Origin of the sequence: Rhodoferax sp. OV413 (assembly GCF_900104385.1) — a bacterium.
Taxonomy (GTDB): Bacteria; Pseudomonadota; Gammaproteobacteria; order Burkholderiales; family Burkholderiaceae_C; genus Rhodoferax_B.
In genome coordinates, this window is the sequence record NZ_FNJA01000004.1 from 57,672 (window position 1) to 170,881 (window position 113,210).

104 protein-coding genes (1 of these 104 only partly in view) are annotated in these 113,210 nt (G+C 64.9%); 51 read left to right on the top strand and 53 right to left on the bottom strand.

Going from position 1 to position 113,210, the window contains the following annotated elements; translation table 11 throughout:
* The first annotated feature begins 180 nt into the window (after nt 1–180).
* Nucleotides 181–1,299 carry an S-(hydroxymethyl)glutathione dehydrogenase/class III alcohol dehydrogenase gene (locus BLT66_RS14805; protein ID WP_092758504.1) on the top strand — a complete coding sequence of 373 codons (1,119 nt, stop codon included), beginning with the start codon at nt 181–183 and terminating at the stop codon, nt 1,297–1,299.
* A 37-nt stretch (nt 1,300–1,336) separates the two neighbouring features.
* Complete coding sequence (gene fghA, locus BLT66_RS14810; RefSeq protein WP_092758505.1) at nt 1,337–2,197, top strand: S-formylglutathione hydrolase; 861 nt, start codon at nt 1,337–1,339, stop codon at nt 2,195–2,197.
* Between the two features lie 4 nt (nt 2,198–2,201).
* Here fghA and BLT66_RS14815 read toward each other — a convergent pair whose 3' ends face one another.
* On the bottom strand, nt 2,202–3,284 hold the full coding sequence (locus tag BLT66_RS14815) for a PA0069 family radical SAM protein (protein WP_092758506.1): 1,083 nt from the start codon (nt 3,282–3,284) through the stop codon (nt 2,202–2,204).
* Between the two features lie 214 nt (nt 3,285–3,498).
* Between BLT66_RS14815 and BLT66_RS14820 the strand changes: the two genes are divergently transcribed.
* From BLT66_RS14820 to BLT66_RS14840, 5 genes are all read left to right on the top strand, one after another.
* On the top strand, nt 3,499–9,456 hold the full coding sequence (locus BLT66_RS14820) for an alpha-2-macroglobulin family protein (RefSeq protein WP_369821607.1): 5,958 nt from the start codon (nt 3,499–3,501) through the stop codon (nt 9,454–9,456).
* Nucleotides 9,417–11,612, top strand: coding sequence for a penicillin-binding protein 1C (gene pbpC, locus BLT66_RS14825; RefSeq protein WP_092758508.1), 2,196 nt, complete (start codon nt 9,417–9,419; stop codon nt 11,610–11,612). The genes BLT66_RS14820 and pbpC overlap by 40 nt, the downstream gene beginning before the upstream one ends.
* A gap of 3 nt (nt 11,613–11,615) precedes the next feature.
* The gene (locus tag BLT66_RS14830; protein WP_092758509.1) at nt 11,616–12,200 is read left to right on the top strand and encodes an MOSC domain-containing protein; all 585 of its coding nucleotides are present in this window, start codon (nt 11,616–11,618) and stop codon (nt 12,198–12,200) included.
* 21 nt (nt 12,201–12,221) lie between these two features.
* Nucleotides 12,222–12,926 (top strand): aspartate/glutamate racemase family protein, encoded by a 705-nt coding sequence (locus BLT66_RS14835; RefSeq protein WP_092758510.1) that lies wholly within the window; start codon nt 12,222–12,224, stop codon nt 12,924–12,926.
* 185 nt (nt 12,927–13,111) lie between these two features.
* Nucleotides 13,112–14,134, top strand: a complete 1,023-nt coding sequence (locus BLT66_RS14840; protein WP_092758511.1) for an iron ABC transporter substrate-binding protein — start codon at nt 13,112–13,114, stop codon at nt 14,132–14,134.
* A gap of 5 nt (nt 14,135–14,139) precedes the next feature.
* Here the strand turns inward: BLT66_RS14840 and dut are convergent, their stop codons facing one another.
* Genes dut through coaBC form a run of 4 tightly spaced genes read right to left on the bottom strand, consistent with a single transcriptional unit; the run spans nt 14,140 to nt 16,911 of the window.
* Entirely contained in the window at nt 14,140–14,586 is a 447-nt protein-coding gene (gene dut / locus BLT66_RS14845) for a dUTP diphosphatase (protein ID WP_092758512.1), read from the bottom strand.
* A 22-nt stretch (nt 14,587–14,608) separates the two neighbouring features.
* Nucleotides 14,609–15,460: an SPFH domain-containing protein gene (locus tag BLT66_RS14850; RefSeq protein WP_092758513.1), complete on the bottom strand. Its 852-nt coding sequence runs from the start codon at nt 15,458–15,460 to the stop codon at nt 14,609–14,611.
* A 12-nt stretch (nt 15,461–15,472) separates the two neighbouring features.
* Complete coding sequence (locus BLT66_RS14855; protein ID WP_092758514.1) at nt 15,473–15,664, bottom strand: hypothetical protein; 192 nt, start codon at nt 15,662–15,664, stop codon at nt 15,473–15,475.
* Nucleotides 15,664–16,911 (bottom strand): bifunctional phosphopantothenoylcysteine decarboxylase/phosphopantothenate--cysteine ligase CoaBC, encoded by a 1,248-nt coding sequence (gene coaBC / locus BLT66_RS14860; RefSeq protein WP_092759152.1) that lies wholly within the window; start codon nt 16,909–16,911, stop codon nt 15,664–15,666. The genes BLT66_RS14855 and coaBC overlap by 1 nt, the downstream gene beginning before the upstream one ends.
* Nucleotides 16,912–17,010: 99 nt before the next feature.
* Here coaBC and BLT66_RS14865 point away from each other — a divergent pair, with 99 nt between their 5' ends.
* The 5 genes from BLT66_RS14865 to BLT66_RS14885 all read left to right on the top strand — a co-directional run bounded on the left by BLT66_RS14865 (nt 17,011) and on the right by BLT66_RS14885 (nt 22,043).
* Nucleotides 17,011–18,660 (top strand): CTP synthase, encoded by a 1,650-nt coding sequence (locus BLT66_RS14865; protein ID WP_092758515.1) that lies wholly within the window; start codon nt 17,011–17,013, stop codon nt 18,658–18,660.
* Nucleotides 18,657–19,514, top strand: coding sequence for a 3-deoxy-8-phosphooctulonate synthase (kdsA, locus tag BLT66_RS14870; RefSeq protein ID WP_092758516.1), 858 nt, complete (start codon nt 18,657–18,659; stop codon nt 19,512–19,514). Before BLT66_RS14865 ends, kdsA begins: the two co-directional genes overlap by 4 nt.
* A gap of 146 nt (nt 19,515–19,660) precedes the next feature.
* The gene (eno, locus tag BLT66_RS14875) at nt 19,661–20,947 is read left to right on the top strand and encodes a phosphopyruvate hydratase (protein WP_092758517.1); all 1,287 of its coding nucleotides are present in this window, start codon (nt 19,661–19,663) and stop codon (nt 20,945–20,947) included.
* 24 nt (nt 20,948–20,971) lie between these two features.
* Nucleotides 20,972–21,250 (top strand): cell division protein FtsB, encoded by a 279-nt coding sequence (ftsB, locus tag BLT66_RS14880; protein WP_092758518.1) that lies wholly within the window; start codon nt 20,972–20,974, stop codon nt 21,248–21,250.
* 145 nt (nt 21,251–21,395) lie between these two features.
* Nucleotides 21,396–22,043, top strand: a complete 648-nt coding sequence (locus BLT66_RS14885; protein ID WP_369821604.1) for an AAA family ATPase — start codon at nt 21,396–21,398, stop codon at nt 22,041–22,043.
* Here the strand turns inward: BLT66_RS14885 and BLT66_RS14890 are convergent.
* On the bottom strand, nt 22,029–23,018 hold the full coding sequence (locus BLT66_RS14890; RefSeq protein WP_092758519.1) for an Hsp33 family molecular chaperone HslO: 990 nt from the start codon (nt 23,016–23,018) through the stop codon (nt 22,029–22,031). The two genes, BLT66_RS14885 and BLT66_RS14890, sit on opposite strands and share 15 nt — an antisense overlap.
* 62 nt (nt 23,019–23,080) lie before the next feature.
* Here BLT66_RS14890 and BLT66_RS14895 point away from each other — a divergent pair, with 62 nt between their 5' ends.
* Nucleotides 23,081–23,893 (top strand): ferritin-like domain-containing protein, encoded by an 813-nt coding sequence (locus BLT66_RS14895; RefSeq protein ID WP_092758520.1) that lies wholly within the window; start codon nt 23,081–23,083, stop codon nt 23,891–23,893.
* Nucleotide 23,894: 1 nt separating this feature from the next.
* Here BLT66_RS14895 and BLT66_RS14900 read toward each other — a convergent pair whose 3' ends face one another.
* Nucleotides 23,895–25,013, bottom strand: a complete 1,119-nt coding sequence (locus BLT66_RS14900) for a glycosyltransferase family 2 protein (protein WP_092758521.1) — start codon at nt 25,011–25,013, stop codon at nt 23,895–23,897.
* 26 nt (nt 25,014–25,039) lie between these two features.
* Complete coding sequence (locus BLT66_RS14905) at nt 25,040–26,683, bottom strand: glycosyltransferase family 39 protein (protein WP_092758522.1); 1,644 nt, start codon at nt 26,681–26,683, stop codon at nt 25,040–25,042.
* 186 nt (nt 26,684–26,869) lie between these two features.
* On the opposite strand from BLT66_RS14905, the gene BLT66_RS14910 reads away from it, so the two are divergent.
* The 9 genes from BLT66_RS14910 (at nt 26,870) to BLT66_RS14950 (ending at nt 37,250) form a co-directional block, all read left to right on the top strand.
* A complete protein-coding gene (locus tag BLT66_RS14910) occupies nt 26,870–28,117 on the top strand; it encodes an EAL and HDOD domain-containing protein (RefSeq protein WP_092758523.1) in 1,248 nt (415 codons plus the stop codon).
* 91 nt (nt 28,118–28,208) lie between these two features.
* Nucleotides 28,209–29,480 carry an EAL and HDOD domain-containing protein gene (locus BLT66_RS14915; RefSeq protein WP_092758524.1) on the top strand — a complete coding sequence of 424 codons (1,272 nt, stop codon included), beginning with the start codon at nt 28,209–28,211 and terminating at the stop codon, nt 29,478–29,480.
* A gap of 285 nt (nt 29,481–29,765) precedes the next feature.
* Nucleotides 29,766–30,851, top strand: coding sequence for an ABC transporter ATP-binding protein (locus BLT66_RS14920; RefSeq protein WP_092758525.1), 1,086 nt, complete (start codon nt 29,766–29,768; stop codon nt 30,849–30,851).
* Between the two features lie 8 nt (nt 30,852–30,859).
* Nucleotides 30,860–31,735 (top strand): carbohydrate ABC transporter permease, encoded by an 876-nt coding sequence (locus BLT66_RS14925; RefSeq protein WP_092758526.1) that lies wholly within the window; start codon nt 30,860–30,862, stop codon nt 31,733–31,735.
* 12 nt (nt 31,736–31,747) lie between these two features.
* Nucleotides 31,748–32,584, top strand: coding sequence for a carbohydrate ABC transporter permease (locus tag BLT66_RS14930; RefSeq protein ID WP_092758527.1), 837 nt, complete (start codon nt 31,748–31,750; stop codon nt 32,582–32,584).
* 87 nt (nt 32,585–32,671) lie between these two features.
* Nucleotides 32,672–34,003 carry an extracellular solute-binding protein gene (locus BLT66_RS14935; RefSeq protein ID WP_092758528.1) on the top strand — a complete coding sequence of 444 codons (1,332 nt, stop codon included), beginning with the start codon at nt 32,672–32,674 and terminating at the stop codon, nt 34,001–34,003.
* 64 nt (nt 34,004–34,067) lie between these two features.
* Entirely contained in the window at nt 34,068–35,588 is a 1,521-nt protein-coding gene (locus BLT66_RS14940) for an arabinosylfuranosidase ArfA (protein ID WP_092758529.1), read from the top strand.
* 42 nt (nt 35,589–35,630) lie between these two features.
* Nucleotides 35,631–36,350, top strand: coding sequence for a FadR/GntR family transcriptional regulator (locus tag BLT66_RS14945; RefSeq protein WP_092758530.1), 720 nt, complete (start codon nt 35,631–35,633; stop codon nt 36,348–36,350).
* A gap of 3 nt (nt 36,351–36,353) precedes the next feature.
* Nucleotides 36,354–37,250, top strand: coding sequence for a glycosyltransferase family 2 protein (locus BLT66_RS14950; protein WP_092758531.1), 897 nt, complete (start codon nt 36,354–36,356; stop codon nt 37,248–37,250).
* Here BLT66_RS14950 and BLT66_RS14955 read toward each other — a convergent pair.
* Nucleotides 37,247–37,825 (bottom strand): TetR/AcrR family transcriptional regulator, encoded by a 579-nt coding sequence (locus BLT66_RS14955; RefSeq protein WP_092758532.1) that lies wholly within the window; start codon nt 37,823–37,825, stop codon nt 37,247–37,249. The genes BLT66_RS14950 and BLT66_RS14955 overlap by 4 nt on opposite strands.
* Before the next feature lie 109 nt (nt 37,826–37,934).
* On the opposite strand from BLT66_RS14955, the gene BLT66_RS14960 reads away from it, so the two are divergent.
* The 5 genes from BLT66_RS14960 to BLT66_RS14980 all read left to right on the top strand — a co-directional run bounded on the left by BLT66_RS14960 (nt 37,935) and on the right by BLT66_RS14980 (nt 43,142).
* Nucleotides 37,935–38,750 carry an SDR family NAD(P)-dependent oxidoreductase gene (locus BLT66_RS14960; RefSeq protein WP_092758533.1) on the top strand — a complete coding sequence of 272 codons (816 nt, stop codon included), beginning with the start codon at nt 37,935–37,937 and terminating at the stop codon, nt 38,748–38,750.
* Nucleotides 38,751–38,817: 67 nt separating this feature from the next.
* Entirely contained in the window at nt 38,818–40,041 is a 1,224-nt protein-coding gene (locus BLT66_RS14965; RefSeq protein ID WP_092758534.1) for an MFS transporter, read from the top strand.
* Nucleotides 40,042–40,147: 106 nt separating this feature from the next.
* Nucleotides 40,148–42,139 (top strand): patatin-like phospholipase domain-containing protein, encoded by a 1,992-nt coding sequence (locus tag BLT66_RS14970; protein ID WP_092758535.1) that lies wholly within the window; start codon nt 40,148–40,150, stop codon nt 42,137–42,139.
* A 26-nt stretch (nt 42,140–42,165) separates the two neighbouring features.
* A complete protein-coding gene (locus BLT66_RS14975; protein ID WP_092758536.1) occupies nt 42,166–42,375 on the top strand; it encodes a DUF6434 domain-containing protein in 210 nt (69 codons plus the stop codon).
* 38 nt (nt 42,376–42,413) lie between these two features.
* Nucleotides 42,414–43,142: a class I SAM-dependent methyltransferase gene (locus tag BLT66_RS14980; protein WP_092758537.1), complete on the top strand. Its 729-nt coding sequence runs from the start codon at nt 42,414–42,416 to the stop codon at nt 43,140–43,142.
* 8 nt (nt 43,143–43,150) lie between these two features.
* Here BLT66_RS14980 and BLT66_RS14985 read toward each other — a convergent pair whose 3' ends face one another.
* The 3 genes from BLT66_RS14985 to BLT66_RS14995 are packed head-to-tail and all read right to left on the bottom strand — an operon-like array spanning nt 43,151 to nt 44,741.
* Entirely contained in the window at nt 43,151–43,903 is a 753-nt protein-coding gene (locus BLT66_RS14985; protein ID WP_092758538.1) for a dienelactone hydrolase family protein, read from the bottom strand.
* A 30-nt stretch (nt 43,904–43,933) separates the two neighbouring features.
* On the bottom strand, nt 43,934–44,410 hold the full coding sequence (locus BLT66_RS14990; RefSeq protein ID WP_092758539.1) for an SRPBCC family protein: 477 nt from the start codon (nt 44,408–44,410) through the stop codon (nt 43,934–43,936).
* On the bottom strand, nt 44,397–44,741 hold the full coding sequence (locus BLT66_RS14995; protein WP_092758540.1) for an ArsR/SmtB family transcription factor: 345 nt from the start codon (nt 44,739–44,741) through the stop codon (nt 44,397–44,399). Before BLT66_RS14995 ends, BLT66_RS14990 begins: the two co-directional genes overlap by 14 nt.
* Nucleotides 44,742–44,920: 179 nt before the next feature.
* Between BLT66_RS14995 and BLT66_RS15000 the strand changes: the two genes are divergently transcribed.
* Nucleotides 44,921–45,886: an AEC family transporter gene (locus tag BLT66_RS15000; protein ID WP_092758541.1), complete on the top strand. Its 966-nt coding sequence runs from the start codon at nt 44,921–44,923 to the stop codon at nt 45,884–45,886.
* Nucleotides 45,887–45,931: 45 nt separating this feature from the next.
* Here BLT66_RS15000 and BLT66_RS15005 read toward each other — a convergent pair whose 3' ends face one another.
* From BLT66_RS15005 to dapA, 5 genes are read right to left on the bottom strand one after another with little or no spacing between them, the layout of a single operon-like run.
* Nucleotides 45,932–46,615: a GntR family transcriptional regulator gene (locus tag BLT66_RS15005; protein WP_092758542.1), complete on the bottom strand. Its 684-nt coding sequence runs from the start codon at nt 46,613–46,615 to the stop codon at nt 45,932–45,934.
* Nucleotides 46,616–46,662: 47 nt separating this feature from the next.
* A complete protein-coding gene (gene hydA / locus BLT66_RS15010) occupies nt 46,663–48,117 on the bottom strand; it encodes a dihydropyrimidinase (protein WP_092759156.1) in 1,455 nt (484 codons plus the stop codon).
* A gap of 27 nt (nt 48,118–48,144) precedes the next feature.
* Nucleotides 48,145–48,870 (bottom strand): amino acid ABC transporter permease, encoded by a 726-nt coding sequence (locus BLT66_RS15015; protein ID WP_092758543.1) that lies wholly within the window; start codon nt 48,868–48,870, stop codon nt 48,145–48,147.
* Between the two features lie 37 nt (nt 48,871–48,907).
* Nucleotides 48,908–49,741 carry an ABC transporter substrate-binding protein gene (locus BLT66_RS15020; protein WP_255406925.1) on the bottom strand — a complete coding sequence of 278 codons (834 nt, stop codon included), beginning with the start codon at nt 49,739–49,741 and terminating at the stop codon, nt 48,908–48,910.
* A 58-nt stretch (nt 49,742–49,799) separates the two neighbouring features.
* A complete protein-coding gene (dapA, locus tag BLT66_RS15025; protein WP_092758544.1) occupies nt 49,800–50,696 on the bottom strand; it encodes a 4-hydroxy-tetrahydrodipicolinate synthase in 897 nt (298 codons plus the stop codon).
* Between the two features lie 117 nt (nt 50,697–50,813).
* Between dapA and BLT66_RS15030 the strand changes: the two genes are divergently transcribed.
* The 3 genes from BLT66_RS15030 to BLT66_RS15040 are packed head-to-tail and all read left to right on the top strand — an operon-like array spanning nt 50,814 to nt 55,796.
* Entirely contained in the window at nt 50,814–53,756 is a 2,943-nt protein-coding gene (locus BLT66_RS15030) for an FAD-dependent oxidoreductase (protein ID WP_092758545.1), read from the top strand.
* 4 nt (nt 53,757–53,760) lie between these two features.
* Nucleotides 53,761–55,020 (top strand): M20/M25/M40 family metallo-hydrolase, encoded by a 1,260-nt coding sequence (locus BLT66_RS15035; protein WP_369821605.1) that lies wholly within the window; start codon nt 53,761–53,763, stop codon nt 55,018–55,020.
* 41 nt (nt 55,021–55,061) lie between these two features.
* A complete protein-coding gene (locus BLT66_RS15040; protein ID WP_092758547.1) occupies nt 55,062–55,796 on the top strand; it encodes an amino acid ABC transporter ATP-binding protein in 735 nt (244 codons plus the stop codon).
* A 4-nt stretch (nt 55,797–55,800) separates the two neighbouring features.
* Here BLT66_RS15040 and BLT66_RS15045 read toward each other — a convergent pair whose 3' ends face one another.
* The gene (locus BLT66_RS15045; RefSeq protein ID WP_092758548.1) at nt 55,801–56,793 is read right to left on the bottom strand and encodes a Bug family tripartite tricarboxylate transporter substrate binding protein; all 993 of its coding nucleotides are present in this window, start codon (nt 56,791–56,793) and stop codon (nt 55,801–55,803) included.
* 149 nt (nt 56,794–56,942) lie between these two features.
* On the opposite strand from BLT66_RS15045, the gene BLT66_RS15050 reads away from it, so the two are divergent.
* From BLT66_RS15050 to BLT66_RS15070, 5 genes are all read left to right on the top strand, one after another.
* Nucleotides 56,943–57,752, top strand: coding sequence for a DeoR/GlpR family DNA-binding transcription regulator (locus BLT66_RS15050; protein ID WP_092758549.1), 810 nt, complete (start codon nt 56,943–56,945; stop codon nt 57,750–57,752).
* Nucleotides 57,749–58,780, top strand: a complete 1,032-nt coding sequence (locus BLT66_RS15055) for a four-carbon acid sugar kinase family protein (protein WP_092758550.1) — start codon at nt 57,749–57,751, stop codon at nt 58,778–58,780. The genes BLT66_RS15050 and BLT66_RS15055 overlap by 4 nt, the downstream gene beginning before the upstream one ends.
* Nucleotides 58,777–59,802: a 4-hydroxythreonine-4-phosphate dehydrogenase PdxA gene (pdxA, locus tag BLT66_RS15060; protein ID WP_092758551.1), complete on the top strand. Its 1,026-nt coding sequence runs from the start codon at nt 58,777–58,779 to the stop codon at nt 59,800–59,802. Before BLT66_RS15055 ends, pdxA begins: the two co-directional genes overlap by 4 nt.
* A complete protein-coding gene (locus tag BLT66_RS15065; protein ID WP_092758552.1) occupies nt 59,799–60,578 on the top strand; it encodes an SDR family NAD(P)-dependent oxidoreductase in 780 nt (259 codons plus the stop codon). Before pdxA ends, BLT66_RS15065 begins: the two co-directional genes overlap by 4 nt.
* Nucleotides 60,579–60,688: 110 nt before the next feature.
* Nucleotides 60,689–61,462 carry an HpcH/HpaI aldolase family protein gene (locus tag BLT66_RS15070; protein WP_092758553.1) on the top strand — a complete coding sequence of 258 codons (774 nt, stop codon included), beginning with the start codon at nt 60,689–60,691 and terminating at the stop codon, nt 61,460–61,462.
* 72 nt (nt 61,463–61,534) lie between these two features.
* Here BLT66_RS15070 and BLT66_RS15075 read toward each other — a convergent pair whose 3' ends face one another.
* From BLT66_RS15075 to BLT66_RS15095, 5 genes are all read right to left on the bottom strand, one after another.
* Nucleotides 61,535–61,993: a carboxymuconolactone decarboxylase family protein gene (locus BLT66_RS15075; RefSeq protein WP_092758554.1), complete on the bottom strand. Its 459-nt coding sequence runs from the start codon at nt 61,991–61,993 to the stop codon at nt 61,535–61,537.
* A 92-nt stretch (nt 61,994–62,085) separates the two neighbouring features.
* A complete protein-coding gene (locus BLT66_RS15080) occupies nt 62,086–62,961 on the bottom strand; it encodes an RNA polymerase sigma-70 factor (RefSeq protein WP_092758555.1) in 876 nt (291 codons plus the stop codon).
* A 61-nt stretch (nt 62,962–63,022) separates the two neighbouring features.
* Complete coding sequence (locus tag BLT66_RS15085; RefSeq protein WP_092758556.1) at nt 63,023–63,283, bottom strand: DUF3297 family protein; 261 nt, start codon at nt 63,281–63,283, stop codon at nt 63,023–63,025.
* Nucleotides 63,284–63,435: 152 nt separating this feature from the next.
* Nucleotides 63,436–64,338 carry an NAD(P)/FAD-dependent oxidoreductase gene (locus BLT66_RS15090; RefSeq protein WP_092758557.1) on the bottom strand — a complete coding sequence of 301 codons (903 nt, stop codon included), beginning with the start codon at nt 64,336–64,338 and terminating at the stop codon, nt 63,436–63,438.
* Nucleotides 64,328–64,789, bottom strand: a complete 462-nt coding sequence (locus BLT66_RS15095) for an Rrf2 family transcriptional regulator (protein ID WP_092758558.1) — start codon at nt 64,787–64,789, stop codon at nt 64,328–64,330. Before BLT66_RS15095 ends, BLT66_RS15090 begins: the two co-directional genes overlap by 11 nt.
* Nucleotides 64,790–64,946: 157 nt before the next feature.
* On the opposite strand from BLT66_RS15095, the gene BLT66_RS15100 reads away from it, so the two are divergent.
* Complete coding sequence (locus tag BLT66_RS15100) at nt 64,947–65,870, top strand: ketopantoate reductase family protein (protein WP_092758559.1); 924 nt, start codon at nt 64,947–64,949, stop codon at nt 65,868–65,870.
* Nucleotides 65,871–65,877: 7 nt separating this feature from the next.
* On the opposite strand, the gene BLT66_RS15105 is transcribed toward BLT66_RS15100, so the two are convergent.
* The 3 genes from BLT66_RS15105 to BLT66_RS15115 all read right to left on the bottom strand — a co-directional run bounded on the left by BLT66_RS15105 (nt 65,878) and on the right by BLT66_RS15115 (nt 70,590).
* Entirely contained in the window at nt 65,878–68,424 is a 2,547-nt protein-coding gene (locus tag BLT66_RS15105; protein ID WP_218922614.1) for an EAL domain-containing protein, read from the bottom strand.
* Nucleotides 68,425–68,570: 146 nt separating this feature from the next.
* Entirely contained in the window at nt 68,571–69,290 is a 720-nt protein-coding gene (locus tag BLT66_RS15110) for an aldolase (RefSeq protein WP_092759162.1), read from the bottom strand.
* A 148-nt stretch (nt 69,291–69,438) separates the two neighbouring features.
* The gene (locus BLT66_RS15115) at nt 69,439–70,590 is read right to left on the bottom strand and encodes a phytanoyl-CoA dioxygenase family protein (protein ID WP_092758560.1); all 1,152 of its coding nucleotides are present in this window, start codon (nt 70,588–70,590) and stop codon (nt 69,439–69,441) included.
* 107 nt (nt 70,591–70,697) lie between these two features.
* Between BLT66_RS15115 and BLT66_RS15120 the strand changes: the two genes are divergently transcribed.
* Nucleotides 70,698–71,735, top strand: coding sequence for a LacI family DNA-binding transcriptional regulator (locus BLT66_RS15120; RefSeq protein ID WP_092758561.1), 1,038 nt, complete (start codon nt 70,698–70,700; stop codon nt 71,733–71,735).
* A gap of 8 nt (nt 71,736–71,743) precedes the next feature.
* Here the strand turns inward: BLT66_RS15120 and BLT66_RS15125 are convergent, their stop codons facing one another.
* From BLT66_RS15125 to BLT66_RS15135, 3 genes are read right to left on the bottom strand one after another with little or no spacing between them, the layout of a single operon-like run.
* Nucleotides 71,744–72,271 (bottom strand): chromate transporter, encoded by a 528-nt coding sequence (locus tag BLT66_RS15125; RefSeq protein WP_092758562.1) that lies wholly within the window; start codon nt 72,269–72,271, stop codon nt 71,744–71,746.
* Nucleotides 72,268–72,837, bottom strand: coding sequence for a chromate transporter (locus tag BLT66_RS15130; protein WP_092758563.1), 570 nt, complete (start codon nt 72,835–72,837; stop codon nt 72,268–72,270). The genes BLT66_RS15125 and BLT66_RS15130 overlap by 4 nt, the downstream gene beginning before the upstream one ends.
* Nucleotides 72,838–72,892: 55 nt before the next feature.
* Entirely contained in the window at nt 72,893–73,753 is an 861-nt protein-coding gene (locus BLT66_RS15135; RefSeq protein ID WP_092758564.1) for a LysR family transcriptional regulator, read from the bottom strand.
* 126 nt (nt 73,754–73,879) lie between these two features.
* On the opposite strand from BLT66_RS15135, the gene bla reads away from it, so the two are divergent.
* Nucleotides 73,880–74,764, top strand: a complete 885-nt coding sequence (gene bla / locus BLT66_RS15140; RefSeq protein ID WP_092758565.1) for a class A beta-lactamase — start codon at nt 73,880–73,882, stop codon at nt 74,762–74,764.
* A gap of 6 nt (nt 74,765–74,770) precedes the next feature.
* Here the strand turns inward: bla and BLT66_RS15145 are convergent, their stop codons facing one another.
* From BLT66_RS15145 to BLT66_RS15190, 10 genes are all read right to left on the bottom strand, one after another.
* Nucleotides 74,771–75,349, bottom strand: coding sequence for an acyloxyacyl hydrolase (locus BLT66_RS15145; protein WP_092758566.1), 579 nt, complete (start codon nt 75,347–75,349; stop codon nt 74,771–74,773).
* 235 nt (nt 75,350–75,584) lie between these two features.
* Complete coding sequence (locus tag BLT66_RS15150) at nt 75,585–77,465, bottom strand: putative bifunctional diguanylate cyclase/phosphodiesterase (RefSeq protein WP_092758567.1); 1,881 nt, start codon at nt 77,463–77,465, stop codon at nt 75,585–75,587.
* Complete coding sequence (locus BLT66_RS15155; RefSeq protein ID WP_092758568.1) at nt 77,462–78,889, bottom strand: ATP-binding protein; 1,428 nt, start codon at nt 78,887–78,889, stop codon at nt 77,462–77,464. Before BLT66_RS15155 ends, BLT66_RS15150 begins: the two co-directional genes overlap by 4 nt.
* Nucleotides 78,886–80,982: a PAS domain-containing protein gene (locus tag BLT66_RS15160; RefSeq protein ID WP_176955062.1), complete on the bottom strand. Its 2,097-nt coding sequence runs from the start codon at nt 80,980–80,982 to the stop codon at nt 78,886–78,888. The genes BLT66_RS15155 and BLT66_RS15160 overlap by 4 nt, the downstream gene beginning before the upstream one ends.
* Nucleotides 80,983–81,106: 124 nt before the next feature.
* Nucleotides 81,107–81,550, bottom strand: a complete 444-nt coding sequence (locus BLT66_RS15165) for a PRC-barrel domain-containing protein (protein ID WP_092758570.1) — start codon at nt 81,548–81,550, stop codon at nt 81,107–81,109.
* 404 nt (nt 81,551–81,954) lie between these two features.
* The gene (locus BLT66_RS15170; protein ID WP_092758571.1) at nt 81,955–82,263 is read right to left on the bottom strand and encodes a putative quinol monooxygenase; all 309 of its coding nucleotides are present in this window, start codon (nt 82,261–82,263) and stop codon (nt 81,955–81,957) included.
* Nucleotides 82,264–82,455: 192 nt separating this feature from the next.
* Nucleotides 82,456–83,925, bottom strand: coding sequence for an efflux transporter outer membrane subunit (locus BLT66_RS15175; protein ID WP_092758572.1), 1,470 nt, complete (start codon nt 83,923–83,925; stop codon nt 82,456–82,458).
* Nucleotides 83,926–83,949: 24 nt separating this feature from the next.
* Entirely contained in the window at nt 83,950–87,210 is a 3,261-nt protein-coding gene (locus BLT66_RS15180; protein WP_092758573.1) for an efflux RND transporter permease subunit, read from the bottom strand.
* Between the two features lie 23 nt (nt 87,211–87,233).
* Nucleotides 87,234–88,466: an efflux RND transporter periplasmic adaptor subunit gene (locus BLT66_RS15185; protein ID WP_092758574.1), complete on the bottom strand. Its 1,233-nt coding sequence runs from the start codon at nt 88,464–88,466 to the stop codon at nt 87,234–87,236.
* Between the two features lie 105 nt (nt 88,467–88,571).
* A complete protein-coding gene (locus BLT66_RS15190) occupies nt 88,572–89,477 on the bottom strand; it encodes an alpha/beta hydrolase (protein WP_092758575.1) in 906 nt (301 codons plus the stop codon).
* 169 nt (nt 89,478–89,646) lie between these two features.
* On the opposite strand from BLT66_RS15190, the gene BLT66_RS15195 reads away from it, so the two are divergent.
* Both BLT66_RS15195 and BLT66_RS15200 read left to right on the top strand, forming a co-directional pair.
* On the top strand, nt 89,647–90,555 hold the full coding sequence (locus tag BLT66_RS15195; RefSeq protein ID WP_092758576.1) for a LysR family transcriptional regulator: 909 nt from the start codon (nt 89,647–89,649) through the stop codon (nt 90,553–90,555).
* A gap of 199 nt (nt 90,556–90,754) precedes the next feature.
* A complete protein-coding gene (locus BLT66_RS15200) occupies nt 90,755–91,339 on the top strand; it encodes a DinB family protein (RefSeq protein WP_092758577.1) in 585 nt (194 codons plus the stop codon).
* Nucleotides 91,340–91,353: 14 nt separating this feature from the next.
* Here the strand turns inward: BLT66_RS15200 and BLT66_RS15205 are convergent, their stop codons facing one another.
* Nucleotides 91,354–92,280, bottom strand: coding sequence for a LysR family transcriptional regulator (locus BLT66_RS15205; RefSeq protein WP_092758578.1), 927 nt, complete (start codon nt 92,278–92,280; stop codon nt 91,354–91,356).
* 101 nt (nt 92,281–92,381) lie between these two features.
* On the opposite strand from BLT66_RS15205, the gene BLT66_RS15210 reads away from it, so the two are divergent.
* Complete coding sequence (locus BLT66_RS15210; RefSeq protein WP_092758579.1) at nt 92,382–93,806, top strand: aldehyde dehydrogenase family protein; 1,425 nt, start codon at nt 92,382–92,384, stop codon at nt 93,804–93,806.
* A gap of 79 nt (nt 93,807–93,885) precedes the next feature.
* Here the strand turns inward: BLT66_RS15210 and BLT66_RS15215 are convergent, their stop codons facing one another.
* The 3 genes from BLT66_RS15215 to BLT66_RS15225 all read right to left on the bottom strand — a co-directional run bounded on the left by BLT66_RS15215 (nt 93,886) and on the right by BLT66_RS15225 (nt 97,799).
* Nucleotides 93,886–95,601 (bottom strand): diguanylate cyclase domain-containing protein, encoded by a 1,716-nt coding sequence (locus tag BLT66_RS15215; RefSeq protein WP_092758580.1) that lies wholly within the window; start codon nt 95,599–95,601, stop codon nt 93,886–93,888.
* Complete coding sequence (locus BLT66_RS15220; protein WP_218922615.1) at nt 95,598–96,614, bottom strand: extracellular solute-binding protein; 1,017 nt, start codon at nt 96,612–96,614, stop codon at nt 95,598–95,600. The genes BLT66_RS15215 and BLT66_RS15220 overlap by 4 nt, the downstream gene beginning before the upstream one ends.
* Before the next feature lie 282 nt (nt 96,615–96,896).
* Nucleotides 96,897–97,799, bottom strand: coding sequence for a LysR family transcriptional regulator (locus tag BLT66_RS15225; RefSeq protein ID WP_092758582.1), 903 nt, complete (start codon nt 97,797–97,799; stop codon nt 96,897–96,899).
* A 95-nt stretch (nt 97,800–97,894) separates the two neighbouring features.
* Between BLT66_RS15225 and BLT66_RS15230 the strand changes: the two genes are divergently transcribed.
* From BLT66_RS15230 to BLT66_RS15250, 5 genes are all read left to right on the top strand, one after another.
* Entirely contained in the window at nt 97,895–98,236 is a 342-nt protein-coding gene (locus BLT66_RS15230; protein ID WP_092758583.1) for a c-type cytochrome, read from the top strand.
* Between the two features lie 33 nt (nt 98,237–98,269).
* Complete coding sequence (locus tag BLT66_RS15235; RefSeq protein WP_092758584.1) at nt 98,270–98,743, top strand: (2Fe-2S)-binding protein; 474 nt, start codon at nt 98,270–98,272, stop codon at nt 98,741–98,743.
* A gap of 13 nt (nt 98,744–98,756) precedes the next feature.
* Entirely contained in the window at nt 98,757–101,003 is a 2,247-nt protein-coding gene (locus BLT66_RS15240) for a xanthine dehydrogenase family protein molybdopterin-binding subunit (RefSeq protein ID WP_092758586.1), read from the top strand.
* Nucleotides 101,004–101,013: 10 nt separating this feature from the next.
* Nucleotides 101,014–102,078 carry an XdhC family protein gene (locus BLT66_RS15245; protein WP_092758588.1) on the top strand — a complete coding sequence of 355 codons (1,065 nt, stop codon included), beginning with the start codon at nt 101,014–101,016 and terminating at the stop codon, nt 102,076–102,078.
* A 123-nt stretch (nt 102,079–102,201) separates the two neighbouring features.
* Nucleotides 102,202–102,819, top strand: a complete 618-nt coding sequence (locus BLT66_RS15250) for an NAD(P)H-dependent oxidoreductase (protein WP_092758590.1) — start codon at nt 102,202–102,204, stop codon at nt 102,817–102,819.
* Nucleotides 102,820–102,862: 43 nt separating this feature from the next.
* On the opposite strand, the gene BLT66_RS15255 is transcribed toward BLT66_RS15250, so the two are convergent.
* From BLT66_RS15255 to BLT66_RS15300, 10 genes are all read right to left on the bottom strand, one after another.
* Nucleotides 102,863–103,270, bottom strand: a complete 408-nt coding sequence (locus BLT66_RS15255; protein ID WP_092758598.1) for a YchJ family protein — start codon at nt 103,268–103,270, stop codon at nt 102,863–102,865.
* Nucleotides 103,271–103,282: 12 nt separating this feature from the next.
* The gene (locus BLT66_RS15260; RefSeq protein WP_092758600.1) at nt 103,283–104,311 is read right to left on the bottom strand and encodes a DctP family TRAP transporter solute-binding subunit; all 1,029 of its coding nucleotides are present in this window, start codon (nt 104,309–104,311) and stop codon (nt 103,283–103,285) included.
* Nucleotides 104,312–104,331: 20 nt separating this feature from the next.
* Nucleotides 104,332–105,630: a TRAP transporter large permease gene (locus BLT66_RS15265; RefSeq protein ID WP_092758602.1), complete on the bottom strand. Its 1,299-nt coding sequence runs from the start codon at nt 105,628–105,630 to the stop codon at nt 104,332–104,334.
* Nucleotides 105,627–106,151 (bottom strand): TRAP transporter small permease, encoded by a 525-nt coding sequence (locus tag BLT66_RS15270; protein ID WP_092758603.1) that lies wholly within the window; start codon nt 106,149–106,151, stop codon nt 105,627–105,629. Before BLT66_RS15270 ends, BLT66_RS15265 begins: the two co-directional genes overlap by 4 nt.
* 189 nt (nt 106,152–106,340) lie before the next feature.
* Nucleotides 106,341–106,583 carry a DUF2789 domain-containing protein gene (locus BLT66_RS15275; RefSeq protein WP_092758604.1) on the bottom strand — a complete coding sequence of 81 codons (243 nt, stop codon included), beginning with the start codon at nt 106,581–106,583 and terminating at the stop codon, nt 106,341–106,343.
* Between the two features lie 46 nt (nt 106,584–106,629).
* Nucleotides 106,630–107,031: a GNAT family N-acetyltransferase gene (locus BLT66_RS15280; protein WP_092758605.1), complete on the bottom strand. Its 402-nt coding sequence runs from the start codon at nt 107,029–107,031 to the stop codon at nt 106,630–106,632.
* A gap of 17 nt (nt 107,032–107,048) precedes the next feature.
* Nucleotides 107,049–107,486: a ribonuclease HI family protein gene (locus BLT66_RS15285; RefSeq protein ID WP_092758606.1), complete on the bottom strand. Its 438-nt coding sequence runs from the start codon at nt 107,484–107,486 to the stop codon at nt 107,049–107,051.
* A gap of 52 nt (nt 107,487–107,538) precedes the next feature.
* Nucleotides 107,539–107,982: a cyanase gene (gene cynS / locus BLT66_RS15290; protein WP_092758607.1), complete on the bottom strand. Its 444-nt coding sequence runs from the start codon at nt 107,980–107,982 to the stop codon at nt 107,539–107,541.
* A 99-nt stretch (nt 107,983–108,081) separates the two neighbouring features.
* Nucleotides 108,082–108,549, bottom strand: a complete 468-nt coding sequence (locus BLT66_RS15295; protein ID WP_092758609.1) for a nuclear transport factor 2 family protein — start codon at nt 108,547–108,549, stop codon at nt 108,082–108,084.
* 9 nt (nt 108,550–108,558) lie between these two features.
* The gene (locus BLT66_RS15300) at nt 108,559–109,950 is read right to left on the bottom strand and encodes an aminotransferase-like domain-containing protein (RefSeq protein ID WP_092758611.1); all 1,392 of its coding nucleotides are present in this window, start codon (nt 109,948–109,950) and stop codon (nt 108,559–108,561) included.
* Nucleotides 109,951–110,298: 348 nt separating this feature from the next.
* Here BLT66_RS15300 and BLT66_RS15305 point away from each other — a divergent pair, with 348 nt between their 5' ends.
* The 4 genes in view from BLT66_RS15305 to BLT66_RS15320 are tightly spaced (at most 11 nt apart) and all read left to right on the top strand, a layout consistent with a single transcriptional unit that may run on beyond the window.
* The gene (locus BLT66_RS15305) at nt 110,299–110,781 is read left to right on the top strand and encodes an MSMEG_0572/Sll0783 family nitrogen starvation response protein (protein WP_092758613.1); all 483 of its coding nucleotides are present in this window, start codon (nt 110,299–110,301) and stop codon (nt 110,779–110,781) included.
* Complete coding sequence (locus BLT66_RS15310) at nt 110,782–111,777, top strand: Nit6803 family nitrilase (RefSeq protein ID WP_092758615.1); 996 nt, start codon at nt 110,782–110,784, stop codon at nt 111,775–111,777.
* A 4-nt stretch (nt 111,778–111,781) separates the two neighbouring features.
* Nucleotides 111,782–112,852 carry an MSMEG_0568 family radical SAM protein gene (locus BLT66_RS15315; RefSeq protein ID WP_092759164.1) on the top strand — a complete coding sequence of 357 codons (1,071 nt, stop codon included), beginning with the start codon at nt 111,782–111,784 and terminating at the stop codon, nt 112,850–112,852.
* Nucleotides 112,853–112,863: 11 nt separating this feature from the next.
* A protein-coding gene (locus BLT66_RS15320) for an MSMEG_0567/Sll0786 family nitrogen starvation N-acetyltransferase (protein ID WP_092758617.1) crosses the window boundary here: on the top strand, nt 112,864–113,210 show its 5' portion. Its footprint extends 211 nt past the window's final position; only the first 347 of its 558 coding nucleotides appear in the window; the start codon lies at nt 112,864–112,866; the stop codon falls past the right edge of the window.

Below are 113,210 nucleotides of genomic sequence, written 5' to 3' on the forward strand. Positions count from 1 at the left end.
GTTACAACCGGGGGCTTTTCCGTTTGCGGCTGCTCTCGCCTTTGCTATTGTGTTGATAGCTGCTGGCGCATGATCTACCTGCGCTACCAGCCTATTTGTTATAAAAATTGCAGGATGGACAGGTGGCCAACGGGCGGTAGCGGCTTATAGTTGAACTTTTGCCAGCGCAAGGACACCGCCATGAAAACCAAAGCCGCAGTCGCCTGGAAAGCCGGCTCCCCCCTGACCATAGAAACCGTGGACCTGGAAGGCCCGAAGTTCGGCGAAGTGCTGGTCGAAATCAAAGCCACCGGCATCTGCCACACCGACTACTACACCTTGAGCGGTGCCGACCCCGAAGGCATCTTCCCCGCCATCCTCGGCCATGAAGGCGCGGGCATCGTGGTCGATGTCGGCCCCGGCGTGACGACATTGCAGAAGGGCGACCACGTCATCCCCCTCTACACCCCCGAATGCCGGCAGTGCAAGTTCTGCCTCAGCCGCAAGACCAACCTGTGCCAGCTGATCCGCGGCACCCAGGGCAAGGGCCTGATGCCCGACGCCACCAGCCGCTTCAGCCTGGGCGGCCAGCCCATCTTCCACTACATGGGCACCAGTACCTTCAGCAACTACACCGTGGCGCCCGAGATCTCCCTGGCCAAGATCCGCAAGGACGCCCCGTTCGACAAGGTCTGCTACATCGGCTGCGGCGTCACCACCGGCATCGGCGCCGTGCTGTTCACCGCCAAGGTCGAAGCTGGTGCCAATGTGGTCGTCTTCGGACTCGGCGGCATCGGCCTGAATGTGATCCAGGGCGCCAAGATGGTGGGGGCCGACAAGATCATCGGTGTGGACCTGAACCCGGCCCGCGAAGCCATGGCCCGCAGCTTCGGCATGACCCATTTCCTCAACCCCAAGGACATCGAAGCCGCTGGCGGCAACATCGTCGACGCGATTGTCCAGTTGACCGATGGCGGCGCCGACTACAGCTTTGAATGCATAGGCAACACCAAGGTCATGCGCCAGGCGCTGGAATGCACCCACAAGGGCTGGGGCCGCAGCATCATCATCGGCGTGGCCGAAGCCGGTGCTGAGATATCCACCCGCCCGTTCCAGCTGGTCACCGGCCGCAAATGGGAAGGCTCGGCCTTTGGCGGCGCACGCGGCCGCACCGACGTACCCAAGATCGTTGACTGGTACATGGAGGGCAAGATCAGCATCGACCCGCTGATCACCCACACCATGCCGCTGGAGGACATCAACAAGGGCTTTGACTTGATGAAGCGCGGTGAATCCATCCGCGGTGTGGTGCTGTTCTAGCACCCCGCCCTCCCTTCCTATTTCTTTGATTGGCTGTATGACCGAACCCTTGAAAACCCTCTCCGAGCACGGCTGTTTTGGCGGTGTGCAAAGCTTCTACCAGCACGACTCGCGCGAGATCGGCTTGCCGATGAAGTTCTCGGTCTACCTGCCGCCGCAGGCCAACCACGGTCGCGTGCCGGCCCTGCTGTACCTGGCGGGGCTGACCTGCAACGAAGAAACCTTCATGACCAAGGCTGGCGCCCAGCAATACGCGGCCCAGCATGGCCTGGCCTTGATTGCGCCCGACACCAGCCCGCGCGGCGCGAATGTGCCGGGCGAAACCGACGACTGGGACTTCGGCCTGGCCGCCAGCTTCTACATCGACGCCACCGAGGCCCCCTGGTCCAAGCACTACCGCATGGAAAGCTACCTGACCAAGGAGCTGCTGCCGGCCATCGCCGCCGAGCTGCCGATAGACCCGCAGCGCATCGGCATCTTCGGCCACTCCATGGGCGGGCACGGCGCGCTGACCCTGGCGCTCAAGCATCCGGGTATGTTCAAGTCGGTATCGGCGTTTGCGCCGATCTGCGCGCCCACCCAGTGCGCCTGGGGCCAAAAAGCCTTCAGCGGCTACCTGGGCGCCGACAACACCGATTGGCCTAAGCACGACGCGGTGTTCCTGATGGCCGCCAAGACCTCGGCGCCCTACCCCGGCGGCATCCTGATCGACCAGGGCCTGGCCGACAAATTCCTGGCCGCCCAGCTGAACCCGCATATCTTCGAAGCCGCCTGCCAGGCCGTGGACCAGCCGCTGGTCCTGCGCCGGCACATGGGCTACGACCACGGCTACTACTTCATCGCCACCTTCATGGCCGAGCACATCGCCTTCCACAGCCAGGCACTGCAAGGCAACTAAACGTTCAGAACAGACTGGACTGGCCGGACAGCAGGCCCGGCCGGAACTGCGCCACATCCAGCTCGACCCGCTCGCGGTTCAAGCCCAGCTTGGCGCAGGTCTTGTGGAAGCGCTGGCGCAGCAGCTCGGCCCACAGGCCGCTGCCCTTCATGCGGGTCGCGAAGTCGGCGTTGTAGTCCTTGCCGCCGCGCATGTCCTGGATGCGCGCCATCACCCGCTCTGCGCGCTGCGGGTAGTGCAGCTGCAGCCATTCACGGAACAGCGGCCGCACCTCCCAGGGCAGGCGCAGCACGGTGTAGAACGCGGTCCGCGCGCCGGCATCAAAAGCGGCGGCCAGCACCTGCTCCATATCGTCGTTGATGAACGGAATCTGCGGCCCCACGCTGACCCCCACCGGCACGCCGGCATCGGCCAGCGCGCGGATGGTGCGTAGCCGGCGATACGGTGCCGCGGCCCGTGGCTCCAGGGTGCGGGCCAGTGCGCCGTCCAGGGTGGTGATGGTCACATAGACCACCGCCAGTTGGCGCTCGGCCATCCGCGCCAGCAGGTCCAGATCGCGCTCCACCCCGCTGCCCTTGGTCACCAGGCCGACCGGATGGTGGCAGCGCTGCAGCACTTCCAGCGCGCCACGGGTCAGGCGCAGCTCGCGCTCCACCGGCTGGTAGCCGTCGGTCACCGTGCCCAGAGCGATCATCTGCGGCACATAGCTCTTGGCCGCCAGCTCGCGCGCCAGCACCTCAGACAGGTTGCGCTTGGCGATGATGCGGGTCTCAAAGTCCAGCCCCGGCGACAGATTCAGGTAGCTGTGCGTGGGCCGGGCATAGCAATACACGCAACCGTGCTCGCAGCCCCGGTAGGGATTGAGTCCGTAGTCGAAGTAGATGTCGGGCGAGTCGTTGCGGGTGATGGCGCTGCGCGCGTCTTCAAACGTGACCTCGGTGGCCAGCGGCGCCCTGGGCTCGGCGTCTTGCAGCGTGCCCCAGCCATCGTCGAACGCATCCCGCTCCTGCGACGTGAAGCGGTGCGCCAGGTGCGTGGCCGTGCCACGGCCTTTGATGGCGTGGATGGGGACGATGGTGTGGGGCATGGCGTGGGCAAAATAAGGATCAAATCGGCCTCTGGCGCTGATAGAACCTGCGCAAGCTGCTATCAAAACAGGAATTCACCAATTACTGTAATTTTATACAGTAAATTCCAAACTTCAAGCCCCCGCTGCGTCCACCCGCGGTCCGCGTGGGCGTCTTTTTTTTCGGCTACCCTAGCGGCGCCCAACAAGAGGCATATGAGGGAATCGCTTGAACATCCAAAAATTCGCCATCGCCTGCTGCATTGCAGCCTCCGCCAGCCTGGCCCAGGCCGCGCAAATCATCCGCGTGTCGCCGCAGGGCGAGGTGGCCCGCGTCCGCCAGCTGGTGGTGCAGTTCGACAGCAGCGCGGTCAACTTTGGCGACCCCAAAGCACCGGCGCCCGCCAGCCTGCAGTGCAACGACGCGCAGGCCAGCCAGGGCACGGGCCGCTGGACCAGCGACCGCGAATGGGCGTTTGAATTTGCCAACGATTTACCCCCAGGCATACGCTGCACCTTGCAGCCACGGCCTGATGTCAAATCGGCATCTAGCGCATATTTGGCGGGCGCTACCAGCTACAAGTTCAATAGCGGCGGGCCGTTTGTGCAGAACATCCGCCCGTCCAGCGGCAGCCAGATCGACGAAGAGCAATACTTCACCCTGCAGCTCAACGGCGACGCCACGCCGGCCAGCCTGCAGGCCAACCTGTGGTGCGCGGTAGACGGCCTGGGCGAGAAGGTCGCAGTGCGCGCCATCACCGGCAAGGACCGCACTGAATTGCTGAAGGCCCACGGCCTGGACAAAGCCGCGGCCGCCGCACCGCTGCGCTTCGCCACCCTGGCCTGCAACCGCCGCCTGCCGCCGTCGGCCAAAGTGCAGCTGGTCTACGGCAAAGGCGTGGCCACGCCCAGCGGCGTCCCCAATATGGTGGAAAAACGCTTCGGCTTTGAAGTGCGCCCGCCGTTCGAAGCCAGCTTCAGCTGCGAACGCGAAAACGCCCAAAGCGCCTGCCTGCCGATCCAGCCGATGCGCCTGACATTCAACGCGCCCGTGGCCCGCAAGCTGCTGGAAGGCATACGCCTGAAATCCGGCAAAGACACGCTGCAGCCCACGTTTGAAGAGGAAAGCAGCGACGCCGACGCGGTGCTCAGCAGCCTGAGCTTCAAAAGCCCGTTCGAAGAACTCACCAAGTTCAGCCTGACCCTGCCCAGCGACTTCAAAGACGCCTCCAACCGGCCGCTGAGCAATGCCAGCAGCTTCCCCCTGCAGGTGGCCACCGGCAGCCGGCCGCCGCTGGCCAAGTTCGCCGCCGCGCCGTTCGGCATCGTCGAGCGCTTTGCCGAACCGAATGGGGTGGCGCTGCTGCCAGTCACGCTGCGCAATGTGGAGGCCAAGCTGGCGATCTCCGGGCTGAACCCCGAAGCAGTCAAATCAGCCGGCAAGGTCAGCGACCTGCAGCCACGCAGCGACGCCGAGATCATTGCCTGGTTCGAAAAAGTGCAGCGCTACGACAGCTACCACGTGCCGCGCAAGCTGGCCGCCGCCGAGCTCAAAGGCCGCCTGCCCAAGGTGCTGGGCGACGAGGACAAAAACTACGTGCAGAGCCGCATGCTGTCGCTGCTGCAAGACCAGCCCGGCGTGAAGACGCTGGACCTGCCCCAGCCTGCCAGCAACGACCCGCGGCCGTTCGAGGTGGTCGGCATTCCGCTGACGCCCGGCTTCCACGTGGTCGAGATCGCCTCCAAGATGCTGGGCAGCTCGCTACTGGACGAACGCTTTGGCGGTCAGCGCACCATGTATGTTCGCACCTCGGCCCTGGTGACCAACCTGGGCGTGCACTTCAAGCTGGGCCGCGAGAACGCCCTGGCCTGGGTTACCAGCCTGGACAAAGGCCTGCCCGTGGCCAATGCCCAGGTGCAGGTATCCGACTGCCGAGGCAAGCCCATCGCCCACGCCACCACCGATGCGCAAGGCATCGCCTACCTGAGCGGCATCAGCGCCGAGGCGCCCAATTGCAGCGGCGAGGAAAGCAGCCGCCAGGCCTACTTTGTCAGCGCCCGCAGCACCGGCCAGGACGGCGTGGCCGACATGGCCTTCACCTGGAGCGACTGGAACCGCGGCATCGAAGCCTGGCGCTTCAACCTGCCGACCAGCCGCGAAGCCCGGCCCGACGAGCGCGCCCACACCATCTTCGACCGCACCCTGCTGCGCGCCGGCGAAACCGTGTCGATGAAGCACATTCTGCGCACCGAAACCAGCAAGGGCTTTGGCCTGCCGCAGTCGGCACCCGACACCCTGCTGATCACCCACGTGGGCAGCGGCCAGCAATACACCCAGGACCTGGCCTGGCGCAAAACCGCCACCGGCGGCCGCAGTGCCGAAAGCACCTGGTCCATTCCGCCCGCTGCCAAGCTGGGCGTCTACACCGTGGAATTACACAGCGCGGGCAATGAGCGCAGCTTCAGCACCGGCATGTTCCGCGTGGAGGAGTTCCGCCTGCCGGTGCTCGAAGGCCGGGTCACGCCCAGCGACAAGAAAGCCCTGGTCAACGTGAAGAGCGTGCCGGTCGATGTGCAGATTAACTACGTGGCCGGCGGCGGCGCGGCCAATCTGCCGGTGCGCGTGTCGGCCCTGGTGCGCGGCAAATACCTGAGCTACAGCGACTTCGAGGAATTCAGCTTCGCCGCGCCCCGGCGTGATAACTCAGACTCCAACGCCGCCGTGGCCGACGAAGAGCAGGCCGAAGCCAGCCAGGACAACCGCGTGATTGCCGACAAGCTGCCCTTGACGCTGAACAAGAACGGTGCCGGCAAGGTCACAGTCAACGAGGTGCCCATCCGCCCGCAGCCGCAAGACCTGCTGCTGGAAGCCACCTACTCCGACCCGAACGGCGAGGTGCAAACCATCCGCAGCACGCAAACCCTGTGGCCGGCCTCGGTGGTCGCCGGCATCAAGACCGAGGGCTGGGTATCGACCAGCCAGAAGCTGAAGTTCCAGGCCCTGGCGCTGGACCTGGCCGGCAAGCCAAAGGCCGATGTAGCGCTGGAGGTTACCGCCACGGCCCGCATCGTCACCACCAGCCGCAAGCGCATGGTCGGCGGCTTCTATACCTACGACAACAAGACCACCATCAAGTCTCTGGGCACGGTGTGCAGCGGCAAGAGCGACGCGCGCGGCCTGCTGCTGTGCGAAGCGGCACTGAAGGAAGCCGGTGAAGTCGAGCTGGTGGTCACCGCCAAAGACAGCGAGGGCTATCGCATCCAGGCCGCGTCTTCGGTCTATGTGACCAAGCAGGGCGAGCTGTGGTTCGGCGGCGAGAACCACGACCGCATGGACCTGCTGCCTGAGAAGAAGAGCTACCAGCCCGGTGAGACCGCCAAGTTCCAGGTGCGCATGCCGTTCCGCTTTGCCACCGCGCTGGTGGCGGTGGAGCGCGAGGGCATTGTGCAAACCCAAGTCGTCCAGCTCAACGGCCAGGACCCGACCATCCAGCTGAAGATCCAGGACGGCTGGGGCCCGAATGTGTATGTGAGCGTGCTGGCCCTGCGGGGACGGCTGCGCGAGGTGCCCTGGTACAGCTTCTTCACCTGGGGCTACAAGGCGCCGCGCGAATGGTGGACCAGCTTCTGGTACGAGGGCCGCGAATACGTGGCGCCCACCACCCTGGTCGATCTGAGCAAACCGGCCTTCCGCCTGGGCGTGGCCGAGATACGCGTCGGCAGCAAGGCCCACCAGCTGGATGTGAGCGTCAAGGCCGATAAAGAAAGCTACCCGGTGCGCGGCCAGGCCAAGGTGACGGTCCAGGTCAAGCTGCCCAACGGCCAGCCCGCCGCCAACGCCGAGGTGGCCCTGGCCGCCGTCGACCAGGCGCTGCTGGAACTGATGCCCAACAACAGCTGGAACCTGCTCGACGCCATGCTGCAGCGCCGGTCCTGGGGCGTGGAAACCTCCACTGCGCAGATGGAAATCATCGGCCGGCGCCACTACGGCCGCAAAGCCGTGCCCGCTGGCGGTGGTGGTGGCCACAGCGGCGCGCGCGAGCTGCTGGAAACCCTGCTGCTCTGGAACCCCAAGCTGCAGCTGGACGCGAATGGCCAGGCCACGGTCACCGTGCCGCTGAACGATGCGCTCACCACCTTCAAGATCGTCGCCGTGGCCGATGCGTCCACCGGCCTGTTCGGCACAGGCTCCACCAGCATCCGCGCCACGCAGGACCTGCAGATCATCAGCGGCCTGCCGCCGCTGGTGCGCGAAGACGACCAGTTCCGCGCCCAGATCACCCTGCGCAACACCACGCAAAAAGCCATGAAGGTGGAAGTCGCGCCGCGCGCCACCCTGCTGGACCTGAAGCCGCAAACCGTGGACATCCCGGCCGGCGAAGCGCGTGAAGTCGCCTGGAACGTGACGGCCCCGGCGCAACTGGCGCAAGTCCGGTCCGAAGCCATTCTCTGGGAGATCGAAGCCAAAGACAGCATCAGCGGCGCCCGCGATGCGCTGAAGGCGCGGCAACGCATCATCCCCGCCGTGCCGCTGACGGTGCAGCAGGCCACGCTGGTGCAGGTCGATGGCCCGTACACATTGGATGTGAACCCGCCCGCCGACGCCCTGCCCGGCCGTGGCGGTTTGAAGATGTCCATGCAGCCGACCCTGGCCGAAGGCCTGCCCGGCGTGCGCGACTGGTTCGCCAACTACCCGTTTGCCTGCCTGGAGCAAAAGACCAGCAAGTCCGTGGGCCTGCGCGACGCCAAGCTATGGGAAACCGTGGCTGCACAAATCCCCAGCTACCTGGACAGCGACGGCCTGGCCAGCTACTTCCCGCCGCGCGACGGCGAGGCCGAGCGCGGCAGCGATACCTTGACCGCCTATCTGCTGGCGGCCACCCACGAGGCATCGGGCATCAACCCCGCGTTCGCGCTGAGCGACGAGGTGCGTGCGCCGATGGAGCGCGGCCTGATCGCCTTTGTCGAAGGCCGTATCCAGCGCAGCTTCTGGAGCCCGCGCAAGGATCTGGACATGCGCAAACTGGCCGCCATCGAAGCCCTGTCGCGCTACGGCAAGGCCCAGGCCCGCATGCTGGGCAGCATCACCATTGCACCCAACCAGTGGCCCACCCACGCGGTGATCGACTGGCTGAACATCCTCAAGCGCGTGGCCGATATGCCCGAACGCGACAAGCGCCTGGCCGAGGCCCAGCAAATCCTGCGCTCCCGCCTGAGCTTCCAGGGCACGAAGATGGTCTTCAGCACCGAGCAGGACGACTACTGGTGGTGGCTGATGCAGAACGGCGACGTCAACACCGCCCGCCTGCTGCTGGCCGTGATGGACGACCCGGCCTGGAAGGACGACATGGGCCGCCTGGCCAATGGCTTCATCAGCCGCCAGCAACGCGGCGCCTGGCTCACCACCACCGCCAATCTGTGGGGCGGCCTGGCGCTGGAGAAGTTCTCCGCCAAGTTTGAAGCCACGCCGGTCACCGGCATCACCAAGGCCGCCCTCGGCGCGGCCATGACCAGCGTCGACTGGAGCAAGGTCGAGCGCATCAAGCCTACCGACACCGCGGGTGCGCCGCACCAGACCACCATGTTTGGTGCGGCCGCCTCGCCCGGCAACCTGCGCAACAACGGCATGTTCCTGCCCTGGAGTAAACCCGCCGCCAAGGAGACGCTGACAGTGACCCAGCAAGGCACCGGCAAACCCTGGTTGACCCTGCAGTCGGTGGCCGCGATCGTGCTGAAGGCACCGTTCAACGCCGGCTACCAGATCAAGAAGACCATCACCCCGGTGGAGCAGGCCAATAAATCCTTGCCCGTAGGCCAGTACACCCGCGGCGACGTGCTGCGCATCAGCCTGGAAGTCAACGCCTCGGCCGACATGACCTGGGTTGCCATCACCGACCCCATCCCCGGCGGCGCCACCATCCTCGGCAGCGGGTTAGGCCGCGATTCCGAAATCGCCACCCAGGGCGAAAAGCGCAGCGGCAGCGGCTGGCCGGCCTTCGAGGAGCGCAGCTTCGAATCCTTCCGCAGCTACTACGAGTACCTGCCCAAGGGCGTGGTGAAGGTGGAATACACCGTGCGGCTGAACAACGTCGGCGACTTCGCGCTGCCACCGAGCCGGGTGGAAGCCATGTACGCGCCGGAGATGTTTGGCGAATGGCCGAATCCGCGGGTGAAGGTGGAGGCGGCGAAGTGAACCCAGGGGGTTGTCGCCACCCGCTTGCTGCGCTTTTAATAGCTACCAGCGTAGGTAACGCCTGCGCTGCAGCCACTTTTAGCTCCATAAAATCCAGCTACCAGCCGTCCGACACCCAGATCCTCGACCGCCATGGCGAGCTGCTGCAGCGGCTGCGCACCGACGCGACAGTGCGGCGCGGCCAGTGGGTGGCGCTGGCAGATGTGTCGCCGGCGCTGCGCACGGCGCTGGTGCTGAGCGAAGACAAGCGCTTTTACGAACACAGCGGCGTCGATTGGCAGGCGGTGTCCAGCGCGGCCTGGGGCAACTTGTGGAACACCAAGACCCGCGGTGCGTCGACCATCACCATGCAGCTGGCCGGCCTGCTGGACGCGGACCTGAAGCCCAGCGCCGGCGGGCGCAGCGTGGTGCAGAAGATCGGCCAGACCGTGTCGGCCCAGATGCTTGAACGCAGCTGGCGCAAGGACCAGATCCTCGAGGCTTATTTGAACCTGGTGCCGTTCCGCGGCGAGCTGGTGGGTATAGCTGCACTCAGCCAAACCTTGTTCGGCAAGGCCGCGCACGGCCTGGACGCGCGCGAGGCCGCCGTGGCCGCCGCGCTGGTGCGTGCGCCCAACGCCAAGCTGGCGCAGGTCACGCAACGCGCTTGCGGTGTGCTGCAGGCCATCGAGGCGAAGGCCGATTGCGCCGGGCTGGACCTGTTCACCACCGCCGCGTTGCAGCACCGCGCCTTTGACACCAGCGAAGGCATCGCGCCACACCTGGGTCGGCAACTGGCCAAAGGCACGGCACGCAGCATCACCACCAGCCTGCGCGCGCCCTTGCAACGCTTTGCGGTGCAGACTCTGCAGCAGCATCTGCGCGAGCTGCAGGGCCGGCATGTGGAAGATGGCGCCGTCGTGGTGCTGGACAACGCCAGCGGCGAGGTGCTGGCCTGGGTCGGTTCGTCGGGCACCTTGAGCGCGGCGGCCGAAGTCGATGGCGTGACGGCGCTGCGCCAGCCTGGCTCCACGCTCAAACCATTTCTGTACGCCGAGGCCATCGCCGAGCGCCGCATCACCGCCGCCTCGCTGCTGGAAGACACGCCCACCCACATCCAGACCGCGGGCGGCTTGTACATCCCGCAGAACTACGACCACCAGTTCAAGGGCTGGGTGTCGACGCGCACCGCACTGGCCGCCTCGCTGAACGTGCCTGCGGTGCGCACCCTGGTGATGGTGTCGCCGGATGCGTTCTTCCGCCAGCTGCAGGCACTGGGCTTGCCGTTGAAGGAATCGGGCGGCTACTACGGCTACAGCCTGGCGCTGGGCAGCGCCGAAGTCTCGCTGCTGAACCTCACCAATGCCTACCGCGCGCTGGGCAACGGCGGGCGCTACAGCCCCACCAGCTTCACGCCCAACGCCAAGCCGCAGTTCCGTCCCGCACTGGACCCGCGCGCCGCCTTCATCGCCACCGACATCCTGTCCGATCCGCTGGCGCGCAGCCGCACCTTTGGCAGCGACAGCCTGCTGGCCACACGCTTCTGGTCAGCGGTAAAAACCGGCACCAGCAAGGACATGCGCGACAACTGGGCGGTCGGCTACTCGCAGGCCTACACGGTGGGCGTATGGGTTGGCAACGCCAGCGGCGCGCCGATGTGGGACGTGAGCGGCACGACAGGAGCAGCGCCCGTCTGGGTCGCGGTCATGCAGTTCCTGCACAGCCGCCAGCCCAGCCGCGCACCTGCGCCGCCGCCCGGCGTGCTGCAGGCCGCGGTGCAGTTTGGCGGCCAGGAAGCGGCCCGCAGCGAGTGGTTCATTGAGGGGACGCAGCAAACCCAGTTTGCTATGCATTCCGTAGCCGCTGGCGCTGATGGAACCAGCGCCAACGGCCTGAAAAGCTTGGAAACCACGGCCCGCATCACCAGCCCGACCAGCGGCACCATCATCGCGCTGGACCCGGACATTCCGCCCACCCACCAGCGCGTCAGCCTGCAGGCCGAAGGCAGCGGCCTGCGCTGGTGGATAGACGGCAAGCTGTTCGCTCCCGGCCCGTTGGCCCAGTGGCTGCCCTGGCCGGGCCGGCATGTGCTGCAGATCCGCAATGCGCGCGGCGAGGTGCTGGACAGCGTGCGGCTCGAAGTGCGCGGCGCCGGGCTGCGTAGCGCGCAAAAATAAGCCATGCCTCCCTACACAGTTTGTAGCGTCAACACCGGCAGTGCCCGCCGCTTGCAGGCGGGCGGCCGGCGCGTGCTCAGCGCCATCGGCAAGCAGGCCGTGGCTGGCTCGGTGGCGCTGCGGGTGCTGGGTTTGGAGGGCGACGAACAAGCCGATCTGCGGGTGCACGGCGGGCGGGACAAAGCCGTCTACGCCTACCCGGCCGAGCACTACGGGTTCTGGCAGGCCCGTCGGCAAGCCATGGGCGCCAGCCTGTTCGACAAGACGCTGCCGCCCGGCTTTGTCGGCGAAAACCTGAGCCTGCAGGGTCTGCTGGAAACCGATGTCTGGGTCGGCGACAGCCTGCACTTCCCCGACTGCAGCCTGCGCGTCACCGAGCCGCGCCAGCCCTGCTTCAAGTTCAACGCGGTGATGGGCTATACCGACGCCGCGCGCGACATGCTGCAGCAAGGCTGCTGCGGTTTTTATCTGGCGGTGCTGCGGCCCGGCAGCATCCAGGCCGGCCAGGCTTTCACGCTAGAGCCGGGACCACGCGCCTTGTCCATCGCCGCGGCCTTTGGCGGCAAACGCACTCCGCATTTGCGGTAAACATCACATCCAAGGAGCCCCATGAAAACCATAGGCCTGATCGGCGGCATGAGCTGGGAGTCAACGGTTCCCTACTACCGCTCCATCAACGAAACCGTAAAAGAGAAGCTGGGCGGACTGCATTCGGCCAAGCTGGTGCTGGTGAGTGTCGACTTCTTTGAGATCGAGCGCCTGCAGCATGCGGGTGATTGGGACGCCGCCGGTGCGCTGCTGGCCGATGCGGCGCGCGCACTGCAGCGGGCCGGGGCCGACTGCGTGGTCGTGTGTACCAACACCATGCACAAGGTGGCGCCGGCGATCGAGGCGGAGGTCAGCATTCCTCTGCTGCACATCGCCGACCCGACGGCAGCGGCCATCCAGGCCGCCGGCTTGCAGACCATAGGCCTGCTGGGCACGCGCTTCACCATGGAGCAAGACTTCTACAAAGACCGCATGCAGACCCGCCACGGCCTGCGCATGCTGGTGCCCGACGCCGCCGGCCGCGACAGCGTGCACCGCATCATCTACGAAGAGCTGTGCCTGGGCCAGATCCTGCCGGCGTCGCGCCAAACCTACCGCGAGGTCATGGCGGCGCTCGTAGCCCAGGGCGCGCAGGCCATCATCCTGGGCTGCACCGAAATTGCGCTGCTGGTCGATGCCAGCGACGCCAGCGTGCCGCTGTTCGACACCACGGCCATCCACGCCCGTAGCGCGGCAGAGTGGGCCTTGCAAACCAGCTTAGGCTGAGTTTTCAAGCCAAATCGGCCTCTGGCGCAGATAACACCTGCGCTAGCAGCTATGGAAATTGCAGCAAAACCATAACCCCTGGCGGCGATACCGGCGCAGCGCCATCCTATAATTCAAATGCAAATTATTCGCGTTTAAATTAGCCTGCCGATTTTTTGGCAGCTGCCCCATAGGATTTACTGCCCATGCCATTCCGTTCCCCTTCCCTGCTGCGCCGCTCTCTGGTCCTGGCCCTTGGCCTGGGCGTTGCTTCCCTGGCCGCACAAGCCCAGAGCGGCAACGAGCCCCTGGTGATCTACAACGCCCAGCACGTCACCCTGACGCAGGCCTGGGTCGAAGCCTTCACCCGCGAAACCGGCATCAAGGTGGTGGTGCGCAATGGCGGAGATGCCGACCTGGCCAACCAGATCGTGCAAGAAGGCGCAGCCTCGCCCGCCGATGTGTTCCTGACCGAAAACTCGCCCGCCATGTCCCTGGTGGACAACAGCAAGCTGTTCGCGCCGCTGGACCCGGCCACGCTGGCCCAGATCCCCGCCGAATACCGCCCCGACCACGGCCGCTGGACCGGCATTGCCGCGCGCAGCACGGTCTTCGTCTACCGCAAGATCAAGTTCACCCGCGACACCCTGCCCAAATCGATGATGGACCTGGCCGATCCGGCCTGGAAAGGCCGCTTTGGTGCGGCACCAGCCGGGGCCGACTTCCAAGCCATCGTCAGCGCCGTGCTACAGCTGAAAGGCGAAGAAGCCACTGCCGCCTGGCTCAAGGGGCTGAAGGACAACGTGGTCACCTTCCGCGGCAACAGCGTGGCCATGAAGGCCACCAATGACGGCCAGGTAGACGGCGCGCTGATCTACCACTACTACTACTTTGGCGACATGTCCAAGGGCGGCGAGAACACCGAAAAAGTCGGCGTGCACTACTTCCGGAACCAGGACCCAGGCGCGTTCGTCAGCGTCTCGGGCGGCGGCGTGCTGGCTTCCAGCAAGCGCCCCGCCCAGGCCCAGGCTTTCCTGAAATGGCTGACCGGCAAGGGCGGCCAGGAGATTCTGCGCAGCGGCAACTCGTTTGAATATGCCGTGGGCGTGGACGCCAAGTCGAACCGCAACCTGGTGCCGCTGGCCGAGCTGCAGGCGCCCAAGGTTGACATGTCCAAACTCAACACCGGCAAGACCACCGAGCTGATGCTGAAGGCCGGGTTGCTGTAAGAAGCTTAGGCGGTACCGGTAGAGCCGTAACCGCCCTCCCCGCGCTCGGACGCGGGGAATTCGGTGACGATGTTGAACTGGGCCTGCACCACCGGCACGATCACCAGTTGGGCCAGGCGCTCCATGGGTTCGATGGTAAACGACACCGTGCTGCGGTTCCAGGCGCTTACCATCAGCTGGCCCTGGTAGTCGCTGTCGATCAAGCCGACCAGATTGCCCAGCACGATGCCATGCTTGTGGCCCAGGCCCGAGCGCGGCAAGATCAGCGCCGCATAGCCGGGGTCGCACAAATGGATGGCGATGCCGGTGGGCACCAGCTGCCAGGCGTTGGCCTGCAGGGTCAGCGGTGCATCCAGGCAGGCGCGCAGGTCCAGGCCGGCGCTGCCGGGGGTGGCGTAGGCAGGCAGCTGCTCTGCCATGCGGGGGTCGAGAATTTTGACGTCGATTTTCATAGGCTAGAGAGATAGGTTTGTGTCACTTGGCGTTGCCGGTGTTCACCAACGGTGTGATGCCTGGGGCGGCCAGCAGTACCGTATTGCCGGGCTTGGAAGCCACGGCGATGGCAGCATCTTTGGCCGCCTCGATCTCGCGCAAGCGCACCAGCTTGTCGGTCAAGCTGGCCGAAACAATCGCATTGGCTTTGGCCTCACCCTCGGCTTGCACCACCAAGCGCTCCGCCTCGGCTTTGGCGAGTTCGATTTCCTTGCGCTTGCGTTCGATGGCCTGATCGGTTTCGGCGCGCTGGCGGATAGCAGATTCAATCGCTGGATCGGTCAGCAAGTTGCGCACATTCACGGCTGTCACCACAAAGGCGCCCTTGTCGTTGGCGTCCAGCTCTTTCTGCAAATGGGTGCGCACGGATTCGGCCAGTTCGGTGCGCCGGGTGTGCATGGTGGTCGCGTCCATCTGGGCGATCGCGTTGTAGGTGGCCTCGCGTGCCTCACGCTGTACCCGGCCATAAGCCACCACCAAATCACTGGTACCGTCTTTCACCACCTGCTTATGCTGGACCACGTCACCCTGGTATTTCACATACAGCGCCGGAATGGCCGCGGGTGTAGTCTTGTAGTAGATATCCAGATCCACGTCCCGCATGGTCAGGTTATCGCGGCTTTTGGGAGTCAGGTTCTCCAGCTGGAAGCTCACTTCCTTGGCGGTGAACTCGTCCACCGTTTTAAACAACGTGAAGTAGATGCCCGGCACCAAGGCTTCGGTGCCCACTTTGCCCAGGGTGCGCTCGACCCCCACATTGCCGGTATCGATCTGGCTGCAGCCGCCAAGCAAGGCGGTTGCCGAAAATAAGGCCAAGGTATGCAAAGAGTGCATTTTTGCTTTAATTTAAATGAGATGGATGGATGGAATGAAGTAAGCCAGCACCAATAGCGCCAACAGAACCAACGCGCAGGCGCCCAGACGCAAGCCGTGCCGGGCCATGAAGCGCACACCGTTGCGCCGCGTCAACGGCTGGCTAAAGTGCCAAACGGTATAGCCCACCACCAGCAAGCCTAGCAAAATGACCAGATGCTTCATTACGGCTGCACCACCAGCCGGGCAGCGATTTCGGCAACCAGTTGCCGCGCCAGGCTGAGTTTGGAAGCATGGGGGAGCTCGGTAGCGCTCAGCGCGTCTACCAGCAACAGCGCATTTTCGTCTTTACCGAAAGTGGCCGGGCCGATGTTGCCAACCAGCAGCGGCACACCTTTGCGGGCGCGCTTAGCCTGGGCGTTGGCCAGCAGGTCCTGGCTCTCGGCGGCGAAACCTACGCAATACAGGGCACCGCTCAGGGCGCGGGCAGATTGGGCCACGGTGGCCAGGATGTCGGTGTTCTCGACAAACTGCAGCTGCGGCGTGGCGCCCGAGCCGTCTTTCTTGATCTTCTGCTCGGCCGCTTGCGCGGGCCGCCAGTCGGCCACGGCCGCAGTTGCTACAAATACAGTAGCTGCCTGCGCATGCTGCACCACCGCTGTGAGCATATTTTGTGCAGATTTCACATCGATGCGGGTGACGCCGCGCGGCGTGGCCAAAGCCACCGGACCGGCCACCAAGGTCACCTCGGCGCCGGCCTCGCGGGCCGCGCGGGCGATGGCAAAACCCATCTTGCCGCTGGACAGATTGGTAATGCCGCGCACCGGGTCGATAGCCTCGTAGGTGGGCCCAGCGGTGACCAGCAGGCGCTGGCCAGCCAGGGATTTGGGGCGGAAGAAGGCGATCAGGTCCTCGACCATCTCGGCCGGCTCCAGCATCCGGCCATCGCCAGTTTCGCCGCAGGCCTGCGGGCCGTTGCCCACGCCCAGCAAAGTCGCACCGTCCTCGGCCAGCTGCGCCATATTCCGCTGGGTCGCGGGGTGCACCCACATCTCGCGGTTCATCGCCGGAGCGATCAACAGCGGCACCGTGGCGATGGGCCGGGCCAGGCACAGCAGGCTCAGCAGCTCGTCGGAGCGGCCTTGCACCAGCCGCGCCATGAAGTCGGCGCTGCAGGGCGCGATCAGGATCGCATCGGCCTCGCGGCTCAGGTTGATGTGCGGCATGGTGTTGGGCTCGCGCGCATCCCACTGAGATCCGTACACCGGCCGGCCGCTGAGCGCCTGCATGGTGGTCGGCGTAATGAACTGCGCGGCCGCCTCGGTCATCACCACCTGCACGGTAGCGCCCTGCTTGATCAGCAGCCGGCACAGTTCGGCCGACTTGTAGCAGGCGATGCCGCCGGTGAGGCCCAGCACGATGTGCTTGCCTGCGAGGTCGCCGTCCGCAGAAAGAAGTGTGTTGGGGTTCATGGCGGGCAATGTAGCAGAGCAGAACAGCCCAATACCCACCCTTATCACGCCCTTATAATCACCATTTCCACCTCCTCGGGATTGCGTCCCGACTTTGAGATGACCAAATTTGTCTTCGTCACCGGCGGTGTCGTGTCTTCCCTCGGCAAGGGAATCGCTTCAGCCTCTCTTGCAGCCCTCCTCGAATCCCGTGGCCTCAAAGTCACCCTCATCAAGCTGGACCCCTACCTCAACGTAGACCCAGGCACCATGTCGCCGCTGCAGCACGGCGAAGTTTTCGTCACCGATGACGGCGCAGAAACCGACCTCGACTTAGGCCACTACGAGCGTTTCGTCGAAACGCGCATGCGCAAGGCCAACAACTTCACCACCGGCCAGATCTACCAAAGCGTGCTCGACAAAGAGCGCCGCGGCGACTACCTGGGCAAGACCGTGCAGGTGATTCCGCATGTGACCAACGAAATCCAGGACTTCATCAAACGCGGTGCGCGCTTTGGCGAAGCCGATGCGGTAGACGTGGCGATTGTCGAAGTCGGCGGCACCGTGGGCGACATCGAATCCCTGCCCTTCCTGGAAGCCGTGCGCCAGATGAGCCTGAAGCTCGGCCCGAACAACACCGCCTTCGTGCACCTCAGCTACCTGCCGTGGATTGCCGCGGCTGGCGAGCTGAAGACCAAGCCCACCCAGCACACTGCCAAGCAGTTGCGCGAAATCGGCATCCAGGCCGACGTGCTGCTGTGCCGCGCCGACCGCCCGATTCCGCAGGAAGAGCGCTCCAAGATCTCGCTGTTCTCCAACGTCGCCGAATGGGGCGTGATCTCCATGTGGGACGTGGACACCATCTACAAAGTGCCGCGCATGCTGCACGAGCAAGGCCTGGACGGCCTGATCTGCGACAAGCTGCGCCTGAACACCCCGCCCGCCAACCTCAAGCGCTGGGACGACCTGGTGTTCGAAACCGAGCACCCCAAGGGCGAAGTCAATATCGCCATGGTCGGCAAGTACGTGGACCTGAGCGACAGCTACAAGTCGCTGAACGAAGCCCTGCGCCACGCTGGCATGAAGAACCATGTGCGGGTCAAGATCAACTACATCGACTCCGAAACCATCACCCCGGCCACCGTGTCCCGCCTCGGCGGTTTTGACGCGGTGCTGGTGCCAGGCGGCTTCGGCAAGCGCGGCATCGAGGGCAAGATTTGCGCGGCCCGTTTTGCGCGTGAACACAAGGTGCCCTACCTGGGCATCTGCCTGGGCATGCAGGTTGCCACCATCGAATTCGCCCGACACGTGGCCGGCCTGAACGATGCGAACAGTACCGAGTTCGAGCCCGAAACGCCACACCCGGTGATCGCCCTGATCACCGAGTGGAAAGACGCCGACGGCACCATCAAGACCCGCGACGAAAAATCCGATCTGGGCGGCACCATGCGCCTGGGCGCGCAAAGCTCCGACGTGTCCCCCGGCACGGTGGCCCACAGCATCTATGGCGATGTGGTCACCGAGCGGCACCGGCACCGGTATGAGGCCAACGTCAACTACCTGGACCGCTTGCGCGAAGCCGGCCTGGTGATTTCGGCGCTGACCCAGCGCGAACAGCTGACCGAAATGGTCGAACTGCCGCAGAGCCAGCATCCCTGGTTTGTGGGCGTGCAGTTCCACCCCGAGTTCAAGTCCACCCCCTGGAACGGCCATCCGCTGTTCAACGCCTTCGTGAAAGCCTCGCTGGACCAGCAAGGAGCCAAGAAATGAAACTGTGTGGATTTGACATCGGACTGGACAAGCCCTTCTTCCTGATCGCCGGCCCCTGCGTGATCGAGTCCGAGCAACTGCAGATGGATACCGCCGGCACGCTGAAGGAAATCACCACCGAACTCGGTATTCCCTTCATCTTCAAGAGCAGCTTCGACAAGGCGAACCGCAGCAGCGGCAACACCTTCCGCGGCCCGGGCATGGAAAAAGGCCTGGAAATTCTGGCCAAGGTGAAGCGCGAGCTCGGCCTGCCGGTATTGACCGACATCCATGACGAATCGCAGATCGCCCATGTCGCCAGCGTCGTCGACGTGCTGCAGACCCCGGCCTTTTTGTGCCGCCAGACCGATTTCATCCGTGCCGTGGCCCAGAGCGGCAAGCCGGTGAACATCAAGAAGGGCCAGTTCCTGGCCCCTGGCGACATGAAGAACGTGATCGACAAAGCCCGCGCTGCCGCCAAGGAAGTCGGCCTGCTGGAGGACAACTTCATGGCCTGCGAACGCGGTGCCAGTTTTGGCTACAACAACCTGGTCAGCGACATGCGCAGCCTGGCCATCATGCGCGAAACCCATGCCCCCGTGGTGTTCGACGCCACCCACTCGGTGCAGCTGCCTGGCGGCCAAGGCACCAGCAGCGGCGGCCAGCGCGAGATGGTGCCGGTGCTGGCACGCGCGGCTGTCGCCGTGGGCGTGGCCGGTGTGTTCATGGAAACCCACCCGGACCCGAGCAAGGCCATGAGCGATGGCCCGAACGCCGTGCCCCTGAAGCACATGCGCGCCCTGCTGGAAACCCTGGTGGCGCTGGACCGCGTGACCAAGAAAAACGGCTATCTGGAAAACAGCTTCTCCGCATGAGCCTGGCGCGCGCTGGTTACGTACCCCGAACAATCGGCACGCAAACAGCCGCGCGGCCCCCAAGCCATGCAAAAATCCGTTGTTGAGCTCCAGGCCCTTAGACAGGCTAGCCATGCCCGATTTTTATTTAACTAGGAAGACAAAAAATGAGTGCAATTGTTGACATCGTCGCCCGTGAAATCCTGGATTCGCGCGGCAACCCCACCGTGGAATGTGATGTGCTGCTGGAATCCGGCACCATGGGCCGTGCGGCTGTACCGTCGGGCGCATCCACCGGCTCGCGCGAAGCCATCGAACTGCGTGATGGCGACAAGAAGCGCTACCTGGGCAAAGGCGTGCTGAAGGCCGTCGAGCACATCAACACCGAAATCTCCGAAGCCATCCTGGGCCTGGACGCTTCCGAGCAAGCCTTCCTGGACAAGACCCTGATCGACCTGGACGGTACCGAAAACAAATCCCGCCTGGGCGCGAATGCCATGCTGGCCGTCTCCATGGCCGTGGCCCGCGCTGCGGCCGAAGAATCCGGCCTGCCGCTGTACCGCTATTTCGGCGGCATGGGCGGCATGCAGTTGCCCGTGCCGATGATGAACGTCATCAACGGCGGCGCGCACGCCAACAACAGCCTGGACTTGCAAGAATTCATGATCATCCCGGTCGGCGCACCCAGCTTCCGCGAAGCGCTGCGCTACGGCGCCGAAGTGTTCCATGCGCTGAAGAAGATCCTTCACGACCGCGGCATCAGCACCGCCGTCGGCGACGAAGGCGGCTTTGCCCCCAGCGTAGAAAACCACGAAGCCGCGATCCAGCTGATCCTGGAAGCCATCACCCTGGCCGGCTACACCGCTGGCGAAGACATCGTACTGGGCCTGGACTGCGCCGCCAGCGAGTTCTACAAGGACGGCCAGTACGTGCTGGAAGGCGAAGGCGGCATCAAGCTGTCGGCCGCGCAATGGACCGACATGCTGGCCACCTGGTGCGACAAATACCCCATCATCAGCATCGAAGACGGCATGGCCGAAGGCGACTGGGACGGCTGGAAACTGCTGACCGACCGCCTGGGCAAGAAGGTGCAGATCGTCGGCGACGACCTGTTCGTCACCAACACCAAGATTCTGCAAGAAGGCATCGACAAGGGCATCGCCAACTCGATCCTGATCAAGATCAACCAGATCGGCACCCTGACCGAAACCTTCGCCGCCATCGAAATGGCCAAGCGCGCCGGCTACACCGCCGTGATCTCGCACCGCTCCGGCGAAACCGAAGATTCGACGATTGCCGACATCGCTGTGGGTACCAATGCCGGCCAGATCAAGACCGGTTCGCTGAGCCGTTCCGACCGCATGGCCAAGTACAACCAGCTTCTGCGCATCGAAGAAGATCTGGGTGATGTGGCCACCTACCCCGGTCGCAAGGCTTTCTACAACCTGAAGTAAGCCGACTGCTGCCGCCGCACCGCCATGGCATCCCGCGTAGTCCCTGTGATCTTGCTAGCTCTGCTAGGGATATTGCATGCGCAGCTGTGGTTCGGGCGCGGCAGCATTTCCGAAGTCAGCCGCCTGCAGCAGAAGCTGGAGGCGCAAAAGATCCACAACGACGAAGCGCAGCAGGTCAACGACCAACTCAGCGCCGAAGTCCGCGATCTGCAAGAAGGTTTGGAAATGGTGGAAGAACGTGCCCGCTTCGAGCTGGGCATGGTCAAGTCCAACGAAATCTTCGTCCACATCACAACGAAATAGAACACCCCCAGGCTCCAGTGCTACGCACTTTCCGCCAACCCCCTTGCAGGGGGCAACACCAGCAGCCTGGCGAAGCCAGTTCTGCGGTGTTTCTGGAAAGCTTGCGTTCCGACTGTGACGGTGGATTGTGTAGTTACGGATTAAGTTGATCAAGATTGCCCTGCTGGGTGCCGAAAGCACGGGCAAGACCCAGCTGGCCGAATCCCTCACCGCTACCTTGTGTAGCCGGGGCCACAGCGTTAGCCACATCCCCGAATATCTGCGCCTGTGGTGCGACACCGCAGGCCGCACGCCGCGTGCCGAAGAGCAATGGGCAATCGCCAACGCGCAGACCGCGCGCATTTCCCAAGCCCCAGTCGCCACTTATTTGATTGCCGACACCACCGCGCTGATGACTGCCGTCTACAGCGAGCTGCTATTTGGTGACGACAGCTTGTACGCCATAGCGCTGGAGCAGCAGCGCAGCTTTGATTTGACTCTGGTAATGGGGCTGGACCTGCCCTGGGCCGCCGACCCACTGCGCGACGGCCCGCACAGCCAAGCCCCGGTAGACGTCCGCCTGCGCGCCGCCTTGGCACGGGGCAATCTGCCTTACCAGGTGGTCTACGGCAAAAATCTGGCCCGCATCCAGAATGCGCTGCTCGCTATTGAATCAATAACTGCTGGCGCAGGTGAGATCAGCGCCAGAGGCCGATTTTCCTCAAAAAATAGTGTTCCATGGATCTGGAACTGCGAGAAATGCAGCGACCCGGAGTGCGAGCACCGGCTGTTCAGCAGCTTACTGAACCGCTGACGGCCCGGGCAATGTGGCGTCAGGGGTGGTGAACAGCTGCGCCGCGTCCACCGCGTCAAACCGGTACTGCTTGCCGCAGAACTCGCAGGCTACTTCCACCTGGTTGCTCTCGGCCAGAATGCCCTCCACCTCCTCGGTGCCCAGGCTGCGGATCATCGCGCCCACGCGGTCGCGGCTGCAGGTGCAGGCGAACTTGGGCGCGGTAGGGCCGATGTGTGGGCTGAACATCAGCACCTGCTCTTCCCAAAACAGGCGCCGCAGGATGGTGTCCACGTCCAGGGTCAGCAGCTCTTCGCGCTTCAGCGTGGACGCCAGGTGGGCGATGCGGTTGTAGTGCTCGCTCTGGCCGATTTCGTCCTCATTCTCCTGGCTGACCAGGCTGCCGGCCAGGTTCTTCTCGCCTTTGACCGGCAGGCGCTGGATCAGCAGGCCGGCGGCCACCTGCTCGTCGGCCGCCAGCACCATCAAGGTGTCGAGCTGCTCGCTTTGCAGCATGTAGTGCTGCAGCACGTCGCTGAGCTTTTCCAGCTTTTCCTTCTGGTCGCCGAACAACGGCACCACGCCCTGGTAGGCCTGCTGGCCGGGGAACTTGTCCTTCGGGTCCAGGGTAATGGCGCAGCGGCCTTCGTTGTGCACGTTGACCATCTGGCTCAGGCTGGCGCCCGCCGGTACCTCGCCCATCACGCTGGCGGTGGTGCGCAGGCTCAGGTCGGGCTGCACCTCGACCACGGCCAGCTTGACCGGGCCGTCGCCAAAAATCTGCAGCACCACGGCACCGTTGAACTTGATGTTGGACTGCATCAGCACGCCGGCTGCCGTCATCTCGCCTAGCAGCTCGGCCACCGGCGCGGGGTACGGCCCGGTGGTGCTGTTGGAGGCGCGGCGCTGCAAGATTTCTTGCCAGGCGTCGGTCAGGCGCACGATGCAGCCGCGTACCGGCAGGCCATCGAATAGGAATTTATGGAGTTCAGACAAGGTAACTTCCCAGGCTATTGGATATGGATAAGGGGCCGCTTGGGCTTTCTACAATTGTAGGTATGGAACTCCGACACCGCGCACTGCAAGCCCTGTGCCTCACCGATCCTGCAGAAAAAGTGGCTGCAGCGCAATCATTACAAGCGCAAGCAGCTACGCTTTCGATAGCAAACCAGCATTTCAAGCCCTTTGGCAACCCGCCTGGGCGCCCAGACCGGCCGGTACTGGTCGAGCGCGTCAGCAAACCACAGCGCTCGCCCTTCACCCCCGACGGCCTGGCCACGCTGCTGCACACCGTGGCGCATATCGAGTTCAACGCCATCAACCTGGCACTGGACGCCGCTTGGCGCTTCGACGGCATGCCCGACGCCTTCTACCGCGACTGGGTGCGCGTAGCGGCCGAAGAGGCCCTCCATTTCAGCCTGCTGCGCAGCCATTTGCAAAGCCTGCAGGGTCACGACGGCCAGCACTGGGACTACGGCGACTTCCCGGCCCACGACGGGCTGTGGACCGTCTGCGCCGCCACCAGTGTCGATGTGGTGGCCCGCATGGCCCTGGTGCCACGCACCCTGGAGGCCCGCGGCCTGGACGCCACCCCGTTGATCCAGGCCAAGCTGCGCCGGGTCGCCACGCCACAGGCGCTGCGCGCGGTGGAGATTCTGGACACCATCCTGCACGACGAAGTCGGCCACGTGGCCATCGGCAACCACTGGTACCGCTGGCTGTGCGCACGCGACGGCTGGGAGCCGGTCGCGCATTACCGCCTGCTGGCCGAGCGCTACGACGCACCCCAGCCCAAGCCGCCGTTCAACACCCAGGCCCGGCTGCAGGCCGGGTTTACCGACGAAGAGCTGGCGATTTTGCTGGCTACCTAGCTCAAGCCGCAACGTTTTTGGGCTTGTTCCACGTGTAGACAGCGGTGACGGCGTAGTTCCATACTGCGCCGACCACTATGCCCGCCAGTGCCGCCAACGCCCAATTGGTCGTGTTTTCACGAAATAAATAGGTGGCAATACCGACGTTGGCCGCTGCGCCGAAGGAGCAGGCGATGGAAAAGGACACCCAACCCTTGACCAGCCCCCAACCAGTGAGACGACGGTCCCGGTAGGTAAAGGCATTGTTCAGCAGAAAATTGAAGGCCATGGTCACCACCGAGGCCGCGATCTGGCCATTAGCAAAATCGACCTCCATGCCTTTGAACAGTGCCAACAAAATGAGCATGTGCACCAGCACACCCAAGCCTCCGATCATCGCAAACGGAATGAAGCGTACCGGCACATAGCGGCCGATGGATTTGTCCAGCAGCAGCATCAGGTACTCCCAGGCGACCATTGAATCAAGCTTGCTTTCGCCCGAGAAACGGCTCTTGAAGGTATAGGCTAATTCCAGAAAGCGCATGGGCCGTGGCACGGATGCAAACAGATCCAGCAATATCTTGAACCCGATGCCCGACAGATTTGGCATCGCCTCGTACAACACCTCGCGGCGCAGCATGAAGAAACCGCTCATGGGGTCGCGCAAGTCGGCCTTCACGACGCTACTGGCAAGCCGTGTGGCAATACGGCTGATCTTGGCGCGTTCGGCATCCCATTCACCCACACTGCCCTGGCTCACATAACGGCTGCCGACCACGATATCCAGTTGGCCCGTCTGCAGCTCACGCAGCATAGCCGGCAGCAGGGTTTCATCGTGCTGCAGATCAGCGTCCATCACCGCAACATAGGGCGCGCTGGATGCCAGCATACCTTCGACGCAGGCGGTGGACAAACCGCGGCGGCCTATGCGGTGCACCAGCCGCACACGGGCATCCTGTAAAGCCAGTTCACGCACGACCTGGGCTGTACCGTCCGGGGAGTTGTCGTCCACAAAGATTGCCTCCCACCTCACCTGGACCAGGCAACTGTCCATGCGCCGCAGCAGCTCGGCAATATTGCTTTTCTCGTTGAAAGTCGGAATAACGATGGACAACTGGACGCCAGGAAGGATATTTTGCATAGCGGTCAATCCAATAAGTGACGCGCTTAATTTGCTTTCAACTCTGTGCCTATCCCGACCAGCTCGGCGCCGAGGGGCAAGGCGGGAGACTGCAGTTCGCCCAGGAACTGGTAGATGCGCAGGCGCTTATCGGCCTGATTGAAATTCGCCGTGGTGTGGACTTCCTGCACCAACGCAAAGCGGCTGCGGTCCTCGAGCAGCTGCGACAACGCGGCCATCGACGGCAAGTCTTGCCAGAAATCCGGGTCGTAGACGACGTAACGCACGCCGTGCTGGTGGAAAAATTCGGCAATCCTCTCGCCGGTCAGTTGCCGGTCCTGAATCCCGCGTTCGCGCTCGATGGAGACACGGAAAAGCAACTTGTCTGCCCGAGCCACGCTGACATCGTTACGATTGCCCGCCCTCATATTGAAGATGAAGCTGCCATCACGGTTGCCTGAAAACAGCACCGCACTATCGGCTGGCGCATGCTCCAATACGTAGGCAGCTGCCTGTTCATAACCGCGCACAAATTGAATCGGCCGGTAGACGATAGACCAAGCCAGAACACCCACGGCCAACATCACGGCGCTTGCATGCACCCAATACGCGTGACGCTCTGATGCCAAATTTTTAATTGCCAGAACCGCGAACAAGGGTAGCGGCAACAACACCATCAGATCGTGGCGCGGCTCACGCACCATGATGAATGAGAAAAACAGATACCCGCACACCAACCACGCCAGCAGTAACACCATGTGCGCACGCGGCAGACGCCAGGCAGGACGCACACAGCAACCAGCGATATAAATGAGCGCCAAGACTACCGTAGGCCAACCCAGTTGTGCTGGTAATACCGAGGCATAGTATGTCCATGCGGCCAAGCTCAGGCGAGACATGTCATCCCGCTGGCTGCCGCCCAGCATCGATGCAGAATTGACTTGACCAAACTTGAGCTGCAAAAAAATCAGCGGCGCAATCAACACAAGAGCCAATAAAGTTGCACCCCACACATGGCGGTTACTGAGCACCCGCCGGCCCTGCCCGGCCCACAAGCCCAATGCCATAGCTGGGATAACAAACAAGGGGGTCTGCTTGGTGTACAGAGCAACCGCAAGCAGTAACACGCTTAAATAGAGATCACGCGGTCGCTCTTGGTCCAAGTAACGCGCAAACACGATCACCGTCACCACCAACCAAGCGTAGGTCGGGATATCCAGCATGACCTGCCGGCCCCAGAAAGTAATCTCCGGCGCGCCTACCAGCAGCAAGCCTGCAGCCAGCGCCAACAATGTGCCCACCCATCGCCGCGCCAATACGTAGTACGAGCAACCGAGAAAAAGGTAAAAAACTGCAACAGTGCCCTGTGCCACCGGATGGGAAAACCCAAATACCGCGTAAGCCAGCGCCAGAGCCCCCGAGAACAAAGGCGGGTAGAAAAGAACCGTCAGCGCGGGGTACTGAAGGTAATAGCGAACCGCAAAGCCTCGCGGGTCGGCCATTGGTAGATGGGCTAAAAAATCATGGACGAAGATGCCATTCAAGGCATGGCGGGGTGCATCGCTCCACACAAAATCGCCCCCTACGGGCGCATGCAGATAAAGAACAATGGTGGCAACAACAAAAACGAGGAATACACCTGCGGTCCGCAGGTAATGCGAGCAGCGATTCCATCCTCTTGCGCTATTCATGTTGGCATACGCCCACGACCACTCCCTCGTCCATTTTTACCAGGGTTGCAGCCCCACTCCCACCTCAGGGCTAGCTTCGTGAGCTACTATAAGCGTAAGTCCACTGATGCCGTCCATCAGATGATCAACACGTTCCTTATTTAAGCGATCCAAGTTGTTTCTTGACTTCATCTTAGCCTGCAACCCATGCCACCATCTGACATATCCGACCCCACTGCTTCTCAAGCCACGGGCATGATCGTGATCGCCCGCCAACCTATCGTGGACGCGCAGCGTTCGGTGGTGGCCTACGAGCTGTTTGACCGCTCGACCGCGGACCACAACGCGGCCAGCGATGTAGCGCTGATCTTCAATGCCATGACCCACACCGGCAACGAGTCGCTGGTGGGCAAGGTCACCATCTTCGTCAACTGCACCCATGAAAGCCTGGCTGGCGGCCATCTGGACCTGATCCAGCCCGACAAGGTGGTGCTCGAAGTCGGGCCGGTGCCCGGCCATGCGCCGGATGAAATTGAAGTCCGTAAACACACGCTGATCGAGCTGCGCAAGCGTGGCTTCCGGCTGGCCTTCAACCACACGGTGCTGGCACCGGTCTACGCGTCCTGGCAGCCACTGGCCGACTACGTCAAGCTGGACCTGATGGCCCTCAAGCCTGAGCAGCTGCAGGTCATCGTGGCCGCCGTCAAGACCCGTACCAAGGCCGCGGTGATCGCCGAAAAGGTCGAAACCGCCGAACAATTCAGCGCCCTGGCCGCCTATGGCGCCACCCTGTTCCAGGGCTACTGGTTTGCCCGCCCGGATGTCATCAAAACCCGGGTGGTGACCCCTAGCCAGGCCCATGTGCTGCAGCTGATCAACCTGGTGCGCAACCAGGCCAGCACCGAGGAAATCGAAGCTGTGCTGAAAAAGGACGCCATGCTGGGCTTCAACCTGATGCGGCTGATCAACTCGTCGGGCTTTGGGTTGACCCGCGAAATCACCTCATTCCGCCAGGCCGTGATGCTGATGGGCCTGAAAAAGCTGTTCCGCTGGGCCGCCCTGCTGCTCACCGCCTCGCGGGCCAATGGCACCTCGGCTGCGGTCGGCACCATGGCCGTGGTGCGGGGCCGGATGATGGAGCTGCTGGCCAAAGGCAATATGACCGACGAGGAAACGGACGGGGCCTTTGTGGTCGGCATTTTCTCCTTGCTCGACGTGATGCTCGGCATGCCGCTGGAGCAAGCACTGGAGCTGTTGTCGCTGCCACCGGCGGTCACCGAGGCGCTGCAACACGGCACGGGCATCTATGGCCCCATGCTGGCCCTGACCAAAGCCTGCGAAAGCAATGACGACGAAGCCTTCACCGCCGCCGCCAATGCCATGCAGTTCTCCAACCACCACATCAATATGGCCCACATGGAGGCTCTGGCTTGGGCAGACACCCTCTCAATCTAGGGTCAACCCGGGTATAAGTTTCCCTTGTCGAGCCGTTCTTCCCTAAAATTGGATTTAATTGGCCCTCGCGGCCCGAAATAGCCACTACGCAATGTCCACCATACCCGACGAACTCCAAGGCTCTAAACAGCCGTCTGACGCTGAAGAAGACAGCCATGTGCTGATCGCGCGCCAGGCCATCGTGGATGAGAACCGCGCCGTATTCGGCTATGAGCTGTATGACCGCTCCACCCCCAGCCAAGGCTATACGGCCGACAGCGATGCCGCATTGCTGTTCAACGCCTTGTCGTTCGCCGATACCGAGACGCTGGTAGGGCAAAAGCTGGTTTTCATCAACTGCACGCTGGAGAGTCTGATCGGTGGCCATCTGGAGCTGATCCACCCCGACAAAGTGGTCCTGGAAGTGCCCCCGGTGCCGGGCAATGCGCCCCAAGACATCGAAAGCCACGCCCTCATACTGGAAGACCTGCGCAAGCGCGGCTTCAAGTTTGCCTTCAACCACTCGGTGCTGACCCGTGGCTACGCGCCCTGGCGGGCCCTGGCTTCGTTCGTCAAGCTCGACATGACGGTGCTCAAGCCCGAGATGGTGCAGCCCTTCGTCAAATTTGCCACCGCCAACACCACCGCCCAGCTGATTGCCGAGAAGGTGGAAACCGCCGAACAGCACCAGTTGCTGACCAGCTACGGCATCAAGCTGTTCCAGGGCTACTGGTTCGCCAAGCCCGCGCTGGTCAAGGCGCAAACCATCCGCCCCTCGCAGGCCACCATCCTGCAGCTGATCAACCTGGTGCGCAAACAGGCCACCACCGCCGAAATTGAAGAGCTTCTGAAGCGCGACCCGACCCTGTCGTTCAACCTGCTGCGCTTCATCAACTCGTCCGGCTTTGGCCTGAACTGCGAGATCACCTCGTTCCGCCACGCTGTGATGATCCTCGGCCTGAAGAAGCTGTTCCGCTGGGCCGCGCTATTGATGACCACCTCGCGCAACGGCGGCGCACCGCCGGCCGTGGGCCAGACCGCCGTCGTGCGCGGCCGCCTGATGGAGCTGCTGACTGCCGAAATGCTGTCGCCCGAAGACTGCGACAACGCCTTTGTGGTCGGCGTCTTCTCCCTGCTCGACGCCATGCTCGGCGTGCCGCTGGCCAAGGCGCTGGAATCCGTGGCCCTGCCGCAACCGGTACTCGACGCGCTGCTGTACCGCACCGGCGTCTTCGCGCCCTTCCTGGCGCTCACAGAAGCCTGCGAAAGCGGCGACGACGAAGTCTTCGGCCGTACCGCCGAGGCTCTGCACCTCTCGAACAAGCAAGTCAACTGGGCGCATCTGCAAGCCCTGGCCTGGGCCGAGTCGCTGGCTGCCGACTAAAGTAGGGACGTAGCTCGCTGCTATGCTTTTTCAGTAAGAATTCAATAGCTATCAGCGTAGGCTGTTACTGCGGTAACAGCCTTTTTTATGCCTGAAAAATGGCTTCAAATTGGCACAGCCGCTGGGCTCCACCCACTGCGCCGGCCGGTGGCCCTGCGACTGCAGTAGCCCCTCTCCACCATCCGCCTCACTTGCTGCACCGCAGCATCATCTTTTATTGACAGGCCAAACTAAGCTCTTCTATGATCGTCTTTCATAATACCAAAGACATATTGGAGACAAGACGTGGCAGGCATTCAACTGAACCGGGTCAGCAAGCACTACGGCAACGTGGCGGTGATGAACGATCTGAGCCTGGACATCGCGCAAGGCGAGTTCCTGGTGTTCCTCGGCCCCTCGGGCTGCGGTAAATCGACCCTGCTGCGCATGATGGCCGGCCTGGAGCCTGTGACCGCGGGCAGCATCACCATCGCCGGGCGCGACGTGACCGACCTGCCCCCTGGCCAGCGCGGCGTGGCCATGGTGTTCCAGCACTACGCGCTGTACCCGCACATGAGCGTGTACGACAACATGGCTTTTGGCATGCGCAACATCGGCCTGGCCGAAGCCGAAATCAGCACCCGCATCACCGACGCCGCCCGCATGCTGGAGCTGGAGCCGCTACTGCGGCGCAAGCCCGGCCAGCTGTCGGGCGGGCAACGCCAGCGCGTGGCGATTGGCCGCTCCATCGTCAAGAATCCCAGCGCGTTTCTGTTTGACGAACCGCTGTCGAATCTGGACGCGGCCCTGCGCACCCGCACCCGGGTCGAGCTGGCGCGGCTGCACCAGAGGCTGCAATCGACCATGGTGTTCGTGACCCACGACCAGGTCGAAGCCATGACGCTGGCGACCCGTATCGTGGTGATGAACAAGGGCCAGATCGAACAAATCGGCGCGCCCATGGACATCTACCGCCGCCCGGCGACCCGCTTTGTGGCGGGCTTCATCGGCCAGCCAGCGATGAACTTCCTGGACACCCAACGTATGCCCGCACAAGACGGCCGGCTGTGCCTGCAACTAGCCCACGGCAGCATTCTGCGCACCACGCTGATGGATGCCGACGTACCCCACACCGGCCCGCTGACCCTTGGCATCCGCGCTGAATCCATCACCGTAGACCCGCAGGGCGAGCTGCCCGGCCGCATCGACATCGTGGAACGCCTGGGCGACCGCACGCTGGTGCACGTAGGCCTGGCCGATGGCAGCAGCGTGGTGGCCGAGGCCCACCGCGACAGTACCGCCTCTCCCGGCGAGGCCGTGGCGCTGCGCATCGACAGCGCACGCCTGCATGTATTCGACGCGGCGGGCCTGGCCCACCACGCGCCTCTGTAAGGCCCGTCATGCAAAAACCCCGCAAACAACCCAAGCACTGGGGCAACGCCTTGTTCGTGCTGCCCTTTCTGGTGGTCTACGTTCTGCTGCTGGTGCTGCCGTTGGCCAGCGGCTGGTGGCTGAGCCTGCGCGACGTGGACATGCTGGCAGACACCAGCGACTTCATCGGCCTGAAGAACTACGCCGACCTGCTGCACGACGACATCTTCATGGGCGCGGTGCGCAACACCTTTTACTTTGTAGGCATGACGACGCCGGTATTCGTCGCGCTGGGCCTGGCACTTGCATTGGCTTTGAACCGGCCCGGGCGCACTGGTGCTGCGCTACGCGCTATCTTTTTTGGATCATCGGTGCTGTCGGTAACCATCGTCACCCTGGTCTGGCGGCTGGTGCTGATGCCCGACCGGGGCCTGCTGTCGAACCTGATGCAGGGCATGGGCCTGGCACCGATTGCGCCGCTGGTCAGCGAGGCCTTAGCCCTACCGTCGGTGGCGCTGGTCACCGTATGGTGGATCATTGGCCTGCCGATGATGCTGTTCCTGGCCGCGCTGCAGCAGATCCCGCAAGAAATGTACGAAGCCGCCGCGTTGGACAACGCCGGCCGCTGGCGCACCTTTGTGTCCATCACGCTGCCGTCGATCAAGCGCACGGTGGCGCTGGTAGCGGTGATCGAAGTCATCCAGCAGTTCCAGCTGTTCGGCCAGTCTTACCTGATGACGGCCGGCGGACCGAACAACACCTCCCGCCCCATCGTTCAGTTCATCTATGAAACCGGCTTCCGGCAGTGGGCGCTGGGCTACTCGGCCGCCGCTGCCCAGGTGCTGTTTGTGCTGATGCTGCTTGGCGTCAGCCTGCAAGCCTGGCTGAACCGCCGCAACGCTTAAAGGAACGCCGCAATGTCAAATATGGTTGGAAAAGGCTGGGGCGACCGCCTGGTGCTGGGCGCGGCGATTGCGCTGGCCTGCTTGTGGGTGGCACCCTTGCTATGGGTTTTGATGCTGTCATTCAAGCCCAATGACGTGCTGGCGGCACGCACCGATGTGTTGTTTGCGCCGCCGTTCACACTGAAGAACTACAGCGACATCCTGGGCACATCCTCGGTGTTCCGCTGGCTGATGAACAGCGCCATCGTCTCGCTGGGCCAGACCTTTTTGACACTGGTGATCGCCTCGCTGGCCGGCTATGGCTTTGCCCGTACCACGTTTCCGGGCCGGCGGATTTTGTTTGCCTTTGTGCTGGCCGGGCTGGCTGTGCCCGAGCAGGCCATCATCGTGCCGCTGCACCGCATGTTTGCCGACCTGGAGCTGCACAATACTTATAGCGCGCTGATCCTGCCGCGGCTGGCCGCGCCGTTTGGGGTGTACCTGATGGCCCAGTACTTCAAGGGCATACCGATGGAGCTGGAAGAAGCTGCACAGCTGGACAACGCCTCCCGGCTGAAGATCTTCTGGCGCATCATCCTGCCGCTGTCGGTGCCGGCGCAGGCGACTCTGGGCATCTTCACCTTCCTCAACTCGTGGAACGACTACCTGTGGCCGCTGGTGTCGGCATCCAAGTCCGAGATGTACACCATCACGCTGGGCCTGGCCTCGACGCAATCGAACTTTGCCCAAAGCGAAGGCATTGGCTACCTGATGTCGCAGGCGGTGTTCGCCGGCCTGCCGCTGTTCATCCTGTACCTGTTCTTCCAGAAATACATCGTCACCGCTGTGGCCGGCACTGCCGTGCGCTGACAGACCCAAAACGGGGCAGCGCCGATCCGCTGCACATCGAAAACGGCCATCCGCTGCGGTGGGGCCTGGATAAAAAAGGAGACAAGCATGCATTTCAGAAAACTCACCGTCCGCCTGCTGGCGGTTACTCTGGCCAGCAGCGCCGCGCTGTGCGCCGCGCAGGACAAGACCGAGATCACCCTGGCCCGCTTCTTTGGCGCCTGCGAGGCCGACTACGGCAAGGCAGTGGACGCCAGCAAGGCCCAGGGTGAATGCGGCATCATCACCACGCTGGTGAATGAATTCAACGCCACCAACAAGCAGGGCATCGTGGTCAAGCCGCAGATCGCCGAATGGCAGCCCTTTTACGACCAGTTGAGCGCACGCATCGTCTCCAAGGACGTGCCCACCATCAGCGTGATGCACGAATCGGTGCTGGGCGACTACGTGGCCCGCAAACTGGTGGAGCCGCTAGACGATGGCTTCAAGTCGGTCGGCATCAGCACCGACCAGTTCAGCGAGCAGGCCAAGACCGGCGCCATCATCGGCGGCAAGGCTTACGCCCTGCCCTTCGACACCTGGTCCTGGCTGTGGCACATCAACGGCAATCTGATGAAGAAGGCAGGCTTGACCAAAGCCGACGGCACCGTGATCTTGCCGCAAAGCCCCGAAGAGCTGCTGGCACAGGCCCGCAAGTTCAAGGAAGCCACCGGCAAGCCCTACCTGAGCTGGCCCGCCGCCGACGTGGCAGGCAACTTCCGCAGCCTGGTCACCCTGGTGGCCCAGCAGAACGCCAGCCTGTTCCCGACCAGCGGCAAGCAGATCGACATGCATTCCAAAGCCGTGCGCAACGCGCTGGAGCTGGCCAATACGCTGTACAGCGAAGGCCTGATCAAACCGAACCTGGACTACAGCGCCGGCAACCAGGCCTTTGTAAACGGCGACGTGGGCGTGCACATCGTCGGCACCTGGACGATTGGCGACTTTGTTGCTGCCGCAGAAAAAGCCGACTCGCCCCTGAAGGGCGGTTACTCCGTCGTGCCATTCGCCAAGCTCTATGCCAAAAAGGCGGCATTTGCCGACGGCCACAGCTGGGTGATGCTGAAGGGCGGCGCCAAGGACGAGAAAACCCGCAAGGCCGCGCTGACCTTCATGAAGTTCCTGTGGGACCGCGATTACGAGTGGGCCCGCACCGGCCACCTGCCCGCCAACAAAACCGCGGCAGAGCGCGACGACTTCAAGAAGCTGCCGTTCCGCAGCAACATCCTGGAGATCAGCTCCATCGGCGTGTCGCTGCCGAACAGCGTGCCGCGCCAGCGCGCCATCGAGTCCATCGTCGGCGAAGAGATGGTCAACATGATGGTCGCCAAAAAACCGATCGATGCGGTGCAAAAGTCGGCCGAAGAACGCGTCAACAAGCTCCTGGCAGGCGTTCGCTAGTTCACCCCACCTTTTTGCTGGGGCAGCCCGCCCCAGCCCACCCACTTTTTACAGGAAGCACACCATGATCTCCACCCGCCTGGTCGTAGACCGCGACTTCGTCGTCTCCGATCTCGACCGACGCATCTTCGGCTCCTTTGTCGAACACCTCGGCCGCGCGGTCTACACCGGCATCTATGAACCCGGCCACCCCACTGCCGACGAACGCGGTTTTCGCGGCGACGTGATGGAGCTGACGCGCGAACTCGGCCCCACCATCGTGCGCTACCCGGGCGGCAACTTTGTCTCTGGCTACAACTGGGAAGACGGCGTAGGCCCCGCAGCCGACCGCCCGGTGCGGCTGGACCTAGCCTGGGCCTCCACCGAGACCAACCAGTTCGGCACCAATGAATTCATGGAATGGTGCAAGGCCACCGACATCGAACCCATGTGGGCCGTCAACCTGGGCACGCGTGGCCCGGACGAAGCCCGCGAGTTCCTCGAATACTGCAACCACCCCGGAGGCACCGCCTTGTCCGACCTGCGCAAGCAGCACGGCGTGGAAGCCCCGCACGACATCAAGTTCTGGTGCCTGGGCAACGAGATGGACGGCCCCTGGCAGATCTGCTCCAAGACTGCCGACGAATACGGCCGCATCGCCCATGAAACCGCCAAGCTCATGCGCCTGGTGGACCCAACTATCCAGCTGGCTGCCTGCGGCTCGTCGCAACACAATATGCCGACCTACGGCAAGTGGGAAGACACGGTGCTGGAGCATTGCTTCGACGACGTGGACTTCATCTCGCTGCACACCTATTTTGAAAACCGCGGCGACTCCACACCGGAGTTCTTCGGCTGCATCGAGCAGATGGATTTGTCGATCAAGGAAATCGTCGCCGTGGCCGATGGCGTGGCCGCGCGCAAGCATTCGACCAAGCGCATCATGCTGTCGTTTGACGAGTGGAACGTCTGGTACAAGGCGCGCTCGATCAACGATCTGCGCAAGCCCGGCTGGCCGGAGGCCCCGCGTCTTCTGGAAGAAATCTACAACACCGAAGACGCCCTGGTGGTCGGCGGCGCACTCATCGTGATGATGAACAACGCCGACCGCGTCAAGGCCGCCTGCCTGGCGCAGCTGGTGAACGTGATCGGCCCCATCATGACCGAGCCCGGCGGCCCAGCCTGGCGCCAGACCATCTTCTACCCCTTTGCCCAGGCCACCCGCTTTGCCCACGGCAAGGTGCTGCGCCCGGTGATCGAGTCGCCCAGCTACGAAGCCAAGACCCACCCGGAAATCCCTTACCTCTGCGCCTGTGTGGTCGACGACGAAAGCACCGGCACCACCACGGTGTTTGCGCTGAACCGGCATCTGACCGAAAGCATGCAGCTGCGCATCGAACTGCGCGGCCTGGGCATGTCGCGCACGCTGGACCACGCGCTGGCCCTGCACCACAGCAATATGAAGGCCACCAACACCAAAGATGCACCCAACACCGTTGTGCCGGAAAATAACCCCCATGTGCAGGTAGACGGCGAAACCATCCTGGCCGAACTGAAGCCGGGCTCGTGGAACGTGATCGTGACGACGGCCACCGCGCGTCGATAAAAACAAGGGGGGCGCATGGATGCCCCGCTACAAGGAAACCGCATGTTTGAACGTGAACCCCTGGTAGGCACGATGACCGCACAGGTGGCAAAAATCATAGGCATGCGCGTCGTCGGCGGAGAGTTTTTGCCGGGCGACGCGTTGCCCGTCGAAAGCGATCTGTGCAGCGCCTACGGCGTCAGCCGCACCACCGTGCGCGAGGCCATCAAGCAGCTGTCGAGCAAGCGGCTGATCGACGTGTCGCCGAAGATCGGCACGCGGGTGCTGCCCTTTGCCGACTGGAACCTGCTGGACCGCGACGTGCTGGCCTGGCGCCTGCACGCCCAGTTCGACAGCAAGATCATCGAAGATATTTATGAAATGCGCCTGTGCTTCGAGCCTCGCGCCTGCTACCTGGCGGCGCAGGCCGGCAACGCAGCCGATATGCAACTGCTGGACCGGCGCTACCGCGAGCTGGCCGATGCCTACACCAGCAACGAGGTGCGCGCCGCCGCCGAGGCCGACCTGGCTTTCCACATGACCATCATCGAGGTGTCGCGCAACGGCATGTTCATCACCATCGGCAACGGCATCAAGGCTGCGCTGCGCGTGTCGTCCGAAATGCTGCTGCGCCACGCCACCCGGCCCAGCGAAGACCTGGAGCTGCACGCCGCCGTGCACCGCCACATCCTGGCGCACGAACCCGATGCTGCGGCCAAGGCCATGACCGATCTGCTCAGCGCGTCCCAGGCGCGGCTGCTGCCCTATACCGTCAAGCCCTAGCGCATGGCCGCCACCTGGTCCGTCGCGGTATTCGCCCACAACGAGGCGAAGCGCATCGCCGCCACACTGAACAGCATCGCCGCGGCCGCCGACGGTGCCGCGCTGGACGTGGTGGTGCTGGCCAATGGCTGCCGCGACCGCACGGCCGCCATCGTGCGCGAAATGGCCCTGGCATCGCCGCGCCTGCGGGTGGTCGAGATCGCCTTGGGCGACAAGGCCAATGCCTGGAATTACTACGTCCACACCCTGGCTATCGCTGCGGACATGCATGTCTTCGTCGACGGCGATGTGCAAGTCGAACCCGGGGCATTGCCTGCGCTGGCCGCGGCCCTGGCCGAGGTGCCAAGTGCCAACGCCGCCGGCGCACTGCCCAGCACCGGCCGCGACCGCGAGGCCTGGAGCGCCCGCATGCTGTCCAACGGCACTCTAGCCGGCGGGCTGTATGCGCTGCCTGGGCAATTTGTGGAACGCATCCGCCAGCGCGCGATTCGCCTGCCCCAAGGCCTGATTGGCGAGGACTGGCTGGTGTCGGTGTTGGCTAAAAGTGATCTGCAGCCGCTGGCAATCGACCCCGCAGCCGGCCAGCGCGTAGTGTTTGCACGGCAGGCCGGTTTTGCCTTCCGCTCGCTGAGCCCGTGGCGGCCCGCGGACTACCGGGTTTATCTGCGCCGGCTGTGGCGCTACGCATTGCGCGGCGTGCAGTTCGAGATCGTGCTGGGCTGGCTTTGGCACTATCCGCCCGAGGCCCTGCCGCCCGAGATAGAACAGCTCTACATGCGCGCCCGGCCGCCATCGCGGCTGAAATGGGTGGGCTGGACTTCGCCGCTGCGCCTGTGGGCGGTGCAAAGAGTGCGCGGCGTGCGCGCCAAGGCGGCGGCGAAAGGCGAGCTCGTCGCCTAGGCGGCTGCGCCCTTGGGCAGGCTGTGCGCCACGGCCTGTAAAATTTCTTCGGACAGCGCTGCGTCGTCCACCGCGCGCGCCAGCACCAGGCCGCCCACCATGCTGGCATAGGCGGCAAACGCTTTCTCGCGCTTGGCGGCCTTGGAGCGGCCAGGCATCCACTGCATCAATAGCCCGGCCATCGCCGTGATGCCCTCGGTCAGCGCGTGGCGCACCGACGGTGGCTGGCGCGCCACCTCGGAGCCCAGGGCCGCAACCCAGCAGCCCTTGCCCGGCTGGTCGCGGTGGGAGGTGGACAGGAAGCGGCTGGTCACCGCCTGCAACGGCTGGTCCGGCGTGTCCGCCGCCAGCTGGTTCCACCAGGCAACACCGCCGTCGAAGGCCCGCGTGCTGGCCTGGGCCATCAGGTCTTCCTTCGAGGCGAACTGGCCGTAGAAGCCGCCGTGGGTCAGCCCGGCGGATTTCATGATGTCGGCCAGGCCCACCCCGTCAAAACCCCGCTCGCGGAACAACTTTGCGGCTACCTGCAGCACCCGTTCACGGTTCTCGTTGGCTTGTTCGCGGCTGACTTTCATGGTGCTACCTCGGTGTGGAAATGCTGTTGCTTGCATTTTAAATGATGATCGACATATAATTCAATCATGATGATCGTCATCTAAAAACCCAACCACCCGGAGCACACACATGACATCCCTGAACACCACCCTCGGCACCGCACTCGTTACCGGCGCCTCCAGCGGCATTGGTGCAGTCTATGCCGACCGCCTGGCCCAGCGCGGCTACAACCTGCTGCTGGTGGCGCGCGACCAGTCGCGGCTGGAGGCCCTGGCCGCCCGGCTGCGCAGTGCTTTTGGCGTGCAAGTCGAAGTGCTGCCGGCCGACCTCACAGCCAAGGCCGATGTGGCCCGCATCGAGCAGCGCCTGCGCAGCGATGCCACTATTACCCTGCTGGTCAACAACGCCGGCATCGCCAGCAACGGCAAGCTGGCCGAGTCCGACATCGACAGCGTGGACGCCATGGTGCAGCTCAACGTGGTCACCCTGACCCGCCTGGCCGCCGCCGCCCTGGCCAGCTTTGTGCCGCGCGGCCGCGGCATCCTGGTGAACATCGCCTCCGTGGTCGCCCTGTTCCCCGAGAGCTTCAACGCCAGCTACAGCGCCACCAAGGCCTATGTGCTCAGCCTGTCGCAAAGCCTGCATGCCGAAGCCGGCCCCAGCGGCGTGCAGGTGCAGGCGGTACTGCCCGGCGTAACGCGTACCGAGATATGGGAACGCAGCGGAATGGAACTGGCCCAGCTGCCGCCCGAAATGGTGATGGATGCTGGCGCCATGGTCGACGCCGCCCTGGTGGGCATGGACCAGCACGAGCTGGTCACCATCCCCTCGCTGCCCGACGCAGCCGACTGGCAGGCCCTGGGCAACGCCCGCGCCAAGCTGCAGCCGAATCTGTCGCGCAGCCAGCCAGCGCAGCGTTATCTGAACGCAGTCGCTACTGTTTAGATAGCTACTCCCGCTGGTGGAATATGCGCTGGCGGCCGATTTCTTATAAATTTAGCCAGGACTGCCCATGACATCCACCGCGCCCTCCAACCGCCAGTACGCCCTGTGGCTGGTGCTGCTGGCCTCGGCCGGCACCTTTGCCCTGACCATGGGCACGCGCCAGACCATGGGCTTGTTCATGAGCCCGCTGAACACCGCCACCGGCCTGGGTGTGGGCAGCATCAGCCTGGCGTTTGCCTTTGGCCAGCTCTGGTGGGGCCTGACGCAGCCCTTCGCTGGCGCCATGGCCGAAAAGGTAGGCACCGGCCGCGTACTGTGTACCGGCGTGGCACTGGTGGCGCTGGGCACCTTCATCACGCCCTACATGACCAGCACCGCCGGTCTGGTCTTCGCCATCGGCGTGCTGGCCGCAGGCGGCGCGGGCATGGCCGGTCCGGCGGTGCTGATGTCGGCCACCGCCCGTCTCATGCCCGCCGACAAGCGCGGCATGGCCACCGGCATCGTCAATGCGGGCGGCTCGTTCGGCCAGTTCCTGATGGCGCCGCTGGCCAGTGCGCTGATGCTGGGCATAGGCTGGGCGAATGCGATGCAGGTGCTGGGCCTGCTGGTCTTGCTGGCGTTGCCCGCCGCGTTTCTGCTCAAGGGCAATGCCGCACAAAGCCGTGCCGCCAGCGCGGCCCCGCCCATCCCCACCGGCCAGGCGATCCGCAGCGCGCTAGCCCACCCCGGCTATCTGCTGCTGGCTACCGGCTTCTTTGTCTGCGGCTTCCATGTGGCCTTTCTGGCCACGCATCTGCCGGGCGTAGTAGCGGCCTGCGGCCTGCCGCTGCAGTACGCAGGCTGGTCGCTGGCGGTGCTGGGCCTGTTCAATATCGTCGGCAGCCTGGCCATGGGCTGGGCTGTGGGCCGCTGGCGCATGAAGTCGCTGCTGTCGCTGCTGTACGCGGTGCGGGCACTGGCGATTACGCTGTTTGTGTTGGCGCCCAAGACCGGTCCGGTGATGCTGGTATTTGCCGCCGTGATGGGCCTGACTTTTCTGTCCACCGTGCCGCCCACCGCCGGCCTGGTCGCCAAGTTCTTCGGCACGGCCCACATGGCCACCTTGTTCGGCATGGTCATGCTGACCCACCAGATCGGCGGCTTCCTGGGCGCCTGGCTGGGTGGCAAGGTGTTCGAGGCCACCGGCAACTACGACGCCATGTGGCTGCTGGACATTGCGCTGGCCGTGGGCGCGGCCCTGCTGCACCTGCCGATCAAGGAAGCCCGCATGCCGCGCCTGGCCCTGGCTTGATGCGCGACCGCGCGTCCACCATTTTGGGGAGCTAAGCCGGCCACGGCGGCGATCCAGCCCGGGCGTCGGCAAGAATGCGGGGTTCCGCATACCTTGTTAGGACCGCATGAAGCCGAATGCATTGCCGCTGCCGCCACCACTCTCCACAGAACCGCACCCCCACTACTTCGTGCGCGAGTGCGACCTGGTGATGAAGGGCGGCATCACCAGCGGCGTGATCTACCCGCTGGCCATCGTCGAGATCAGCAAGGCATTCCGGCTGCGCAGCATTGGCGGCACCAGCGCCGGGGCCATCGCCGCTGCGGCCGCAGCCGCGGCCGAGGTCGGCCGGCAGCGCGCCCACAGCGGCCAGTTGCCCAGCACGCACGACGGCTTTGCCGAGCTGGCCGAGCTACCCGCCCATCTGGGCCAAGACGCTGCCCGCGGTGGCGGCACCAAGCTGCTGGCCTTGTTCCAGCCGCAGCGCGGGGCCAGCGCCGTGTTCCGCCTGCTAACCGGCGTGCTCGGCCACAAAGGCATGCAGCTGGTGTGGGCGGTGTGGCTGGGCCTGCTGTGGAACTACCGCCTGCCGGCCCTGGCCGGCTTCCTGGTCGGCAGCCTCGCGCTGTGGAGCAATAGCAGCTGGCCGGTGCTGCTGACCGCGCTGGCCCTGGGCGCGGTATGTGCAACCCTGGGCGCCGGCCTGCGCCTGGCTTACGACCTGTTCTGCGTGATTCCCGACAACCGCTTCGGCATGTGCTCGGGCATGCCCAACGGCCAACGCCAACCCGGCGAGGCGCTGACCGTCTGGCTGGCCGCGTTCTACGACCGCCTGTCGGGCGAACAGCTGCTACGCCAGCAGCACGCGCTGCCGGTGGACCGCAACAAACCCCTGACCTTCGGCGACCTGCAGGCACATGGCATCGACCTGCAGATGATGACCACCTGCCTGACCATGGGCCGGCCATTCCGCCTGCCATTCCGGCACGACGACGTGGTCAAGGAAAACCGCCAGTTCTACTACGCGGAGCACGAATTCCGCGCACTTTTCCCCAAGGAAGTGGTGGACTGGATGGTGGCCCACCAGCGCCCGCTGAGCGCCGACGAAGCCAACCCCAAGAAGTTCGCCAAGGCCGACTTTTCCGGCCTGCGGCGCCTGCCCGATCCGCAGGACTTGCCGGTGGTGGTGGCGGTGCGCATGAGCCTGAGCTTTCCCATTCTGCTCAGCGCCATCCCGCTGTACGCGTTCGATTTCAAGGCCGGCGACCCCGAGGGCACGCCGCACCGCTGCTGGTTTACCGACGGCGGCATAGGCTCGAACTTTCCGATCCACTTCTTCGACAGCCCCATCCCCACGCGGCCGACCTTCGGCCTGGACCTGGGCGTGGCAGATGCCGACGCCGACCCGCGCGTGTACTTCCCCAAGGGCAACTCCGGTGGCGTGCTGGTCTACCGCCGGCACATCGCCCACAGCGGCCTGGGCCGGATCGGCGGCTTTCTGGGCGCCATCGCCGGCGTAGCCAAGGACTGGAACCACGAAGCCTTGTCACACCTGCCCGGTTACCGCGACCGCATCGGCCTGGTGCGCCTGACCGGCGCCGAAGGCGGGCTGAACCTGAACATGCCGCAGCGCCTGATAGGCCAACTCACCGAATACGGCCGCTACGCGGGCAAGGAATTTGTGCGCCGCTTTGGCGACCCGGCGCTGTCGCCCGGCGCCCCGGTAGAGACCGAGATGAACTGGGAAAACCACCAGCGCATCCGCCTGCGCCTGCTGCTGGCCGCCACCGCCGAAACCCTACAGTCGCTACACCACGCGCGCGACCGCATGGAGGCCGACGCCATGCCCTACGAGCGCTTCTTCGAACCCGGCGTCCGCGGCGACGGCTCCTACCCCTGGAACGGCCGCCCCTCGGTAGACAAGCTCGACGCCCAAGGCCGGCACACCAGCCAGGCGGGCCTGGCGAAATGGATGTTCGGGCAGATGCTGGCCATGGCCCGGCACATCGAAGCCACGGTGCAGGCGCGCCAACCCGCCGGCAACGGCGTGAACCAGGTCGACCCGGCCACCGGCGCGCCCCGGCCCCTGCCCGAGGTAAAACTGCGGCCGCGCATCTAGCCCGCCCGCACACAGAGGACCATGCAATGCACTTCGATTGGCACGGCGGCACCATCAGCCGGCACACCAGGGTCGACCCGGCCTACAAGAACACCCAGAACGTGCGCCGCTTCCTGTTACTCGCTTGCGGCGAGGGCTTTAAGTTCGACCGCGACTTCATGGCCTGGATCCGCAACGGCACGCCCAAGAACATGGGCGAGGTGGCCGACGAATGGCTGCGGCGGCATGGCGGCTAAGCGCTGAACCACACGCATTGAGAAAGCAGCAATTGCCCATGGCACAAAACATCTACGACACCCCCGCATTCTTCGACGGCTATGAGCAGTTGCCGCGCTCGGTCCACGGCCTGGACGGCGCACCAGAATGGCCTGCATTGCGCGCAATGCTTCCGCCATTGCAAGGGCTGCGCATCGTCGACCTGGGCTGCGGTTTTGGTTGGTTCTGCCGCTGGGCGCGCACGCAGGGAGCCCAGTCCGTGCTCGGCCTCGACGTGTCGGAACGCATGCTCGACCGTGCGAGCAGCCTGACCTCGGATACGGCTATCACCTACACCCGGGCCGACCTCGAAGTACTGGCGCTGCCAGAGGCAGCTTTCGACTTCGCCTACAGCTCGCTCGCCTTGCACTACATCGAAAACCTGCCCGACCTGCTGAGCACCGTGCACCGCGCGCTGTTGCCGGGGGCCAGCCTGGTGTTCTCGGTGGAGCACCCTATCTTCATGGCCTCTCGCAAGGCAGGCTGGGTCACGGACGCGCAAGGCCGCAAGACCTGGCCGGTGGACAGCTACCAGATGGAAGGCCCGCGCAGCACCCACTGGTTTACCGACGGCGTCGTCAAGCAGCACCGCATGCTGGGCACGCTGCTGAACATGCTGGTGCGCACGGGGTTCAGCATCCAGCATGTGGAGGAATGGGCGCCCAGCCCGGAACAGGTGCTGGCACAACCGGCGCTTGCGCAGGAACGAGAGCGGCCGATGATGCTGCTGGTCCGCGCAAGGCGGTAGCAACACACTCAATACAACACGCGCCGGAACATGCCAATCGCCAGCTGGTAGCCGAGCAGCTGCAATTCGGCATCGTAGCGCTCACCCTCGTCGCGCATGAAGGCGTGCACGCCGTTGAACTCGTGCCAGGTGAAGTTGACCGCCTCGTCCACCAGGGTCTTGTACACCAGCGCCCTACCTTCGGCGGGGATGTGCGGGTCTTGCTTGCCCCAGACCATTTGCAGCTCGCCGCGGATCTCACCGGTACGCTCCAGGCTGCTGTTGCCGGGCTGCGACGGCACCATGCCCGAATGGATGTCGGTGGCGTAAAAGCAGGAGGTAGCCGCAATGGCGGGGTTGAGCGCCGCCCGGTACGCCAGCCCACCGCCCAGGCAGAAACCCATGGCGCCGATCCGGCCCGAATAGTCGCTCAAGGTGGCGGCGTATTGGATGATGGCCTCGGCGTCGCTGTCGTGGGCTTCCAGGGTCTTGGCGACTTTGTCGGCATTGCCTTTGTCACGGCCGGCGTCGTCGTAGCCCAACACGGTGCCGAACGGATTCAGCTCATGGAAGACCTCGGGCACGATGACGATGAAGCCATGCCCTGCCATGATCTGCGCGCTGCGCCGGATCGGCCCGGTCTGCTGAAAAATCTCCGAATACAGAATGATCGCCGGAAATTTCTTGGGCGGGTTGGAGCCCGTGTCCTTGGGGCGGTACACATAGCAGCGCATCGCCCCGGTGGGCGTGGGCAGATCGACTTCGTGGGCTTGGATTTGCATGGTGTCAGGTTCCGATGGAATGCAGTTGGGCTAGTGTGCCGCGGGGGTATGGGGCAGCGCGTGGCCGGTCTCCAGGAAGGTCTTGAGGTTCGACAACACCTTGGGCCAACCGCCCGAGATGCCGGCCAGCATGTCCGGGTCGCTCGCCAGCTCGTCATGCGTGACCGTCAGGCGCACCAGGCCGTCGCCATAGACTTCGATGTCGAAGGCTACCCGCGAATGCTTGGCGTCGTTGTCGGCATCGTCCGGCCGGGCCCAGGTAAAAGCCAGACGGCGCGACGGTGTGCTCTCGATCACCTTGCCCACGATGTCGACCGTGTCCGTGCCGTCGGCACGCTGGTGCGCCCAGCGGGAGCCGGGCTGCCAGTCGGACACATTCACCCGCGAACAGCCGGCCTGCGGATCGACCCACCATTCGCGCATCAGGTCGACGTCGACCAAGGCCTGCCACAGTTTTTCGGGCGTGGTTGCAATGTAGGTCACATAGACGTAGTCAGGTTTTTTCATCGCCATCTCCTTCTAGTTTCAGCTTCAGATCGCGCAGCACGCCGAGGCGCTTGCGCTCGAACTTTGAAATCCAGCGCGCATGGATCTCATGCAGCGGCACCGGGTTCAGGTAGTGCAGCTTCTCCCGCCCTTGCCAGACGACGGCAACCAGGTTCGCGTCCTCCAGCAGCTGCAAGTGCTGCGTCACGGCCTGGCGCGTCATGTCCATGTGCTCGCACAGCGCCGACAGCGTCTGGCCGTTGTCCTGGTGCAGCTGGTCCAGCAGACGCCTGCGCCCTGGGTCGGCCAGCGCCTTGAATACCTTGTCCAACTCCGAGGGCCTTGCTTCCATGGAGTGCATTATAGGCAAGCATTTACTTGCATGTCAAATATTGCAATCACCGACGTGCTGGCAGCTGCCTCACCCAGAAATTTATATGTTTTAGGCCTGCAGCGCTTATTTAATCTGCGCTACCAGCTACAGAATAAATAGCAACCAGCCTACCAGCGGGCTCAAGCACAATACGGCCCGTGCTCCATATCCTCGCCGTCACCTTCCCCTTCTTCGCGCTTGTGCTGGCCGGCTACATCGCCGCCCGCCGGCGCATGCTGCCGCTGGAAGCCATACCGGGCATGAACGGCTTTGTGCTGTTCTTCGCCCTACCCTGCATGCTGTACCGGTTTGGCGCCAGCACGCCGCTGGCGCAATTGCTGGACGGCAGCGCCTTCTTCACCTACCTGCTGTGCGGCCTGGCCATCGTGGCAGCCACGGTTTTACTCAGCCGCAATGCGCGCATAGGCTGGAACGATGCAGCGTTCGGAGCGCTGGTGGCGGCGTTTCCGAATACCGGCTTCATGGGCGTGCCGCTGCTGGTGGCGTTGCTGGGCGCACAGGCGGCGGGGCCGGCGATTGTGGCCATCGTGGTGGACATGGTGGTCACCACCTCGCTGTGCATTGCGCTGTCGCGGCTGGACGGCGCCGGCACCCACGGCGTAGGCCATGCGGCGCGGCAGGCACTGCAAGGCGTGCTTCGCAACCCCATGCCCTGGGCCATCGTGCTGGGCGGTGTGGCCTCAGCCGCGCAGCTGCGGCTACCCGGCCCAGTGATGCAAACCATGGGCCTGCTGGCCGATGCGGCCTCGCCGGTGGCACTGTTCACCATCGGTGCGGTGCTGGCGCGCTCGCACATGCTCAGCGCGCGCGGCCATGCCCACACGCCGCTGCTGCGCGACTACCTCCCGGTGGCAGGGGTCAAGCTGTTCATCCACCCGTTGCTGGTGTGGTGCGCGGGGTCGCTGGCGATACGCTGCGGCGTGCCGCTGGACCCGTTTGCCTTCAAGGTGCTGGTGCTGGTGGCCGCGCTGCCCAGTGCCAGCAATGTAACCCTGCTGGCCGAGCGCTTCGGCGCGGACAACGGCCGCATCGCCCGCATCATCCTGGTGACCACAGCAGCCGCGTTTGTGACGTTTTCCGCAGCTGTGCGGTGGATGGTCTAGCGAAACCAGTGAAGCCTGCTGTTGCCGGCTTTGGGGAGCGGCGTCTCAGCCCATGATGACGCGCTGAACGTCATTCTGCAGGCTGCGCAAATGGGCCCGCATGGCACCCTTGGCGCCCTCTACGTCCTTCTTGCGCAGGGCGTAAATGATTTCGCCATGTTCGTGGTGGTTTTCTTTCTGGCGGTGCAGCGGACTGTGCAGGCGGAACAGGCGTGAGTCATCGCGCAACTGCTGGATCAGCCGCGGCAGCACGACGTTACCGCTGGCCTGTGCAATAAAAAGGTGAAAACGGTCGTCGAAATGCCAGTGCTCGGTTTCCGTATGCTGGCCTCCATTGAGCGCATCCACCTCTGCAGCCAGACTCACCAGGTCCGCCTCGTCGATGCGGTTGATGGCCAGGGCAATCGCCTCGCACTCCAGCAACTCGCGGGTGCGCATGGAGTCGAAATATTCCTTGGTGCCCACGCTGCGCACCGAATACGAGCGCGCATCGCGCCGCACCAACAGGCCTTCTCCGGCCAGCCGCCCCAGAGCCTCCCGCATGGGGGTTCGGGAGATGCCCAATTCGTCGGCAATCTTCCCCTCCAGCAGCGTGCTGCCGGCGGAGATTTTCCGGTCCAGGATCAGCTCGCGCATGCGGATGTAAGCCTGCTCGGACAGGCTGGCCGAGCGCACTTCCAGTGCTCCTAGCGGGGGCATGGCGGTGGGCGATTCCAGAACGCTCGACATGTTGGGGATACCTTATGGTTGGTGGCTGTGTCGCCGGGATTATCTCCTCACAGCCATTTTGCCAACGGGCTGCCGGCGACTGGCTCGCGGGGCCGCAAGCAAGGCTGAAATTGGCCGTCACCCGCCTGGGCCATGAACACGCCATCACGCCACACCATACGCCCGCGCGACAGCGTCAGCGCCGGCCAGCAGCGCAGGTTCTGGCCTTCGTAAGGCGTGTAGTCGCAGGCGCTGTGCAGCATCGCGTGGGTCAGAACCTGTTCTTGCCCTGGCTCGAACATGTTCCAGACCACCAGGTCAGCGTCGCTGCCCACGGCAATCGTGCCCTTCTTGGGATACAGGCCGTACAGCCGGGCCGGGTTGGTGGAGGTGAGCTCGACAAAGCGGTGGATGTCGATACGCCCGCCCAGCACACCCTCGCTCAGCAGCAGGGGCAGTCGGGTCTCTACCCCCGGGATGCCATTGGGCACCTGGTTGAACGGCGCCTGCTCCCCGGCCAGGCGTTTGCCCTGCGGGCCGTAGTAGTTGAAGGGCGCGTGGTCGGACGAGACGATGGTGAACAGGCCATTGGCCAGGCCGTTCCAGATCACCTGCTGGTTGCCCTTGTCGCGCGGCGGCGGGCTGCAGATACAGCGCATGCCGTGGGCGTGGTCATCCCCCTGGGGCTGCAAGTCGTCGGCACTCAGGAACAGATACTGTGGGCAGGTCTCGGCATAAATCGGCAGGCCGCGGCCGCGCGCCCAGTGGATTTGCTCGACCGCCTCCTGGCCCGACACGTGGACGATCAGGATCGGCGTGTCCACCAGCTCGGACAAGGCGATGGCACGGTGTGTCGCCTCCCGCTCCACGACCATGGGCCGTGAGTTGCCGTGGTAGCTGGGCGCGGCCAGCCCGGCGGCCAATAGATGCTCAGTCAACCAACCGATGCAGTCGCTGTTCTCGGCATGAACCATGGTCATCGCCCCATGCTGGCGGGCCGTGGCCAGCACCTCGATGATCTGCCGGTCGTCCAGCTTCAGGTCATCGTAGGTCATGTAGATCTTGAGCGAGGTGTAGCCCTGGCCGATCAGCCTGGGCAGCTCTTCGCGCGTGACCGTGTGGGTGGCGTCCGACACGATCAAATGGAAGGCATAGTCGATCACCGCCTTGCCATCCGCGCGGCGGTGGTAGTCGTCCACAGCCTCCTGCAAGGAATGGCCTTTTTGCTGTGCCGCAAACGGAATCACGGTGGTGGTGCCGCCGCAGGCCGCCGACCGGGTGCCGGTGAAGAAGTCGTCAGAAAACACCGCACCGTCGCTGGTGGGCTGGTCCAGGTGCACATGGCCATCCACGCCACCGGGGGTGACCAGACGCCCCAGGGCATCGATCACCTCGCCGGCCTCGCCGGACAGGTCTTTGGCGATGGCGACGATGCGCCCGTCGCGTATGCCGATGTCGGCCTGGTAGCGGTCGCCCGAGGTGGCGATGTCGGCGTTTTTAACGATCAGGTCGTAAGTGTCCACGTGCAAGTCTCCTGTTGCTGATGTTGGCTAGCGTTGTTCCATCATCTCGGCGGCGCGTATTGGCGCCTGCCCTTCGCTGGCGTTGCCGTAGGCACGGCCGTAATAGGCCTCGATGCGGCGCTGCACAAAGTCCCATATCGAGGTGAGCAGCAGGTAGTACAGCGCTGCGACCAGGAACAGCTCCAGCACCATGAACTTCTCCTGGATCAGCACCTGGGTGCGACGCAGCAGCTCTTCCATCGAGATCACCGAGGTCACCGAGGTGGTCTTCAGCAAACCGTTGATGCTGTTGCCCAGGGTTGGCACGATCAGGCGCATGGCTTGCGGCATGATGATGTCGCGCAGGGTCTGGGCGCCGGTGAAGCCCATGGCCCGGGCGGCGTTGGTCTGACCGACGGGAACCGACTGGATGCCGCCCCGCACAATCTCGGCCAGGTAGGCGGCCTCGTTCAGGATCAGGCCCAGCAGCGCGGACTCGATCACCGAAAACTTCAGGCCCAGCTGCGGCAGCCCGGTGTAGATGATGATCAGCTGAACCATCAGCGGCGTACCGCGAAACAGCCAGATGTAGAAGTGCGCGGGCGCGTTCAGCCAGCGGCTCTTGGACAGCCGGGCCAGGGCAAGCAAGCAGCCCAGCACCAGCCCCCCGACAATCGCCGCCAGTGTCAGCCAGACGGTGGTTACCACGCCCCCCAGGATGAACGGGTTTAACAGATATTCCCAAAAACCCGACCAGCTCCAGCCTTGTCCCATTGCATTTCTCCTTGGGGAATGTGCCGTTAATTTCTACTTAGGTCGCCGGGCCTTTGACGACGATGGCGCCGTCGATCGGCTTCACGCCGTAGCTAGTGAACAGTTTCTGAAAGCTGCCATCGGCGCGCATATCGTTCAGCACCTTGGCAATGGTGTCGGCCAGCGGCTTGTTCTTCAGCGCGACCGCCACGGGGGTGGGAAACAGGCCCGATAGCACCCGTTCGAAATCGCCGCGCTTCTGGTATTCGGCACCGGTGGAGTCGATCGACAGCGCCACCTCGACCTGGCCTGCGCGCAGCGACTGGAAGGACATGGCAAAGTTCTCGAAGGTACGGATATTCATACCCTTCAAGCCCTTGTCGGTCAGCTGCTTGTCGAGTTCGCGGGTCTTGCGCTCCTCGAAGCCGCCGAGCTCCACGCCAATGGTTTTGCCCGCCAGGTCTTCCAGCTTGCTGATCTTGCCGGGGTTGCCCTTGGCGGTGGAGATGCTGATGGCCTGGTCTTCGTAGGCCAGCATCTGCATCAGCTTGGCGCGCTCATCGGTGTAGAAAATGCCGGTGTTGATCATGTCCCAGCGCCCGGCCTGCAGCCCGGGCACCATGGCCGAGAACTCGATGCGCACGTATTCCGGCTTGAGACACAGGCGCTTGGCGATCTCTTCGCCCAGCTCCACCCGCATGCCCTTGAGCGTGCCGGTCTGGTCCACATACTGCAGGGGCGGCAGCGTAGGGTTGACCGACATGGTCAAGGTACCTTTCTTCACCAGCTGCGACTCCGGGACGCTGTATTTACAGTCCTGTGCCTGCGCCTGGGCCTGGGTGGCCCCCAAGATGGCGGCGATGGAAACAAGGGCAAACGAAAACTTCATCATGGTGGTTCCTTTGGTAGCGGTTGGAGGAGGTGGAGGCAAGGCGAGATCTGGCAGAAGTTCAACGGGAAATCGAGTTCAGCAGGCCCAGCTTGTCGAGCGCGCTGCGCAGCTCGGCCGCGTCGGCTGCAGGCAGGGGCAAGCGCGGCGCACGCGGTTTGCCCACTGGCAGACCCATCATGTCCAGCGCGTCTTTCGAGGCGGCCACATAGCGGTGGCCGCCGACCCACTTCACGATGGGCAGCATTTTTTTGTACAGGGCCAGGGCCTGGTCCATGTCTTTTTCGTCGGCCACCAGCTCGAACAAACGGGCTGACATGTGTGGAATCAAGTTGGAGCACACCGCCACCCAGCCCTGGGCGCCCAGCCAGAATGACTCGTAGCCCAGAATGCCGGCAAACACCGTCATGCGGTCGCCGCACAGGTCGATGATGTCGCGCACGCGGGTGACTTCCAGCGTGGACTCCTTGATGTAGCAGCAGTTGTCGATCTGCGACAAGCGCGCCACGATGGGAGGCGTCAGGTCCACATTGGCGGTGGCCGGATTGTTGTACAGCATGATGGGAATGCTGATCGCCTCGCCCACCTTGCGGTAGTGCGCGAACAGCTCGTCTTCTGTAGGGCACGAATAGAAAGGCGGAATGACCATCACGCCGTCGGCGCCCATCTCCTGCGCCTCCTTGCTGAGACGGACGCATTCATCGGTCCACTCCGCGCCGGTACCGATCAGCACCGGCACCCGCTTGTTCGCGGTCTTGATGCAGGTATCAATGACCAGTTGGCGCTCATCCGGCGTCAGCGACAGAAATTCGCCGGTGCTGCCCAAGGGAATCAGCCCATGGATGCCCTGCTCTATCTGCCAGTCCACCAGCCGCTGCAGGGCGGGCACATCGACATGCTTGCCGTCCGCCGTCAAAGGGGTGATCAGAACGGTGTAGGTACCACGGAATTTGCGCATATTTGGCTTCGCTTCTGGTGTGGAAAGCAGTGTTTTACGACTTGCTTTCTTAATGTATACGTGTAGTATACGTATACGTTTCAGCAAATCAAGCCGATTTACAAATATTCGTCCACCATGGCGGCGCACCTCACCCACCCCCTGATACCTTGTACAGGCACGCCCCTGCACTTCAGTTACGACGGCCAGGCTGTGCCGGCCTTGGAGGGCGAAACCATTGCCGCCGCGCTGGCCGCCAGCGGTATCCAGGCCCTGCGCCACACCCGAGATGGCCAGCGGCGCGGCCTCTACTGCGGCATGGGGGCCTGCCATGAATGCCTGGTCACCGTGGACGGCCTGGCCAGCCAGCGCGCCTGCATGACCAAGGTGCAAACCGGCCAAGTCGTGCAATCCGCCCCGTATCCAGTCACACAAATCAACCTCCAACTGCAACCGCTGGCACCGCCACCAGATGCAGAGCCGACCACCATAGCGGTGGATGTACTGGTCATTGGCGCCGGCCCCGCAGGCTTGTCTGCCGCCATCGCGGCACGCAAAAGCGGTGCCAGCGTCACCGTGCTGGACGAGCGGCTGCAGACGGGTGGGCAGTTTTACAAGCCGCTGGCGCCCTCGCACCAAGCCAACCAACCGTCTGATAAGCAGTTCGCCGGTGGTATTGCGCTGACCCGTGAGGCGCAGGCGGTCGGGGTGGATATCCGGCAAAGTACCCAGGTATGGGCTGCGTTCTCGGCCAACGAGGTGGGCGTACTCATCGAAGGCCGCGCCACCGTGTTCCATTGCAAACAGCTGGTGATTGCGCCGGGTGCGTATGAGCGGCCCGTGTCCTTTCCAGGCTGGACCTTGCCGGGTGTGATGACAACCGGCGCGGGCCAGACCCTGGCCCGCGCCTACCGTGTAGCGCCTGGCCAGCGCGTAGTCATCGCCGGCAACGGCCCCTTGAACCTGCAACTTGCGGCCGAATTGCTCACAGGGGGTGTAGAGGTGCTGGCCGTGCTGGAAAGCGCCCCCAAGCCGGGCCTGTCGCAATGGCGCGAGCTACTGCGGGCCGGCCGCACCGGGCCGGACTTGCTACTAGACGGTGCCCGCTACCTGGCGCTACTGCGCCGCCATGGCGTTCCGGTGCTATGGGGCCACGCGGTGGTCGCGGCCCGGGGCCAGGACAGCCTGCACAGCGTGCAGGTGGCACGGCTCGATGCGCAGGGCCAGGCCGTAGCCGGCAGCGAACAGCTATTCAAGGCCGACGCCCTGTGCGTGGGCTACGGCTTTATTCCCAACACCGAACTTGCGCGCATGCTGGGCTGCCAGCACCAGTTTGTCGCACGCCACCTGGGCTACCTGGCCACGGTGACCGATGACGACGGGCGTACCAGCATCCCCGGTGTGTTTGTGGTGGGCGACGGTGCCGACCTGGGTGGTTCGCGCGTAGCGCTGGCGCGCGGTAGCCTGGCAGGATGCGCCGCTGCACGCCAGTTAGGCCATGCCACGCCAGCAAACAGCCTGCAGACGCTGCACCGGGCATTGGACTTCCAGCGCGCAATCTGGTCGCTCTACCAGGCGCCGCCGGTCAACCTACAGCAGGTGCCCGACGAGACCTTGCTATGCCGCTGCGAAGACATCACATTTGGCTCGGTGCGCGCCCAGATTGCGGCAGGCCGCGACACCCTGGCCGCCATCAAGCGCAATACCCGCCTGGGCATGGGCCGGTGCCAGGGCCGCTACTGCGCCAACGTGGCGGCGCGCCTGGTGCACGAAATCACCGGCCGGCCCCACAGCGTGGAACAGTACTTTGCCCCGCGCGCACCGACCCGGCCCGTGCCTGCGGGTGCCCTGGGCTTCGAAAAGCCGGAATGGGGAGGCCACCGCCCGGCCATTACGCCCAATCTGGCCCGTCCTGTAGAAGCCGCACCGCTGGCGGAGCAAAAAACCGATGTACTGGTGGTTGGCGGCGGTGTGCTGGGGGCCAACCTCGCCTACTTTCTGGCACGCGCAGGCCAAGATGTACTGGTGGTGGACCGCGACGACCTTAACCTGCAGGCCTCCGGCGCCAACGCGGGCAGCCTGCACGTGCAACTGCTCTCGTTCGACTTTGGCGCCAAGGCACAGGAAGGCGGTGGCCCGGCCGCCGCCACCCTGCCGCTGGGGCCGCTGTCGGTCCAGCTGTGGCAGCAGATCCAGGAAGACTGCGGCGAAGACCTGGAAGTCAAGATCACCGGCGGCCTAATGGTGGCCGACAGCGCCCAAGGCATGGCGTTCCTACAAGCCAAGGCGGCGCTGGAGCGCAGCCACGGCATAGAAGCCCATGTGGTGGACGGCCACGAGCTGCGCCGCCTGTCCCCGGCCTTGTCGCCTAACCTACTGGGCGCCGAATGGTGCCCGATGGAAGGCAAGATCAACCCCTTGCGCGCCACCTATGCGGTGGCAGCCCAGGCGATGCAGCGCGGCGCCCGCTTCCTCCGCGGCTGCAACGTGGAGCGGATCGAGCGCCACGTCGGCGATGGCGCGGGCTTCAGCGTGCACACCTCGCGCGGCACGATACGCGCCGGCCGCATCGTCAACGCCAGCGGCGCCTGGTCCAGTGCCGTGGGTACGATGCTGGGGGTCAAAGTGCCGGTCAAAGGCGCGCCGCTGCAGATGATCGTGACCGAGCCGGCACCGCCCTTGGTCAGTCACCTGATTGCCCACGCCGACCGCCACCTCAGCATGAAGCAGGCGGCCACCGGCGGACTCATCATCGGCGGCGGCTGGTCCGCGGCGTTTGACGCCAGCATGCGCCTGAACCACGCCGAGCGCAGCAGCATCGAAGGCAATCTGTGGGTGGCCAACCAGGTACTGCCCGCCCTGTCCGGCCTGCATATGGTGCGCTGCTGGGCCGGCATGAATGTCAATATCGACGGCGCCCCCATCCTGGGCGAGGTACCCGGCGTGCCGGGTTTCTTCAACGCCGTCACCTCGAACGGCTACACGCTGGCACCGATCACCGCCAGCCTGGTGACCGACCTGCTGGTACGCGGGCGTACCGACATCGACATCCAACCCTATCGCATCGAACGTTTCAACTAAGCCCATGACAAGCATGACAAACCAGACCCCAGCATCCGCCAAAGACGCCATGCGTGGCTTCATAGAGCAGCATTTTGACGAACAGGTCCACGCCCTCGCCCGCCTGGTGCAATGTCCGTCCGACAACCCGCCCGGCGACTGCACACCGCATGCGCTGGTCACGGCGCAGTGGCTCACCGAGATGGGCTTTGCGGTGGAGCAGCACGTGGTGCCACAGGCCCTGGCGCAGCAGCACGGCATGCACAGCGTCACCAATCTGATCGTGCGCGAAAAGTTTGGCGACGGCGGCCCAGTAATAGCCATGAACGCCCATGGCGATGTAGTCCCACCTGGCGAGGGCTGGAGCGCCAGCCCCTACAGCGGTGAGGTCCGCGACGGCTGGCTGTATGGCCGCGGCGCAGCCGTGTCCAAGTCGGACTTCACCACCTACGCCTACGCCTTGCGCGCGCTGAAATCCCTCTCCGGCGTGGCACTCAAGGGCCAGGTGGAGCTGCACTTCACCTACGACGAAGAAACCGGCGGCATGACCGGCCCGCACTGGATACTGCAGCAAGGCCTGTCCAAGCCCGACTACGTGCTGTCGGCGGCCTTCTCGCACCATGTGGTGACCGCGCACAACGGCTGCCTGCACCTGGAAATCACCCTGCGCGGCCGGTCCGCCCACGCCGCCTGGCCCGAAACCGGGCACGACGCCATCGAGGCCAGTGTGCCGCTGCTGGCTGCGCTCTACCGCTACCGCGACAGCCTGGCCGATCGCCCGTCCAGCACCCCCGGCATCACACACCCCACTCTGGTGGTCGGGCTGGTCAAGGGCGGAATAAATACCAATGTCGTAGCCGATACGCTGACCCTGCGCATAGACCGCCGTATCGTTCCCGAGGAAGTGCCGGAGCAGGTCGAAGCCGAGCTGCGCGAGGTGATTGCCGCATCGGTACGCCTGCTCGCCGGCATCCAGGTCGAGGTCACGCAAATCCTGCTGGCCCGGCCGTTCAAACCCGTGGCCGGCGCGCAGGCCCTCACCGATCTGGTTTGCCGCGAAGGCAGCGCCGTGCTGGGCACACCGGTGACACCGATAGGCGTGCCGCTGTACACCGATGCCCGGCTCTACTGCGAAGCCGGCATTCCCACCGTGATGTACGGCGCCGGCCCGGCCACGCTACTGGCGGCCAACGGCCACCGCGCCGATGAGCGGGTGCCGCTGCTGGAACTGCAGCAGGCCACGCAGGTGGTGGCCAACGTCCTGCTAGAACTGCTGACCGGCTGAAGCCGCACCGCAAGCCACTCAACCGCACAAAAGGTACTCAAATGATCAACATCAACAATGTCAGCAAATGGTATGGCAGCTTCCAGGTGCTGACCGACTGCAGCACCCAGATCCGCAAGGGCGAAGTGGTGGTGGTGTGCGGCCCGTCGGGCTCGGGCAAATCCACCCTCATCAAGTGCGTCAATGCGCTAGAGTCGATCCAGCAAGGCGACATCGTGGTGGACGGTATGTCGGTCACCGATCCGAAGATCAACCTCAACCAGCTGCGCTCGCGCGTCGGCATGGTGTTCCAGCATTTCGAGCTGTTCCCGCACCTGTCGATCACCGAGAACCTCACCTTGCCGCAGATCCGGGTGCTCAAACGCAGCCAGAGCGAAGCCCGGCACAAGGCCCTGGGCTTGCTGGAGCGCGTCGGCCTGTCGGCCCATGCGCACAAATATCCGGCCCAGCTCTCGGGTGGTCAGCAGCAACGGGTGGCGATTGCCCGGGCCCTGGCCATGGACCCGATTGCCATGCTGTTTGATGAACCCACCTCGGCGCTGGACCCCGAGATGGTCAACGAAGTACTCGACGTGATGGTGCAGCTAGCCCGCGATGGCATGACCATGATGTGCGTGACCCACGAAATGGGCTTTGCACGCAAGGTGGCGCACCGCGTCATCTTCATGGACCGCGGCGCGATTGTGGAGGACTGCGACAAGGAGTCGTTCTTTGGCAGCCCCCACGCCCGCAGCGAACGGGCACAGCAGTTTCTATCCAAGATTCTTCAACACTGAAATCTCAATCAGCCTTGATATTGGCGGTCTTGATCACCTTGCCGTACTTGGCGAACTCGGTCTGGGTGAAGGCGCCCAGCTCCTGTGCCGAGCCGTAAGCCGGCTTCACCGCCAGGGACTTGAGCTTGCTGTCTACCTCGGGCATGGCCATCACCTTGCCCAGGTCGGCGCTCAGGCGGGCCAGCACGTCGGCCGGGGTTTTGGCCGGGGCGTACAGCGCGTACCAGGCCTGCACCTCGAAGCCGGGGTAGCCGGCTTCGGCAAAGGTCGGCACGTTGGGCAGATCGGGCAAGCGGGTCGGTGAGGACACGGCAATCGCGCGGATCTTGTCGCCCTTGATCATCGGCATGGCGGCGGTGGTGGTGTCAAAAATCACCGCCAGGCGGCCGCCGATCAGGTCCATGGTGTGCGCATTGCCGCCCTTGTAGGGCACATGCGTGACGTTCACCCCGGCGGCCTGCGAAAACAGCTCGCCCGCCAGATGCAGCGGCGAGCCATTGCCGGCCGATCCGTACATCACATCGCCCGGGTGCTTCTTGGCCTCGTCTACCAGCGACTTCAGGCTGGTGTAGGGCGACTCCTTGTTCACCGTGGCGACGATGGGGGCCACGCCGATCAGGCCGATGGGCGCAAAGTCTTTCAGCGCGTCGTAGCCGGGGTTGGCGATTAGGTGCGGGCTGACGGCATTGCTGGCCAGCGAACCCAGCAAGATGGTGTAGCCGTCGGCCGGCGCGCGGGCCGCCAGCGCCGCGCCAATGGTGGTGCCGGCACCTGGACGGTTGTCGATCACCACCGGCTGGCCCAGGGTCTCGGCCAGCTTCTGGCCGATCAAACGACCCACCGCATCGTTGGCACCGCCCGCCGGGTACGGCACGATCAGGGTCACCGGTTTGTTCGGGTAGGCCTGCGCCTGGGCCAGAGCGGGCAGGCAGGCGGCGGCAGCCAGGGCGACCGCAGTGAGTACGGTGCGGCGGGAAGGGATACGGTTTGCAAACATGGGCGTTGTCTCCGGTGTGTAGGTTTTTGGTCTGTTGCAAACGGCCATCTTGCAACATGCTTCAAATTCTTTCACAATCTACCAAATACAATCAAGATAAATTTCCATCATTCACCCATTCATTGGTGAATACCCTATCAAAAGCTACCATGACCAGCCCCCAAGCACTCGCCATCGTCACCCTGCTGCCCAGCCAGCGGCGCGACCGCATCGTGGACTTTTTGCGCCGCCATGGCGCGGTGACCCTGCAGCAACTGGCCCAGGCCATGGACGCGTCGGTCTCCACCCTTCGCCGCGACCTGGATGCGCTGGAAGCCGATGGCGTGCTGGACCGCACCCACGGCGGCGCGCTACTGCGCCAGCAGCACTACAGCACTTTTGAGCCCGACCCGGTGGCCGCAGCCGAGCTGTCGCCACGTGAAAAGCGCGCCATTGGCTATGCCGCGGCAGCCGAGCTGGAACCCGGCCAGAGCGTGATCTTCGACAGCGGCACGACGGTAATGGAAGCCGCCCGCGCCGTGCTGGAGCGCCGCATCCCCCTGGTCGCCGTGACCAACGACCTGGCCATCGCCCAACTGCTGGGCAGCAGCCCGCAGATCCGCGTGCATGTGCTGGGCGGCGTGCTGCGCGCGGGCAGCAATACCTTGATGGGCGACGAGGTGGTGAGTGGCGCCCGCCACATCCGCGCCGACGTGCTGCTGATGGGCGCGCATGCGGTCACCGACGGCATGCTGTCGGAAACCGAACCCGAGGTCGCCGCGGTGAAGCGCGCGCTGATGCAGGCCGCCCACAGCAAGCGCCTGCTGGTCGACAGCTCCAAGTTCCGCCCGCGCGCCTTCATGGGCATCTGCGCGCTGGCCGAGTTCGACGCCGTGATCACCGATACCGGCCTGCCCACCGTGGAAGCGGAGGCACTGGCAAAAGCCGGGCTGAAGCTGACCCAGGTATCGGTGGCATGAAGCATTGGCGCATCCTGGCAGACGACCTGACCGGCGCACTGGACACGGCGGCGGCCTTTTGCGGTGCGCAGGAAGTGCCGGTGTTTCTGCAGCCCACTGCATCCAGTACCCCGGTCCAGGCCTGGGCCACCGGCAGCCGCGATCTGCCTGCAGACGCCCTGCCCGGCAGGCTGCAGGCCTGCCTGCCCTGGCTGGCCCAGCCCGGCCATGGCGCGTTCAAAAAGGTCGACAGCCTGCTGCGCGGCAACAGCTTTGCCGAAGTCGCCTGGCTGCTGCAGCACGGCGGCTTTGCGGGTGTGGTGTTCGCCCCGGCCTTCCCCGCACAGGGCCGGTTTACCCGCAACGGCCAGCACTGGGTGGGTACGCCACACCAGCCCGGCCTAGCGCATAACGCCATCGCGGTGCGCGAAGCGTTTGCTGCCCTGGGCGTGCCGGTGCGCCTAGGTGACGACTTCAGCGCCGGCGGCCTGCTGGTGCCCGATGTGCGCACCGATGCCGACCTGGCCCGGCTCGCCCAGCATAGCCAGCAGGCCCCCGATTGGCTGTGGTGCGGCAGCGCCGGCCTGGCTTGGGCACTGGCACGGCAATGGGGCTGCGCACCCGCGGCAGCCGCCGCGCCGCGCCCGGGTCTGACGCATATCGTCACCGCCAGCCGACACCCGGTGCTGCGCGCGCAACTGGCAGCCATCAGCAGCGCCGCGCTGCACGACCTGGCCAGCCCCCAGCCCCTGTCTGCCGCAGAGGCCCAGGCCCAGCTGCAGCAGCGCAGCCAGGCCCTGGTGCACGCCCTGCCCTGCCCCGACAACCTGGTAGTGGTCGGCGGCGACAGCCTGCTGGCCCTTTGCCAGGCCGCTGGCGCGCTGGGCCTGCATGCCAGCGCCAGCCCGCGCCCCGGCTGGGGCCGGGCCCAGCTGCAAGGCGGCCTGTGGCACGGCGCCACTGTGTACTCCCGCTCCGGCGCCTTTGGCGCGCCGGACGATTTATCCGCCCTACTTGCCAGCTTGACCGAAAAGGAAACCACCCCATGAGCAAACCCATACGCCTGGCCCTGACCATGGGCGACCCGGCCGGCATAGGCCCCGAGATCATCGTCAAGGCCGCGCACCAGATGCGCGACCTGGTGCAGCAAGGCCGGGTCGAGCTGCAGGTATTCGGCTGCGCTGCTGCCCTGCAGCGCGCCACCCAGTTGCTGCAGCTGGATGCGGCGCCGCTGCACATGGTCGACGTGGGCCCGGTAGACGGCCCCATGCCGGTGGGCCAGGTGTCGGCCGCCGCCGGTAAGTGGTCGTACCTGGCGGTGGAACGCGCGGTGCAGCTGACCCAGGCCGGCAAGATCGACGCCATCGTCACCGCGCCGCTGTGCAAGGAGGCACTGCACCTGGCCGGCTATCCGTTCGAAGGCCATACCGAAATGCTGGCCCACCTGACCGGCATGCGCGACGGCGTGATGATGCTGGCCCACGGCGGCATGCGCGTCAGCCATGTGTCGACCCACTGCCCCTTGTCCGAAGTGCCGAAACGCCTGACACCCGTGCGTCTGCGCCGGGTGCTGGACGTGACCTTGAACGCGCTGCGTGCACTTGGCATCGAAAGCCCACGCATCGCCGTGGCGGGCCTGAACCCGCACGCCGGCGAAGGCGGCATTTTGGGCAAGGAAGACGGCGAAATCATCGCCCCCATCGTCGCCGAATACGCGGCCGCCGGCCACAAGGTCACCGGCCCTTGGGCGGGCGACACGGTGTTCATCAAGCTGCGTGCCGGCCAGTTCGACGCGGTGGTGGCCATGTTCCACGACCAGGGCCATATTCCGGTGAAGCTGCTGGGCTTTTCCATCGACCCGGCTACCGGGGCCTGGAACGCCGTCAGCGGCGTGAACATCACCTTGGGCCTGCCGATTCTGCGCACCTCGGTAGACCACGGCACGGCCTTTGACATTGCCGGCAAAGGCATCGCCAGCGCCGACAGCATGGTCGACGCCGCCCAGTACGCCATGACCCTGGTCGAAGGATTACGCCGCACCCAACAACAACCCCTGGAGACCTTGGCATGACCGACTTTTCACAATCCCTGCAATTCGCCGGCCGCAGCGTGCTGGTGACCGGCGGCGGCTCGGGCATAGGCGCGGCCGTGGCCCTGGCCTTCGGCGCCAAGGGCGCGCAGGTGGCCGTGCATTACTCGCGCAACCGCGACGGCGCCGAAACCGTGGCCGCCGCCATCCGCGCCGCCGGCGGCACCGCCACCACGCTGGGTGGCGACCTGCAGGACCGCGCGGTGGCCAACACCCTGGTGGAGCAAACCGTGGGCGCGTTCGGCGGCCTGGATGTGCTGATCAGCAACGCCGGCGACATGTTCGGCCGGCGCCCACTGGCCCTGGCCACCGACGAAGACTACGACCGCGTGATGGGCCTGAACGTGCACGCCGCCTTCGCCATCTGCCGCGCCGCGGCGCCGGTGATGCGCGCGGCCGGCCGCGGCAGCATGGTCAACACCACCTCCATCGCCGCCCGCACCGGCGGCGGCGAAGGCGTGGGCCTGTATGGCTCGGCCAAGGCTTTCGTCAGCACCATGACCCGGGTGTTTGCACGCGAGATGGCGCCGTTTGGCGTGCGCGTAAACGGCGTGGCGCCGGGCGTGATCCTCACCGACTTCCATGCGCGCAACTCCACGCCCGAACAGCTGGAAGGCGCGCGCAAAAGCATCCCCATGGGCCGCACCGGCACGCCGGACGACTGCGTGGGCGCCTACCTGTTCCTGGCCGACGACACCCTGTCGGGTTACATCACCGGCCAGATCATCGAGGTCAACGGCGGGCAGTTGATGCCGTGACCCGTGGCCCAGCGCCAGGGGCCATGCCCGCGGCCCGGCAAAGCCGGTTCCGCGGTATTTCGCAAACCCGTCTTGGCGCGTACCCCAACAAAAAAACACCGGAGATACCCATGAACAGCCTTCCCCCCAATACCTTCAAACAAGCCCTGGCCTCGGGCCGTCCGTTGATCGGCCTGTGGTGCAACTTTGCGCACCTGGCCACTGTGGAATGCGTGGCGCAGTCGGGCTTCGACTGGCTGCTGCTCGACATGGAGCACACCCAGAGCAACCTGGACACCATCAGCAGCCAGCTGCTGGCGCTGCGCGGCACGCCCAGCGCGGCCGTGGTGCGGGCGCCGTCGAACGACATGGCCTTCATTAAGCGCCTGCTGGATGCGGGCACCACCAACCTGATGGTGCCCAACATCCGCAGCGCGGCCGAGGCGCTTGATGCCGTGTCCTACACCCGCTTCGCGCCCCAAGGCCTGCGCGGCGTGGCCGGCAGCACGCGCGGCGGCGGCTACACCCGCTACAAGGACTACATGGCACGCGCCAACGACGAAATCGCGCTGGTGCTGCAGATCGAGTCGCGCGAGGCCTTGGACGAATTGGATGCCATCTGCCGCGTGCCCGGTGTGGACGCGGTCTTCATCGGCCCAGCCGATCTGGCAGCCAGCCTGGGCTACCGCGGCCAGGTGGCCCACCCCGAGGTGCAGGCGGCCATCAGCAAGGCCATTGCCATCGGCAAGGCAGCGGGCAAGGCGGTGGGCATTCTGACGGTGGACGGCAAAGGCGAGCCCTACTTGGCGCAGGGCGCGACCATGGTCGGCGTGGGCACCGACATGCACCTGCTGATCGCCGCGGCCGATGCGCTGGCGGCCCGCTTCAAGGCCGTCGTCAGTTAAGATGATTCAGAGCTCTGGCGCAGGCAGTACCTGCGCCAGCAGCTATGCAATCCATAGCAAATCACGGGGCGCTTATTCCAGCGGCTTGTTGGCCACCGGCTGGCGCATGCCGACCGCCATGCGGTTCCAGGTATTGATCTGGGCGATGCACCAGGTGAGTTCGACAATTTCCTGCGCGCTGAACTCGGGCTGCAAGGCGGCGAAGACGCTTTCATGCTCGCCATGCGCATCGGCCAGCCGGGTCAGGGCTTCGGCCCAGGCCAGGGCAGCGCGTTCGCGCGGGGTGTAGAAGCTGGTTTCGCGCCAGGTCGGCAGGCTGTTGATGCGCAGCCAGGTTTCACCCTGCTTGCGCAGGTCGCGCACATGCATGTCCAGGCAGAAGGCGCAGCCATTGATCTGCGAGACGCGCGTCTGCACCAGGTCGATCAAGGGCAGGCCCAGGCTGGAGCTGGCCGTGGTGGCGGCCACGGCGGCCATGGCGTTATAGGTTTTGGAGGAAATCTGGGTCCAGGGGAGGCGGGCTTCGGTCATGGTGTGTCCTAAGGGTTGGCATGGCTCGGAATTGAGATCCATACCCGTAAGACGTTGGCCGAGCCCGGCCTGTGACACGCGGCAAATAAAAGCTAGGAAAAATGTGCGGCCAGCCGGGCCAGTTTGTCGGGGTTGCGCTGGGCGTGGATGCGCAGGATGCGCTCGCCGTCGGTCTCGAAGGCCTGCACCGACTCCAGCACGCCGTCGATAAAACGCAGCAAACCCCATTCGCCATTGATGCAGGCCAGTTCGACCCGCAGGCCGCTGCCGCAGCGCAGCTGGGTCGCCCAGTACAGCTGGGCGATGCGTGGCCCGCCGCACAGCGGCTTGCCAAAGCTGGGCACCTTGCCGCCGCCGTCGCCAATCAGCTCGGCATCCTCGGCCAGCAGGGATTTCAGCAGGGCGAAATCGCCGCGCATGGAGGCGTCGGCAAAGTTGCTCAACAGGCGGTGGTGGGTTTCGCGCGGCACCACGAAACGCGGCCGCTCCTCACGCAGCTGCGCCTTGGCGCGGTGCACCAGCTGGCGGCAGGCGGCCTCGGTCTTGCCCAGGGTGTCGGCCACCTCGGCGTAATCGGCGTCGAACACTTCGCGCATCAAAAAGGCCGCGCGGGCCTCGGGCGCCAGGCGCTCCAGCAGGCTGAGAAAGGCCAGCGACACATCGCCCGCGCGCTCCAGCAGCTGCTCGGGCGTCGCCGGGGCCGGGGTGAGCTGCGGCTCGGGCAACCAAGTGCCGACGTAGTGGGCACGCTGCAACTTGGCGCTGCGCAGCCGGTCGATCGCCAGCCGGGTGGTGACGGTGACCAGCCAGGCCTCGGCATTGTCCAGCGCGGCATGGGCGGCCTCGTGCCAGCGCAGCCAGGCATCTTGCACCACCTCTTCGGCCTCGGCCGTCGAGCCGAGCATGCGGTAGGCGATGCCCTGCAGGCGCGGGCGGAGGGTGTCAAAAGTGCGGGTGGTTGCGTCCATAGTATTAAGACGTTAGAGCCCCCGATTTTGTGACAGCCGTGGCGCCGGCCCTATGCCCGCATCAGCGGTAGAAGGCTTCGACCTTGCCCTTGAGCTTGAGCAGCAGCGGGTGGCCTTTGCGGTCCAGGGTCTTGCCGGCCGGCACCTTGATCCAGCCTTCGCTGATGCAGTATTCCTCGACGTCCAGGCGCTCCTTGTCGTTAAGGCGGATGCCCACATCGCGCTCGAACACGGCGGCGTTGAAGTGCGGGCTGCGCGGGTCGATGGACAGGCGGTCGGGCAAGGCAACGGTGGGGTTGGTTTCAGGTGTGGTGTCGGTCATGGCAGGCTTATAGAGTGGATACGGATCAGGCGCCAATTTTCCCGGATTTGGCGGGTGCTCCGGTCGGATCGCCGATGCAGCCGTCAAATTTAAAGAAATCAGGGCTATAGCGCATATTCCACCAGCGCCAGCAGCTATCAAATCACTAGCAACTACGTGCCAAACACCAGCGACTGGTGCAGCGCCACCCCCGCCATCACGCCGTCGGCCGAGGCCAGGGTGGCGTTCTGGGCGGTCTGTGCGGCGTCGCCGGCGGCATACACGCCGGGCACACTGCTCAGCTTGCTGGCGTCGGTGCGGATCAGCGGGCCCATGGGGCCGGCGTCGAAAGCACAGCCCAGTTGCTCGGCCAGGCTGCTGCCCATGCGCTGCGTCGGCGCCACAAACAGCGCATCCAGCGGCACCAGCCGGCCATCGGTCAGGCGCACACCGGCCAGCTGCGGCAGCGGGCCTTCCAGACCTTGCAGCGGCGCGGGTTCGATGGCGATGCCCTTGGCCTGCAGCTGGGCGGCGGTGGCCGCGTCCAGGTCGGTATGGCCGTTCAGAAACAAGGTGGTCGGGCCCCAGTCGGCGATCAGCTGCACATGGTGGGCCGAGCCCGGCACCGCATACAGCACGCCCAGCGCCTGGCCGCCGAACTCGTAGCCATGGCAGTACGGGCAGTGCAGCACGCTGGCGCCCCAGCGCTCGCGCAGGCCGGGAATGTCGGGCAGCACGTCCTGCACGCCAGTGGCCAGCAGCAGCTTGCGGGCGCGCAGCTGTTGGCCGCTGTCCAGTGCCAGCGCAAAGCCACCGTTGGCATCGGCAGCCGCCGTCTGCGCCGTGCCCGCCACAAACTGCACCGAGGGATAGGCCAGCAGCTTGGCGCGGGCCTGGTCGATCATGGTGCGGGGCGCCACACCGTCCTGGCCAAAGAAGCCGTGCGCCGCCGCGGCGAAGCGGTTGCGCGGCGCGCCCGCGTCCACCACGCAGACGCTTCTGCGGGCCCGCGCCAGCTGCATGGCCGCCGACAAACCGGCAAAGCTGCCGCCCACCACCAGAGCATCAAACTGCATGGTCCATATCCTTGTGTGAAAAACCGCCGGACACCATCCGGCCATGGAAATCTTTGGACAGCGCCGCCAGCGTGACTTGGTCCAGCCGGGCCAGCAGCACGGCTTCGGCCTCGCGGTAGGCGCCGTCCAGCGCGGCGTTCACCGCCTGCTCGACCACGCAGCCCGGGCTTTCGGTGCGGTGGCCTACCGCCAGCAGCGTGGGAGCGCCCAGTGCCGCATGGATGTCGCCCAGGGTGATCTCCTCCAAGGGGCAGGACAGCAGCCAGCCGCCGCCATGGCCTTTGGCCGATGTCACAAAACCGGCGTAGCGCAGGCCAGCCATCAGGCGGCGCACCACCACCGGGTTGGTCTGCATGGCCTGCGCCAGGTAGTCGGAAGTGCTGGGCCCGTCGCGTTCTGCCATATGCAGCAGGACGTGGAGCACGCTGGAGAGTTTGCTATCGCGTTTCATGCAACATCATATGTTGCGTAAATTTGAATTTGCTGGCCGACGCCCTATTCCCCTGCCCACTACAGGGGCAGTTGCGGGCCGACCACCGGCCCCGCGCTTCGTGGCACCATGGCGCGCGCGGCCAGGTGCCTGGCCCCCAATTCAACACAGGAGCGGTATGAAAATAGCCATCATGGGTGCGGGCGGTGTGGGCGGGTATTTCGGGGCGCGGCTGGCGCACAGCGGCTGCGACGTGCACTTCATCGCCCGGGGTGCGCACGGCGCCGCCATCCGCGCGCAAGGCCTGCGGGTCAGCAGCGCCCGAGGCGATCTGCATTTGCACAACGTACAGGTCAGCGAAACGCCGCAGGGCATAGGCCCGGTGGACCTGGTGCTGTTCGGCGTCAAGCTGTGGGACACGGCGGCGGCCGCCGAAGCCATACGCCCGCTGATCGGCCCGCACACCGCCGTCATCTCGTTCCAGAACGGCGTGGTCAAGGACGACATCCTGCAGGCCGCGCTGGGCGCACCGGCGGTGGCCGGCGGGGTCTGCTACATCGCGGCCACGATTGCCGCGCCGGGGCTGATCGCCCACACCGGCAACCTGCAGAAGCTGGTGTTTGGCGAATACGGCGGCCAGCGCTCCGAGCGGCTGGAGCGCTTGCTGCAGGCCTGCCAGGAGGCCGGCATCGACGCCGAGATCAGCCCCGATATCCGCCGGGCGGTGTGGGAGAAGTTCGTGTTCCTGGTCGGCCTGTCGGCCACCACCGCGGCCACACGACTGCCGATTGGCCGGGTGCGCAGCCACCCCGATGCGCGGCGCGTGCTGCAGCAAGTGATGGAGGAAGCCGTGGCCGTGGGCCGGGCCCAGGGCGTACCGCTGGCCGCCGACTTTGCCGCCGACCGGCTGCGCTTTTGCGACCAGCTGCCCGAGGGCATGACCTCGTCGATGGCCCACGACCTGGAACGCGGCAACCGGCTCGAAGTGCCCTGGCTGAGCGGCGACGTGGTGCGCCGCGGCGCGGAGTTAGGCGTGCCTACGCCGGCCAACGCGGTGCTGCACGGCATCCTGGCGCCGCACGCCGAAGGCCGCAGCGCCTGAAACCTGTTTAGGCCGGTGCTGGCCGGCCGAACAGATAGCCCTGGAAGTGCTGGCAGCCCAGCGCCAGCAAAGCATCGCGCTGCTCGGCCGTCTCCACGCCTTCGGCAATCACCTGCAGCTCCAGGCTGGTGCCCAGGGTGACGATGGCACGCACGATGCTGGCGTCCTGCGGGTCGGTCAGCAGGTCGCGCACAAACGACTGGTCGATCTTCAGCTTGTCCAGCGGCAGGCGCTTGAGGATACTCAGCGACGAATAGCCGGTGCCAAAGTCGTCCAGCGAGAAGCGCACGCCCAGGGCCTTGAGCGCGGTCATCTTCTCGACCACGCTGTCGATGTCTTCGACCAACTGGCTCTCGGTCAGCTCCAGCTCCAGCAGCTGCGGGTTGGCGCCGGTTTCTTGCAGCGCGGACTGCACCTGCTGCACAAAGTCGGCCTGGCGAAACTGGCGCGCGCTGATGTTGACCGCCGCACTCCACTGCGCCGTGCCCGCATGGGTCGACCAGTGCACCAGCTGGCGGCAGGCGGTCAGCAGAATCCAACGGCCCAGCGGCAGGATCAGGCCCGACATCTCGGCCAGCGGTATGAACTCGGCCGGCGACACCAGGCCGCGCTGCGGATGCTGCCAGCGCACCAGGGCCTCCACGCCAGTCTGCTGGCCGGCGCTGTCGATCTGCGGCTGGTAGTACAGCAGGAACTGCTCGGCCGCCAGGGCCTGGCGCATGTCGGACTCCAGCACGGTGCGGGCCCGCACCTGGGCCTGCATGTCGGGGTTGAAGAAGCACACCGTGTTGCGGCCATCGGCCTTGGCCCGGTACATCGCCAGATCGGCCTGGCGGAACAACTCGTCTTGCTCGGTTTCCGGGCCGGAGAACATGGCGATGCCTATGCTCACCGTGGTCTGGTGCTGCTGGCCGTCCAGGGTGTAGGGCTGGGCCAGGGCGTGCAGGATCTTCTGCGCCACCTGGCGGGCCTGCTGCACGGCCTCGGGCATGCTGGCGCTCATGGCCTGCAGCATCACCACGAACTCGTCGCCGCCCTGGCGCGCCAGCGTGTCTTCGATGCGGGTGCAGCCCTCCAGCCGGGTGGCGATCTGGCACAGCAGCTGGTCACCGACCAGGTGGCCGCGCGAATCGTTCAAGTCCTTGAAGTTGTCCACGTCGATGAACAGCAAGGCGCCCCACTCGCGGTCGCGCGCATGCACCGCAATCGCCTGGCCCAGGCGCTCGCTCAGCAGCCGGCGGTTCGGCAACTGGGTCAGCGGGTCGTAGAAGGCCAGCTGGTGGATCACTGCCTCGGCCTGCTTGTGCTTGGTCACGTCGGTGGAGATGCCGCACAGCGCATACACCGAGCCATCGGGCCGCAGCAAGGGCAACTTGACGGAGAAATAGGTGTTGGTGATCTTGCCATCGGCGCTGCGGTTCACCTCTTCCTCGTCGACCCGCTCGCCCCGCTCCACCACGCGCAAATCGTTGACCCGCAGTTTGGCCACGGTAGTGGCGTCGAAGAAATCGCTGTCGGTCTTGCCGATGGCGTCGGCCGGCGTGGTGTGGAACAGGTCGGCGACCTTGCGGTTCACGTACTGGTAACGCAGCTGCGGGTCCTTGATGTAGATGTAGGCGTCCACACTGTTCAGGATGGTGGACAAACGGTCTTCGCTGCTGCGCAGATGCCAGGCGGTGTCGGCCACCTGGCGCCGCAGCAAGAAGCCCACCCCCACAGCGGCCGACAGCATCACGCCCAGAACGCCCAGCGACCACCAGACGGTATCGGGGATGGTCGACTTGCTGGCCGGTGCCATCCAGCGGTTCATCACTTTGAAGTAAGGCGAATCGGCCTGCGCCTGCCAGGACGCCAGGTGGCTCTCTATGGCTGCCAGCAGATCGGCATTGCGGCCCTCGGCCGTGGCATAAAACACCTTGGCCGGTTGGAACAGGATGGGCGTGGGCTCCAGCTGGTAGTTGCCCGCCTGCAGGTCGCCAAAGAAGCGGTTCGCCGCGGCCGCATCGACAGTGTTGGCCGCGGTTTGCTCAAACGCTTCTTTAAAGGACTGCACCGGCACCAGCTCGGTCTTCAGGCCAAAGCCCTGCACCAGGTTCTTCAGGTAGTCCTGCTGCACCGAACCCTCCAGCACCGCGACCCGTTTGCCGTTCAAATCCAGCGCAGTGTTGATGTTGACGCCGCTGTGCTTGTACAGCTGCGACCAGCTGAGCAAAGACGGCGTGGTGTGAAAGTCCATCAGCTTGGCGCGCTGCTCGGAATACGCCACATCGGGCATCAGGTCGATGCCACCGGCCTGCAAGGCGTCCAGGCAGGCCTGCCATTCGCAGGGCACGACGACCAGGGTCCAGTCTTCCTTCTCGGCCATGGCCAGCAGCAGCTGACCCAGGATGCCCGAGGGCTGCTGCTGGGCATCCAGGAAGATCTTGGGCTCGTTCTGGTAGACGCCCACCCGTACCTCGCGCGGCGCAGCCAGCACAGCAGAGGCCAGGCAGACCGTCGAAATCAGTGTCAGGGCCTGGATCAGTACCCGGTGGAGCAGAGGTTTATGCAGCACGCAGTGGTTTGTTTCAGTGGCAAAGTTGCTACTGCATTATGTGTCTATCACCGTATGGACCGGCAGCTGGCAGAAACATGGATCTTTCAGGCCTTGGCCGCTTTATCCAACAGCGCCAGCAGCTATTAAATCAATAGCAAATCAGGTCAAATGCTGCGCCGCAGGGCTTCGAAGAACAGCTCGGACTGCAGGCGCTCGCTGGCCATCTGCTGGGCCACGCGTTCGGCCAGCGCGGCATCGGTAGGGGCCAGCGGCCGGCCGGTGGACTGGGCCAGCACCTGGGCCATGCAGGCGCGCTCCAGGTAGTACAGGTCGTCGTAGGCGTAGTCCATGCGGTCGCCGCAGACCAGGATGCCGTGGTTGCCCAAGAAGGCGATCTCCGCCGTGCCCATGGCCTGGGCGATGCGCTCGCCCTCGTGGTGGTCCAGCGCCAGGCCGTTGTACTGCGCATCCACCGCCACCCGGCCGTGGTAGCGCATGGCGTTTTGCGACAAGGTGGTGTCCAGCACCCGGTCGCTGGTCAGGGTCAGCGCAGTGGCGTAGGGCATGTGGGTATGCAGCACGCAGGCCTTGGCGCAGATACGATGGACCGCGGCATGGATGTGCATGGCGGTGGATTCGACCTCATGCCGGCCAGCCAGCTTGTTACCCTGGGTATCGATCATCACGATGTCGTCGGCCTGGATCTCGCTCCACAGCAAGCCGCGCGGGTTCAGCAGAAAGCGGCCCGAGTGGTCGGGCAGCTCCTGGCTGAAGTGGTTGCACACGCCCTCGCCCAGGCCATGGTGGGCGGCCGCGCGCAAGGCCAGGGCCAGGTCGGCGCGCAAGCGGCTGACGGTGTCGGATGCGTAATCATCTGCGTGCATAAACAGCAATCTTTCGTGGTTCAAGATGGAAATTTCCGCAGATTGTCATACGAACCGAGCTTTCAAGCTTTTCAGGCCGTTGGCGCAGCCAATACCTGCACCAGCAGCTACGGAATCCATAGCAGATCGCAGCGCCGTGAACGCAGCCTTAGTGGGTCCACTTTTTCTCGGCCTGCTGCCGCAAGGCCTGGTGCAGCTGGTCGACTGGCCAGCCCTCTTGCAGCGCACGCAGCAGCACAGCCTGCTGGCTCTCGGGCGCCAGGCCGCCCAGAGGCGGATCGCGGTCCAGGTTGGTCGGAAACGCATAGCCCTCGGCGCAGGCAGCCACCGCGCTGACCTGCTCGGCTGCTGGCATGCCACGAAGGGCCGGGTACAGCGCTTCGCACATACGCAGCCGGTCCACCGACTCCATGGCCCGGCCGAAAGCACTGGAGACCTGCAGCAGATTGGCCATGCGGTAGATGTCGGCCGAGCGGTTGTGGCCGGCCGCGTGCATCAGCGCGGGGTTGAAGAACACCGCGTCACCCTTGCGCAATGGCAGCTGCACATGCTGGGCGTCGAAGTAAGCCTGGAACGCCGGCTGGCCCGCCACCAGATAGCCGGCCGGGTACTTCTGCGAATGCGGCAGGTACAGCGTGGGGCCGCTCTCCACCGGCATGTCCACATGCGCGACCGCGCCCTGCAGGGTCAGGGCCGGCGACAGCTGGTGCACATGGGCCGGGTAGCGCGCGGCCTGGGCGGGGCTGAGAAAGCCCAGGTGGTAGTCACGGTGCGCCATTTGCGCGGCACCACCGGGGTTGACGCTGTTGATCTGCGATGTCACCTGGTAGGCCGGGCCCAGCCAGGCCTCGCAGACCCAGGCCAGCAGCGGGTTGCCGTAGTAGGCGGCAAACACCGGGGGCGCGGCCAGGCAGAGCTTTTCCAGCGCGTTCCAGACCCGGTCGTTGGCGCCGGGTTTGGCGAAGTGGTCGGCCCGGGTGCCGGTGAGGCGCTCGGCGGCGATCAGCCGGTGGAACGCCGCCGTGGCCGCATCCACCACCGCCAGGTCGGCAAACGCGGCCTGCAGCACCAGCACGCCCGGGCCGCCCTGCCAGACGCGGCACCACTCAGCCATCAGGTCGCGCTGCAAGGCCGGGCCGGCGCCGCGGATCTGCGCGCCGTCGTAGACCGGCACGCCCTGGGTGATGGCGCTGGCCAGCGGGTAATCGGCGTGCTGCGTGGGCGCACGCACCAGGGCATCCAGCTCGGCGACCGTGCAGGTGTGCGGGTCTAGCCAGTGGGGGGAATCGTGTAAGGGCATATGAGGTGTTCTGTGGCTGAAAGATGGGCAAAGTGTAGGCAGGGCAGCCTCGCACAGAAGGCCTAAAACCCCTCAAAAACACCTCAAAAATCCATCACAATGCGCGCATGGCCCATCCCCATCTTTTGAAAGACATTGCCTCCCAGGCCGGCACCAGCCTGGCCACCGTGGACCGGGTGCTGAACCAGCGCGGCGGCGTACGCCAGCACACGGTGCGCCGGGTCGAGCAGGCGCTGCAAGAGCTGGAACGGCAGAAAAGCCAGGTCGGCCTGGTCGGCCGCAAATTCCTGGTCGACCTGGTGATGCAGACCCCTGAGCGCTTTTCCAGGCTGGTGCGCAACGCGCTGGAGCAGGCCATGCCCGGCCTGCACCCGGCGATCTTCCGCGCCCGCTACCACCTGGCGGAAGACCTGCCGGTGGCCCAGCTGGTGGCCACGCTCGACAAGATCGCCCAGCAAGGCAGCCACGGCGTGCTGCTGAAGGCGCCGGATGTACCCGAGGTGGTGCAGGCCGTGGCCCGGCTGCAGCACAAGGGCATCCCGGTGGTGACCCTGGTGACCGATGTGCCCGGCTCGGCCCGGCGCGCCTATGTGGGCATGGACAACCGGGCCGCCGGCCACACCGCGGCCTACCTGGTGGCGCAGTGGCTGGGCCCGGCAACGCAGGCGCCGGCGGGGGTGTTGATCTCGATCAGCAGCAACCATTTCCGCGGCGAGGAAGAGCGCGAGATCGGCTTTCGCCAGGCCATCCGCGACCGCTATCCGCACATCGCCGTGCACGAGGTCAGCGAAGGCCTGGGCTTGCACGAGGCCACCGTGGGACTGGTGCGCCAGCGGCTACGGCTCTGCCCCGAGGTGCAGGCGGTGTATTCAATAGGCGGGGCAAATGCGGCCATCCTGGAGGCCTTTGCGCAGCTGCAACGCCCATGCCGGGTGTTCATCGCCCACGACCTGGATGCCGACAACCTGCCGCTGCTGCGCGCCGGCCGCCTGCAGGCGGTGTTGCACCACGACCTGCAGCACGATATGCGGCAGGCCTGCTTCCAGTTGATGGCAGCCCACGGCGCGGCGCCAGCCGGCCTGCCATTGCCGGTCTCGTCGGTGCAGGTGGTCACGCCGTTCAACCTGCCGCAACACAGCCTGTAGCCGCGCGCTCAGTGCGGGATCAGCAGGAACAACAAGCCACCCAGGGCCAGCAGCAGCAAGGGGTTGATGCGCGTCCACATCAGCGCCAACGTGGACAGGGCGGCTACCGACCAAGCCCAGACTCCGCCTTCGGCCGCCCGCAGCACGGTGCAGGACGCGGCCAGAATCATGCCCGCGGCCACCGGCGCCAGGCCGGCCTCGATGGCCCGCACCAGGGTGCGCGTGCGGTAGCGCGACCACACATGGGCCAGGCCAAACACCAGTACCGAGCTGGGCAAAAAGATCGCTGCCGACGCCGCCAGCGCACCGCCCACGCCAGCCACCTGCCAGCCCACCAGGGTCACCAGCAGCGAGCCCGGCCCGGGCGTGATGCGCGACAGGGCAAACAGATCGAGAAACTGCGCGTCGCTCATCCAGCCGTGCACGCCCACGGCCTGGCGGTGGATGTCGGCCACGATGCTCTGGCCGCCGCCCACGGTCAAAAAGGACAGCGGTACAAACACCGCCAATAAGTCGCCCATCAGCCGCAGGTTCATGGCTGGGCTCCTTCACTGCGGATGCGCCACCAGGCCAGGCCAATCGACAACGGTGCCATGGTGCCCACCACCCACAGCAGCGGCAGGCGCCAGACAAAAATGGCCGCAAAAGTGGCGGCCAGAATCAGGCTACGCACCGCACCGCGCGCCGCATTGCGTGCGGCCCGCAAGCCGGTCTGCAGCGACAGGCCCACGGCCGCGGCCGCCACCCCGGCCAGCAGCCAGTGCACCTGCGGCCCATCCGCCAGCGTGGAGAACAAGGCCGCCACCACGATGGCCACCAGCATGGCCGGCACCACGATACCCAGCGCCGCCACCAGCGCGCCGCGTCCGCCGCGCAGCTGGTAGCCGATCCAGATCGCCATGTTCACCACGTTCACGCCCGGAAAAGCCTGCGCCATCGCCAGGCCGCTCAGAAACTCCTGCTCGGTCAACCAGGCGCGGCGCTGCACGAATTCGCGCAGCATCCAGCCACTGAGGCCGCCGCCAAAGCTGGTCAGGCCGATCTTGGCAAAGGCGGCAAACAGGCTGCGCAGCGGCGGCGCTTCGCTGGTGTTGGGGGGCATGGGCAGATGGGTGTTAAGGGATAGAAAAAGTAGGAGCAGTGCCGACGCCCGAAGTTCACAGCGCGGCGGCGCGCACCAGCCAATCGCGGAAAACCTGCATCGCCGGCGTCGGCTGCTTGGAGCTGAGCCGGGCCAGCCAGTAGGCGCCACGCTCGATCTCCAGCTCGAACGGCCGCACCAGCCGGCCCTGCTGCAGTTCGCGGCCGAACATGCTGGCCGGCAGCAGGGCCACGCCTGCGCCTTGGGCAGCGGCTTCGGCCAGGGTCAGCGACGAGTCGAACACCACGCCGCGGATCACCGGGCAGCGCAGGCCGGCCAGTTCGAACCAGGCCTCCCATTCGTCGGTGCGGTACGAGCGCAGCAGCACCTGGCCGGCCAGGTCCTCGGGCCGGCGCAGCCGGGACGCCAGCGCGGGTGCGCACAACGGCGACAGCGGCCCGGCCAGCAACAGCTCGGCCTTGGTGCCGTGCCAGGCGCCGTCGCCAAAGCGAATCGCGTAGTCCAGGCCCTCGCCGGCAATGTCGACCCGGTTGTTATTGGTCAGGAGGCGCAGGTCGACAAACGCATGGGCTTGCTGGAAGTCGCGCAGCCGCGGCATCAGCCAGCCGACCGCGAAGGTGCCCACCACGCCCACCGTCAACACCTCGCGCGGCCGCGCATCGCCCACCTGGGCCAGCACCGCAGCAATCCGGTCGAAGGCATCGCTCAGGGTGGGCAGCAGGGCCAGGCCTTCGTCGGTCAGCGCCAGACCGCGCGGCAGGCGGCGGAACAACGCCACACCCATCCGGTCTTCCAGGTTGCGCACCTGCTGGCTGATGGCAGTCTGGGTGACGTTGAGCTCGGATGCCGCGCGGGTAAAGCTCAGGTGCCGGGCTGAGACTTCAAAGGCGCGCAGCGCGTTCAGAGGGAGGTGCATGGGATGGGGGCGAGCGGTGCCGATGGCCCAGATTTTCTGGGGTCAGCCTGCAATTATTGTCGATTGTGGGATGGCGGCCGCGCCTCTATCGTCCGGGCTCCTTCCACTGCAGAGAAAGAAAAACGAATGCCATTCACCACCCCTGCCCTGCCTGCCCCCGTGCGCCGCCGCTCCCTGCTGCTGGCCGCCGCAGCCAGCCCGTTCCTACCCGTGGCCGCCGCAGCGCCATCGGCCAGCCAGCAACTCCAAGCCCTGGAAACCGCGGCAACCGGCCGCCTGGGCGTCGCGGCTTTCGGCGCTGGCGGCGCCAGCCTGCTGCACCGGGCCGAGGAGCGCTTCCCGGCCTGCAGCACCTTCAAGCTGCTGCTGGCGTCGGCCATCCTGGCGCGCAGCGCGCAGGACCCGGGCTTGCTGCAGCAGCGCATCCGCTACACCGCGGCCGACCTGGTCAGCTATTCACCGATCACCGAGAAGCATGTGGCCGATGGCCAGACCGTGGCCGAACTGTGTGCCGCCGCGCTGCAGTACAGCGACAACAGCGCCTCCAACCTGCTGATGCGCACACTCGGCGGCCCGCCCGCGGTGACGGCGTATGCGCATGCCATCGGCGACACCAGCTTCCGCCTCGACCGCTGGGAGACGGATCTGAACAGCGCCATCCCCGGCGATACGCACGACACATGCACGCCCGCCGGCATGGCACGCAGCCTGCAAACCCTGCTGCTCGGTGACGCGCTAGCCCTGCCCCAGCGCACGCAGTTGAAGGACTGGATGCTGGGCAACACCACGGGCGCAACCCGCATCCGCGCGGGCGTACCTGCGGACTGGCGGGTGGCCGACAAAACCGGGGCTGGTAGCTACGGCACCACAAACGACATCGGCGTGGTGTGGAGCCCGGCGGGCACGCCCGTGGTGCTGGCGGTCTACTTCACCCAGCCAGACAAGGGCGCGCCCATGCGCAACGACGTGGTGGCCGCGACGACGCGCATTGCCGTGCAAGCTCTGGTCTAGCCTGGCCTAGAAGTTGTAGCCGTAGCGCAGCTGCACAAAGGTCTCGCCCGGGTTGGGGCGGCGCAGACCGGCGTTGGACACATGCTTGACGTACAGCCCCAGCTCATGCTGGCGCGCGCTGCCGAAGTTGCGGCCCAGGCCCAGGTGGTCGCTGAAGTTCCACTGCGTGCTGAAGCGTTTGGATTCTGTCTGGTAGGGCTCGTTCATGTACGACACGCCAATACCGCCCTCGACAAACCACGGCGACTGCCCGGCATCGAAGCGGTAGCGGAACATCGGCACCAGGCCGACCTGGCTGTAGTGCCGGCGCTGCCCGGCCAGGCCGCGTGTGCGCCATTCGCTCAGGTACAAGTCCCAGTTGCCGGTGACCCGCCCGTCCCAGAACGTGCGCTGCATCGGCATACGCAGGCCGATGGTGGAGGTGGTGGTGTCGCGCCCGTCTTCCAGCGTCTGCCCGGCCTCCAGATACACCGATGGCCCGGTACGGTCTGCGGCGCTGGCGTGGGTCCAGCAGGCGATGCCCAAGATCCCTGCCAAGGCCAGCTTTGCGGCTGCGCCACCCGATTGTTTTGCTGTGTGGCCCATGTTGTTTGCTCTCCTGCCGCCAGCACACCAAACAACCGAAATCGGTTCCAAGCGCTGGCATGCAGAAATTTTTCACGTCCACACCCCAGCGCGGCAGCAGCGGCTATGCCGTGTGCGTGTAGGAGTTTGCTGACTACCGGCGCAAGGCCGCGCCCAGCTTCAAGCTTTTTATGCATCTAGCGCAATCAGCACCAGCGCAAGCAGCTATATTAGTAATAGCAAAACAAGAACACTGCTACACCCATTCGGGCGTGGTGCGGGCCTGCAGCAGGGCTTCGATGCCACTGGCCGGCACCGGCCTGCTGAAGTAATAGCCCTGTATTTCGTCGCAGTGGTTGGCGCGCAAGAAATCGAGTTGCTGCGCGGTCTCCACCCCTTCGGCAATCACCTTGAGATCGAGTTCATGGCCCAGCGAAATGATCGCCCGGGCAATTGCCTGATCGTCTTCGTCGTGCGGGATGTCGCGCACAAAGGCCCGGTCGATCTTCAACCGGACGATGGGAAAGCTCTTCAGCGCACTCAGGCTGGAGTAGCCGGTGCCAAAGTCGTCGATGGAGAGCTGCACGCCCATGGCCTGCAATGCGCGCATGGTTTCCAGGGCTTTCTCCAGGTCTTGCATGATCAGGCTCTCGGTCAGTTCCAGCTCCAGGTATTCGGCCTGCAATCCGCTGTCTTCGAGTGCCTGGGCCACGCGCTTGAGCAGGTCTTTTTCGCGGAACTGCCGGGCCGACACATTGACCGATATGCCGATGGCGCCCATGCCCGCGTCCTGCCAGGCCTTGTTCTGCATGCAGGCGGTGCGCAGCACCCATTCGCCGATAGGAACGATCAGCCCAGACTCTTCGGCCAGCGGGATAAATTGGTCCGGGGAAATCACACCCTGCTCCGGGTGCTGCCAGCGTATCAACGCCTCCACCCCGATGATCTGCCCGGTACGCAGCGCCACCTTGGGCTGGTAGACCAGCTGGAACGCCCCCTGCGCCATGGCGTTGCGCAGGCCCTCAAACATGGCCAGCTTGTTCTGCGCCTTGTGGTTCATCTCAGTGGCGTAGAACTGGTAGTTGTTGCGGCCCAGCTCCTTGGCCCGGTACATCGCGGCATCGGCATTCATCAGCAGCGCCTCCACATCGGCGCCGTCTGCAGGATAGGTGGCCAAACCCATGCTGGCCGTGATCTGCAGCGTGTGGCGGCCCAGCACCACCGGCTGCGCCATGGCGTCGCGCAGCCGGTGCAGCGTAGGAATCCCGGTCTCGCCCTGCACGGGCTGGTCGAACAAAACCACCACGAACTCATCGCCGCCCTGGCGCCCTACCGTATCCACGCTGCGCACACAGGCCACCATCCGCGCCGCCATGGTTTTCAGCAGCTCGTCACCGGCCTGGTGGCCTAGGGTGTCGTTGATCAGCTTGAAGTTGTCGAGGTCGATCATCGCCACCGTCACCTGCCGCGCCGACCGGTCGGCATAGGCCATGGCCTGGCGCAACCGGTCCTCCAGCAAGGACCGGTTGGGCAGCCCGGTCAAGCTGTCGTGGGTGGCCAGGTACTGCAGGCTGTCGTGGGCGGCATGCAACTCGTGTGTGCGGCTATGCACCGCCACCTCCAGCCGGGCCAGCTGGGCCGCCATGTCCTCCGCCATCTGCCATTTGGCGGTGAGTGACGATGCCAGCTGGTAGACCTCGATCGCCTCGAACGGCTTCTTCAGAATCAACAGCCGGTCGCGCACATCCAGCCGGGCCAGCAGATCGTCCCAGGGTGTGTCGGAATACGCAGTGCAGATGACCACCTGCAGCCGCGCATCGGCCTGCCACAGGTGTTCGATAGTTTGCATGCCGTCCCAGCCGGGCGGCATGCGCATGTCGACGAAGGCCATGGCGTACGGGCGACCCACGGCGACCGCGGTCTGCACCATGGCCCAGGCCTCTTGCCCCTGGTAGGCGGAATCGAGCTCATAGCTCACCTCCAGGGCCGGGCGCTTTTCTTTGCCGAACAGGGCTGCTTCCATCGCGCCCAGCTCGGCGTGCTGCTGCATCTGGGTGCGGAATATCTTGCGAAAGTCCCCGTGGATCGAGGGCATATCGTCGACCAGCAAAATCCGCCGGTTAGGGGTGCTGGTCATAGGTTGGTGGCCGGTACGGCGTCTTGCTGCAGCGGCCGGCGTATCGGCAGCGTGACGCGAAATGTGGTGCCTTGTCCCAGGGTGCTTTCCACGTCGATGCGGCCCTGGTGCTTTTGCACGATGCCATAGGACAAGGACAAGCCGAGTCCCGTGCCCTTACCCACCGGCTTGGTGGTGAAGAAGGGCTCGAAGATGCGCTTGAGCGTATCTGGCGGAATGCCTGCGCCGTTGTCGGCCACCTCCAGCCATACCTGTTCGCCCGCCGCCCCGGTGCGTACCGTGATGCGGCCGCGCTGTTCGCCCATGGCATGCGCGGCGTTGACCACCAGGTTCATCACCACCTGGTTGATCTGCGAGGCCAGGCATTCGATGTCGGGAATCTCGCCGTACTCCTTGACCACATCGGCCTTGTACTTGACCTCGCTGGCCACGATGTTCAGGGTCGAGTCAATGCCCTGGTGCAGATTGGCCCATTCCCATTCCTGCGTTGAATCCACGCGCGAAAAGTCCTTCAGGTCCTGCACGATCTGGCGCACCCGCACAATGCCTTGCTGCGATTCGCGCATCAGCACGGGGATGTCTTCTTTCAAGAAGTCTAGCTCGATCTCTTCGCGCAGTTTGCGCAGCCGGGTGGCCACCTCGGGCTGGGCCATGCTGCCCTCGGCCAGCTCATAAGCATCCAGCATCTGGAACAGCTGCGCCAGGTAGCCCTCCAGCGTACCGAAGTTCGAGAAGATGTAGCCAATCGGATTGTTGATCTCGTGCGCCACACCGGCCGCCAGCTGGCCGATGGAGGCCAGCTTTTCTGACTGCACCAGTTGGCCTTGCAAGTGCTTGCGCTCGCCGATTTCCAGCTGCAAGGCATCGTTAGAAGCACTCAGCTCGCCGGTGCGTTCGCGCACCGCCTGTTCCAGCCGCGTGAGTTGTTCGGCGGCGTCTTGGGCCATCTGCCACTTGGCGGTCAATGAAGATGCGAGCTGGAAGACCTCGATGGCATCGAAGGGCTTCTTCAGAATCAGCAAGCGGTCGCGCACGTCCAGCCGCGCCAGCACCTCGGTCCACGAGGTATCGGCATAGGCGGTGCAGATCACGATCTGCAGCCGCGGGTCGGTCTTCCACAGCTGCTCTATGGTCTGCACGCCATCCCAGCCCGGCGGCATGCGCATGTCGACAAAGGCCATCGCGTACGGGCGCTGCAGTTGCAGCGAGGCCTGCACCTTGGCCAAGCCTTCCTCACCCTGGTAGGCCGATTCGAGCGAAAAAGCTTCGGCAGTGGGCTCGGCCGCATCGCCAAACAAGGCGAGCTCGACCGCGCTGAGTTCGTCCGACTCCGCCACCGCGGGCGCCAGCACCTTGCGGAAGTCCTCGTGGATGGCCGGCATGTCGTCAATCAGCAGGATGCGCCGGTTGGGTGCGAGGTTCATTGCGCGGCTCCCTCTGGGGTGGCGACAGGAATGTCGAGGGTGAAGATGGCGCCCTGCCCGGCTCCGGGGCTGTAGGCAGCCAGGCTACCGCCCATTTCTTGTGCCGCCAGCACACAGCTGTGCAGGCCGAAGCCGTGGCCGGTCTTACGGGTGGTAAAACCATGCGCGAAGATGCGCGTCAGGTTCTCGGGTGCAATGCCCTCACCGTTGTCGGCCACGGTGATGCGCAGCAACTGCCCTTGCTCGTTGACCACCAGGCGGGCCCCCAGCGTGATGGTCGGCTGGGCCAGGTCCATGCCAACCAGGGCTTGTTTGGAGTTGCCGATCAGATTCACCAAAATCTGCAGCAGGCGGTGGCGGTCCAGCAGCAGCATGGGCAGATGGTCAAAGTCTTTGACGATCTGCACCTTGTGGCGCTCCAGCGCGCCGACGTTCATGCGCAAAGCGTCGTCCACCAGTTCACTCCAGCGCACGGATTCGACAACGCTCGGTGCGCCCGCATGCGACTGCTGGGTGGCCACGACCTCCTTGATGTGGTCCACGCTCTTGCCCAACTGGCCCAGTTCCTCGGCCATGGCCGCCTGCTCCGCCGCCAAGGTCTGCGCCAGCTCGCGCAAGTACAGGGGCAGCAATTTGCCCCGTGCGTCATGCACCAGAAACTCGCCCAGATCGTCGGCATGTTCGTCCATCAGGCCCACAGCACGCGCCAGGCCTTTGAGCTTGGAGGCCCGCAGCTGCGCGCTGAGCATGCCCACAGACACATTGACGCTGTTCAGAATATTGCCCACGTTGTGCAGCACATTGGTGGCGATCTCGGCCATGCCCGCCAGGCGCGAGGCGTCGACCAGCTTCTTGTGCACCTCTTCAATCGTCTTCTCCGCCTGCTTCAATTTGGAGATATTTTTGGAGGTGCCAAAGGTGCCGATGATGCGGCCGTCCTGGTCGCGCCAGGCACATTTGGTCGACAGATGCCAGTCGGCGTGCCCATCGGGATGCACGCCGACGATTTCACTTTTCTCAATCATCGGCTGACCGGTGCGCAGCACTTCCTGCTCGCTTTTGGCAAACTCGGCCGCTTCTTCTGCGCCATAAAAATCGGCGTCCGACTTGCCGATTGCATATTGCCTGAACACCTCCACGCTCTGCAGATACGGTGGCAGAGCGGTGCCGGGAAAGGCCGCGCGGTGGCGGCTCAGCGACACCTGGAACAGACTCTCCGCCTCGGACCGGCTGAGCTGCACCAGGCGCGATTGCAGGTCCTTGAAGAAAAGCGAATCGGGCAGGTTGTCCATCAGCGTGGCCAACAGGTCTCGCTGGTAGGCCAGCTCATTCTCGGTCTGCTTAATGCTGGAAATATCCTTGGTGATACCAAAGGTGCCGATGATGGTGCCGTCTTTGCTGCGCAGCGGCATCTTGGTGGTGAGTGCCCAGGAATCCGGCCGGCCGTCCTGCCAGGTTTCGCGTTCCACCTTGTTGACCATGGGCTGCCCGGTGCGGATGATTTCCTGCTCATCCTCGAACGCCGGGCGCGCATGCTCTTCGGAAAAGATATCGAAATCCGTCTTGCCCACCAAGGCATCCGAAGACTCCACGCCAAACTGGCGGGCCTGCGCCGTGCTGCACTTGATGAAACGCGATTCGGTGTCTTTGAAATAAATGTGGTCTGGAGAACTGTCCAGCAGCATCCACAGCAAGTCCCGCTCGTAGATCAGCTTGTCCTCGGTCTGCTTGCGTGCCGTGATGTCCTGGCAAGCCCCCTGCACCCGGGTAATGTGGCCCACCGCGTCCCGCTGCGCCTCCCCGATGCCACGCACCCATATGTGCCGCCCCTTGGCGGTCAGCACCTCCAGCTCCAGGTCGAAAGGCGTGCCATGCTGCGCACAGTCCTCAAAGACTTGGCGGGCCGCCGCCTGCGACTGGGGTGCATAAAAACCGAACACCTGCTCCAGCCCCGGCACCGACCCCGCCGGCAGGTCGTGGATGGCGCACATCTCATCCGACCACACCAGATGCATGTCCGGCAAGTCAACGGTCCAGCCGCCCAACTGCGCGATACGCCCTGCCATGCCCAGCAGGGTTTGGTTCTGATGCATTTCTTTTTCGGGGCTCATCTGGTAACGAGGTCCACTTAAAAGCAAGTCCTACATCCTAGCCGGTTCGGGCCAGCGCCTTCTGCAGCAGCAAGGTAGGCGGCAATGTGCCGAAGTGCAGGCCGCACTACAAGCGCGTTTCGTCTGCATGCGGCTGGGTGCCGTAGTAGGCATGGATGCCGCTGGCCCAGGTCGGGTCGGACATGTCCGGCCAGTCGTCCTTGTCGAAACCTGGCGCGGTTTCCAGCTGGTCCTTGTTGACGTTCAGCGTGAAGCGCTTGTTCACCGTGTCCAGTGTCAACGCTGCCCAGGGCACGGCGAAAAGCTTTTCGCCCAGCCCCAGAAAACCGCCGAACGACAGCACCGCATAGCTGACCCTGCCGGTGCGCATGTCGAGCATGATTTCTTTGATGTCGCCCAGGTCTTCATCCCGCTGGTTGTAGACGTCGTTGCCCACCAGGGTGTTAGCACCCATCAATTCGGGGCCGGGGCCACGGCTTGTGTCGGGCTCGCTGCCGCCTATTGCCGAGTCCTTGTACATGCCGTAGGTATCGCGGTCTTCGTAGTTCATATGTGTCTCCGTTCAGTCAGCCGGTGGTGGATGGGTCAAACGCCGCACCGGCAAATCGACGCCGTGCAGCCAAGATAGGCGCTCCAGCCCGCGGGGTCTGTGCGCCAACGCACCCTGGGCTGCCGCAGCGATGCACGCAGCCGCGACCTATTCGGCGCTATGTACGCCACAGCACAGACGGCCCTCTAGGGCAGGGGCTTCAATGGTGTGTCACAGCGTGCCTGACAACCCTCGTCGAGGGTAGGCCACGTCAAGGAGACAGCTATGTATATCGGTGGCGGCGCAATCCTGATCATCATCTTGATCGTTCTTTTTCTACGCTGAACAGGCGCTCGCCCAGGGGACAGACTGGGTGGGCGCGCGGAAGCCAACGGGCGAATTTCCAAGTACCTGAGCGCGGATACTCAACCGCCCTTACTCCAGATGGGTGTCAGCGCTGTCACTTGGGGAGGGCCGACCAGCAAGGGCTCCACCTCCTGCAGGTAGGCGGCGTAGCTGCTGGTTTTCAGAAAGTCCCGGGACGCTTCTGCGCTCGCATATTGCTGGAAAGCGTAAATCGAGTCTGGGTCGGCATTGTCAAAACAGTAGAAATAGGCGGTATGCCCCGGGTTGGCCGCAATCGCGGGCGCCATATGCCGCTCCCATACCGCGCGGACTTCCTCGCGCCTGCCGGGCTGTGTCTTGTGCTGGATGATGAGTGCGAATGCAGACATAGCGATCTTTTCAGTGGTGGATTCAAGACGCTGAACCTTGCGCCCATTGTGAAATAAGCGCTGCGGTGGGTGCAAGCGGTCAGATGGCGGACAGCCGTTGAGGTACGACGCAGTGCAAAAACCCATCCACTCCTGAATCCATAGCATCTAGCGCAGTATTTATCTGCGCTAGAGCCACTTTTCTTATAAATCCTAGCGTGATACTTCGGCTTGCTGCCGCACCGCCAAGTTCAGCGGCGCGGGCTCCCAGCTCGCCTTGCCCGGCGCGTCCCAGCCGCCGCCCAGCGCGCGAATCAGCGTCACGGTGGACTGGTATTGGGCGGATCTCACGTTCAGCGCCTGGCGGCGGTTGCTGAGTTCGCTGCGGCGAGCGTCCAGCAGGTCCAGCTGGCTGACCAGGCCGTTGCGGTAGCGCGAGTCGGACAGCACGGTGGCGCGGCTGGATGAGGCCACGGCGCGGCCCTGGGCCTGGGCTTGCTGCTCCAATAGGCGCAGTGCAGACAGCTGGTCTTCAACCTCCTGGAACGCCGCCAGCACCTGGCCGCGGTACTGGGCGGTGGCGCCGTCCAGCTGGGCCTGGGCCGCCTGCACACCGGCTTCGCGGCGGCCACCGTCCAGCAGCGGCAAGGACAGCAAAGCACCCACACCCCAAGCGCGGGCCGACCACTTGAACACATCGCCCAGTTCGGGCGACGCAAAGCCGCCGGCTGCGGTGAGCGACAGGCTGGGGAACCAGGCGGCCTGGGCCACACCGACGCGGGCTTGTGCGGCCAGCAGGCTGCTTTGGGCGGCGGCCACGTCGGGCCGGCGCGTCAGCACGGTGGCGGGCACGCCGGCGGGAATTACCGGCAAGGCCGTACTCCAGTCGGCACTACCTAAACTGAAGCTGGAGGCGCTGTCGCCGACCAGCACAGCCAAGGCGTGTTCCAGCGTGGCGCGGCGGCGGTCCAGGGCCAGGGCCTCGGACTCGGTGGCCGCCACTTCGGTCTGCACCCGCACAACATCCAGCTCAGCTACATCGCCAGCGCGGAAGCGGCTTTGGGTGAGCTGCAAAGTGTTGCGGTAGGCATCCACGGTTTCGCGTACCAGTACCCGCTCGGCGTCCAGCGCGCGCAGCGCCAGGTAGGTCTGGGCCACGTCGGCCTGCACCAGCAGGCGGGTACTTTGCAGCAAGGCGGCGCGGGCTTGCGCATCCAGGCTGGCGGCGTCGGTGGCGCGGGCCAGTTTGCCGAACAGGTCGACCTCGTAGGACAGATTCAGGTTGGCACTCAGCAAGGTGCTGGGGGTGCTGCCGTTGGCCGTGCCGGCACCGGCCTGGCGTGTGGCACCGGCACCGGCGCCGAGCTGCAACGCCCGGTCGGATTCGCTGCTGCGCAGCAAGGCACGGGCCTGGGCCAGCCGGGCTGCGGCTTCGGCGATGCCGGTGTTCTGCTGGCTGGCGCGCTCGACCAGCGTGTCCAGTGCGGGGTCGGCAAAAGCGCGCCACCAGGTGCCGCGGTCGCGGGCTTCGGCGGGGGCCGCCTGGGTCCATTGCGCGGCGCCTTCCTTGAACTCGGTGGGCGTGGCCACCAGGGTGGCCGTGTCGATGGCCGGGGCGGTGGCGCAGCCGGCCAGCACCAGGGCGGCCAGCAGCGGAGCCAGGGTATGGGATAAGAGCTTCATGGTGTTTCTCGATTCATTTCTAGGTCAGTCCAGCGGCTGCACGGGTGCGGCCAGCACCGGGCGGGCGGTGGAGCCGCCATGCATGCCATGTCCGCTGTGCACAGGAACAATGGGCGCTTCCACCCCATCCGGCACCGCGCCGTGCAGCTTCAGCGGCTTGTTGCCCGCCAGGCGGCGCATCAGCACGTAGAACACGGGGGTCAGGAACAGGCCGAAAGCGGTCACGCCAATCATTCCGGAGAACACCGCAACCCCCATGGCCGAGCGCATTTCGGCACCCGCGCCAGTGGACAACACCAGGGGCAGCACGCCCATGATGAAGGCCAGCGATGTCATCAGAATCGGCCGCAGGCGCAGGCGGCTGGCTTCGATCGCAGCCTGCACCGGGGTGCGGCCGGCGAACTCCAGCTCGCGGGCAAATTCGACGATCAGGATGGCATTCTTGGCACTCAATCCGACCAACACGATCAACCCGATCTGGGTGAACACATTGTTGTCGCCACCGTGCAGCCAGACACCGGTCATCGCCGCCAGCAAACCCATGGGCACGATCAGGATGATGGCCACCGGCAGGGTCAGGCTTTCGTACTGCGCGGCCAGCACCAGGAACACCAGCAGGATGGCCAGCGGGAACACCAGCAGCGCGGAATTGCCGGCCAGAATTTCCTGGTAGGTCAGCTCGGTCCATTCAAAGGCCATGCCCTTGGGCAAGGTCTCGGCGGCGATGCGTTCGATCGCGTCCTGTGCCTGGCCGCTGGAGTAACCGGGGGCCGGGCCACCGTTCACGTCCGCCGCCAGGTAGCCGTTGTAGCGCATGGCGCGCTCAGGGCCGAAGCTGGCGTTGACCTTCATCAGCGCCGACAGCGGCACCATCTCGCCGGTGGTAGAGCGCACCTTCAGCAGGCCCACGTCTTCGGCACGGGCACGGTACGGCGCATCGGCCTGCACCCGCACGCTGTAGGTACGGCCAAACTTGTTGAAGTCGTTGGCGTACAGGCTGCCCAGGTAGATCTGCATGGTGTCGAAGATGTCGGTCACCGGCACGCCCAGCTGGCGCGCCTTGGTGCGGTCGATGTCGGCATACAGCTGCGGCACGTTGACCTGCCAGCTGGTGAACAAGCCGGCCAGCTCGGGCGTCTGGTAGGCCTTGGCCATGAAGGCTTTCACGGCCTTGTCCATCTCGTCGTAGCCCAGCGAACCGCGGTCTTCCAGCTGCAGCTTGAAGCCGCCGGTGGTACCCAGGCCGGCCACGGGGGGCGGCGGGAACATGGCGATGAATGCATCCTGGATGCTGCCGAAAGCCTGGTTCAGCTGGCCGGCGACGGCACCGCCGCTTTGGTCGGCGCGGGTGCGCTCGGCAAAGGGCTTGAGGGTGGCAAACACGATGCCCGAGTTCGAGCTATTGGTGAAGCCGTTGATCGACAGGCCGGGGAAGGCAATCGCGTCTTCGACGTTCGGGTTCTTCTTGACGATCTCGCCCATGCGCTTGATCACGTCTTCGGTGCGGTCCAGCGTGGCACCGTCGGGCAGCTGGGCAAAGCCGATCAGGTACTGCTTGTCCTGCGCTGGCACGAAGCCGCTGGGCACGGCCTTGAACAGGCCAAAGGTCACGCCGATCAGCGCCAGGTAGATCACCAGCATCAGTGTCTTGCGGCCGATCACGTTCTTCACGCCGCCGCTATAGGCTTCGGAACCGCGGTTGAACATCTTGTTAAAGCCGCGGAACAACCAGCCCAGCGTCTTGTCCATGAAGCGGGTCAACGCGTCCTTGGGCGCATCGTGGCCGCGCAGCAGCAAGGCCGCCAGGGCCGGCGAAAGCGTCAGCGAATTGATCGCCGAGATCACGGTGGAGATGGCAATCGTCACCGCGAACTGCTTGTAGAACTGGCCGGTCAAACCGCTGATAAAGGCCAGCGGCACGAACACCGCCACCAGCACCAGGGCGATGGCGATGATGGGGCCGGACACCTCGCGCATCGCACGGTAGGTGGCGTCGCGCGGCGTCAGGCCGGCTTCGATATTGCGTTCCACGTTTTCCACCACCACGATGGCGTCGTCGACCACGATGCCGATGGCCAGCACCAGGCCGAACAGGCTCAGCGCGTTGATCGAGAAGCCCAGGATGTGCAGCACGGCGAAGGTGCCGATCACCGACACCGGCACGGCCAGCAGCGGAATGATGGAGGCGCGCCAGGTCTGCAGGAACAGAATCACCACCAGCACCACCAGCAGGATGGCTTCGAGCAAGGTGTGCACCACCGAAGTGATGGAGGCACGCACAAACTGCGTGGGGTCGTAGGCGATGCGGAACTCCACGCCCTCGGGCATGTTCTTCTGCAGCTCGTCCATGGTCTTGCGCACATTGGCGGATATGTCCAGCGCATTCGAGCCAGGTGCCTGGAATACACCCATGCCGACGGCCGGGTCGTTGTTCAGCAACGAGCGCAGCGAGTAGTCGGCCGCACCCATTTCCAGCCGGCCGATGTCGCGCAGCCGGGTGATGGCGCCGTCGGCACCGGTCTTGACGATGATCTCGCCAAACTCTTCTTCGCTCTGCAAACGGCCCTGGGCGTTGATCGACAACTGCATGTCGACACCGGCCAGGCCAGGCGACGCGCCGACCACGCCAGCCGCAGCCTGGATGTTCTGGCCACGGATGGCAGCCACCACGTCACTGGCCGACAGGCCGCGCTGGGCAACCTTTTGCGGGTCCAGCCAGACGCGCATCGAATAATCGCCACCGCCAAAAATCTGCACCTGGCCCACGCCCTGGATGCGCGCCAACCGGTCCTTCACGTTCAGCACTGCGTAGTTACGCAGGTAGTTCATGTCGTAGCGGTTGTTAGGCGATGCCAAGTGCACCACCATGGTCAGATCGGGTGCGCTCTTGATGGTGGTGATACCCAGGCGCCGCACTTCCTCGGGCAGGCGCGGCTCGGCTTGCGAGACGCGGTTCTGCACCAGCTGCTGGGCCTTGTCGGGGTCGGTGCCGAGTTTGAAGGTGACGGTCAGGGTCATCACGCCGTCGGTCGTGGCCTGGCTGCCCATGTAGAGCATGCCTTCCACGCCGTTGATGCTTTCTTCCAGTGGCGTGGCCACGGTTTCGGCAATCACCTTGGGATTGGCACCCGGGTACTGGGCGCGCACCACCACGGAGGGCGGCGCGACCTCGGGGTATTCCGAGATCGGCAGGCTGCGCAGTGCGATCAGGCCGGCGATCAGCATCAGCAGCGACAGCACGCCGGCAAAAATCGGCCGGTCGATAAAGAATTTAGATAGATTCATGGTGTGTACTCATCAGATCCAGATCAGGACTGCGCAGCGCCATCGCGCTTGGCTTGCGCTTCGGGTTTAGCGTCCATGGACACAGGTTGCGGGCTGACCAAGGCGCCGGGGCGCACGCGCTGCAGGCCGTTGACCACCAGCTTCTCGCCAGCGGCCAGGCCCTTGCTGACGATGCGCAGGCCGTTCACCGATCCGCCCAAGGTCACCTCGCGGTAGGCCACGGTGTTGTCGGCACCCAGCACCATGACAAACTTCTTGTCCTGGTCGGTGCCCACCGCGCGCTCGTTCACCAGCAAGGCCGACTGGGCTTGGGCCTGGCCCATGCGCAGGCGGGCAAACTGGCCGGGCATCAGGCTGCCATCGGCGTTGTCGAACACCGCGCGGGCCCGCACCGTGCCACTCTTGGCATCCACCTGGTTGTCGACCAGCTGCAGCCGGCCCTTGAACGGGGTGTCGGTGGTAGCGGCCGTGCCCATTTGCACGGGGATGCTGTCCAACGCACGCGTGCCGCCCTGGCCATGCAAGCCCTTGAGGGCGCGGGCAATCACGCCCTCGTCGGCGTCAAAACTGGCGTAGATCGGGCTGATCGAAACCAGCGTGGTCAGCACCGGCGCGCCCGGGCCGGCGGCCACCAGGTTGCCCACGGTGACCTCCAGCTTGCCGACGCGGCCAGATACCGGCGCCCGCACCTGGGTGTAGCCCAGGCTCAGGCGGGTCGACTGCAACGCGGCCTGGGCGGCGCGCAGATTCGCCTCGGCTTCGCGCAGGCTGTTGACCCGCTCGTCCAGCTCGCGCTGGGCAATCGCGCGCTCGTCCCACAGGCGCTTGGATCGCTCGTGTTCGCTGCTAGCATGCGACACGCGGGCCTGGGCGGCGGCCACCTGGGCTTCGCTGCGCTCGACTTCGGCGGCATACGGCGCGGGATCGATGGTGATCAGCAGGTCGCCCTGCTTGACCAGCGCGCCTTCGCGGAAATGCACGGCCTGCACCGCACCGGCGACGCGCGAACGGATGTCGACCCGCTGCACGGCCTCCAGCCGACCCGAGAACTCGTCCCAGGCGTTGATCTGGCTGGATTCCACGGTGGCCACCGACACCGGGATGGCTTGCGGCGCTGCCGGGCTGGGGCCGGCCTCGGCCGGGGTTTGCAGGCCGAACACGATGGTCGCCGCAGCCGCGACCGCGGTCAGCGAGGCGGCGGTGGTCCAGAGGGCGCTGCGGTAGGTGAAGGAGTTGGAGGATTTGGATGCGGACATGGCGGGCCTTTCAAAGAACAAAAACAAAACAGGAATGCGGCGGCCCACCTGGGCGCCAGAGCAGCCAGGAAGGCGGTGGTTTACGGAGGGTTTAAGCGGTGCGGGTCAACAACTGGTCGCCCCATCGGCGACCGGTTTGCCCGGCTTGGATGGCTTGATGCTGGGCTGCGTGGCGTCAAAAAACGCGCGGAACTGCTGCAGCACGGCTGGGCCGCAGGCGCACTCGCTGCTGATCGGCGCGGTCAGCGCGTCGGGCCAGCCCTGGGCCGTCGACAGCAGGCTGTAGGTCACGGCGATGCCGGCAGCGCGCAGGCGTTCGGCATAGGCGCGGGCTTCATCGCGCAGCGGATCGTCAGGGCCGCTGAGCACCAGGGTAGGCGCAATATTCGCCAGGCGGCGGGCGATGCCGGGTACGGCGTAGGGATGCTCTGCATCCATGGCGCAGCGCAGGTACTGGTGCCAGCCATCCGCATATTTGCAGCTGTCGGCGCAGCCGGCCGCCATGCGCTGGGCGGCGGCGGCGCGCAAAGACGCGGTGCCGACGCAGGGGTCGAGCATGGGCGACAGCAGAATCTGCCCGGCCAGCGGCGGGTGGCCGCGGTCGCGCGACATCACCGCCACCGCGGCGGCCAGGTTGCCGCCAGCTTCTTCGCCGGCCAGGAACACACGGGCGCCCTGCCCGGCCAGCTTGACCCGGTGCTTGTAGACCCAGGCCAGCACGTCGTAGCCGGTTTCCACACCTTCAGGGAAAGGATGGACCGGCGCCAGCGGATAGGCCACCGACACCACCACCGCGCCGGCGCTGGCCAGCAGCCGGGCCACGGTCGCGCCGTTGTCCAGCCCGCCTTTGACAAACGCCCCGCCGTGGAAGTGCACCACCAGCGGCGCCGCACCGCCCGGCACGCGCTTGCCGTACATGCGCACATCCACCGCGGGCCGCTGCTCTAAGGCAATGCGGGTGTCGGCTTCTTCAATCGCGGCGGACTTGGGGGTGCTGGAACGGGGTGACATGGTGTTGACCTAGGGAGGTTCGGGTATGTGAAGAAATGTAGTGCGTAGCCGGCGTTGCATAAAGAGGGGGTTTTAGGACTTCTCTGTTTCTGTTTTGCCAACAATCGAGCATCTTTACCATGCGAAGATCCGGCACAGCCTGTGAAGGCCAAGAGTAAGAGGAAAACCTATGGACCAGATACTGACCATGCGCGTGTTTGCAAGGGTGGTGGAGGCAGGCACGTTTACCAAGGCCGCCGATTCGCTGGCCCTGCCCAAGGCCACGGTGACCAAGCAGATCCAGCACCTGGAAGCACGGCTGCGCGTCAAGCTGCTGAACCGCACGACCCGCCGCGTCACGGTAACGGCCGACGGCGCCGCCTATTACGAGCGCACCGCCCGCCTGCTGGCCGACCTGGATGAACTGGAAGCCAGCATGGGCAATGCACAGACCAACCCGCAGGGGCGCTTGCGGGTCGACGTGGGCTCGTCCTTGGCCAGCCTGCTGATCATCCCGGCCCTGTCGACCTTCTTCGACCGCTACCCCGACATTCAGCTGGACCTGGGCGTCAGCGACCGGCCGGTGGATTTGATCGGCGACAACGTGGACTGCGTAATCCGCGGCGGCGAGCTGCTCGACCAGTCACTGGTGGCGCGGCGCATCGGCAACCTGCCGATGATCACCGTGGCCTCGCCCGACTACCTGCGCCGCTTCGGCATGCCGCCCGAACCGCAGGCCCTGGAGCACGGCCACCGTATGGTGAACTTCTTCTCGCCACGTACCGGGCGGATGATGCCGAACGAGTTTGCCAAAGACGGTGTGGAGCTGGCGCTGGACAGCAGCTACCGCATCGCCGTGAACGAGAGCAATGCCTATATGGCGGCCGCGCTGGCCGGGCTGGGCGTGTCGCAGATGGTCACCTTCATGGCCGCGCCGCACCTGGCCGACGGCACGCTGGTGCAGATCCTGCCCGACTGGGCCATACCGTCCATCCCCATCTACGTGGTGTATCCGCCGAACCGCCACCTGAGCGCCAAGGTGCGCTCGTTTGTGGACTGGGCGGCGGATTTGTTTACCAAGCACCCGCATCTGCAGTAAGGTAGTGCCAGCTGAAATTTATGCTTTTTCGGCCTCTAGCGCATATTCCACCAGCGCAAGCAGCTATTAAATAGATAGCAAATCTGTATCCTGGTTACGTCCATGGACCCGTGCAACACGACGCTGCGGCCCCATGCATGGCCCCCCGATGGCGGAGGACAATCCGTCCCACCCCAACCACCCCGTACGGAGGCCCGGCATGCCGCAAGACCCGCTCTCGCACCATCTGACGACCATGGCCTACAACAACGCCTGGGCGAACCACCGGCTGCTGGCGGCCTGTGCGCGGCTGGACCCCACCGAGTTTGTGGCGCCGCGCAGCGGCTTCTTCCCGTCCATCCGGGCCACGCTCAACCACATCCTGACGGTGGACTGGTTCTACGTGGACGCCTTTGAGCGCGAGGCGCGCGGCGAACCGCCCCACCCGCGCATCGCCGAGTTTTTTGAAGTACCCGAGCCCTGCGACAGCTGCCAGGCGGTGCAGGCAGCGCAGCGCGCTGTCGATGCCAGACTGATCGCCTACTGCCAGACGCTGGGCGATGCCAGCCTCTCGCGCGTGGTCACCATCCTGCGCCCCACCGGCACCCAGCAGGAAACCCGCACCCGTCTGCTGGCCCATGTGTTTGAACACCAGATCCACCACCGCGGCCAGGTACACGCCATGCTGTCCAGCACCGCCGTGCCACCACCGCAGCTGGATGAATTCTTCTGCACCATGGACGCACCGCTGCGCCGGCAGGATTTCGCCGAGCTGGGCTTCAGCGAAGCCGCCATCTGGCCTTGAGCCTCCGTAAGGGCTTACACAGCCGGCTCTGTAGCGGCGGTGCCAGCGCCCTGGCTCTGTTCGCGTATCAGCGCCACCAGCGCGCGCAAGCCGGCAGGCAGGTGGCGCCGGCTCGGGTAGTACAGGCACAGGCCGGCGAACGGTGGCGTCCAGTCTTGCAATACCCGCTGCAGGCGTCCGTCGGCCAGGTACGGCGCCACATTCCATTCGGTCAGATAGGCCAGGCCCACGCCAGCTAGCGCGGCCTCCAGCATCAGGTTCGGCTCGTCCAGGGTCAGCGGGCCTTGCACATCCACCTGCTGCGACTCGCCGTGCCGCGCAAATTCCCAGCGATAGATGGCACCGCTGGGCATGCGGCTGCGCACGCAGCGGTGGGTGGCCAGATCGGCCGGTGTACGCGGCGCCGGATGGGCCGCCAAGTAGGCGGGTGTGCCCACAACGGCAAAGCGCTGGCTGGGGCCAAACGGCACGGCCACCATATCCTGCGGCACGGTTTCCGCCAGGCGTATGCCGGCGTCGAAGCCATCCACCACGATGTCCACCAACCGCCCTTCGGTGACGATATCGACCTGCATGTCGGGGTAGCGGCGCAGGTATTCGAGCACGATGGGCGCCATCACCTGGCGCGCCGCGCCCACCGAGGTGTTGATGCGCAGCGTGCCGGCGGGGGTATCGCGGTGGCTGCTGGCCTGCTCCAGCGCGCCGCGGATGGCCGACAAGGCCGGGCCGACTTCGGCCACGAACTGCTCGCCCGCCTCGGACAGCGACACGCTGCGGGTGGTGCGGTGGAACAGTCGCACGCCGATGCGGGCTTCCAGCGCGGCCACGGTTTGGCTCAGCGCCGAGCTGGACATGGCTAGTTCGGTCGCAGCCGCGCGGAAGCTGCGGTGCCGGGCCACGGCCAGCACGGCTTCGAGTTCGGTCAGTCCTGAAGAGCGCATTGTTTAAGTTCCATACACAGCGCATGCAGCTTTGCATGGCTTATCAAAGCAATCCTACACCGCTAATCTTCCAGCCATCCCCCAAAACCCCAGGAATCCACATGCAAACCATAGCCACCATCTACATCGACGGCGCCTTCGTCACACCACACGGCGAAGAGCTGTTTGATCTGTTCAACCCCGCCACCGCCCAGGTAATTGGCCAGGTGCGCCTGGCCGACGCCGAAGATGCGCGCCGGGCGATTGCAGCTGCGAAACGCGCCTTTCCGGCCTTTGCCGCCACCGGCAAGGCCACGCGCATCGCCCTGCTGCGGCGCATGCATGCCGAGGTGCTGGCCCGCGGCGAGGCACTGACGGCCGCCATCGTCGAAGAGTACGGCGCTCCGGTGTCCCGCGCGAAATGGATGGCCGCCCACGCGGCCAGCGTATTGCTGGACGCGGCGCAGCTGCTGGAGGGCTACGACTTCCAGCGCCGCGCGGGCAGCGCCGAGGTGGTGATGCAGCCGCTGGGCGTGGCCGGGCTGATCACGCCCTGGAACAGCAACGCTGGCTTCATCTGCGGCAAGCTGGCTGCGGCCCTGGCGGCCGGCTGCACGGCCGTGGTCAAGCCCAGTGAGATGAGCGCCGGGCAGACCCGCATCGTCAGCGAGGCGCTGCACGCCGCCGGCCTGCCACCGGGCGTGTTCAACATCGTCACCGGCCGGGGCGAAACCGTGGGCGCCGAGATTAGCGCACACCCAGACGTGGCGAAGATCTCGTTCACCGGCTCCACAGCAGTGGGCAAGACCATCTTGCGCGCCGGCGCCGACACGCTGAAGCGGGTGACGCTGGAACTCGGTGGCAAATCGCCCGTCTTGCTGTTCGACGATGCCGACCTGGCCACGGCCGTGCCGTTGGCCATCCAGGCCGGCTTCATGAACAGCGGCCAGGCCTGCATTGCCGGCACCCGCATCCTGGTACCGCAGGCACGCCTGGCCGAGGTTGAGGCGCTGGTACAAACCGTGGTCGGCAACACCCGGGTCGGCGACCCGCGCGCCGCCGATACCGAAGTCGGCCCCATGGTCAGCCAACGGCAATGGGAGCGCGTGCAGCGCTATATCCGCCTCGGCATCGACGAGGGCGCGCAACTGCTGGTCGGTGGCGAAGGCCTGCCGCCGGGGCTAGAGGCCGGCTGGTTTGTGCGCCCGACCGTATTTACCGGCGTGCACAACCAGATGCGGATTGCCCGCGAAGAAATCTTTGGGCCGGTGCTGGTGCTGATTCCCTACCGCGACGAAGAAGAAGCCATCGCGATTGCCAACGACACGCCCTACGGCCTGCAGGCCTATGTGCTGTCGTCCAAACCAGAGCGCGCCCGGGCCGTGGCGGCGCGCATCGACGCGGGCCGTGTGCTGGTCAACACCCTGGCGCACGAGCCGCTGGCACCGTTTGGTGGTTTCAAACAATCGGGCATAGGGCGCGAATACGGCCTGTTCGGGCTAGAGGCGTTTCTGGAGCCCAAGTCGGTACTGGGTCTGCACGCTTGAGTTTGGGTGTTTTCGGCCTCTGGCGCTTATTCCACCAGCGCAAGCGGCTATGCATTCGATAGCAATCTAGCGTATCGGCTTAATCCGCCGGATCTGAAAAGAAGCGGAAAGCATCGCGCCCGGCGAGCTTGGCGTTGTACATGGCCTGGTCGGCGTTGACCAGCATCTCCGACGCGGTTTGCCCGTCTTGCGGGAAGCGGCTGATGCCGATGCTGGCGGTGACGCACAAGGTGTGCGACTGCACGCGGATCGGCTCCTTCAGGCCCAGCAGCAGCTTCTCGGCGATCACGGTCAGGTGTTCGTTGGGTGCGGGCGCGCCCAGCAGCACCACGAACTCATCGCCGCCCAGGCGGGCCACGGTATCGACCTCGCGCGTCATCTGCTGCATGCGTTCGGCCATGGTCTTCAGCACCACATCGCCGACCTCATGGCCCAGGCTATCGTTGATGGACTTGAATGCGTCCAGGTCGATAAACAACAGGCATGCCTGCGAGCCATAGCGGCGGGCGTGGGCCAGGGCCTGCTCCAGCCGCTCCTGGAACAGGCGGCGGTTCGGCAGGTCGGTCAGCATGTCGTGCTGGGCCAGGTGTTCCAGCTCTTCCTGGTTGTCCTGCAGATCGGCCAGTTGCTGGTTGATCTGGTAGTGCATCTGGTGGAAGCTGCGCGCCAGGGTGCCTATCTCGTCCTGCCGTTCCAGGGGCAGTTCGCCGGGCTGCTGGCCGTTGGCAAACCGCTGGGCGGCGCGGGTGATGGCATCCAGCGGGCGGGTCCAGGCGCGCGCCAGTAGCAAGGCCAGCAGCACGCAGGCCAGGCACAGACCGGCAACGATTTGCAGTATCACCTTGCCCAGTTGTTGCGACTCTTCCAGCACCTGGTCCAGAGGCTGGGCCAGGCCCAGGACCAGCCGGTTCTCGGTCGACGCAACGGCGATCTTCTGCTCGATGAAGGCCGCCACTACCGGGTCGGCGGCGTAGCTGTCGGTTCTGGCTTCAAACACCACCTGGTCTTGCTGGCCCTCGACCACAGCCAGGGTGGGTGGGAATTCGTCCTGCACCAGCGTGCGCCGGCCTTTGTCGAAGCCAAAGGTCTTGCTGCTGTCCGGGTGGACCAGGATGTCGCCCTCGCCGTTCGCCAGAAACAGCTTGAACACTGGCGGCAGATCGGCAGCTAGCAGGGCGAACATGCCGTTCAAGTCGACGTTGACCACCACCACACCAATGGCCATGCCTTGCACGTCCATCACCGGCATGGCCAGCTGCAGCGTGGGCTGGTCCAACCCGGCAGCACCACTGCCTTCGTGGTTGATGGTGATGCGCGACAAATAGATGGCACCGGCCGGCAGCTTGAGGGTTTCGGCCACATAGGGGTAATGGCCTTTTTCCTGCAGGTCGTCGCCGTGCACGCGCAGCGCCATCCGGCCCACGCGGTCGACCCGCACCTGCTCCAGCCCGTGGTCGCTGGCCGAGATCACCCGCAGCTGCAGGTAGGAGGGGTGGGCGTCCATCAGCAGCGCGAGCAGCGTGGCCAGTTGCTCGGCTTCGGCTTCGTTCGGCCGCTGCAGCACCGACACCACGCTGGGGTGGCGGGCCAGCACCTGTAGATTGCGCGAGATTTCTTCGTGGGTCAGCAGGATGCGCCGGGCCAGCACCTGGGTGGATGTCAGCAGCTTGTTCTTGGCCGACGCCACCAGCAGGTTGCGGCTGGTCTGGTAGGCATAGAAGCCGGTCAATCCCGCGGCCAACACCCCCACCAGCGCCAACAGCAGCGCCAGCTTGGCGACGATGCCGAACCTCATGGCGCCAGTACCTTGCTGGCGCGGTCGCCCGCCAGGATGCGGGCCCAGAGCAGGTTGCGGCGGTCTTCGCTGTCCACCGGCTCCAGCCAGAGCAGGCGGTCTTCAGGGCTGTCCTCGGGCGCGGCGGAAGTGGTGTTGTCCAGCCCGTGGCGGGTGCGCAGCACCTTGCCGGGCTCGGGCTCCAGCATGTAGTTGATCCAGGCGGCGGCCAGCGTGCGGTTCCTGGCGCCGCGGGTGATGGTCCAGCAGTCCAGCCAGGCCAGAGCGCCCTCTTTGGGAATCACATAGCCCACATCCACCCCGGCCGCCTGCAGCAGCTGCAGCTGCTGGCGGCCGTAGTTGGCAAACATCAGCGATGCCTTGCGGCTGCGGAACAGATCGACCGATTCGTCGGGGTCGATGTAGAAACCGGTCACGTTGCGGCGCAGGGCAATCAGTTGGTCGACCGCCGCCGGCCAGTCTCTGGCCGACAGCTGGAACGGCTTCTTCAGCCCCAGCGAAATAGCAGCCAGCGAGAAGTTGTGGGTACCGCCGTTGTAGGCCACCACCTTGCCCTTGTAGCGCGGGTCCCACAGCGCGCTGATCGAATTGGGCGCCTGCGCGATCTGTTTGCGGTCGTAGATCAAACCCATCTCGGCGTAGGTATAGGGAACGGCGTAGACCGTGCTGCCATGCACCAGGCCCGGAATGGCCCGCAGATCGCGGAAGCGCGGCAGTTGCTTGGCCAGATTCGGCACGGCAGCGGTGGGAACCCCCTGCACCAGGCCCATGCGGATGTAGCGCTGCAGCTCGGCGGTGTTGACCGCAAACAGGTCGAAATCCTGCCCGTTGTTGTGGCTGACCTTCTGCCACAGGTCCACATCCGAATAGATGGTGGTGATCTCCACCTTGCACTGATGCTGCTGCTCGAAGGTCTTGACGATGTCGGGGTCCGCATAACCCACCCAGGCCAGCACCCGCAAGGGCTCGGCAGCATGGGCCGCGGCTGCCAGCGGCGATGCCGCAAGCGCCATACAGAAATGCCGACGGTAAAGAAGGGGCCGATTCATGCGAGGGTGTGGGAGCTATCGGTCTAGGCTGGATCCAGGGCGCGGCTTTTTTGCGCAGATTACACCAGCCAGAACCCCAAAAGATGCTGCGTGAGCCTGACCCCCTGCGGACGAGCCTGCTGTTACATCAATATTTGATAAATGTCACTCGCGCGACAGGTGTGGCACTGCGTATGTGCCAGCAACTTGAAAAAGCAATGAAATAGTGCTCCAGCGCATATTCCTCCTGCGCGGGTAGCTATAGTTTCAAGAGTAAACAGCCCGCTGCCGAACGTAGTCTATGAACGCCTTGAGCTTGCTCGGCTGGTCGTGGCGGCTGGGGTAGTACAGGTAGAAGCCCGGAAACGTGGGCGAATACGCCTGCAGCACCTGCTGCAAGCGCCCAGCCTGCAGGTAGGGCTGTGCCAGCGACTCAAAGGTGTAGGCCAGGCCCACGCCTTCCAGCGCTGCTTCCAGGTTGAACAGGCTGTCGGTGATGGTCAGGTTGCCCCGGGCCTCGTACTCCACCACCCGGCTGTCCAACTGGAATTCCCATTTGTAAATGGCCCCGGTGCTGGCAAAGCGAAAACGCACGCAGTTGTGCTGCGCCAGGTCGTCGGGGTGCACCGGCGCGGGATGCCGCCGCAGGTAGTCCTTTGATGCCACCACCGCCACGGTGACCGGCCCACCCAGGGGGATGGCCACCATGTCGCGGGCCAGGCTTTCGCCCATGCGCACACCGGCATCGAACCCCTGCTCCACGATGTCCACAAAACCCTCGTCGTTGGTCAGCTCGATCTGCACCTGCGGGTACTCGGCCAGAAAGCCCGCCAGCAAGGGCTGCAACACCATGGCGGTGGCAATGCGGGCGGAGTTCAGGCGCAAGGTGCCCGCCGGCCGGCCTTGCAGGGTGTTAATTTCCTCCCCCGCCTCGATCACCTGGCCCAGCGCCGGGCCGACCCGCGCCAGGTAGGCCTGCCCCGCCTCGGTGAGGCTCACGCTGCGCGTGCTGCGGTGCAGCAGCCGCACACCCAGCCGGGCCTCCAGCTGCCGGATGGACTGGCTCAGGGCCGAAGGCGACACCTCCAGCTCGGCAGCCGCCGCCGTGAAGCCCCGGTGCTCCGCCACCTTCCAGAAAGCCATCAGGCCGTCGAATTGTTTGAGTTGCATGCTTTTAAGCATAGCTTCATAAGGCATGAAGTATTGCGCTATTTTTCTTTTGTATTGCGGTCCCTACAGTGCACCAAACCTCCGATGGAACCCACATGCTGAAAAACCGTCCTTCCCCGCCCGCCGCAAGCCTGCTGGCAGCCCTGGGGCTCTGTGCCACCACCTTGTGGCCTGTCCACGCAACCGCCAGCCAGGCGCTGGCACAAAAGTACGCCTGTGTGGCCTGCCACCAGCCCGCCACCAAGACGGTGGGGCCGTCCTGGAAAGACATCCGCGCCAAGTACGGTGACGGCACAACTGCAACGCAACTGGCAGCCACCATCAAAGCTGGAAGCACCGGCAAATGGGGTGCCATGCCCATGCCGCCGCAGCCCAGCATTCCCGATGCCGACCTGCAGACGCTGGCGCAATGGGTGCTGGACGGCCCCCGCCCCTGATCTACATCCCCCCCCTTTTTTAGAGAACTCCACATGCCCACCTTGCACATCAACGGCCGTGACCTCACGGTCGATACCGACCCCGGCACCCCCATCCTCTGGGCCCTGCGCGACACGCTGGGCATGACCGGCACCAAGTTCGGCTGTGGGGCGGCGCTGTGCGGCGCTTGCACCGTGCATCTGGACGGCCAGGCCATCCGCTCGTGCATCACGCCCATCTCCGCCGCCGAGGGCAAAAAAATCAAGACCATCGAGGCCACCACCGATGGCAGCGACCGCGTCGGTGCCGCCGTGCACGCGGCCTGGGTCCAGCATGACGTAGCGCAGTGCGGCTACTGCCAAAGCGGCCAGATCATGAGCGCCACCGCCTTCCTTCAATCGCAGCCCAAGGGCAAGCAACCGACGGCAGCGGAGATCGACGCCGCCATGGCGGGCAACATCTGCCGCTGTGGCACCTATGCCCGCATCCGCGCCGCGGTGGCGGATGCCGCCAAAGCCCTGGCCTGAAGGAGTACCCACCATGATGCCCACCCACATCGACCCCACCGACATGCCCCGCGTGCTGCAACATTTGATGGAACGCTCGAATGCCGACACGGCAGCCACCCTGCCCCGGCGCAGCTTCCTGAAGCTGGCGGGCGTGGGCGGCTTGGCGCTGGGGGCCTTCCCCTACCTGGCCAGCGCCCAAGCCACGGCCTCCGCCACAGCTTCCGCGTTAAAGCCCACCCAGCTGCCCTCGGCCTTTGTGCAGATTGCACCCAATGGCGAAGTCACCGTCACCATCAACCGGCTGGAATTCGGCCAAGGGGTGCAGACCGGGCTGCCGATGATCCTGGCCGAGGAGCTGGATGCCGACTGGAGCCTGGTGCGCAGCAAAAGCGGCACCAACGATGCGGCCTACCACGACCCGATGTTCGGCATGCACCTGACCGGCGGCTCCAACTCGATCAAGAACAGCTTCACCCAGTACCGCGAACTCGGCGCGCGGGCCCGGGCCATGCTGTTGTCTGCCGCCGCCGCACAATGGAACGTGGATGTCGCCATGCTGCGCACGCAGGCCGGCACGGTGATAGGCCCCGGTGGCCGCAAGGCGGGCTATGGCGCACTGGCCGAAGCCGCCATGGCGCTGCCCGTGCCAGAGAAAGTCACGCTGAAAGACCCGAAAGACTTTCGCATCATCGGCCAGCCCACCACGCGCCTGGATGCGCGCGCCAAGAGCAGCGGGCGGCAGGACTTCGGCATCGACGTGAAGCACCCCGGCCAGCTCACCGCCGTGGTGGCGCGCCCACCGGTGTTCGGAGCCCGCCTGGCCTCGGTGGACGACAGCGCAGCACGCGCCGTCAAAGGCGTGAAAGCGGTGTTCCGCATACCGGTAGACCTGGGCGGCGAAGGTGTAGCCGTGGTGGCCGACGGCTACTGGCCCGCCAAGCTGGGGCGCGACGCGCTGAAGCTGCAATGGGATACGTCCGCCGTCGAGAAGGTAGACAGCGAGAAGCAACTGGCGCAGTACCGGGCGCTGGCCCAGCAGTCCGGCCCGCGCAAGTTCGACGCCGACCTTTCGGCGCTGGACAAGGCCCCGCATCACATCGAGGCCGAATTCCTGTTTCCGTATCTGGCCCATGCGCCGATGGAGCCGCTGAACTGCACCGTCCGGCTGGCGGGCGACAGCGCCGAGCTGTGGGTCGGCACCCAAAGCGCCGGGCTGGACGCGGCAGCGGCGGCCAAGGCGCTGGGCCTGAAGCCCGAGCAGGTGAAAGTGAACGTGCAGATGGCCGGAGGCGGCTTTGGTCGGCGCTTTGTGGGCAGCAGCGACTACGTGGTCGAGGCCTGCCAGATCACCAAGGCCGCGCGCACCGCGGGCCTGAACGTACCCGTGCGCCTGCTGTGGAGCCGGGAAGACGACATCAAGGGCGGCTACTACCGCCCCATGCACCTGCACCGCGCGCACATCGGCTTCGACGCACGCGGCAAGGTGCTGGCCTGGGACCACACCATCGTGGGCCAGTCCATCCTGGTGGGAACGGTCTTCGAATCGTTCCAGGTGAAAGATGGCATCGATGCCACGGCCACCGAGGGCATGCGCGACCCGTATGACCTGCCCATGCGCCTGACCGTGCACCACCCCAAGCTGAACGTGCCGGTACTGTGGTGGCGCAGCGTGGGCTCCACGCACACCGCGTTCGTGATGGAGACCCTGCTCGACGACATCGCGCGCAGCAGCAAGCAAGACCCGGTGGCCTACCGGATGGCCCTGTTTGGCGACAAGCATCCACGCCACCGCGCGGCCTTGCAACTGGCGGTAGACCGCAGCGGTTATGGCAAGACCACGCTGCCCCCAGGCCGCGCCTGGGGCGTGGCCGTGCACGAATCGTTTGAGACCGTGGTGGCCTACGTGGTCGAGGCCTCGGTGCAGGACGGGCAACCGGTGCTGCACCGCGCCACGGCGGGCGTGCACTGCAACCTGGCCGTCAACCCACGCAGCATCGAGGCGCAGATCCAGGGCGCGGCTGTCATGGGCTTGTCGATGTGCCTGCCCGGCGCGGCCATCACGCTCAAAGACGGCGTGGTGGAGCAAAGCAATTTCGGCGACTTCGCCGTGGCCCGCATCACCGACATACCCGCGTTCGCGGTGCACATCGTGCCCAGTGCGGAGCCGCCCAAAGGCGTGGGCGAGCCCGGCCTGCCGCCACTGGCACCGGCGTTTGCCAACGCGATTGCGCTCCTCACAGGCAAGTCCTTGCGGCAGTTGCCGTTCAACCTCGCCTAGGGCGCAGACCATGGAAGACCTCGACACCCTGGTCTTACGCACCGCGGTAGCCTGGCAGGCCCAGGGGCTACCGGTGGTGCTGGTCACCGTGGCGCGCACCTGGGGCTCCTCGCCCCGGCCACCCGGCTCGCTCATGGCCATCAACGGGCGCGGGGAGACCGTTGGCTCGGTCTCGGGCGGCTGTATCGAAGACGACCTGATCCTGCGTATCCGAGAGGGTGGCGTGCAAGCGGCCTGCGCGACGGACACGCCCGCAGTGCTGCGCTACGGCATATCCGCCGACGCAGCCCACCGCTTCGGCCTGCCCTGCGGCGGCACGGTGGAACTGGTGCTGGAGCCGGTGTCGCCCCGCAGCCAGCTGGAGGCGCTGCTGCAGGCCTGCCTACAACGGCGCAGTACCGAGCGGCGGCTGGACCTGCGCACCGGCGAGGTGGCATTGGGCGCAGGCCACCGGGACGGTGTGCCTGTTTTGAGCGACACCCACCTCACCACCCACCTGGGGCCACAGGCCCGCATCATCGTGATCGGGGCTGGGGACTTGTCGCGCTTTCTGTGCCAGATGGCGCTGGGCCTGGGCTTTGAGGTGATCGTCTGCGACCCGCGCGAAGAACACCGTGCGGGCTGGGCGCTAGACGGCGTGCAGCTCAGCCACGAGATGCCCGACGACCTGGTGCTGCGCTTGAAGCCCGATGCCCGCACCGCCGTGGTCGCCCTCACCCACGACCCCAAGCTGGACGATCTGGCGCTGATCGACGCGCTGCAGTCCGATGCTTTCTACGTAGGCGCCATCGGCTCGCGGCGCAACAGCGCGCTGCGCCATGAGCGGCTGCGCACGCATTTCGACATCTCCGAACCCGCGCTGCATGCACTGCACGGCCCAGCGGGCCTGTACATAGGCAGCAAAACCCCCGCCGAAATCGCCCTGTCCATCATGGCCGAGGTGGTGGCGGTGAAGAACGGCATCCGCCAGCCCGCCCCCACACCGGTCGCCATAGGTAAGCAGAGTAAGCAGAGCAAGCAGGACAAGCACGGCGAAGAAAGTGCCGGCTTTCCAGGCTGTGAAGTGGTGGTGTGATCGCCACCCTTCTGGCTCCGGCTTACCAGCCTTGAAGAAAATCTTCACAAGGCATGCAGCATTGGGCTATTTTTCTTTTGAATGCACCGACCTACAGTGCCATATGTTCAACAGGAAGCCCACATGCACAACGTCTTAATCATCCATGCCCACCAGTTCTACGAAGGCATTTCCACCGGCAAACTCAACGCGGCCATGGCCGAGGTGGTGCAGCAGGAGATGGAGCAGCGCGGCTACACCGTGCAGCACACCCACATCGAAAAAGGCTACACGGTAGCCGACGAGGTAGCCAAACACCTGTGGGCCGACCTGATCATTCTGCAGTCGCCCGTGTACTGGTTTGGCATGCCGTGGATCTACAAAAAGTACGTAGACGAGGTGTTTACCGCGGGCATGCTGCAGGGCAACTTCATCACCGGAGATGGCCGCACCCGCACCGACCCGACTCGGCAGTACGGCTCGGGCGGTTTGCTGCAAGGCAAGCAGTACATGGTGTCACTGACCTGGAATGCGCCGCAAGAGGCATTCGACAACCCGGCGCAAGACCTGTTCAAAGGCAAATCGGTAGACGACGTGCTGGTGGCCAACACCGCCAACTATGCGTTTAGCGGCATGGAGGTACTGCCGTCGTTCTCATGCTTCGACGTATTCAAGGCTCCGACCATCGAGGATGACATGGCGCGGCTGCGCGCACATCTGGCCGAGTTTGTGGTTGATTCTGAGTGCCTTATAGGGGTCTAGCGCATATTCCATATGCGCAAGCAGCTATTATTTAAGTAGCACCCTACTCCGCGCCGTGCATCTGCCCGTCGATGTAATACCAGCGCCCATCCTGCCGCACAAAGCGGCTGGTCTCGTGCATGCGTTCCGCGCGCCCGCCATCGCGGCAGCGCGCGACGAACTCGACCACACCGGCGTCGCCGGCCTCCATCGCATGGCGCACTTCCAGGCCCAGCCACTTGACCGGTGGCAGCTCCAGATCGCCGGGCGCGGTGGACGGGTGCCAGGTAAACAGCAAGTACTCCAGCAGACCCAGCACATAGCCGCTGTAGCGCGAGCGCATCAGCGCCTCGGCCGTGGGCGCGTAAATACCTGCATCCATGCCCTTGTGCCAGGGCGCGCAGCACTCGGCATAGGGCTTGCCGCTGTCGCAAGGGCAAGGGGCGTGGGCGGGATGCAGGTTTTTCTTCATAGGCGGAGGAGCTTACTTCTTGCGCGCGGCGATGGATTTTTCGGCGGTAGCCACCAGCTCGGCGCCAATCGTCTTCTTCCACTTGTCGTACACCGGGCGGGTGGCGGACACGAAGGCCGCACGCTCTTCGGACGACAGCTTGGTCACGGTCACGCCCAGCGCGCCCAGGTCTTTCAGCAACGGCTGGTCGGCTTCGACCAGGCCTTTGCGGGCGATCACGATCTGGTCGCGGGCGGCATCCAGCGCAGCCTGCTTGACGATGGCGCGGTCGGCCTCGGTCCAGCTGGCCCAGATCTCCTTGTTGACCACAAACACCAGCGGGTCGGCCACGTAGCCCCACATGGTCACGTGCTTTTGCGCCACGTTCTGCAGCTTGGCGGCGGTGTAGATGGAGATCGGGTTCTCTTGCCCGTCCACCGCGCCGGTGGCCAGCGCGGGCTGCGCGTCGGCCCAGCTCATTTGCGTGGGGTTCGCGCCCATGGCGGTAAAGGTTTCCTGGAACAGCGGCGAGCCAACGACGCGGATTTTCAAGCCCTTCAGGTCGGCGGGTTTGTGGATCGCCAGCTTGGAATTGCTGATTTCGCGGTAGCCGTTTTCACCAAAGGCCAGGGGCACAACGCCGGCCTTGTCGATGATCTTGAAGATGTCCTTGCCGACTTGGCCTTGGGTCAGCGAGTCGATGGCGGCGTAGTCGGGCATCAGGAACGGCAGCGAGAACAGGTTCAGCTCTTTCACCTGCGGCGACCAGTTGATGGTGGAGCCGATGGCCATGTCGATCACGCCCTGGCGCAGCGCCGAGAACTCGCGCGTCTGGTCGCCCTGGATCAGCGACACGCCCGGGTACAGCTTGATGTTGATGCGGCCCTGGGTGCGCTCGCGGACCATATTGGCCCAGATCTCGCCGCCCTTGCCCCAGGGAAAGGCGGTGCCCAGCACCAGCGACATCTTGTACTCGGGCTTATAGGTTTGGGCGATGCTGCCGGTGGTGGCCAGCATGGCGGCAGTGGCCACGGCCAAAGCCAGGAAGGAACGAACTTTCATTTTTGTCTCCGGTTTAAAAATCAGTAACCAAGATGGTGAGGGAGCCAGAGTGCGAGTTGCGGGAAAGCAATCACCAGCACCATCACCAAGAACATCGAAAACAGCATCCAGCCGACCCAGGGCACGGTCTCTTCCATGCGCACCTTGGCGATGCGGCAAGAGACCATCAGATTCACGGCCAGCGGCGGCGTGAACTGGCCGAGCGCGACCTTCAGGGTCAGGATCACGCCGAACCACACCAAATCCCAGTGGTAGTGCGTGGCAATCGGCAGCAGCAGCGGCACGAAGATCAAAAAGATCGACACGCCGTCGAGGAACATGCCCACTGTGACCAGCATCACGATCAGCAGCGCCAGCACGCCGTACTCGCCCAGGCCGGAATTCACAATGGCGTTGGTAATCGGGTCGATCACGCCCAGGGTCGACAGCGAATAGGCAAAGATGCCGGCCAGCGACACCACCAGCAGAATCACCGCCGACAGTTCGCCGGATTCGCGCAGGATGGGGAACAGGTCGCGCACGGTCATCGTGCGGTGGATGAACATGCCGACGAACAGGCCGTAGAACACCGCCACCACCGCCGCCTCGGTCGGCGTGAACCAGCCGGCGCGCATACCGCCCAGAATCAGCACCGGCGCGGCCAAGCCCCAGATGGCATCGCGCAGGCTGGCCCAGAACGGGGGCCTTGGCAGAGTAGATTCCAGCGCACCCATTTTGTGTTTGCGCGACAGCCAGACCGCGGGCACGATCAGCGCCAGGCCGGCCAGCACACCGGGGATCATGCCGGCCGCGAACAGCGCCGGCACCGAGGCGCCGGGTACCAGGATCGAATAGACGATGAAGGCAATCGACGGCGGAATCAGGATGTCGGTAGCCGCCGCAGCGCCCACTACGCTGGCTGAGAACGCCGGCGGGTAGCCGGCCTTGTTCATCGCCGTGATCATCACCGCGCCCACGGCCGCCGCACAGGCCGGGCCGGAGCCGGATATGCCACCCAGAAACATCGCCACCGCAATCGCCACCAGCGGCAGCATGCCGGGGCCACGCCCTACCACTGCCACGGCAAAGTTCACCAGCCGACCGGCCACACCCGAGCGGTCGAAGATCGAGCCCACCAGCACAAACATCGGGATCGCCAGCAGCGGGTACTTGCCCAGGCCGGCGTAGAAGTTCTGCGGCACGGCCAGCAAGCCAAACCACTGGCTGCTGCTATTGGCAATCGCAATCGCCGCGGCGCCGGCCAGGCCCAGGGCCACGCCAATCGGCACGCCCATCAGCATCATGATGATGAAAGTCAAAAATAGCAGCGTGGTGATCATGCCTCGCGCCCCCGGTGGATGAACAGGCCCACAGCGCGCAGCGCAATGCCCAGCGACAAAATCGGCAGCCACATCGAATACCACCAGGCCGGCAGGCCGATGCCGGGCGTGGTTTCTTCAAAGCGGTAGTCGTCCCACACCATGCGGATGCTCAAAGTGCCGATCAGCGTGAACAGAATCGCCACCATCACCGCGCCAAAGCGCGACAGGCCTTTGCGCCGCGCCATGCTGCCGCTGTCGGAAAAGTATTCGATGCGGATATGCCGATCCCGCGCCACGGCGGCCGAGGCGGCCACCAGGGTCAGCGCGATCATCAGGAACACCGAGATTTCCTCGGTCCAGGCAAACGACTCGTTGGTGAAGTAGCGCGCCAGCACATTGGCAAAGGTGATCAGCGCCAGCGCGCCCATCACCAGCACAGTCAGCCAGTCTTCGATCTTCAAAGGGACGATGGTCTGGGGGTCGGGTTCAGGGGCGTCGACGGCGGGCGTGTCTGGCCCAGGCTGGGAGTCGGAGGACATACGGGTCAGGGGATGTGAGAGACAGGGCCAAACTCGGCCCACCGGGCGCGTGACAGAGGCAACGGCGCGGCAAAAAACCAGCCGGCATCATAACTTTGTTACACCCCCTGCCGCCCCCGAACACCCTAGGGTTTACGCGATGTAAACCGACATCCGTTGTCCATCCAAAAGCAATGGATTCCCTGTCGCTCAGGCCCCCGGTGCCCGCAGGGCCTCACTCAGCTGGTCAACCACCTCGGCCCAGTCCGAATCCTGCAGCAAGGCCTCGCGCAGAAACGCGGCCTGCGCGGGCGACCAGAAGGTTGCGTCCGGCAACTGGATGTTGCCAGCCAGCGGTGAGTGCATGGCCAGAAAGTGGGCAATGCTTTGCGCATCAGAAGGAAGTCCCAACTGGGCGAAAAGCTCGGTGAAGCGGTGTGTAGATGTGTCCATGCCTTACCTTACTGCATTTTGGGCGCCGGGGCGATAGGACAGGGGCTCAGAGGGGCGGGGCGAGCCGGGTACGCTCCATGGCAAGGGATGACTCTGTAAACCCCAGTTTCTTGAAGAACTCCGCTGCGCCATCTCTGCCCGCCCGCAGTACCCAGGTGATGGTTTTGTCCGAACCGATGATTTCATCTACCAAGGCTTGGCCAATGCCTTGTCTACGGAACGGTGCGGCTACAACGACCATCGATAAATACCCGTTCGATATCCCGTCCGTGATGGCACGAGCAAACCCGACAAGCTGGTTATCAACCAAGGCCACGACAACGCGTTGCGATGCGGAAACCAGTTGCGCAAGTTGTTCCACATCGCCAATGCGGTGCCCCCAGCCATGGTTGGTAAGAAGGCGGTAAACGCTATCGAGGTCTGACGTGGAAATACTCCGCACTTCCATCTTTTCTCCTTAGCCGACTAGCGCCGCTTCTTGGTGATTTTGACAACACGCTGAGCGGTAATGCCCAGCGCCGCCCGGGCCAGCGCATCCGCCTCGCCGTTGCGGTGCTGCGGTATCCACAGCAGCTCGGCCTGGTCGAACGACTGGAACAGCGTCCGCACCGCATCGAACAAGTCCGCCAGCCGCGCGATCGGCTTGGCGTTGGGGTCGGTAATTTGCTCCACCACCACGCTGTTGTCGCAATGCACCCGCAACGCGCGGGCGCCGCGGGCTTGCAGCTCCTGCAGCGCCGCCATCAGTGCGCGTAGCTCGGCTTCGTTGTTGCAGCCTTGTAGCTGCGGTGCCAGGGACAGCGTGTGGCGCGTGCCATCGGGTGCGATCAGCAGCACGCCCAGGCCAATGCGGCCGGGGTTGGGCACGGCGCTGCCGTCACAGTAAACAATCCAGGGGTCCATGGGCGGTCTTCAGTCGGGCCCGCATTCTGCAACAAACCCTGGTCGGGACAACTCAGTAGGTCTTGTACGGCAGGAACTTGCCCGACAGCACCACCTTGACGCGGTCGCCCTTGGGGTCGGGCTGGCGCTCGATGTCCATGCTGAAGTCGATGGCGCTCATGATGCCGTCGCCAAACTCCTCGTGGATCAGCTCCTTGATGGTCGTGCCGTAGACGCTGACGATCTCGTACCAGCGGTAGATCAGCGGGTCGGTCGGCACGGGGGTGGGCAGCGAGCCCTTGTACGGCACCACCTGCAGCCACTTCTGCTCTTCGCTGCTCAGGCCGAAGATCTTGCCGATGACCTTGGCCTGCTCCGGCGTGCAGGTCATCTGGCCCAGGCAGGCGGCCGTAGTCCATTCCTTGGACTGGCCGACCTTCTTCGCCACGGCGGCCCACTGGATGCCTTTGGCGACCTTGACGGTGATGATCTTCTCGGTAATGTCATTGCGGTTCATCGTTGCTCCTGGCTGGGTTTATGAAAAACAGTATCTTTTTGATAGCAGCTGCCGCAGGCAATATCTGCGCCAGCTGCCGATTGGAAGCCCAACTTTTTTCTATAAACCCATAGCACTCAGCGAAGCATGCTCGTCCGGGCGTCGCCCCAGCGGCCAATGGAATTTGCGCTCAGCCTCGGCAATCGCCAGGTCGTTGATGCTGGCAAAGCGCCAGGCCATCAGGCCGTGTTCGGTGAATTCCCAATTTTCGTTGCCGTAGCTGCGGAACCACTGGCCGGTGGCGTCATGCCATTCGTAGGCAAAACGCACGGCGATGCGGTTGCCCGCGTGCGCCCAGAGTTCCTTGACCAGGCGGTAGTCCAGCTCCTTGGCCCATTTACGCGTCAAGAACTGGTGTACCTCGGCGCGGCCGGTGGGAAAGTCGGAGCGGTTGCGCCAGCGCGTGTCCTCGGTATAGACCTGGACCACGCGGTCCGGGTCGCGGCTGTTCCAGGCGTCTTCGGCCATGCGGGTTTTTTGGGTGGCCGAGTCGAAAGTGAATGGCGGCAGCGGGGGTTTGGTTTCCATGGGGTCTCCTCAAAGGTTGGTGGCGTGGTGGTGTACCGGGTGTAGCAAGGTGTCGGCGACGAGGTGCATGCCGCGCTCGCACTCGTCCAGCGTGGTCGGGCCGCCGAGGCAGATGCGCACCGCATCCGGCGGGTCACCATCGGTGGAAAACGCGGCGCTGGCCACCACACCCACACCCTGGCTGCGCAGATGCGCGGCCAGCTCGACCGGGCTCCAGCCCTCGGCGACGGGCAGCCACAGGTGGAAGGACTCGGGGTGACCCAGCATGCCGTACGGCGCCAGATAGCGCTCGGCAATCGCCTGGCGCGCGGTGCATTCGTCGCGGATGGCGTTCAGCATCGCATCGGCCGTACCGTCTTCGACCCAGAAGGTGGCCAACGCATTGGTGAACGGCGAGGCCATTACCGTGGTGGCGCGCATCGCGCCGGCCAGGCGCTGCGACTGGCGCTCGCCTGGGGAGCACACATAGGCGTTGCGCAGACCGGCGCCAAAGCATTTGGAAAAGCCGGTGATGTAGTAGGTCAGGCCCGGCGCCAAGGTAGCCATGGCCGGCGGAAGCTCTCTGGGCAACATCGCATACGCGTCGTCTTCAATAATCGGAATCGCGTAGCGCAACGCCACGTCGGCCAGCGCTTCACGCCGGGAGCGGCTGACGGTGGCGGTGGTCGGATTCAGCAAGGTCGGGTTGCAGTACAGCGCCTTGGGGTGCAGGGTCTTGCAGGCGTGCTCGAAGGCTTCGGCGCTGGGGCCGTCGTCGTCCAGCGGCAGCGCGTGCAGCTGGATGCCGAGCTGGGCGGCGATGGCCTTCACGCCGGGATAGGTCAGCGCCTCGACGCAGACCAGCTCGCCGGGCCGCGCCAGCTGCGAGAACAGCGCCGTCAGCACGCTGTGGATGCCGGGACAGACCAGCACCTGCTCGACCCGGCAGGTTGGCAGGCGCCGGCGCAGCCACTGCGCCGCCACCTCGCGGTCGTGCAAGGTGCCGCCAAAGTCCTGGTAGCGCAGCAGCGCATACAGGTCGGCACTGGCCAGCACACCGGCGGCCGAGTCGTGCATATGCGCCAGCAGCACCGGGTCTTGCGGCTCGGGCGGCAAGTTCATGGTCATCTCGGCCGCGCTGCCGCCGCGCAGCGGCAGGCTGGGGCTAGAGCCGCGCACATAGGTACCCATGCCGGCATGGGTGTCGATCAGGCCGCGCTTGCGCGCCTCGCTGTAGCCGCGCGCAACGGTGGTGTAGTTGAGCTGCAGGTCTTCGGCCAGCTCGCGCAGCGTCGGCAGCCGGTCGCGCGCCATCAGGCGGCCGGTACGCACGTCGTCGGCAATCAGGTCGGCAATCAGCAGATAGGCCGGCTTGTCGCTCTTCTGCAGCTTCTTGGTCCAGTGGACGGGAGTCTTATTCATAGCGTGTGACCGGGTCGTTCAACTTGATCGCATGACTTGATCGCATGCACATGCAATCAACGATGCAAGTTCCGAGCCTGTCCACTCTCGCAAAAACGCATCCTGCCGGTGCGTAAAAACCATTTATCGGGTGCATTGATCGCATGGCAAATGCATTAAGCCGGTGCACTGTTGGCGCTGCAAAAACGGGGATTCCAAGCCCGCAAAAAATATTTCAGGCGGCCCGGAGTTGCCCAGCATGGTTGATGGCGACTTGATCGCATGGCCGGGCCTGGTCGGTGGCACAGAGCATGCAAAAAGCTGGGGCGCTTCCCTTTCATCCACCCTCTTTTTTCCACTGGAGCCCCCATGCCAAAAGTCACCAAGCCCGCGAACGCCAAAGGCGATTTCCTCGTCGACTATGAAGAAAAAGTCTTTGAAGACGTGAAGGCCGACCCGGGCCAGAAAGCCCTGGTCACCTTCCACACCGTGGCCTTTGAAGGCTCGATCGGCTTCGTCAACCTGCTGCAGGCCACCCGGCTGCTGCGCAAGGGTTTCGAGACCTCGGTGCTGCTGTATGGCCCGGGTGTCACCCTGGGCGTGCAGCGCGGCTTTCCGACGCTGGGCGACGAAGCCTTCCCCGGCCACCAGAACTTCAACAACCAGATCACCAAGTTCATAGCCGAGGGCGGCAAGGTCTACGCCTGCCGCTTTGCGCTGCAGGCGCTGTACGGCCACGGCGAAGGCGCGCTGATCGAAGGCATACGCCCGATCAGCCCGCTGGATGTGCTGGACATCGTGCTGCTGCACAAGAAGGCCAACGCCGTCATTTTGGACACCTGGACTCTGTAAATGGCTGCCACACCCACCACAGTACGTGCGGCGGCGGTGCAGATCGCCCCGGACTTTGAACGCCCGGAAGGCACGCTGGAACGGGTGTGCGCCGCCATCGACGAGGCCGCCAGCAAGGGCGTTCAGATCATGGTCTTCCCCGAGACCTTCATGCCTTACTACCCCTACTTCTCGTTCGTACTGCCGCCGGTGCTGCAGGGCGCGCCACACTTGAAGCTGTACGAGCGCGCAGTGGTGGTGCCCGGCCCGGTGACTGCCGCCGTGGCCGAGCGCGCCCGCGCCCACGGCATCGTCGTGGTGCTGGGCGTCAACGAGCGCGACCATGGCAGCCTGTACAACACCCAGCTGGTATTCGATGCCGATGGCAGCCTGGCGCTGAAGCGCCGCAAGATTACGCCCACTTATCACGAGCGCATGGTCTGGGGCATGGGCGATGGCGCCGGTCTGAAAGTGGTCGACACCGCTGTCGGCAGAGTCGGCGCCCTGGCCTGCTGGGAGCACTACAACCCGCTGGCCCGCTACAGCCTGATGGCGCAGCACGAGGAAATCCACTGCGCCCAGTTCCCCGGCTCGCTGGTCGGGCCGATCTTTGCCGAGCAGATGGAGGTCACCATCCGCCACCACGCCCTCGAATCCGGCTGCTTCGTCATCAATGCCACCGGCTGGCTGACGGACGCGCAAATCATGGCCATCACGCCCGACACGGCGCTGCAAAAAGCGCTGCGCGGCGGCTGCCATACGGCCATCATTTCGCCCGAAGGCAAGCACCTGGTGCCGCCGCTGACCGAGGGCGAAGGCATGGTGATCGCCGACCTGGACATGGCGCTGATCACCAAGCGCAAACGCATGATGGATTCGGTCGGCCACTATGCCCGGCCCGAGCTGCTGGGCCTGGTGCTGAACGACCGCCCCGCCGTGCCTATGCAACGCATGGCGGCCACCTCTTCCACTTCTGAAAGCCTGTATGAACCCCAGCCTCCAGCCCATGAATCGTGAGTTGATGACCGAGCTGCAGTCCTTCGGGCTGCGGCTGGTGGACCCCAGCGCCGGCGTCGCCAGCCGCAAGGGCGGCGCGGGGCCAAGCGACCACAAGGCGGTGACGGTGGACGGCCACACCATCATGGTGCCGGTGCACACCTCCACCGCGTGGAACTCGCCGTTCACCGCGCAGGCGCCCGATGCGCAAGGCCGCAGCGTGGTGACGCGGGGCAGCATCCCGATTGCCAGCATCAGCTTCCCCAAGCAGCCGCGCTTCTACGCGATGCAGACCCTGGACGGCGTGCCCTACTCGCACATCGCCACCTTACACGGCGCCGACGTGCTGGCCACCACGGTGCTGCAAACCTGCATCCGCTACGAGAGCCGCAAGAAGACCTGCAAGTTCTGCGCAATCGGCCAGTCGCTGGCGGCAGGCCGCACCATTGCCCACAAGACGCCGCAGCAGCTGGCCGAAGTGGCCCGCGCCGCCGTTCTGCTGGACGGTGTGAAGCACATGGTGATGACCACCGGCACGCCGAACGCCACCGACCGCGGTGCCCAGGTGCTGTGCGACAGCGCGTTCGCCATCAAGGCCGCGGTCAACATCCCCATCCAGGGCCAGTGCGAGCCGCCGGACAAGGATGTGTGGTTCGACCGCATGCTGGCTTCGGGCATCGACACGCTGGGCATGCACCTGGAAGTGGTGACGCCGGAGCTGCGCGAAAAAATCATGCCCGGCAAGGTCCAGGTGCCGATCAGCCGCTACATGGAAGCGTTTGAGGCCTCGGTACGCGTCTTCGGCCGCGGCCAGGTCAGCACCTACATCCTGGCCGGCCTGGGCGATACCCGCGAGGCGATTCTGCAGATCTGCGACCAGCTGCTGGCGCTGGGCGTGTACCCGTTTGTCGTGCCCTTTGTGCCCATCAGCGGCACGCCGTTGGAGGACCACGCCGCGCCGTCGCCGGAGTTCATGCAGTCCATCCTGCAGCCGCTGGGCCGCAGCGTGGCCGCGGCAAACCTGCGCTCCAGCGACATCAAGGCCGGCTGTGGCAAGTGCGGCGCGTGCTCCTCCTTGTCTGTGTACGAAACCTGAAGGAGGCCGCCATGCTCTGCATCGACGACGTATTGGAAACCCCGCCTGCCTGGGCGCCGGTCGAGTTCCGGGTGCGCGCCGCCTGCCAGGACTGGGAACAGCGCGAAGCCCATGCGCTACGCCGGGCGGTGTTCTGCATCGAGCAAGGCATCTTCAGCGGCGACGACCGCGATGCCATCGACGACCACGCGCAGCTGCTGGTGGCGATGTCGTGCAACGGTGGCATGCCGGACCAGGTAGTGGGCACCGTACGCATCCATGAGAAATCGCCCGGCCTGTGGTGGGGCTCGCGGCTGGCGGTGCATCCCTCGTTTCGCAGCCAGGGCAATCTGGGCGCGACGCTGATCCGCCTGGCGGT

Excerpts from the sequence above, each read along its gene's own strand:
- BLT66_RS15050 (WP_092758549.1), top strand. The coding sequence starts at position 56,943 with ATGACCAGCCCCCAAGCACTCGCCATCGTCACCCTGCTGCCCAGCCAG.
- eno (WP_092758517.1), top strand. The coding sequence starts at position 19,661 with ATGAGTGCAATTGTTGACATCGTCGCCCGTGAAATCCTGGATTCGCGC.
- BLT66_RS15070 (WP_092758553.1), top strand. The coding sequence starts at position 60,689 with ATGAACAGCCTTCCCCCCAATACCTTCAAACAAGCCCTGGCCTCGGGC.
- BLT66_RS15245 (WP_092758588.1), top strand. The coding sequence starts at position 101,014 with ATGGAAGACCTCGACACCCTGGTCTTACGCACCGCGGTAGCCTGGCAG.
- BLT66_RS15195 (WP_092758576.1), top strand. The coding sequence starts at position 89,647 with ATGGACCAGATACTGACCATGCGCGTGTTTGCAAGGGTGGTGGAGGCA.
- BLT66_RS15210 (WP_092758579.1), top strand. The coding sequence starts at position 92,382 with ATGCAAACCATAGCCACCATCTACATCGACGGCGCCTTCGTCACACCA.
- dut (WP_092758512.1), bottom strand. The coding sequence starts at position 14,586 with ATGAAAATCGACGTCAAAATTCTCGACCCCCGCATGGCAGAGCAGCTG.
- BLT66_RS15125 (WP_092758562.1), bottom strand. The coding sequence starts at position 72,271 with ATGAACCTGCGGCTGATGGGCGACTTATTGGCGGTGTTTGTACCGCTG.
- BLT66_RS15175 (WP_092758572.1), bottom strand. The coding sequence starts at position 83,925 with ATGAAGCTCTTATCCCATACCCTGGCTCCGCTGCTGGCCGCCCTGGTG.
- BLT66_RS15130 (WP_092758563.1), bottom strand. The coding sequence starts at position 72,837 with ATGCCCCCCAACACCAGCGAAGCGCCGCCGCTGCGCAGCCTGTTTGCC.
- BLT66_RS14835 (WP_092758510.1), top strand. The coding sequence starts at position 12,222 with ATGAAAACCATAGGCCTGATCGGCGGCATGAGCTGGGAGTCAACGGTT.
- BLT66_RS14945 (WP_092758530.1), top strand. The coding sequence starts at position 35,631 with ATGTTTGAACGTGAACCCCTGGTAGGCACGATGACCGCACAGGTGGCA.
- BLT66_RS14985 (WP_092758538.1), bottom strand. The coding sequence starts at position 43,903 with ATGCAAATCCAAGCCCACGAAGTCGATCTGCCCACGCCCACCGGGGCG.
- BLT66_RS15170 (WP_092758571.1), bottom strand. The coding sequence starts at position 82,263 with ATGTCTGCATTCGCACTCATCATCCAGCACAAGACACAGCCCGGCAGG.
- BLT66_RS14995 (WP_092758540.1), bottom strand. The coding sequence starts at position 44,741 with ATGGAAGCAAGGCCCTCGGAGTTGGACAAGGTATTCAAGGCGCTGGCC.
- BLT66_RS15080 (WP_092758555.1), bottom strand. The coding sequence starts at position 62,961 with ATGGACGCAACCACCCGCACTTTTGACACCCTCCGCCCGCGCCTGCAG.
- BLT66_RS15285 (WP_092758606.1), bottom strand. The coding sequence starts at position 107,486 with ATGGACCCCTGGATTGTTTACTGTGACGGCAGCGCCGTGCCCAACCCC.
- BLT66_RS14915 (WP_092758524.1), top strand. The coding sequence starts at position 28,209 with ATGTCCACCATACCCGACGAACTCCAAGGCTCTAAACAGCCGTCTGAC.
- BLT66_RS15155 (WP_092758568.1), bottom strand. The coding sequence starts at position 78,889 with ATGAACCTCGCACCCAACCGGCGCATCCTGCTGATTGACGACATGCCG.
- BLT66_RS15020 (WP_255406925.1), bottom strand. The coding sequence starts at position 49,741 with ATGATGAAGTTTTCGTTTGCCCTTGTTTCCATCGCCGCCATCTTGGGG.
- pbpC (WP_092758508.1), top strand. The coding sequence starts at position 9,417 with ATGGCCGAATCCGCGGGTGAAGGTGGAGGCGGCGAAGTGAACCCAGGG.
- BLT66_RS15090 (WP_092758557.1), bottom strand. The coding sequence starts at position 64,338 with ATGCAGTTTGATGCTCTGGTGGTGGGCGGCAGCTTTGCCGGTTTGTCG.
- BLT66_RS14965 (WP_092758534.1), top strand. The coding sequence starts at position 38,818 with ATGACATCCACCGCGCCCTCCAACCGCCAGTACGCCCTGTGGCTGGTG.
- BLT66_RS15065 (WP_092758552.1), top strand. The coding sequence starts at position 59,799 with ATGACCGACTTTTCACAATCCCTGCAATTCGCCGGCCGCAGCGTGCTG.
- BLT66_RS14975 (WP_092758536.1), top strand. The coding sequence starts at position 42,166 with ATGCACTTCGATTGGCACGGCGGCACCATCAGCCGGCACACCAGGGTC.
- BLT66_RS15225 (WP_092758582.1), bottom strand. The coding sequence starts at position 97,799 with ATGCAACTCAAACAATTCGACGGCCTGATGGCTTTCTGGAAGGTGGCG.
- BLT66_RS15055 (WP_092758550.1), top strand. The coding sequence starts at position 57,749 with ATGAAGCATTGGCGCATCCTGGCAGACGACCTGACCGGCGCACTGGAC.
- BLT66_RS14980 (WP_092758537.1), top strand. The coding sequence starts at position 42,414 with ATGGCACAAAACATCTACGACACCCCCGCATTCTTCGACGGCTATGAG.
- BLT66_RS15250 (WP_092758590.1), top strand. The coding sequence starts at position 102,202 with ATGCACAACGTCTTAATCATCCATGCCCACCAGTTCTACGAAGGCATT.
- BLT66_RS14990 (WP_092758539.1), bottom strand. The coding sequence starts at position 44,410 with ATGAAAAAACCTGACTACGTCTATGTGACCTACATTGCAACCACGCCC.
- BLT66_RS15230 (WP_092758583.1), top strand. The coding sequence starts at position 97,895 with ATGCTGAAAAACCGTCCTTCCCCGCCCGCCGCAAGCCTGCTGGCAGCC.
- BLT66_RS15265 (WP_092758602.1), bottom strand. The coding sequence starts at position 105,630 with ATGATCACCACGCTGCTATTTTTGACTTTCATCATCATGATGCTGATG.
- BLT66_RS15310 (WP_092758615.1), top strand. The coding sequence starts at position 110,782 with ATGGCTGCCACACCCACCACAGTACGTGCGGCGGCGGTGCAGATCGCC.
- BLT66_RS15205 (WP_092758578.1), bottom strand. The coding sequence starts at position 92,280 with ATGCGCTCTTCAGGACTGACCGAACTCGAAGCCGTGCTGGCCGTGGCC.
- coaBC (WP_092759152.1), bottom strand. The coding sequence starts at position 16,911 with ATGAACCCCAACACACTTCTTTCTGCGGACGGCGACCTCGCAGGCAAG.
- BLT66_RS15235 (WP_092758584.1), top strand. The coding sequence starts at position 98,270 with ATGCCCACCTTGCACATCAACGGCCGTGACCTCACGGTCGATACCGAC.
- BLT66_RS14930 (WP_092758527.1), top strand. The coding sequence starts at position 31,748 with ATGTCAAATATGGTTGGAAAAGGCTGGGGCGACCGCCTGGTGCTGGGC.
- BLT66_RS15295 (WP_092758609.1), bottom strand. The coding sequence starts at position 108,549 with ATGGAAACCAAACCCCCGCTGCCGCCATTCACTTTCGACTCGGCCACC.
- fghA (WP_092758505.1), top strand. The coding sequence starts at position 1,337 with ATGACCGAACCCTTGAAAACCCTCTCCGAGCACGGCTGTTTTGGCGGT.
- BLT66_RS15160 (WP_176955062.1), bottom strand. The coding sequence starts at position 80,982 with ATGCATCAGAACCAAACCCTGCTGGGCATGGCAGGGCGTATCGCGCAG.
- cynS (WP_092758607.1), bottom strand. The coding sequence starts at position 107,982 with ATGAACCGCAATGACATTACCGAGAAGATCATCACCGTCAAGGTCGCC.
- BLT66_RS15015 (WP_092758543.1), bottom strand. The coding sequence starts at position 48,870 with ATGGGACAAGGCTGGAGCTGGTCGGGTTTTTGGGAATATCTGTTAAAC.
- BLT66_RS14905 (WP_092758522.1), bottom strand. The coding sequence starts at position 26,683 with ATGAATAGCGCAAGAGGATGGAATCGCTGCTCGCATTACCTGCGGACC.
- BLT66_RS15315 (WP_092759164.1), top strand. The coding sequence starts at position 111,782 with ATGACCGAGCTGCAGTCCTTCGGGCTGCGGCTGGTGGACCCCAGCGCC.
- BLT66_RS15135 (WP_092758564.1), bottom strand. The coding sequence starts at position 73,753 with ATGCACCTCCCTCTGAACGCGCTGCGCGCCTTTGAAGTCTCAGCCCGG.
- BLT66_RS15165 (WP_092758570.1), bottom strand. The coding sequence starts at position 81,550 with ATGAACTACGAAGACCGCGATACCTACGGCATGTACAAGGACTCGGCA.
- BLT66_RS14940 (WP_092758529.1), top strand. The coding sequence starts at position 34,068 with ATGATCTCCACCCGCCTGGTCGTAGACCGCGACTTCGTCGTCTCCGAT.
- BLT66_RS14805 (WP_092758504.1), top strand. The coding sequence starts at position 181 with ATGAAAACCAAAGCCGCAGTCGCCTGGAAAGCCGGCTCCCCCCTGACC.
- BLT66_RS15200 (WP_092758577.1), top strand. The coding sequence starts at position 90,755 with ATGCCGCAAGACCCGCTCTCGCACCATCTGACGACCATGGCCTACAAC.
- BLT66_RS15220 (WP_218922615.1), bottom strand. The coding sequence starts at position 96,614 with ATGGCGCTTGCGGCATCGCCGCTGGCAGCCGCGGCCCATGCTGCCGAG.
- BLT66_RS15120 (WP_092758561.1), top strand. The coding sequence starts at position 70,698 with ATGGCCCATCCCCATCTTTTGAAAGACATTGCCTCCCAGGCCGGCACC.
- BLT66_RS15275 (WP_092758604.1), bottom strand. The coding sequence starts at position 106,583 with ATGGACACATCTACACACCGCTTCACCGAGCTTTTCGCCCAGTTGGGA.
- BLT66_RS14850 (WP_092758513.1), bottom strand. The coding sequence starts at position 15,460 with ATGCACTCTTTGCATACCTTGGCCTTATTTTCGGCAACCGCCTTGCTT.
- BLT66_RS14900 (WP_092758521.1), bottom strand. The coding sequence starts at position 25,013 with ATGCAAAATATCCTTCCTGGCGTCCAGTTGTCCATCGTTATTCCGACT.
- ftsB (WP_092758518.1), top strand. The coding sequence starts at position 20,972 with ATGGCATCCCGCGTAGTCCCTGTGATCTTGCTAGCTCTGCTAGGGATA.
- BLT66_RS15095 (WP_092758558.1), bottom strand. The coding sequence starts at position 64,789 with ATGAAACGCGATAGCAAACTCTCCAGCGTGCTCCACGTCCTGCTGCAT.
- BLT66_RS14950 (WP_092758531.1), top strand. The coding sequence starts at position 36,354 with ATGGCCGCCACCTGGTCCGTCGCGGTATTCGCCCACAACGAGGCGAAG.
- BLT66_RS14970 (WP_092758535.1), top strand. The coding sequence starts at position 40,148 with ATGAAGCCGAATGCATTGCCGCTGCCGCCACCACTCTCCACAGAACCG.
- BLT66_RS15215 (WP_092758580.1), bottom strand. The coding sequence starts at position 95,601 with ATGAGGTTCGGCATCGTCGCCAAGCTGGCGCTGCTGTTGGCGCTGGTG.
- BLT66_RS15190 (WP_092758575.1), bottom strand. The coding sequence starts at position 89,477 with ATGTCACCCCGTTCCAGCACCCCCAAGTCCGCCGCGATTGAAGAAGCC.
- BLT66_RS15030 (WP_092758545.1), top strand. The coding sequence starts at position 50,814 with ATGGCGGCGCACCTCACCCACCCCCTGATACCTTGTACAGGCACGCCC.
- BLT66_RS15115 (WP_092758560.1), bottom strand. The coding sequence starts at position 70,590 with ATGCCCTTACACGATTCCCCCCACTGGCTAGACCCGCACACCTGCACG.
- BLT66_RS14955 (WP_092758532.1), bottom strand. The coding sequence starts at position 37,825 with ATGAAAGTCAGCCGCGAACAAGCCAACGAGAACCGTGAACGGGTGCTG.
- bla (WP_092758565.1), top strand. The coding sequence starts at position 73,880 with ATGCCATTCACCACCCCTGCCCTGCCTGCCCCCGTGCGCCGCCGCTCC.
- BLT66_RS15150 (WP_092758567.1), bottom strand. The coding sequence starts at position 77,465 with ATGACCAGCACCCCTAACCGGCGGATTTTGCTGGTCGACGATATGCCC.
- BLT66_RS15110 (WP_092759162.1), bottom strand. The coding sequence starts at position 69,290 with ATGCACGCAGATGATTACGCATCCGACACCGTCAGCCGCTTGCGCGCC.
- BLT66_RS15280 (WP_092758605.1), bottom strand. The coding sequence starts at position 107,031 with ATGGAAGTGCGGAGTATTTCCACGTCAGACCTCGATAGCGTTTACCGC.
- BLT66_RS15045 (WP_092758548.1), bottom strand. The coding sequence starts at position 56,793 with ATGTTTGCAAACCGTATCCCTTCCCGCCGCACCGTACTCACTGCGGTC.
- BLT66_RS14840 (WP_092758511.1), top strand. The coding sequence starts at position 13,112 with ATGCCATTCCGTTCCCCTTCCCTGCTGCGCCGCTCTCTGGTCCTGGCC.
- dapA (WP_092758544.1), bottom strand. The coding sequence starts at position 50,696 with ATGCGCAAATTCCGTGGTACCTACACCGTTCTGATCACCCCTTTGACG.
- BLT66_RS15255 (WP_092758598.1), bottom strand. The coding sequence starts at position 103,270 with ATGAAGAAAAACCTGCATCCCGCCCACGCCCCTTGCCCTTGCGACAGC.
- BLT66_RS15085 (WP_092758556.1), bottom strand. The coding sequence starts at position 63,283 with ATGACCGACACCACACCTGAAACCAACCCCACCGTTGCCTTGCCCGAC.
- BLT66_RS15270 (WP_092758603.1), bottom strand. The coding sequence starts at position 106,151 with ATGTCCTCCGACTCCCAGCCTGGGCCAGACACGCCCGCCGTCGACGCC.
- BLT66_RS15260 (WP_092758600.1), bottom strand. The coding sequence starts at position 104,311 with ATGAAAGTTCGTTCCTTCCTGGCTTTGGCCGTGGCCACTGCCGCCATG.
- BLT66_RS15240 (WP_092758586.1), top strand. The coding sequence starts at position 98,757 with ATGATGCCCACCCACATCGACCCCACCGACATGCCCCGCGTGCTGCAA.
- BLT66_RS14960 (WP_092758533.1), top strand. The coding sequence starts at position 37,935 with ATGACATCCCTGAACACCACCCTCGGCACCGCACTCGTTACCGGCGCC.
- BLT66_RS14830 (WP_092758509.1), top strand. The coding sequence starts at position 11,616 with ATGCCTCCCTACACAGTTTGTAGCGTCAACACCGGCAGTGCCCGCCGC.
- BLT66_RS15040 (WP_092758547.1), top strand. The coding sequence starts at position 55,062 with ATGATCAACATCAACAATGTCAGCAAATGGTATGGCAGCTTCCAGGTG.
- kdsA (WP_092758516.1), top strand. The coding sequence starts at position 18,657 with ATGAAACTGTGTGGATTTGACATCGGACTGGACAAGCCCTTCTTCCTG.
- BLT66_RS15185 (WP_092758574.1), bottom strand. The coding sequence starts at position 88,466 with ATGTCCGCATCCAAATCCTCCAACTCCTTCACCTACCGCAGCGCCCTC.
- BLT66_RS15180 (WP_092758573.1), bottom strand. The coding sequence starts at position 87,210 with ATGAATCTATCTAAATTCTTTATCGACCGGCCGATTTTTGCCGGCGTG.
- BLT66_RS14855 (WP_092758514.1), bottom strand. The coding sequence starts at position 15,664 with ATGAAGCATCTGGTCATTTTGCTAGGCTTGCTGGTGGTGGGCTATACC.
- BLT66_RS15100 (WP_092758559.1), top strand. The coding sequence starts at position 64,947 with ATGAAAATAGCCATCATGGGTGCGGGCGGTGTGGGCGGGTATTTCGGG.
- BLT66_RS14815 (WP_092758506.1), bottom strand. The coding sequence starts at position 3,284 with ATGCCCCACACCATCGTCCCCATCCACGCCATCAAAGGCCGTGGCACG.
- BLT66_RS15005 (WP_092758542.1), bottom strand. The coding sequence starts at position 46,615 with ATGTCGAGCGTTCTGGAATCGCCCACCGCCATGCCCCCGCTAGGAGCA.
- BLT66_RS14935 (WP_092758528.1), top strand. The coding sequence starts at position 32,672 with ATGCATTTCAGAAAACTCACCGTCCGCCTGCTGGCGGTTACTCTGGCC.
- BLT66_RS15300 (WP_092758611.1), bottom strand. The coding sequence starts at position 109,950 with ATGAATAAGACTCCCGTCCACTGGACCAAGAAGCTGCAGAAGAGCGAC.
- BLT66_RS14865 (WP_092758515.1), top strand. The coding sequence starts at position 17,011 with ATGACCAAATTTGTCTTCGTCACCGGCGGTGTCGTGTCTTCCCTCGGC.
- BLT66_RS15035 (WP_369821605.1), top strand. The coding sequence starts at position 53,761 with ATGACAAGCATGACAAACCAGACCCCAGCATCCGCCAAAGACGCCATG.
- BLT66_RS15075 (WP_092758554.1), bottom strand. The coding sequence starts at position 61,993 with ATGACCGAAGCCCGCCTCCCCTGGACCCAGATTTCCTCCAAAACCTAT.
- BLT66_RS15145 (WP_092758566.1), bottom strand. The coding sequence starts at position 75,349 with ATGGGCCACACAGCAAAACAATCGGGTGGCGCAGCCGCAAAGCTGGCC.
- pdxA (WP_092758551.1), top strand. The coding sequence starts at position 58,777 with ATGAGCAAACCCATACGCCTGGCCCTGACCATGGGCGACCCGGCCGGC.
- BLT66_RS14910 (WP_092758523.1), top strand. The coding sequence starts at position 26,870 with ATGCCACCATCTGACATATCCGACCCCACTGCTTCTCAAGCCACGGGC.
- BLT66_RS14895 (WP_092758520.1), top strand. The coding sequence starts at position 23,081 with ATGGAACTCCGACACCGCGCACTGCAAGCCCTGTGCCTCACCGATCCT.
- BLT66_RS15305 (WP_092758613.1), top strand. The coding sequence starts at position 110,299 with ATGCCAAAAGTCACCAAGCCCGCGAACGCCAAAGGCGATTTCCTCGTC.
- BLT66_RS14925 (WP_092758526.1), top strand. The coding sequence starts at position 30,860 with ATGCAAAAACCCCGCAAACAACCCAAGCACTGGGGCAACGCCTTGTTC.